This window comes from Kitasatospora sp. NPDC004614 (assembly GCF_042873675.1).
Classification (GTDB): domain Bacteria; phylum Actinomycetota; class Actinomycetes; order Streptomycetales; family Streptomycetaceae; genus Kitasatospora.
In genome coordinates this window covers 1-112,079 of record NZ_JBIALR010000007.1, presented here as the reverse complement: position 1 = coordinate 112,079, position 112,079 = coordinate 1, and the positions used below count along the sequence as shown (strand labels likewise).

The 112,079-nt window shown below is 72.3% G+C and carries 104 protein-coding genes, 1 tRNA gene and 3 pseudogenes (1 of these 108 running past the window's edge); 47 read left to right on the top strand and 61 right to left on the bottom strand.

The window, feature by feature from the left end:
- The 3 genes from ACFYST_RS17520 to ACFYST_RS17510 form a co-directional block, all read left to right on the top strand.
- Positions 1-327: the 3' end of an aminotransferase class V-fold PLP-dependent enzyme gene (locus ACFYST_RS17520; RefSeq protein ID WP_387863231.1), read on the top strand. Its footprint begins 411 nt before the window's first position; the window shows 327 of its 738 coding nt (coding positions 412-738); the start codon falls outside the window, past its left edge; its stop codon occupies positions 325-327.
- Positions 328-495: 168 nt separating this feature from the next.
- Positions 496-789, top strand: coding sequence for a hypothetical protein (locus ACFYST_RS17515; RefSeq protein WP_387863229.1), 294 nt, complete (start codon positions 496-498; stop codon positions 787-789).
- 360 nt (positions 790-1,149) lie between these two features.
- Positions 1,150-1,452: a hypothetical protein gene (locus ACFYST_RS17510; protein WP_387863227.1), complete on the top strand. Its 303-nt coding sequence runs from the start codon at positions 1,150-1,152 to the stop codon at positions 1,450-1,452.
- Positions 1,453-1,538: 86 nt separating this feature from the next.
- Here ACFYST_RS17510 and ACFYST_RS17505 read toward each other — a convergent pair whose 3' ends face one another.
- The 17 genes and pseudogenes from ACFYST_RS17505 to ACFYST_RS17425 form a co-directional block, all read right to left on the bottom strand.
- Complete coding sequence (locus tag ACFYST_RS17505; protein WP_387863225.1) at positions 1,539-2,384, bottom strand: hypothetical protein; 846 nt, start codon at positions 2,382-2,384, stop codon at positions 1,539-1,541.
- Positions 2,381-2,752 carry a hypothetical protein gene (locus tag ACFYST_RS17500; RefSeq protein WP_387863556.1) on the bottom strand — a complete coding sequence of 124 codons (372 nt, stop codon included), beginning with the start codon at positions 2,750-2,752 and terminating at the stop codon, positions 2,381-2,383. Before ACFYST_RS17500 ends, ACFYST_RS17505 begins: the two co-directional genes overlap by 4 nt.
- A 305-nt stretch (positions 2,753-3,057) precedes the next feature.
- Positions 3,058-5,940 (bottom strand): annotated as a pseudogene (locus ACFYST_RS17495) (AAA domain-containing protein); the annotation flags it as partial.
- A 1,218-nt stretch (positions 5,941-7,158) separates the two neighbouring features.
- On the bottom strand, positions 7,159-7,467 hold the full coding sequence (locus ACFYST_RS17490; RefSeq protein ID WP_387863223.1) for a hypothetical protein: 309 nt from the start codon (positions 7,465-7,467) through the stop codon (positions 7,159-7,161).
- Positions 7,468-7,567: 100 nt separating this feature from the next.
- Positions 7,568-7,999 (bottom strand): SsgA family sporulation/cell division regulator, encoded by a 432-nt coding sequence (locus tag ACFYST_RS17485; protein WP_387863221.1) that lies wholly within the window; start codon positions 7,997-7,999, stop codon positions 7,568-7,570.
- A 186-nt stretch (positions 8,000-8,185) separates the two neighbouring features.
- On the bottom strand, positions 8,186-8,737 hold the full coding sequence (locus ACFYST_RS17480) for a YceI family protein (RefSeq protein WP_387642579.1): 552 nt from the start codon (positions 8,735-8,737) through the stop codon (positions 8,186-8,188).
- Between the two features lie 180 nt (positions 8,738-8,917).
- Positions 8,918-9,793 (bottom strand): phosphate ABC transporter ATP-binding protein, encoded by an 876-nt coding sequence (locus ACFYST_RS17475; protein ID WP_387863219.1) that lies wholly within the window; start codon positions 9,791-9,793, stop codon positions 8,918-8,920.
- A gap of 98 nt (positions 9,794-9,891) precedes the next feature.
- A complete protein-coding gene (locus tag ACFYST_RS17470; RefSeq protein WP_387863217.1) occupies positions 9,892-10,773 on the bottom strand; it encodes a sortase domain-bontaining protein in 882 nt (293 codons plus the stop codon).
- 65 nt (positions 10,774-10,838) lie between these two features.
- Positions 10,839-12,518, bottom strand: coding sequence for a substrate-binding domain-containing protein (locus ACFYST_RS17465; RefSeq protein ID WP_387863215.1), 1,680 nt, complete (start codon positions 12,516-12,518; stop codon positions 10,839-10,841).
- Between the two features lie 32 nt (positions 12,519-12,550).
- Positions 12,551-13,729, bottom strand: a complete 1,179-nt coding sequence (gene pstA, locus ACFYST_RS17460) for a phosphate ABC transporter permease PstA (protein WP_387863213.1) — start codon at positions 13,727-13,729, stop codon at positions 12,551-12,553.
- A 14-nt stretch (positions 13,730-13,743) separates the two neighbouring features.
- Positions 13,744-14,754 carry a phosphate ABC transporter permease subunit PstC gene (gene pstC / locus ACFYST_RS17455; RefSeq protein WP_387642589.1) on the bottom strand — a complete coding sequence of 337 codons (1,011 nt, stop codon included), beginning with the start codon at positions 14,752-14,754 and terminating at the stop codon, positions 13,744-13,746.
- A 95-nt stretch (positions 14,755-14,849) separates the two neighbouring features.
- On the bottom strand, positions 14,850-17,324 hold the full coding sequence (locus ACFYST_RS17450) for a hypothetical protein (protein WP_387863210.1): 2,475 nt from the start codon (positions 17,322-17,324) through the stop codon (positions 14,850-14,852).
- A 289-nt stretch (positions 17,325-17,613) separates the two neighbouring features.
- Positions 17,614-18,198 (bottom strand): hypothetical protein, encoded by a 585-nt coding sequence (locus tag ACFYST_RS17445; RefSeq protein WP_387863209.1) that lies wholly within the window; start codon positions 18,196-18,198, stop codon positions 17,614-17,616.
- 108 nt (positions 18,199-18,306) lie between these two features.
- Positions 18,307-19,326: a PstS family phosphate ABC transporter substrate-binding protein gene (locus tag ACFYST_RS17440; protein WP_387863206.1), complete on the bottom strand. Its 1,020-nt coding sequence runs from the start codon at positions 19,324-19,326 to the stop codon at positions 18,307-18,309.
- 357 nt (positions 19,327-19,683) lie between these two features.
- Positions 19,684-20,064, bottom strand: coding sequence for a hypothetical protein (locus ACFYST_RS17435; RefSeq protein ID WP_387642597.1), 381 nt, complete (start codon positions 20,062-20,064; stop codon positions 19,684-19,686).
- Positions 20,061-20,414 carry a DUF1508 domain-containing protein gene (locus ACFYST_RS17430; RefSeq protein ID WP_387642598.1) on the bottom strand — a complete coding sequence of 118 codons (354 nt, stop codon included), beginning with the start codon at positions 20,412-20,414 and terminating at the stop codon, positions 20,061-20,063. Before ACFYST_RS17430 ends, ACFYST_RS17435 begins: the two co-directional genes overlap by 4 nt.
- Positions 20,415-20,682: 268 nt before the next feature.
- Positions 20,683-21,225 carry a hypothetical protein gene (locus ACFYST_RS17425; RefSeq protein ID WP_387863203.1) on the bottom strand — a complete coding sequence of 181 codons (543 nt, stop codon included), beginning with the start codon at positions 21,223-21,225 and terminating at the stop codon, positions 20,683-20,685.
- 239 nt (positions 21,226-21,464) lie between these two features.
- On the opposite strand from ACFYST_RS17425, the gene ACFYST_RS17420 reads away from it, so the two are divergent.
- Both ACFYST_RS17420 and ACFYST_RS17415 read left to right on the top strand, forming a co-directional pair.
- Positions 21,465-22,526, top strand: coding sequence for a sensor histidine kinase (locus ACFYST_RS17420; RefSeq protein ID WP_387863200.1), 1,062 nt, complete (start codon positions 21,465-21,467; stop codon positions 22,524-22,526).
- Positions 22,523-23,170 carry a response regulator gene (locus tag ACFYST_RS17415; protein WP_387642601.1) on the top strand — a complete coding sequence of 216 codons (648 nt, stop codon included), beginning with the start codon at positions 22,523-22,525 and terminating at the stop codon, positions 23,168-23,170. The genes ACFYST_RS17420 and ACFYST_RS17415 overlap by 4 nt, the downstream gene beginning before the upstream one ends.
- Positions 23,171-23,179: 9 nt before the next feature.
- Here the strand turns inward: ACFYST_RS17415 and ACFYST_RS17410 are convergent, their stop codons facing one another.
- A complete protein-coding gene (locus ACFYST_RS17410; RefSeq protein WP_387863197.1) occupies positions 23,180-23,821 on the bottom strand; it encodes a hypothetical protein in 642 nt (213 codons plus the stop codon).
- A gap of 181 nt (positions 23,822-24,002) precedes the next feature.
- Positions 24,003-24,869, bottom strand: a complete 867-nt coding sequence (locus ACFYST_RS17405; RefSeq protein WP_387863194.1) for a hypothetical protein — start codon at positions 24,867-24,869, stop codon at positions 24,003-24,005.
- Between the two features lie 347 nt (positions 24,870-25,216).
- Here ACFYST_RS17405 and ACFYST_RS17400 point away from each other — a divergent pair, with 347 nt between their 5' ends.
- The 4 genes from ACFYST_RS17400 to lanL all read left to right on the top strand — a co-directional run bounded on the left by ACFYST_RS17400 (position 25,217) and on the right by lanL (position 30,949).
- Positions 25,217-25,705 (top strand): tyrosine protein phosphatase, encoded by a 489-nt coding sequence (locus ACFYST_RS17400; RefSeq protein WP_387863191.1) that lies wholly within the window; start codon positions 25,217-25,219, stop codon positions 25,703-25,705.
- A gap of 135 nt (positions 25,706-25,840) precedes the next feature.
- Positions 25,841-28,084 carry an MMPL family transporter gene (locus ACFYST_RS17395; RefSeq protein WP_387863188.1) on the top strand — a complete coding sequence of 748 codons (2,244 nt, stop codon included), beginning with the start codon at positions 25,841-25,843 and terminating at the stop codon, positions 28,082-28,084.
- 196 nt (positions 28,085-28,280) lie between these two features.
- Positions 28,281-28,442, top strand: a complete 162-nt coding sequence (locus ACFYST_RS17390) for an SflA family class IV lanthipeptide (protein WP_387642606.1) — start codon at positions 28,281-28,283, stop codon at positions 28,440-28,442.
- Positions 28,443-28,444: 2 nt separating this feature from the next.
- A complete protein-coding gene (gene lanL, locus ACFYST_RS17385; RefSeq protein ID WP_387863185.1) occupies positions 28,445-30,949 on the top strand; it encodes a class IV lanthionine synthetase LanL in 2,505 nt (834 codons plus the stop codon).
- Between the two features lie 18 nt (positions 30,950-30,967).
- Here the strand turns inward: lanL and ACFYST_RS17380 are convergent, their stop codons facing one another.
- Positions 30,968-31,384 (bottom strand): nuclear transport factor 2 family protein, encoded by a 417-nt coding sequence (locus ACFYST_RS17380; RefSeq protein WP_387863183.1) that lies wholly within the window; start codon positions 31,382-31,384, stop codon positions 30,968-30,970.
- Positions 31,385-31,586: 202 nt separating this feature from the next.
- On the opposite strand from ACFYST_RS17380, the gene ACFYST_RS17375 reads away from it, so the two are divergent.
- A complete protein-coding gene (locus tag ACFYST_RS17375; RefSeq protein WP_387863180.1) occupies positions 31,587-32,531 on the top strand; it encodes a PQQ-binding-like beta-propeller repeat protein in 945 nt (314 codons plus the stop codon).
- Positions 32,532-32,538: 7 nt separating this feature from the next.
- Here ACFYST_RS17375 and ACFYST_RS17370 read toward each other — a convergent pair whose 3' ends face one another.
- Positions 32,539-33,456, bottom strand: coding sequence for a family 20 glycosylhydrolase (locus tag ACFYST_RS17370; protein WP_387863177.1), 918 nt, complete (start codon positions 33,454-33,456; stop codon positions 32,539-32,541).
- On the opposite strand from ACFYST_RS17370, the gene ACFYST_RS17365 reads away from it, so the two are divergent.
- From ACFYST_RS17365 to ACFYST_RS17355, 3 genes are all read left to right on the top strand, one after another.
- The gene (locus ACFYST_RS17365) at positions 33,440-33,634 is read left to right on the top strand and encodes a hypothetical protein (RefSeq protein WP_387863174.1); all 195 of its coding nucleotides are present in this window, start codon (positions 33,440-33,442) and stop codon (positions 33,632-33,634) included. The two genes, ACFYST_RS17370 and ACFYST_RS17365, sit on opposite strands and share 17 nt — an antisense overlap.
- 269 nt (positions 33,635-33,903) lie before the next feature.
- Positions 33,904-35,748 carry a putative Ig domain-containing protein gene (locus ACFYST_RS17360; protein WP_387863172.1) on the top strand — a complete coding sequence of 615 codons (1,845 nt, stop codon included), beginning with the start codon at positions 33,904-33,906 and terminating at the stop codon, positions 35,746-35,748.
- Between the two features lie 81 nt (positions 35,749-35,829).
- Entirely contained in the window at positions 35,830-36,495 is a 666-nt protein-coding gene (locus ACFYST_RS17355; protein ID WP_387863170.1) for a class F sortase, read from the top strand.
- A 79-nt stretch (positions 36,496-36,574) separates the two neighbouring features.
- Here ACFYST_RS17355 and ACFYST_RS17350 read toward each other — a convergent pair whose 3' ends face one another.
- Complete coding sequence (locus tag ACFYST_RS17350) at positions 36,575-37,510, bottom strand: rubrerythrin family protein (RefSeq protein ID WP_387642614.1); 936 nt, start codon at positions 37,508-37,510, stop codon at positions 36,575-36,577.
- Positions 37,511-37,534: 24 nt separating this feature from the next.
- Between ACFYST_RS17350 and ACFYST_RS17345 the strand changes: the two genes are divergently transcribed.
- Positions 37,535-38,179 carry a S8 family serine peptidase gene (locus ACFYST_RS17345; RefSeq protein WP_387863168.1) on the top strand — a complete coding sequence of 215 codons (645 nt, stop codon included), beginning with the start codon at positions 37,535-37,537 and terminating at the stop codon, positions 38,177-38,179.
- A gap of 95 nt (positions 38,180-38,274) precedes the next feature.
- Here ACFYST_RS17345 and ACFYST_RS17340 read toward each other — a convergent pair whose 3' ends face one another.
- Together ACFYST_RS17340 and ACFYST_RS17335 are read right to left on the bottom strand one after the other, a co-directional pair.
- Complete coding sequence (locus ACFYST_RS17340; protein ID WP_387863165.1) at positions 38,275-38,904, bottom strand: GNAT family N-acetyltransferase; 630 nt, start codon at positions 38,902-38,904, stop codon at positions 38,275-38,277.
- A 358-nt stretch (positions 38,905-39,262) separates the two neighbouring features.
- Positions 39,263-40,126, bottom strand: a complete 864-nt coding sequence (locus ACFYST_RS17335) for a universal stress protein (RefSeq protein WP_387863162.1) — start codon at positions 40,124-40,126, stop codon at positions 39,263-39,265.
- A 255-nt stretch (positions 40,127-40,381) separates the two neighbouring features.
- Here ACFYST_RS17335 and ACFYST_RS17330 point away from each other — a divergent pair, with 255 nt between their 5' ends.
- Positions 40,382-40,606, top strand: a complete 225-nt coding sequence (locus ACFYST_RS17330) for a hypothetical protein (protein ID WP_387863159.1) — start codon at positions 40,382-40,384, stop codon at positions 40,604-40,606.
- Positions 40,603-43,281 (top strand): magnesium-translocating P-type ATPase, encoded by a 2,679-nt coding sequence (gene mgtA, locus ACFYST_RS17325; protein ID WP_387863156.1) that lies wholly within the window; start codon positions 40,603-40,605, stop codon positions 43,279-43,281. The genes ACFYST_RS17330 and mgtA overlap by 4 nt, the downstream gene beginning before the upstream one ends.
- A gap of 74 nt (positions 43,282-43,355) precedes the next feature.
- Here the strand turns inward: mgtA and snpA are convergent, their stop codons facing one another.
- Entirely contained in the window at positions 43,356-43,985 is a 630-nt protein-coding gene (snpA, locus tag ACFYST_RS17320) for a snapalysin (protein WP_387642624.1), read from the bottom strand.
- 221 nt (positions 43,986-44,206) lie between these two features.
- Here snpA and ACFYST_RS17315 point away from each other — a divergent pair, with 221 nt between their 5' ends.
- The gene (locus tag ACFYST_RS17315; RefSeq protein WP_387642625.1) at positions 44,207-45,181 is read left to right on the top strand and encodes a LysR family transcriptional regulator; all 975 of its coding nucleotides are present in this window, start codon (positions 44,207-44,209) and stop codon (positions 45,179-45,181) included.
- Between the two features lie 47 nt (positions 45,182-45,228).
- Here ACFYST_RS17315 and ACFYST_RS17310 read toward each other — a convergent pair whose 3' ends face one another.
- On the bottom strand, positions 45,229-46,749 hold the full coding sequence (locus ACFYST_RS17310) for a hypothetical protein (RefSeq protein WP_387863153.1): 1,521 nt from the start codon (positions 46,747-46,749) through the stop codon (positions 45,229-45,231).
- 352 nt (positions 46,750-47,101) lie between these two features.
- Positions 47,102-47,539 (bottom strand): annotated as a pseudogene (locus tag ACFYST_RS17305) (flavodoxin family protein); the annotation flags it as partial.
- Positions 47,540-47,677: 138 nt separating this feature from the next.
- Here ACFYST_RS17305 and ACFYST_RS17300 point away from each other — a divergent pair.
- The gene (locus ACFYST_RS17300) at positions 47,678-48,295 is read left to right on the top strand and encodes a hypothetical protein (protein ID WP_387863151.1); all 618 of its coding nucleotides are present in this window, start codon (positions 47,678-47,680) and stop codon (positions 48,293-48,295) included.
- 108 nt (positions 48,296-48,403) lie between these two features.
- On the opposite strand, the gene ACFYST_RS17295 is transcribed toward ACFYST_RS17300, so the two are convergent.
- Both ACFYST_RS17295 and ACFYST_RS17290 read right to left on the bottom strand, forming a co-directional pair.
- A complete protein-coding gene (locus ACFYST_RS17295) occupies positions 48,404-48,907 on the bottom strand; it encodes a TrmO family methyltransferase (protein WP_387863148.1) in 504 nt (167 codons plus the stop codon).
- 44 nt (positions 48,908-48,951) lie between these two features.
- Entirely contained in the window at positions 48,952-50,286 is a 1,335-nt protein-coding gene (locus tag ACFYST_RS17290) for a Tat pathway signal protein (protein ID WP_387863145.1), read from the bottom strand.
- Between the two features lie 232 nt (positions 50,287-50,518).
- On the opposite strand from ACFYST_RS17290, the gene ACFYST_RS17285 reads away from it, so the two are divergent.
- From ACFYST_RS17285 to ACFYST_RS17255, 7 genes are all read left to right on the top strand, one after another.
- The gene (locus ACFYST_RS17285; RefSeq protein WP_387863144.1) at positions 50,519-50,953 is read left to right on the top strand and encodes an ATP-binding protein; all 435 of its coding nucleotides are present in this window, start codon (positions 50,519-50,521) and stop codon (positions 50,951-50,953) included.
- A gap of 190 nt (positions 50,954-51,143) precedes the next feature.
- A complete protein-coding gene (fxlM, locus tag ACFYST_RS17280; protein ID WP_387863142.1) occupies positions 51,144-52,367 on the top strand; it encodes a methyltransferase, FxLD system in 1,224 nt (407 codons plus the stop codon).
- Between the two features lie 43 nt (positions 52,368-52,410).
- Positions 52,411-52,575, top strand: coding sequence for an FxLD family lanthipeptide (locus tag ACFYST_RS17275; RefSeq protein ID WP_363452299.1), 165 nt, complete (start codon positions 52,411-52,413; stop codon positions 52,573-52,575).
- 113 nt (positions 52,576-52,688) lie between these two features.
- Positions 52,689-55,769, top strand: a complete 3,081-nt coding sequence (locus tag ACFYST_RS17270; protein WP_387863140.1) for a lantibiotic dehydratase — start codon at positions 52,689-52,691, stop codon at positions 55,767-55,769.
- Positions 55,766-56,926 carry a lanthionine synthetase C family protein gene (locus ACFYST_RS17265; protein ID WP_387863137.1) on the top strand — a complete coding sequence of 387 codons (1,161 nt, stop codon included), beginning with the start codon at positions 55,766-55,768 and terminating at the stop codon, positions 56,924-56,926. The genes ACFYST_RS17270 and ACFYST_RS17265 overlap by 4 nt, the downstream gene beginning before the upstream one ends.
- Positions 56,927-56,955: 29 nt before the next feature.
- Positions 56,956-57,810 carry a thiopeptide-type bacteriocin biosynthesis protein gene (locus tag ACFYST_RS17260; RefSeq protein WP_387863134.1) on the top strand — a complete coding sequence of 285 codons (855 nt, stop codon included), beginning with the start codon at positions 56,956-56,958 and terminating at the stop codon, positions 57,808-57,810.
- Positions 57,807-58,949, top strand: coding sequence for a hypothetical protein (locus ACFYST_RS17255; RefSeq protein ID WP_387863131.1), 1,143 nt, complete (start codon positions 57,807-57,809; stop codon positions 58,947-58,949). Before ACFYST_RS17260 ends, ACFYST_RS17255 begins: the two co-directional genes overlap by 4 nt.
- 40 nt (positions 58,950-58,989) lie before the next feature.
- Here the strand turns inward: ACFYST_RS17255 and ACFYST_RS17250 are convergent, their stop codons facing one another.
- A complete protein-coding gene (locus ACFYST_RS17250) occupies positions 58,990-59,694 on the bottom strand; it encodes a flavodoxin family protein (protein ID WP_387863128.1) in 705 nt (234 codons plus the stop codon).
- A 122-nt stretch (positions 59,695-59,816) separates the two neighbouring features.
- On the bottom strand, positions 59,817-62,156 hold the full coding sequence (locus ACFYST_RS17245; RefSeq protein ID WP_387863126.1) for a heavy metal translocating P-type ATPase: 2,340 nt from the start codon (positions 62,154-62,156) through the stop codon (positions 59,817-59,819).
- Between the two features lie 211 nt (positions 62,157-62,367).
- On the opposite strand from ACFYST_RS17245, the gene ACFYST_RS17240 reads away from it, so the two are divergent.
- Together ACFYST_RS17240 and ACFYST_RS17235 are read left to right on the top strand one after the other, a co-directional pair.
- A complete protein-coding gene (locus ACFYST_RS17240) occupies positions 62,368-62,859 on the top strand; it encodes a glutathione peroxidase (protein ID WP_387643029.1) in 492 nt (163 codons plus the stop codon).
- Between the two features lie 141 nt (positions 62,860-63,000).
- The gene (locus tag ACFYST_RS17235) at positions 63,001-63,579 is read left to right on the top strand and encodes an isochorismatase family protein (RefSeq protein WP_387863123.1); all 579 of its coding nucleotides are present in this window, start codon (positions 63,001-63,003) and stop codon (positions 63,577-63,579) included.
- Positions 63,580-63,655: 76 nt separating this feature from the next.
- On the opposite strand, the gene ACFYST_RS17230 is transcribed toward ACFYST_RS17235, so the two are convergent.
- Positions 63,656-63,910: a hypothetical protein gene (locus tag ACFYST_RS17230; RefSeq protein ID WP_387642634.1), complete on the bottom strand. Its 255-nt coding sequence runs from the start codon at positions 63,908-63,910 to the stop codon at positions 63,656-63,658.
- Between the two features lie 187 nt (positions 63,911-64,097).
- Between ACFYST_RS17230 and ACFYST_RS17225 the strand changes: the two genes are divergently transcribed.
- Entirely contained in the window at positions 64,098-64,484 is a 387-nt protein-coding gene (locus ACFYST_RS17225) for a YkvA family protein (RefSeq protein WP_387863121.1), read from the top strand.
- 12 nt (positions 64,485-64,496) lie between these two features.
- Here the strand turns inward: ACFYST_RS17225 and ACFYST_RS17220 are convergent, their stop codons facing one another.
- Complete coding sequence (locus tag ACFYST_RS17220; protein WP_387863119.1) at positions 64,497-65,066, bottom strand: GNAT family N-acetyltransferase; 570 nt, start codon at positions 65,064-65,066, stop codon at positions 64,497-64,499.
- A 152-nt stretch (positions 65,067-65,218) separates the two neighbouring features.
- Complete coding sequence (locus ACFYST_RS17215; RefSeq protein ID WP_387863116.1) at positions 65,219-66,091, bottom strand: metallophosphoesterase family protein; 873 nt, start codon at positions 66,089-66,091, stop codon at positions 65,219-65,221.
- A 300-nt stretch (positions 66,092-66,391) separates the two neighbouring features.
- On the opposite strand from ACFYST_RS17215, the gene ACFYST_RS17210 reads away from it, so the two are divergent.
- Entirely contained in the window at positions 66,392-67,246 is an 855-nt protein-coding gene (locus ACFYST_RS17210) for a lysozyme (protein ID WP_387863113.1), read from the top strand.
- A 68-nt stretch (positions 67,247-67,314) separates the two neighbouring features.
- On the opposite strand, the gene ACFYST_RS17205 is transcribed toward ACFYST_RS17210, so the two are convergent.
- Both ACFYST_RS17205 and ACFYST_RS17200 read right to left on the bottom strand, forming a co-directional pair.
- Positions 67,315-68,244: a GNAT family N-acetyltransferase gene (locus tag ACFYST_RS17205; protein ID WP_387863554.1), complete on the bottom strand. Its 930-nt coding sequence runs from the start codon at positions 68,242-68,244 to the stop codon at positions 67,315-67,317.
- 180 nt (positions 68,245-68,424) lie between these two features.
- A complete protein-coding gene (locus ACFYST_RS17200) occupies positions 68,425-68,724 on the bottom strand; it encodes a DUF6342 family protein (RefSeq protein WP_387863110.1) in 300 nt (99 codons plus the stop codon).
- A gap of 146 nt (positions 68,725-68,870) precedes the next feature.
- Between ACFYST_RS17200 and ACFYST_RS17195 the strand changes: the two genes are divergently transcribed.
- Positions 68,871-69,086 carry an e9imm peptide gene (locus tag ACFYST_RS17195; RefSeq protein ID WP_387863552.1) on the top strand — a complete coding sequence of 72 codons (216 nt, stop codon included), beginning with the start codon at positions 68,871-68,873 and terminating at the stop codon, positions 69,084-69,086.
- Positions 69,087-69,093: 7 nt separating this feature from the next.
- On the opposite strand, the pseudogene ACFYST_RS17190 reads toward ACFYST_RS17195, so the two are convergent.
- Positions 69,094-69,234: pseudogene (locus ACFYST_RS17190) on the bottom strand (IS5/IS1182 family transposase); the annotation flags it as partial.
- A gap of 243 nt (positions 69,235-69,477) precedes the next feature.
- The gene (locus ACFYST_RS17185; RefSeq protein ID WP_387863107.1) at positions 69,478-70,035 is read right to left on the bottom strand and encodes a TetR/AcrR family transcriptional regulator; all 558 of its coding nucleotides are present in this window, start codon (positions 70,033-70,035) and stop codon (positions 69,478-69,480) included.
- 76 nt (positions 70,036-70,111) lie between these two features.
- On the opposite strand from ACFYST_RS17185, the gene ACFYST_RS17180 reads away from it, so the two are divergent.
- Positions 70,112-71,119, top strand: coding sequence for a DsbA family protein (locus ACFYST_RS17180; RefSeq protein ID WP_387863104.1), 1,008 nt, complete (start codon positions 70,112-70,114; stop codon positions 71,117-71,119).
- 15 nt (positions 71,120-71,134) lie between these two features.
- Here ACFYST_RS17180 and ACFYST_RS17175 read toward each other — a convergent pair whose 3' ends face one another.
- Both ACFYST_RS17175 and ACFYST_RS17170 read right to left on the bottom strand, forming a co-directional pair.
- The gene (locus tag ACFYST_RS17175) at positions 71,135-71,680 is read right to left on the bottom strand and encodes a Uma2 family endonuclease (protein ID WP_387642643.1); all 546 of its coding nucleotides are present in this window, start codon (positions 71,678-71,680) and stop codon (positions 71,135-71,137) included.
- 68 nt (positions 71,681-71,748) lie between these two features.
- Positions 71,749-72,471, bottom strand: a complete 723-nt coding sequence (locus ACFYST_RS17170; protein WP_387863102.1) for a hypothetical protein — start codon at positions 72,469-72,471, stop codon at positions 71,749-71,751.
- Positions 72,472-72,582: 111 nt separating this feature from the next.
- Between ACFYST_RS17170 and ACFYST_RS17165 the strand changes: the two genes are divergently transcribed.
- Both ACFYST_RS17165 and ACFYST_RS17160 read left to right on the top strand, forming a co-directional pair.
- A complete protein-coding gene (locus ACFYST_RS17165) occupies positions 72,583-73,218 on the top strand; it encodes a GNAT family N-acetyltransferase (protein WP_387863099.1) in 636 nt (211 codons plus the stop codon).
- Complete coding sequence (locus ACFYST_RS17160; RefSeq protein ID WP_387863096.1) at positions 73,215-74,081, top strand: PaaX family transcriptional regulator C-terminal domain-containing protein; 867 nt, start codon at positions 73,215-73,217, stop codon at positions 74,079-74,081. The genes ACFYST_RS17165 and ACFYST_RS17160 overlap by 4 nt, the downstream gene beginning before the upstream one ends.
- A gap of 351 nt (positions 74,082-74,432) precedes the next feature.
- Here the strand turns inward: ACFYST_RS17160 and ACFYST_RS17155 are convergent.
- A tRNA-Leu gene (locus ACFYST_RS17155) sits at positions 74,433-74,516 on the bottom strand.
- Between the two features lie 133 nt (positions 74,517-74,649).
- On the opposite strand from ACFYST_RS17155, the gene ACFYST_RS17150 reads away from it, so the two are divergent.
- Entirely contained in the window at positions 74,650-75,738 is a 1,089-nt protein-coding gene (locus ACFYST_RS17150) for a hypothetical protein (protein WP_387642647.1), read from the top strand.
- Positions 75,739-75,745: 7 nt separating this feature from the next.
- Here the strand turns inward: ACFYST_RS17150 and ACFYST_RS17145 are convergent, their stop codons facing one another.
- The 3 genes from ACFYST_RS17145 to ACFYST_RS17135 all read right to left on the bottom strand — a co-directional run bounded on the left by ACFYST_RS17145 (position 75,746) and on the right by ACFYST_RS17135 (position 78,170).
- A complete protein-coding gene (locus tag ACFYST_RS17145) occupies positions 75,746-76,627 on the bottom strand; it encodes a Gfo/Idh/MocA family protein (RefSeq protein ID WP_387642648.1) in 882 nt (293 codons plus the stop codon).
- A gap of 4 nt (positions 76,628-76,631) precedes the next feature.
- Entirely contained in the window at positions 76,632-77,315 is a 684-nt protein-coding gene (locus ACFYST_RS17140) for an O-methyltransferase (protein ID WP_387642649.1), read from the bottom strand.
- Between the two features lie 189 nt (positions 77,316-77,504).
- A complete protein-coding gene (locus tag ACFYST_RS17135) occupies positions 77,505-78,170 on the bottom strand; it encodes a DedA family protein (protein WP_387642650.1) in 666 nt (221 codons plus the stop codon).
- Between the two features lie 311 nt (positions 78,171-78,481).
- On the opposite strand from ACFYST_RS17135, the gene ACFYST_RS17130 reads away from it, so the two are divergent.
- Positions 78,482-79,384: an aldo/keto reductase gene (locus ACFYST_RS17130; RefSeq protein ID WP_387642651.1), complete on the top strand. Its 903-nt coding sequence runs from the start codon at positions 78,482-78,484 to the stop codon at positions 79,382-79,384.
- Positions 79,385-79,386: 2 nt separating this feature from the next.
- Here the strand turns inward: ACFYST_RS17130 and ACFYST_RS17125 are convergent, their stop codons facing one another.
- The 4 genes from ACFYST_RS17125 to ACFYST_RS17110 form a co-directional block, all read right to left on the bottom strand.
- On the bottom strand, positions 79,387-80,328 hold the full coding sequence (locus ACFYST_RS17125) for an ADP-ribosylglycohydrolase family protein (protein WP_387642652.1): 942 nt from the start codon (positions 80,326-80,328) through the stop codon (positions 79,387-79,389).
- A 56-nt stretch (positions 80,329-80,384) separates the two neighbouring features.
- On the bottom strand, positions 80,385-81,212 hold the full coding sequence (locus ACFYST_RS17120; protein ID WP_387863093.1) for an alpha/beta fold hydrolase: 828 nt from the start codon (positions 81,210-81,212) through the stop codon (positions 80,385-80,387).
- Positions 81,213-81,334: 122 nt separating this feature from the next.
- Positions 81,335-83,734 carry a glycoside hydrolase family 2 protein gene (locus ACFYST_RS17115; protein ID WP_387863090.1) on the bottom strand — a complete coding sequence of 800 codons (2,400 nt, stop codon included), beginning with the start codon at positions 83,732-83,734 and terminating at the stop codon, positions 81,335-81,337.
- A gap of 123 nt (positions 83,735-83,857) precedes the next feature.
- Positions 83,858-84,295, bottom strand: coding sequence for a hypothetical protein (locus ACFYST_RS17110; RefSeq protein ID WP_387863087.1), 438 nt, complete (start codon positions 84,293-84,295; stop codon positions 83,858-83,860).
- 153 nt (positions 84,296-84,448) lie between these two features.
- Here ACFYST_RS17110 and ACFYST_RS17105 point away from each other — a divergent pair, with 153 nt between their 5' ends.
- Entirely contained in the window at positions 84,449-86,278 is a 1,830-nt protein-coding gene (locus tag ACFYST_RS17105; RefSeq protein WP_387863084.1) for a hypothetical protein, read from the top strand.
- On the opposite strand, the gene ACFYST_RS17100 is transcribed toward ACFYST_RS17105, so the two are convergent.
- Both ACFYST_RS17100 and ACFYST_RS17095 read right to left on the bottom strand, forming a co-directional pair.
- On the bottom strand, positions 86,266-87,546 hold the full coding sequence (locus tag ACFYST_RS17100) for an alpha/beta hydrolase family protein (protein ID WP_387863082.1): 1,281 nt from the start codon (positions 87,544-87,546) through the stop codon (positions 86,266-86,268). The two genes, ACFYST_RS17105 and ACFYST_RS17100, sit on opposite strands and share 13 nt — an antisense overlap.
- 167 nt (positions 87,547-87,713) lie before the next feature.
- The gene (locus ACFYST_RS17095) at positions 87,714-88,829 is read right to left on the bottom strand and encodes a hypothetical protein (RefSeq protein ID WP_387863079.1); all 1,116 of its coding nucleotides are present in this window, start codon (positions 88,827-88,829) and stop codon (positions 87,714-87,716) included.
- 269 nt (positions 88,830-89,098) lie between these two features.
- Here ACFYST_RS17095 and ACFYST_RS17090 point away from each other — a divergent pair, with 269 nt between their 5' ends.
- Entirely contained in the window at positions 89,099-90,382 is a 1,284-nt protein-coding gene (locus tag ACFYST_RS17090) for a hypothetical protein (RefSeq protein ID WP_387863076.1), read from the top strand.
- Positions 90,383-90,394: 12 nt separating this feature from the next.
- Here the strand turns inward: ACFYST_RS17090 and ACFYST_RS17085 are convergent, their stop codons facing one another.
- Together ACFYST_RS17085 and ACFYST_RS17080 are read right to left on the bottom strand one after the other, a co-directional pair.
- Positions 90,395-92,236 (bottom strand): transglycosylase domain-containing protein, encoded by a 1,842-nt coding sequence (locus ACFYST_RS17085; RefSeq protein WP_387863075.1) that lies wholly within the window; start codon positions 92,234-92,236, stop codon positions 90,395-90,397.
- Positions 92,237-92,909: 673 nt separating this feature from the next.
- Positions 92,910-93,923 (bottom strand): LacI family DNA-binding transcriptional regulator, encoded by a 1,014-nt coding sequence (locus tag ACFYST_RS17080; RefSeq protein ID WP_387863072.1) that lies wholly within the window; start codon positions 93,921-93,923, stop codon positions 92,910-92,912.
- Positions 93,924-93,998: 75 nt separating this feature from the next.
- On the opposite strand from ACFYST_RS17080, the gene ACFYST_RS17075 reads away from it, so the two are divergent.
- The 3 genes from ACFYST_RS17075 to ACFYST_RS17065 all read left to right on the top strand — a co-directional run bounded on the left by ACFYST_RS17075 (position 93,999) and on the right by ACFYST_RS17065 (position 97,790).
- Positions 93,999-94,139, top strand: coding sequence for a hypothetical protein (locus tag ACFYST_RS17075; protein WP_387863071.1), 141 nt, complete (start codon positions 93,999-94,001; stop codon positions 94,137-94,139).
- Positions 94,140-95,035: 896 nt separating this feature from the next.
- Positions 95,036-96,013, top strand: a complete 978-nt coding sequence (locus tag ACFYST_RS17070) for an ROK family protein (protein WP_387863068.1) — start codon at positions 95,036-95,038, stop codon at positions 96,011-96,013.
- A 442-nt stretch (positions 96,014-96,455) separates the two neighbouring features.
- Positions 96,456-97,790, top strand: a complete 1,335-nt coding sequence (locus ACFYST_RS17065; RefSeq protein ID WP_387863066.1) for a condensation domain-containing protein — start codon at positions 96,456-96,458, stop codon at positions 97,788-97,790.
- Here the strand turns inward: ACFYST_RS17065 and ACFYST_RS17060 are convergent.
- The 5 genes from ACFYST_RS17060 to ACFYST_RS17040 form a co-directional block, all read right to left on the bottom strand.
- Complete coding sequence (locus ACFYST_RS17060; protein WP_387863063.1) at positions 97,787-98,446, bottom strand: NAD(P)H-binding protein; 660 nt, start codon at positions 98,444-98,446, stop codon at positions 97,787-97,789. The genes ACFYST_RS17065 and ACFYST_RS17060 overlap by 4 nt on opposite strands.
- Positions 98,447-98,581: 135 nt before the next feature.
- Complete coding sequence (locus tag ACFYST_RS17055) at positions 98,582-99,106, bottom strand: GNAT family N-acetyltransferase (RefSeq protein ID WP_387863060.1); 525 nt, start codon at positions 99,104-99,106, stop codon at positions 98,582-98,584.
- A gap of 58 nt (positions 99,107-99,164) precedes the next feature.
- Positions 99,165-99,341: a hypothetical protein gene (locus ACFYST_RS17050; RefSeq protein ID WP_387863057.1), complete on the bottom strand. Its 177-nt coding sequence runs from the start codon at positions 99,339-99,341 to the stop codon at positions 99,165-99,167.
- A gap of 72 nt (positions 99,342-99,413) precedes the next feature.
- Positions 99,414-99,752: a winged helix-turn-helix domain-containing protein gene (locus tag ACFYST_RS17045; RefSeq protein ID WP_387642667.1), complete on the bottom strand. Its 339-nt coding sequence runs from the start codon at positions 99,750-99,752 to the stop codon at positions 99,414-99,416.
- Positions 99,752-100,513 carry a hypothetical protein gene (locus ACFYST_RS17040; RefSeq protein WP_387863055.1) on the bottom strand — a complete coding sequence of 254 codons (762 nt, stop codon included), beginning with the start codon at positions 100,511-100,513 and terminating at the stop codon, positions 99,752-99,754. The genes ACFYST_RS17045 and ACFYST_RS17040 overlap by 1 nt, the downstream gene beginning before the upstream one ends.
- 137 nt (positions 100,514-100,650) lie before the next feature.
- Here ACFYST_RS17040 and ACFYST_RS17035 point away from each other — a divergent pair, with 137 nt between their 5' ends.
- The 3 genes from ACFYST_RS17035 to ACFYST_RS17025 all read left to right on the top strand — a co-directional run bounded on the left by ACFYST_RS17035 (position 100,651) and on the right by ACFYST_RS17025 (position 103,257).
- A complete protein-coding gene (locus ACFYST_RS17035; RefSeq protein WP_387863052.1) occupies positions 100,651-101,043 on the top strand; it encodes a DUF1992 domain-containing protein in 393 nt (130 codons plus the stop codon).
- A gap of 276 nt (positions 101,044-101,319) precedes the next feature.
- The gene (locus ACFYST_RS17030; RefSeq protein WP_387863049.1) at positions 101,320-102,456 is read left to right on the top strand and encodes a Cmx/CmrA family chloramphenicol efflux MFS transporter; all 1,137 of its coding nucleotides are present in this window, start codon (positions 101,320-101,322) and stop codon (positions 102,454-102,456) included.
- Between the two features lie 108 nt (positions 102,457-102,564).
- Positions 102,565-103,257, top strand: coding sequence for a hypothetical protein (locus ACFYST_RS17025; RefSeq protein WP_387863047.1), 693 nt, complete (start codon positions 102,565-102,567; stop codon positions 103,255-103,257).
- 13 nt (positions 103,258-103,270) lie between these two features.
- Here ACFYST_RS17025 and ACFYST_RS17020 read toward each other — a convergent pair whose 3' ends face one another.
- From ACFYST_RS17020 to ACFYST_RS17005, 4 genes are all read right to left on the bottom strand, one after another.
- Entirely contained in the window at positions 103,271-104,050 is a 780-nt protein-coding gene (locus tag ACFYST_RS17020) for an SDR family oxidoreductase (protein ID WP_387863045.1), read from the bottom strand.
- A gap of 32 nt (positions 104,051-104,082) precedes the next feature.
- Positions 104,083-105,459, bottom strand: coding sequence for a cytochrome P450 (locus tag ACFYST_RS17015; RefSeq protein WP_387863042.1), 1,377 nt, complete (start codon positions 105,457-105,459; stop codon positions 104,083-104,085).
- Positions 105,460-105,535: 76 nt separating this feature from the next.
- Positions 105,536-106,528, bottom strand: a complete 993-nt coding sequence (locus ACFYST_RS17010) for an NAD-dependent epimerase/dehydratase family protein (RefSeq protein WP_387863040.1) — start codon at positions 106,526-106,528, stop codon at positions 105,536-105,538.
- A gap of 65 nt (positions 106,529-106,593) precedes the next feature.
- The gene (locus ACFYST_RS17005) at positions 106,594-108,081 is read right to left on the bottom strand and encodes a hypothetical protein (protein ID WP_387863037.1); all 1,488 of its coding nucleotides are present in this window, start codon (positions 108,079-108,081) and stop codon (positions 106,594-106,596) included.
- A gap of 219 nt (positions 108,082-108,300) precedes the next feature.
- Here ACFYST_RS17005 and thrS point away from each other — a divergent pair, with 219 nt between their 5' ends.
- The 4 genes from thrS (at position 108,301) to ACFYST_RS16985 (ending at position 111,959) form a co-directional block, all read left to right on the top strand.
- Positions 108,301-109,518: a threonine--tRNA ligase gene (thrS, locus tag ACFYST_RS17000; protein WP_387863035.1), complete on the top strand. Its 1,218-nt coding sequence runs from the start codon at positions 108,301-108,303 to the stop codon at positions 109,516-109,518.
- 211 nt (positions 109,519-109,729) lie between these two features.
- Positions 109,730-110,368 carry a hypothetical protein gene (locus ACFYST_RS16995; protein ID WP_387642677.1) on the top strand — a complete coding sequence of 213 codons (639 nt, stop codon included), beginning with the start codon at positions 109,730-109,732 and terminating at the stop codon, positions 110,366-110,368.
- A 174-nt stretch (positions 110,369-110,542) separates the two neighbouring features.
- Positions 110,543-111,337, top strand: coding sequence for a DsbA family protein (locus tag ACFYST_RS16990; protein WP_387642678.1), 795 nt, complete (start codon positions 110,543-110,545; stop codon positions 111,335-111,337).
- Between the two features lie 4 nt (positions 111,338-111,341).
- Positions 111,342-111,959, top strand: coding sequence for a vitamin K epoxide reductase family protein (locus ACFYST_RS16985; RefSeq protein WP_387642679.1), 618 nt, complete (start codon positions 111,342-111,344; stop codon positions 111,957-111,959).
- The last annotated feature ends 120 nt before the right edge of the window (positions 111,960-112,079 follow it).

The following is a 112,079-nucleotide window of genomic DNA, read 5'->3' as shown; positions in this document are numbered from 1 at the left end:
AAACAAGCCCGCCTGCGCCACCTCCGCGACCGCTGGGTCGCACCCGCCCGAACACTGGGCAACGTGCAGATCCTCACCCCCCGACGACCCGGCGATGTACGGGGCCATCACCTCCTTCCGCATCGCCGGCCGCACCTCCCAGGCCGGCGACGAGTCCATCGCCCGCTACCTGATGGACCGCCACCGCATCTTCACCGTCCGCCGCGGCGGCCCCACCGGCGGCGACTGCGTCCGGGTCACGCCCGCGCTCTTCACCCGCGCCGCCGACATCGACCGTTCACGGCGGCCCTCCAGGACGCGGCCCGAGTCTTCAACCTCCGCCCCTGAATTGGGCGTTCCCCTCGGCAACCACCCATCGAGGCTGGTCAACGGCCGACTGCTATCCTCATCCACCAACGCTCCCGCCAGGGCACCCGAACGCCCGCCGGGACACCACCCCGGAGCCGTCGCCCGCGCGGGGCCGCCCTTCCCCAACGCCCCCGAAAGCGACCCCCCATGACCAAGCAGCCCATGCTCACCCAGCTCAACGACTCCAGCGCCAGTGGCGGCCGCTTCGGCCACCTCAACGGCTGGCAACTCGCCCTCACCCTCATCCCCCTCGCCCTGCTCTTCGCCGGCGGCGCGATCGGCGGGGCCATCGGCGCCATCGGCGCACTCAGCAACGCCGCGATCGCCAAGACGAACCTGTCCACGCCGGTCAAGGCCCTCAGCATGATCGGCGTCGTCCTCGCCAGCGGAGTCGTCTTCCTGGTGGCGGCCGCACTGATAGCCGCCGCGATCGGCAAGTGACGTGACGCCCCCGCGCAGGTCGCGGAAGAAGCGCGGTCGCCGAGCCGGACGGCGGTGAGCTGGTGGGGTGCGGGCGCTGATTCGGATGTCACCGCCGCACACGAGGCCCTGTAGTCGGCGCTCGCGGAGGCGACTGCGCCCGGGTGGCCCGGCGCTGGCGACCCGAGCCGCGGACGTCGGCCGTTTCACGCCGGCCCTCCAGGACACGGCCCGCGTCTTCAACCACCGCCCCTGACCGGCTGGTCGCGCGCCGTCCGACCTTCTCGACAACGCCCTCCGACTACCCGTCAGGCCCGGTCACCTGCCGACCGCCACCCTCAGCCACCAACGCTCCAGCCAGGGCATCCGAAAGTGAGTCCCATGACCGATCAGCCCACCTTCCCCCCACCCAACAACCGCACCGCCAAGGTCGGCCTCTTCACCTACATGAAGGGCTGGCAGGTCGCCCTCATCCTGCTCCCCTTCGCCACGATCTTCATCGCCGGCCCGGTCGGCGCGGCCGTCGCCGCGGTCGGCGCCTTCGGCAACGCCGCGATCGTCAAGCAGAACCTGTCCACGCGGGCCACGGCACTCGGCATGATCGGTGTCGTCCTCGCCTGCTTCGCCGTCTCCGTGGGGGCGATCGTGCTCCTGGTCGTTGCACTCGACGCAGCCGGCGCCTGACACCAGGCCCGGCTGTTCGACGACTCGAAAAACGAATGGCCCCCGCGCCCTGCGACGGCCACCCGTTCCGCTGCCAGCGGCGATTCCTACCGGCCCGGCACCGAGGCGGCGAGGTCGTTGAGCGCGGCGTTGACGACCTGCCAGCCGATGCCGAGGGTGTCACGGTCGGGGCGGCTCGGCTCGCGGGCCTCGGCCGCGGGGTGGACGAAGTTGCGGTAGCGGCGCAGCACGTGGCTGAACTTCTGGGCGTCCGCGTCGAGCCAGCCGGCCTTGTGACACACGTCGATGAGCGTCTCGAACCTGACGTTTCCTCCGGAGTTATTGCCCAGCAGGGACTGGTCGCGTTCCACGATCACCTGCTGCAGGACGCCTTCCAGCAGGCTGCCGAGCATCACGAGGGCCGCCACGTGCGCGCCGTTGGCGTAGCAGGTGCGGGCCTCGTCGAGGCGGCGTTGGAGCAGCAGGGCCATCTTGGGGTCGGCGACGATGTCGGTCATCGCGGCCTTGAGTTCGGAGGCGCCGTACTCGGAGGGGTGGGCGAGGGCGGGGTCGCAGGGCACCAGGCGGGGACCGCCGCCGGCGCTCTCCAGGCGATAACCCTCGTGGACCAGGAATGAGTTGACGGCGGTGACCACGTCAGCGAGCAGTTCCGGCTCGTCCAGGTATTCGCGGGCGTCGGCCAGCCGAAGCAGTACCTTCTCGATATCGGCGGGCTGGTCGCGTCGACCCATCAGCAGTTCGAGGGACCACTCACGACGGAACTGGCCTTCGTACTCGGGGACGTCCTGCCAGCCGGCGCGGCGCAGGAATCCGGCGATCTCGTAGCCCCTGCGGTAGTAGAGGTCGTCCTCTCCGGTGACCACCCGCGAGAGTTCGGTAATGGTCTTCTCGTCGAGCAGCGGGCTGTCGGGCAGGGTGCGTGCGGTGGTCATCGTTTTCCTTCGGTGTCGTTGACGGTGTCGGTCTGAATGTCGGTGCTGTCGGCGGTGCCGACCTCCTCGTCGGCCTGTTCGTCGCCCGGTTCGGGCAGCAGCAGCGGCGACCAGGGCTCGTCCTCGGTGGCGGGGCGGTTCTGGTGGTAGTTGGCGGGCCGGATGCCCTGGCGGTCGAGTTCCTGCCACAGGCCGGCCAGCGCCTGTTCGGGGTCGAAGCGGAACTCGCTCTCGGGGATGCGCCAGAACCGCCAGCCGACGCGCTGGAGTTCGCGGTCGCGCTGCTGGTCGTGGCGGAGCTGTTCGAGTGTGAAGTGGTAGCGGTCGCCGTCGCACTCGACGCCGAGCCGGCCTCGGGCGCCGACCACCACCAGGTCGATCCGCTTGTTACCAGCGGGGTACTGGGGGACGACGTGGTAGCCGCGTGTTCCTTGATCCGCAGGTAGACCTGCTGTTCGAACAGCGAGTCGAAGGGCTTGCACGGCACGTCGGGCAGCACGGGGCCGAGGTCGTCCAGTTCGGCGAGCGCGGCGGGCGGGTTCTGCATGTAGGAGAGCAGGTTGAGCCGCAGGTCGCCGGACTTCAGCTGGTCCGGCGGGACGGAGTAGAACAGGTGCATCTGGTCCTGGGCCCGGCTGGCCGCGACGTTGTAGGCCTGCTGTTCGCTGCGCTGGCCTCCGGCGATCTTGCGGACCCGGTCGACCACCATGGACAGCAGGATGATGTGGCGCTCGTCGCCCTGGAACATCGCGGCGGTGCCGACCCGGATGTCGTGCTTCTCCCGTACGGGTGGGGGGATCCGCTGCTGGATCAGCTGTTCCAGTAGTTTCACCTGGCCGCCGAAGCCGCCCTGGAGCACGATGACGCCCATGGTCCGGCCCTCGTAGGCGGGGTCGGCAGTCATCTCGGCCAGGCAGTCGACGATCGCCTCGGCCTCCTTCTGGTTGCGGATCCGGTGGTCACGGCCTTCGGCGACGCCGTCGGCGACGTAGTGGGTGAGCAGCGGGTCGAGGCGGTCGCCGCCGAACTGGCGCAGCGGGATCAGCCCGGGTGAAGGGTAGAAGGTGGCGGACGACCAGCCAATGATCTCCGGCATGCAGCGGAAGTGTTCCTGGAGCCGGATGGTGGACGGGAAGAACGTGGACAGCAGCTGGTAGAGGTTGGAGTGCGGCATGTACAGCTGCCTCAAGTGCCATGGCACATCAGGGAGGTGGGCGGCGAGGCGGTCCTGGATCTGCTGGGTGCGGCCGTAGCCGGTGACCGGCGGGGTGCACTGCTTGTCGTCGCCGACCACGATGATCCGGGGTGCCAGCCAGAGCAGGAACAGGGCGTCCATGCCGGCCTGGCTGGCCTCGTCGACGATCACCACGTCGAACGCGTCCTGGTGGGGCTCGATCATTTCGGCGACCCGGGAGATCGGCATCACCCAGGCGGGGACGGCGCCCTGCGCGACCTGCATGGCGCTGCGTGCGGCGGCCCCGAAGTGGGCGGCGCTCTTGCCCGTTCCCCTGCCGTAGGAGGCCATGTGGGAGCGGTAGGCCTGCAGGGCGGAGCGCTGTTCGTTGGTCATCCGTTCCAGGCAGTGCAGCCGCCCCTTGGCGGCGGCCAGATCGCCGGTCAACTCCTCTAGTTTCGCCTCGTGTTCGGTGAGTTCGGCGTCCAGCCGCTGCTCCCGGCCGGGGGCGCGCTCGTCCTCGACGAAGCGGCGGGCGCCGGCCCACGCCCAGGCCTCGTCGAGGCGGGCGAGGCGCTGCGGCCAGTCGGGGTCGCGGCACTCGTCGGTGAGCCGGCCGGCCAGTGCGGGGGACGCGGCGGCGAGCGCGTCCAGCAGGTGTCGACAGCGTTGGCCGCGCTGCTGCCGGGTGTGGGCGGCGGCGTAGGCGTCGAGTTCCTTGGTGTAGCGGTCGAGGTCGTGGTCGGCGACGGCCTGTGCCATGGCCAGTGACTCGGGGGTGGCGGGTGTGCCGTCGGCGGGGGCGCGCAGCGAGCGTTCCCAGGCGGCCAGCCGTTCGGCGGCTTCCTCGGCGCGCTGTCGGCCGGACATCGCGGTGACCGCGGACGTGAAGTCCTGCCAGGCCTGCGGGTTCGTCAGGTCGAGGAACACGGAGCGGCCGACCAGCAGTTCGTCGATCCGTTCGCGCAGCCCGCCGAAACCGGCGATCGCGCTGAGGTGCCGGTAGCGCTCCTGGAGGTCGGCGAGGCGCACTTCCAGCGGGCCGTTGTCGAGCGGTGCGCCGGCCTGGGCCCAGCGGACCTCGACGGTGCTCAGGGTCAGGTGGGCGCGAAGGTGGGCGTGGACGGCGTCGAGGTCGGCGGTGTCGGCGGGCGGGCGGCCGTCGATCCGGCAGCCGGCCAGCAGGTCCTCGGCCTCGCGCAGTGTCCGGGAGGCGAACAGGCCGCGCAGGGTGCGTGGTCCGGCGAGCTGTCTGCGCAGTTCGGGGATGGCGGTGGCGATCCGGTGGGCCTGTTCGGCGGTGAGTCCGGTCGGCAGGGTGACGGTGCGGACGCCGACGGAGGCCAGGCCGACGGCCGTGTCCGTGAGTGCGGGTTCGGCGTCGGCGACGCGCTGCCACAGGTCGTGACAGCGGCGGGCGAGCCGGTCGGCGAGGGCGCGCCGGGTCCAGTCGGCCTCGCCCCAGTGGCGGGCGTCCCAGGGCACACCGAGGCGGTGCAGCAGGCCGCGTCCGGCGCTGAGCAGGTTGACGAGGTGGTCGGTGGTGGGGGTGTCGAGGGTGGCGAGCCGGGTGCGCAGTGCGGCGGCTTCGGCGGAAAGTCCGGCGACGGCGGGCTGGGCGTCGGCGATGGCGGTGGCGACCTGGCCGGGGGTGGGCAGCAGGCCGGGCGCGGGCGGCAGCGGCCCGGCCGACCAGTCGGCGGCGCCGTCGCGGAGCAGGACGAGCAGTTCCTCCGCCTCGACGGGGGTGAGCGGCGGCCTGGCGGGGGCCCGGTCGGAGAGGCTGCCGATCCAGGACAACCCGGGTGCGGCGTCCTGGACGCGCTGCACGATCGCGGCGAGGGTGCCGGAGTAGCCGGGGGCGACCTCGGGGTGCTGGTAGAGCTCGGCCTCCCGCAGCGCGATGATCTTCTCGGTGAGGAGCTTCTGCCGACTCTGCAGTTCCTGCCGGCTCCGGGTCAACCGGCGGATCTCGTCGCGCAGTTGGGCGGGGTCTCCGGAGGCGGCCTGATCGCTGAGCGCGTTGACGGTCCGTTCCAGTTCGCTCGCGCCGTCCTGCCGGGCGCCGGACAGCAGCAGGACGCACAGGTCGCGGATGGCGGGCGGCAGTTTGTCGCGCAACACGGTCAGGGCGTGGTCGCGGGCGCTGGTGACCAGGACCCGCTGGCCCTGGGCGAGCAGGGCGCTGAGCAGGTTGGCGATGGTGTGGGTCTTGCCGGTGCCGGGCGGGCCCTGGACCACCACGCCGGTGTCGCGTTGCAGGCGGTCCAGGACGGCGCGCTGCTGGGCGTTGGTCTTGAGCGGGAACAGCGGGTCCTCGTCGAACAGGCCCCGGGTGGGGGTGTCGGTCCAGGCGGCCCGTTCCTGCGGGTTGAGGGTCATCACCAACTGGGCCAGCCCGAGCGGGGCTTGGCGTTCGGACACCACGGACTGGGCGATCCGCTCGTAGCAGCGCAGCACCGCGTTGCGGTCCAGCGGGCGCAGCATGAGCGTGGGTGCGAAGGTCAGCCGCATGCTCGCGTCGGGGGCGGCCGGGGGCCGCCAGCCGGCGTTGAACGACACCGGCCGGGGCAGGACGAGTTCCTGCCAGCGGGTCAGGCACTCCAGGGCGGCCTCGCCGAGCGGGTGCACGGGGTTGGCGGACAGTTCCTCGGCGAGCGCGGTGGAGCGCTCCTGGATCAGGCCGTCCTCGGAGTCCAGGAAGTCCTGGTCCTCCAGGCGCATTTCGCCGTCGGTGGTGAGGTGGACGGTGATCCGGGCGGTGCGGCGGTCGACGTGGGTGACGGCGCGGCGGGTGAACACGTGCCGGTGCAGGACGGTGCCGCGCGGCTCGCTCCAGGTCAACAGGCCGGTACCGAGGACGAGTTCGACCTGGTCGTCCTGCTGCACCAGGCGCTGGTGCCAGCGATAGACGGTCTCGTACAGCTCGCGCAGCGGCCGGTCGGCCCGTTCACGTTCGGCCCACCGGCGCCAGCGGCTCAGCCAACTACCGTACGAGCGCAGTACCTCGTCGGCGTCCCCGCGCTCCACCGTGGCGCCGGTGTCCTGCCGGAGTTCCACGGCGGCGCCGACGCGTTCGGGGCCGCGCTCGGCGAGCGGTGGGTCACCGCCGTCGGGGTTCGCGCAGTCCTTCTCGTCGAGCCAGTCGCGCAGTTCGGCGGGCACGTCGGGCGGTGCGCTCTGCGGGACGTGGTCGAGCACCAGCAGCGCCCGGTCCGGCTGGTCGGTCGGCCGCGCGATCGCGGCGGGCAGGTCGCTCAGCCAGAACTGCTCCCTGGAACTGGTGTCCCGGGCTCGCTGAGTCCCGCTCTGCACCACTTCGCGCAGAAATCCGAGCAGCGCGGCGGTCTGCCCGATGACCTCTGGATTCCGCGCATGCAGCCGTTGAACGTCCACCATTCTCCCCTCGGTCGGTGACGAACGTTCCAGGATGACCATGGACGCTCCGGCCGGGGGGAGATGACAGCAAAGTGGCTTGATCTACACCGCGTCATGGCTTGGACACGATGCGTCCCCACCCGTCGGCGCCTCCTGGGCCCCGCCTCGGACCGGCGGACGCGTCGAACCTTGCAACGTGCCCTACTCCGCGCTGACCGACGGTCACCAGTACCACTGGTGGGCCAACGCCTCCAACGGCGTTCTCACCTCCCCGGACTCCGGCCCCTGTTCGTTCCGCGTCGACAAGACGCCGCCGACCGTGAGTGTCAGCTCCACCGACTTCCCGCCGTCCGGCTCCCCGAACCCGGGCAAGCCGGCCGGCACCGCGGGGTCGTTCACCATCACCGGCACCGACCCTGCCCCCGCCGGCACCGCGGTCTCCGGCCTCGCCTGCTTCCGGGTCAGCACCAACTCCACGCCGGTGACCGGCTGGACGTGCGACCAGAGCGGCGTCCTGCTGCCCGATGCCAACGGCACCGCCACCTACAGCTACACCCAACGTGTTCCACTCCTGCTCGGGCCCGCCGGACGCGCCATGTCCGGCGGGCCTGGCCGCTTTCCTCCTCGACGCTCAGGGGTGGTCCGGCGTCAGGGGCTGCTGCCGGTCGGGGAAGAGGGGGGACGGGTCGGAGGGGGCCGGCTGGTGGGTGGGTTCGGTGCCTGGGGGGACGAGGGTGTGGGTGGCGGTGAGGAATTCGGTGAGGGGGGCGGTGGGGGCGAGGACGGTGGCGCGGGTGCCGTCGGTGCCGCGGAAGGCCAGGCGGAGGCGGCCGTTGGGCCAGGGGCGGATGCGGACGGCGCCGTTGCCGGCGGGGCCGGCCAGGCCGGCGGCGAGGAGGTCGCGGGCGATGAGCCAGGTGACGCCGCCGTCGGGGGCGCCGTCGGGGAAGGTGAGCCGGACGGCGTACGGGTCGCGGGGGTGGTAGCCGCAGATCATGGTGCGGCGTCCCCCGGTCGGGCCGAACACGTGGACGGGCAGGTGGCGTTCGACGCACGTGCGCATCAGGCGGGTCTCCTCGTTCCGATGTCCGCAACCGCCTTCCCCGGGTGGGGTGTTGTATGCGTCCGATGGACGGGCGGGTCCACATGGTACGGCGCGGGCAGGTCGTCCGAGGGTTGGGGCCTGGTCACCGGCCGCAGCGGGAAAGCGGTTTCCCGCTGCGGCGGGTCAACGGAGGTTGACGAGTCGCTACTTCTGCTTGATGGCGGAGACGTCGAACTCGAGCACCACCTTGTCGCCGACCAGTACGCCGCCGCCCTCCAGGGCGGCGTTCCAGGTGACGCCGTAGTCCTTGCGGCTGATGGTCACCGAGCCCTCCAGGCCGACCCGCAGGTTGCCGTACGGGTCGACCGCGTTGCCGGTGTACTCGAAGTCGATGGTGACCGGGCGGGTGGTGTCCTTGATGGTGAGGTTGCCGGTGACCCGGTAGTCGGTGTCGGACTTCTTCTCGACGGAGGTGGTGCGGAAGGTGATGTCGGGGAAGTTCGGCGCGTCCAGGAAGTCGTTGGTGCGCAGGTGCTGGTCGCGCTGCTCGACGCCGGTGTCGATGCTGGCGGCCTTGATGACCAACTCGCCGGTGGAGCGCGAGGGGTCGGCGCCGTCCAGGTGCGCGGTGCCCTCGAACTGGTGGAAGGCGCCGCGCACTTTGGTGACCATGGCGTGTCGGGCGACGAAGCCGATCCGGGTGTGGGCGGGGTCGAGGACGTAGTCCCCGGTGAGCTCGGGCAGGCTGACAGTCATGGTCTGCGCTCTCCTCAGTGACGGTGAAGACGTGGTGACGCGGCGACTTGACGAGGTGACTCCGGCAGGTTGCACCGCGGTCCACATCAACGGTCGCCCCGTCCACGCTAGGCGTTCGCGCCGCCCGGCCCGGATGTGACACACCGTCATCCGGGCCGGAGCGGAGCAAGCGGTAAGGGCTCAGCCGAAGCGGCCGTTGACGTAGTCCGCGGTGCGCGGGTCTGCGGGGTCGGTGAACAGGCGCTCGGTGGGGCCCGCTTCGACGATCCGGCCGGGGGTGTCGTGGGAGGCGAGGAAGAACGCGCAGGACTGCGAAACCCGCTGCGCCTGCTGCATGTTGTGGGTGACGATGACGATGGTCAGGCGGTGGCGCAGCTCGGCGATGGTCTCCTCGATGCGGCGGGTGGAGGTCGGGTCGAGGGCGGAGCAGGGCTCGTCCATCAGCAGGATGTCCGGGGAGACGGCCAGCGAGCGGGCGATGCACAGGCGTTGCTGCTGGCCGCCGGAGAGTGCGCCGCCGGGGGTGCCGAGGCGGTTGCTGACCTCGGTCCAGAGGCCGGCCTGGCGCAGGCTGGACTCCACCAGGTGGTCGCGTTCGTCGCGGCTCGCCTTGATGCCGGCCAGCTTCAGCCCGCTGATCACGTTGTCGTACAACGACATTGCGGGGAACGGGTTGGGCCGCTGGAACACCATGCCGATCCGGCGCCGGACCTCGGCGGGGCGGCGGCCGGTGGCGTACACGTCCTCGCCGTCGAGCAGCACCTCGCCGGCCAGTGCCGCGCCGCGCACCATCTCGTGCATCCGGTTGAGGATCCGCAGGTAGGTGGACTTGCCGCAGCCGGACGGTCCGATCAGCGCGGTAATCTCGCCGGCCCGCATCTGCAACGAGACCCGCTCCAGCACCTTGCGCTGTCCGAACCAGGCGGTCAGGTCGCGGGTCTCGAGTCCGGAGAGCGTCCCCGAGGGAGCGACGGCGGGCAGCGGAACGGTCGGCGGATCGGTCGGGTCCTTCACCAACCCGGCTGCGGTGTACGACGGTTGTGCGGTCTCGGTCATGGGCGGACGGGTCCTCTCCGGCAAGCGGAAGTACAAGCGGCAGTACAGACGGCAGTACAAGCGGCAGTACGAGCGGCAGAACGGGGAAAGCAGCGGGGTCAGTAGACGTTGGGCAGCAGCGCGGCGGCGTTCTCGTACACCGCCCACAGCAGCGCGGCGGCGACCGGCACGAAGCACAGGTAGGTCGCGCTGCGCCGCCAGTAGCGGGCCGTCACTCCGGCGCCGACGACGGACAGCAGCAGGGCCAGCGACCAGAGTTGGAGCGCTGACAGGGCGCCCTTGTCGGCGGCCAGCGCCTTGTCCGTGGGTGCGGCGGCGGGGCGGCGGGCACCGAGCGCCTCGGGCTCGCCGTCGAGGCGGGCGCCGATCAGCACGGTGCTGGTGGGGATCCAGTCGGAGTCCCCGGTGACGAGGACCAGCCGGTTGGGCGCGGTGTCCCGGATCGGGTGGTCGCCGTCGCCGGACGTGTTGACGGTGTAGTGGAAGGTGCCCTGGCCGGTGGTGATGTCGATGCCGTCGCCGACGTGCAGTCCGGCGAGTCCGGCGAACGGGGCGCCGAACGCGGTGGAGCGGCCGAACAGTACGGCCACGCCGGGCTGTCCGGGCAGTACGGTGTCGCGGCGGTGGCCGGGGCCGCGCATCAGGTCGCGGCCGCCGGTGCCCTCGACCACGACGGCCTGGTGCAGGCCGAGCGCCGGGATGTCCAGCACGGCCACCGGCGCCCCGTCGGTGGTCGGCCCGGTGGGCGCGGTGGCCTTGCCGAGCTGGTCGCGCAGGGTGGCGTAGGCGGTGGTCTGGTGGCGCGCCTCCTGCAGTCCGGAGAGCGCGAACAGGTAGCCGACGAAGCCGAGCAGCAGCACGGCGGCGAGTGTCACCGACCAGGCGACGGCCAGCAGCCGCCGTCGCCCGCGGCCGGGCGCAGTGGAACTACCAGTCTTGGAGGGCGACACGGGGGGCCGCTCCACGGCGGTCGCGGTCATCCCGTTCTCCTCGGGTGCGGTGCCAACAGGACGGGGTGCCAGGTCTGTTGCGGCGGTCACGAAGCTCACCGGGGCCCCGCCGTGGAGTTGCGGCGACGCCACCACGCGGCCAGCAGCGGCGGGACGGTCACCACGCCGAGCAGTTCGAGCGCGGTGAGGGTGGACAGCAGCCAGTCCTGCGGGCGCCCGCCAAGCGCGACCACCGTCCCGGGTGCGTTGCCGCTCGAACTGCCGCCACCGGAGCCGGAGTTGTCGACGAGCTCGCCGGTCTGCGGATCGACGGCCTGCGTTCCGGTCCCACCGCCGGACCCGGCATCACCTGAGCCGGCGCCGGCGCCGCCGCCGTTGTCCCCCGTGCCCGAACCGCCGTTGCCGCCACCGGACTTCTTGCCGCCACCGGTGTTCACGGCCTGGCCGTTCTGCACGGTGCAGTCCAGCGGGCTGCCCTTCTTGTCGCAGGGGCTGGGCTGCGCGGCGTTCTTCAGCACGATCAGCTGGCCGCCCGAATCGAAGGTCGGGTTGGGGCAGTTGGAGAGGGTGTTCGGGTCGACGGGGCTGGCGTTGCCGGGAATGTGCTGGGTCTGGAGCAGTCCGCCGCGGACCAGGTTGCGCGGGACCGGCGAGTAGCCGAGGTCGTCGGCCTCGTGCTGGCCGCCGCACAGCACGTACGCCAGGTAGCGGCTGAGCGCGCTGCCCTTCGCGTCGTTGAACTTCGGCGTCACCGGCATCGAGGTGCCGGCCCGCGGCACGATCAGGTAGCTGTAGGAGGAGATCGGGTAGGAGCGCGGGTCGTTGTTGGTGTAGACGCCGTCGAGGTTCTGCTGCAGGTAGTCGGGGTCGCTGGTGGAGGTGTTGTCGTCCACGCCGCGGATCTTCGCGGCGGTCAGCGCGACGGCGACGTTCGACGCGGTCGGCAGGGTGTAGTACCCGGCCGGGTTGAGCACCTTGACGACGGGCCAGCCGCTGCGCTTGGCGAACGCGTACTCGTCGTAGCCGATCGCGCCGATGCCGGTCGGCGACTGGACGTAGTTCGCCACCACGTCGGAGCCGTTCTGCGCGGTCATCCGGCCGGCGGCGGGGAAGAACTCGGTGTAGTCGCCGCAGCTGACGCCGTTGACCTGGGTGCAGTAGGCGTCCCACTGGCCCTTGTGGGTGTGTTCCATCCAGCGGGTGAACTGGGCGCTGGCACCGGAGCCGTCGGAGCGCACCACCGGGGTGATCGGGATCTTCGGCAGCGCGCGGCCGTAGTCGGCGGTGATCTTCGGGTCGTCCCAGGAGGTGATCTTGTTGGTGAAGATGTCGACGATGGTGTCCGGGGACAGCCGCAGGTCGTTGACCCGCTTGCCGCCGACCTCCAGGTGGTACATCAGCGCGGTGCCACCGGCGGTGATCGGCACGTACGAGTAGGCGTACACCGGGTTCTCCGCCTGCCCCTGGCCGTTGCTGGCCCCGCCGCCGTTGACGCCGCTGTCGGGCTTGGATCGGAACGGCACGTCGGAGGCGGTGAAGTCGTCCTGGCCGATCGACCACTGGACGCGGCCGGCGGCCGAGCCGTTGCCGGTGAAGTCGATCTCGATGCCCATCGGTTGGACGTCGCGCCGCCACTGGTCGATGGCCGGCCCGGCCCAGCTGGAGCCGTCCGCCTTGAGCGAGGTGGAGGCGTACGCGGGTGTCGCGCCGAGCAGTGCGGCGGGCAGGGCGAGCACGGCGGCGAGCAGCGCCGACGTCAAGTGACGGAGTCGCACGGGACGGATCTTCCTTATCGGCTGAGTGGTCATCAGTTCGCCTCCTGCACAAGCGCGTTGGAAGCGTCAGCGCGAGCCCGGCGCAGCGGACGGCGGGTGCGCCGGTCGGTCGGGGTGCGGTGCCGGCCGAGGATGCGGGCGGTGACGAACAGGATCAGCACCACGGCCATCAGGGTGAGTCCGGCGGCGAACGCCCGGGCCACCATGTCGGGGTAGGGCTGCTTGATGTAGTTCCAGACGAACAGCGGCAGGCTGGTCTGGTTGCCGTGGAAGGCGTCCAGGTTGAGCCGGGTGGTGAAGCCGGCGGTGAGCAGCACCGGGCTGGTCTCGCCGACGCCGCGGGCCATGCCGAGCACGACGGCGGTGGTCAGTCCGGGCCGGGCGGTGGGCAGCACCACGTGCCACACGGTGCGCCACTGGCTGGCGCCGAGCGCGTAGGACGCCTCCTTGAGGGTGCCGGGGACGAGCCTGACGACGACCTCGGCAGCGCGGGTGACGATCGGCATCATCATCACGGTGAGCGCGAGGGACGCCGCGAAGCCGCTCTTCTCCACGCCGAGGGTGAGGACGACCACGCCGAGGACGAACAGTCCGGCGACGATCGACGGCAGCGCGGTCATCGCCTCGACCAGCACCCGGACGGGCTTGACCAGGCGGGCGCCGCGCCGGGTCTGGCCGGCCTCGACCAGGAAGACCGCGGTGAGGACGCCGAGCGGCACCGAGAACAGGGTGGCCATGCCGAGCTGTTCGAGCGAGCCGACCACGGCGTGCAGGCAGCCGCCGGAGGTGATCGGGTCGAGTGCGGCGGTGCTCCGCATGGTCTCGGTGAAGAAGTTGAGGTGCCGGGCGGCGTCCAATCCCCGGTACGCCACGTAGCCGATCTGGTCGCCGATGAGGGCGAGCACCAGCAGGCCGGAGCTCCAGGCGAGCGCCGTGGCGAGGCGTTCGCGGACCGTCAGGGCGTCCCATTGGAGGCGTCCGGCGATCGCGTAGAGGGCGAGGAACAGCAGGTACCAGCAGAGCAGGAAGCCGAACGCGCCACTGAACGGCAGGATGCGCTCGTACAGCAGCCAGTCCAGGGCGAGCGAGCCGGCGCCGGCGCCCACCATGGTGAGGACTTCCTCGCGGGTGACGCCGCCGAGGCGGATCCGCTGCTGCTCTCCTGAATCTGATGGACAGTCACTTACGTTCTGTGCGTCGATTGTTGTCATTGCCGGCCTTCCGGTCAGTCCGAGGTCGAGGCGCCGGACCGGGACCGGCTGATGATGAATCCGGCGGCCACGTTGACCAGCAGGGTGAGGGCGAAGAGCACCAGTCCGGCGGCCATCAGCGCGGACAGCGAGAGGGTGTCGGACTCGCTGAAGCGCAGTGCGATCAGTGAGGAGATCGAGTTGCCGCCGTTCTCCAGGACGTGCCAGGAGAGCCGGAACACCGGCGAGATGATCAGCGCGACGGCGATGGTCTCGCCCATCGCGCGGCCGAAGCCGAGCATCACGGCGCCGATCATGCCGCCGCGTCCGAACGGCAGCACCACGGTGCGGACCATGCCCCAGCGGGTGGAGCCGAGCGCGTACGCGCCCTCGCGTTCACCGGCGGGGGCCTGTGAGAACACCTCGCGGCTGAGCGAGGTGATGATCGGGATGATCATCAGGGAGACCACGGTGCCGGCGATGAAGGTGGACGAGGTGTAGGAGGTGGCGATGTCGCCGGTGCGCACCTCCAGGAACGGCAGCGCCCCGCCGAGGTGGACGGCCAGCCAGCGGCACAGGCCGACGATCCGCGGCTGGAGGAAGAACAGGCCCCACAGGCCGTAGACGATGCTGGGGACGGCGGCCATCAGGTCGACCAGCGAGATCAGCGTCGGCCGCAGCCGGACGGGCGCGTACTCGGAGATGAACAGCGCGGCGGTGAGCGCGACCGGTACCGCGATGCACAGCGCGATCACGGCGATCAGGATGCCGTCGGGCAGTACCGCGGCGATGCCGAAGGAGTGTGCGGCGGTGCGCCAGCGCTGCTCGGTGAGGAAGGACCAGCCGACGGCGTCCAGCGCCTCCGTGCCGCGCAGCAGCAGGAAGAACGCGATCAGGCCCATCAGCGCGAACACGGACAGGCCGGCGGCGCGCAGCAGGCCGCGGAAGGCCCGGTCGGCGGGCGAGGCGGGGGCGCTGATCGGCCGGGGCCGGTCGGCGTCGGGTGGTGGGACGCGGGTTTCCGTCGGCTGGACGGCGGCGGTCATGGTGTCAACTCTCCGCGCGGTGAGGGTTCGTGGGGCGGGACGTCGGTCTGCCGCGGGTCGGGCGGGCGCGCGGGGCGCCCGCCCGGCGGGGCGGATCAGCGGCCGAACAGGCGGGCGCCGATCCGGCCTGCCCGGCGGCGCAGTTCGGCGCCGGCGGGGGTGCCGCCGAGGAGCAGCGCGGCGGGTCCGCCGACCAGCAGGACGGCGCCGGTGGCGAGGATCACGGGCAGCAGCAGGCGGGCGAGGCCGGCCCGGTCGGCGGCGGACTGGCCGACGGCCTTGGCGCCGAGCGTGGGCGAGGCGCTGCCGCTGGGCTTGGCGCTGCCTCCGGGGGCGGCGTTGTCGCTCGGGGTGCCGCCGCCGGGGGCGCCGTCGGCAGTACCGGCACCGCCGCCACCGCCGCCTGGGTTTCCGCCGCCGCCTTCCGAACCTCCGCCGTTTCCACCGGAGTTGCCGCCCTCGCCGGATCCGGGCGCGGTCTGGTTGCCGGGCAGGGCGCTGTCCTGGGCGGCGACGTGTCCGGCCGCGGCCTTCGCCGCCTTCAGCTGATTGTCCGTCAGACTGGCGAATCCGGCGGCGAGTTGGCCGGGCTGGCGGCCGTAGATCTGACCCTGGCCGGGGTCGGTGACGGTGCGCAGGAAGCGGGTGACCGCGCCGGCCTTGTCCTCGGGCAGGCCGCGGGTGGGCACCATGGCGTACTGGACCATGGTCAGCGGGTAGGCCTTGCTGTCCTTGGCGTACGCCGAGTCGCCGTCGCCGTACGGCAGTTGCTGGGTGCCGGTGGCGGCGTCGAGCGGCATGTCGGCGGCGGCGGCCTGCATGGCGCCGATCATCGGAGTGGTGAAGCCGCCTGCGGGGTTGGGGAGTTGGGCTTCGGGCAGGCTCATCGCCTGGGCCTGTCCGGAGTCCATGATGGCGAACAGGGCGCGCTTGCCGTTGTCCTGGCTGATGCACTTGGCGTGCTGGCCCTGGACTTCATCGGGGTTCAGGCAGGACGGCCGGATCTCCAGGGTCATCCGCAGCACCTGGCCGAGGCCGCCGAGCACCGGGTTCCACTCGTACTGCTTCCAGTTGTTCTTGCCGGAGTAGTCCTGCGGCTGGAACGCGTCGACCGGGAAGCCGGGGTAACTGGAGCGCAGGTACTTGGTGTTGACGTGCGCGTCCCACGGGTCGGCGGCGCCCTGGAGGAACTCGGCGGCGTCCGGGTCGGCGGCGATCCAGGTGGTCAGCCGGGTGACCAGGTCGGTGGTGCCGCCGACCACGATCGGGGCGGTGGCGGCGAAGGTGCCGCCGGCCAGGCAGCCGGGCCAGGTGGGGCCGTTGGCGCCGGACGGGTTGAGCTTCAGGAACTCGGGGTCGGCGAACACGCACATCGGGTTGCCCTTGACGCTGTCCGTCCCGTCGTCGGTGCCGAGCCGGTAGCTCTGGGTCAGCATCTTGGCCAGCAGCCGCTGGTTGAGCCTCAGGCTGCGGATCTGCCGGTGGCTGTCGCCGTCGTCGACCAGGAAGACCACCGAGATCGCGCTGTTGGCCAGCGGCGCGTACACGTACGGGCGGCCCGCCGGGTTGCGGTCGGGGATCGAGGTGAGCGCGATGTCGGCGCCGGAGCCGCCGAGGAACGCCGACCGGGCCTGCGGCTCGCCGCCGCCCGAGGTGTACTGGACGGTCAGCGGGTTGCTGCCCTGGCACAGGCCGGTCCGCCACTGCTGGACGGCGCGGTCGGCCATCTCCAGGCCGATCGCGGTGAAGTCGGCGTTCTTGGCGACGCACGCCGCCGGGGTGGGGCCGAAGTCCAGCGGCACCACAACGTGGTTGGCCCAGGAGCAGGCCTCGCCGCTGGCCCAGCGCTTGCCGCCGGTGTTCTCCACGGCCACCACGTTGTCGCTCGCGGTGTTGAACACGCCGTCGGAGTCGACCGAGTGGTCGTCGCAGTTGATCTCGCCGATCGGATACTGGTTCGCGCCGATCGAGTCGCCGCCGTAGTTGGCCTCGATCACCAGCGAGCACTTGTGCTTGGGGTCGCAGCCCAGGGTCTGGCTCTGCTGCGCGGTCCACACCTCGATGTCCGCCTCGCCGCTGCCGTCCGGACGGGTGGCCGCTATCGCCATGTTGGACGGGAACTCGGGCGTGTTGGTGCCGGGCGCGGGCCGCTCCTGGAGGAAGCCCTTGGCCGGGTCGGCGTTGTACAGGCTGGAGCCGTAGCAGTCGGTGACCTTCGGGTCCTCGCCGCGGCACTGGTAGATCCGCACCGGGTAGCGGGCGACCTTGTCGAAGCCGGAGTTCCCGTGCGGGTTCTGCACCACCGGAACGGGCTGGAAGTCGGCGTCCACGGTCGGCGTGAATCCGGTCCAACTGACGTGCAGCACCTGGTTCCCGAGGCCGCTGGTCGGCGTGACGGTGACGGAGCCGCGCGGCCCGCTCGTCCAGGTGAACGGGTCCCAGCGGGGCGGCCCGGGCACGGTCGTACCGGCGGCGGCCTGCGCCTGCTGGACGCCCGTCCCGCCGAGCGGCAGCAGGACGGCCGCGGCGCCCAGCGTCCACGTCAGCACGGCCGCCAGCCAGGCCTGCAACGGGCGTGATCGGGTTCTGGCCCCTGACGGGCGGACTCTCATCGGCACAGCACCTCCGGCGACGGCGCACCGGAGCAGGCACGCACGGATGACAGGGAGCGGAGCGGCGACGTTCGGCGGCTCCGACGATATTCGGCCATTCACGTCTGACCGGATGCTGTCCACCAGGTGTACGAGGCCCCAATTGGTGCTCGAATGAACGAAACTGATGCTCCATCAGCTCACGAACGCGCGTACCGCCCGACCCAGCTGAGTCGGGCGGTACGGGAGTGGCGCTCGTGACGATGCGTCAGGAGGCGGGCGTGTAGGCGACCGTGAAGGAGCCGACGCTCTGGCCCGCGGTGAAGAACGAGGTGCGCAGCTTGCCGTCCAGGTACTGCGCGCCGGCCGGGTCGAGCGTCAGCGAGGAGGCCGACAGGTTCTGGGTGGTGCCGCTCTTGGTGACCACGGTGTCGCCGGCCGGGTCGAACAGCGCGACGGGGGTGGTGGAGCCGTCCGGGACGCCGGTGACCTGCCAGTTGTCGACGGAGAACGCCAACTGGCGGAAGGCGACCGCGCTGCCGGTCCGCGCGTCGACGAACAGCAGGCCGCCGCCGAACTGGATGTTCCCGTAGAACTGGGCGAGGTTGCCGGAGCCGTCGGTGACGGGGAAGCTCGCCGACAGGCCGGTGTTCGCGTCGTACCCGGCGGTCGCGGTGGGCAGCGGCACGGCCACGATGCCCGCCTGCGCGGCCTGCTGGAAGAACGCGTTGCTCTCGCGGATCACCGCGTTGCCGGCCGCGGGCGCGGCCGAGGCGGTGGTCGCGGAGGCGGCGGTGACGGCGATCGCGAGGCCGGTGGCAGCGGCGGCGATCCGGGCGAACGTGCGGGACATCGTGGCTCCTTCGAACTGGGTGCGGGGTACGTCGTGCACGGCGCGTGGGCCGCCGCCCGTCCCCGGTGAACTGCGGGACGGGCGGCGGTGGTTGAGCAGGGCGGAAGGTCAGTGGATGATCGCGCCGCAGCCGGCGCCGGGCAGCGGCAGGAAGCCGTAGCTGATGATGTCGGCGCGGCCGGTCGGGCCGCAGATCCAGCCGGTGGGGCCGAAGATGGCGCGCAGCGCGGTGCCCTGGGTGGTGGTGGCGGTGTAGTCGCCGTCCCGCAGCACGTTGAACAGCACGCGGCCGTAGCTGCCGCCGGCGAAGGCGGGGCTCAGGGTGTTGGTCGAGGTCAGCGGCGCGACGCCGTTGACGTTGCGCAGGGTCAGGGTGCCGCGGTTGTCGGTGCTGGTGGTGTGGCCGTTCAGCTGGCCCACGTAGTGGCCGACGGAGTACGGGAAGACGGCGCCGGGGTCGGTCAGGCGGGAGTCGGTGCCCTCGTTCTCCTCCGGGCCGCTGACGACGCAGGCACCCGGGGTGACGTTGCCGATGGCCTGCAGGAAGAAGGAGCGGGTGCCGGAGCCGCTCTGCGGCAGGTACGCCTTGATGGCGCCGTTGCCGCCGCCGAGCTGCGACCAGTCGGTCTTGACGCAGGTGTAGATGTCGACCAGGTTCGCGGTGGTCAGGTTCGCCGGGGCGAGGCCGCCGGTCGGGGCGGACCAGGTGACCGCGTCCTTCGCGAAGGCGACGAAGTCGTCGCTCGCCGGGTCGGTGGACTGGGCGGCGCGGGAGGAACGGGCGAAGTCCAGGGTGAGGTTGTTGGTGGCGTTCAGCGCGCTGATGCCGGCGCCCGAGCCGTTCGGGCGGGCGATCGTGGAGCCGCCCGACTTCGGGGTGATCGGGCTGGTGCCGGTGGCGTCCCAGCTGTACAGGCGCGGCGTGGTGGTGTCGGTGGCCGGCAGGGTCGCGTTGTAGTCGGTGGAGAACTGGGTGAACAGCGCCTGCGTGGTGTCCGAGCCCACGCCGACGATGTCCTTCGCGGCGGGGAGAGCGGCGGGGTCCGCCATGGCGGGAACGGTGGCAACAGTCGACAGGGCGGCGGTGAACGCAACGGCCGCGAGCGCCTTGGCAGCGGTGTGACGCATGGTCCTCTTCCTCCGAGGGGGATCGTGCCTCGCTGGACCGGACCTGGCGGGGTCCGGTACCGGGCAGCTCCGCGGCTTCCCGGCGGAGTGATCCTCGCCGCTGCCGACCGCCGCCCGGAAGGCTCTCCCGGCTCCCCCGCCCCGCCGTCCGCCCTTGCCGCGCTCTCGCAACCTTGCTGGCCAGCGGGCTGATTGGGGCGCCTTCACCCTTCCTCCCCGCCATGGACACGTTCTTCTCCAGGTGTGCTCACGGGGGCACCTCGGCCATCTCCGCTTCACCCCCGCACCACCGACACCGCCCGGACAGACACGAACCCCCCTCGTGAACATCCGGGAGCCCGTTTCGCACACCTCGACTCACCAGGGATTCCCGGACGTTCGCCACATCCGCCGCACGTGCTCGACGCCCTGCAGGAACCCGGTCACGCTCTGCCGGCACTGGTCGCGCCGCAGGTAGCCCCGGGCGCTGCGGGCCACCGCCTCCCCGCCGCCCGCCCCGGCCCGGGTACTGCGGGCGGGCAGGTACGCGGTCCAGGTCCACTGCCGGTCCTCGCTCTGACTGAGCACGAACCGCAGGGCCGCCCGCTCGGCGAGCAACTCGGCCACACCGGACGCCAGTTCCGGTTCCGAACGGTAGCCCCGGACGGCCGTGGCCAGCCGCCGCCCGTTCGCGGCGACCAGCGACCATCCGGCCCGTCCGTCCGCACCGCGCACCGGCACCAGCCGCGGGCCGCTCACCGCCCGGCCCCGGGCGCGGCGGTCTCCGCCATCCGGGCCAGCAACGCCATGAACCGGCGGAACGCGTTCTGGCACGTCGCGTAACGCTCGTACGCCCGACTGGACTTGACCAGCGGATTACCCCGCACCCCCGGCACCACCCAGGTCCAGCCCAGCCCACCCCGCACATGGGTGATCCGCGCCACCAACGCCGGTCCCAGCGCCACCAGTTCGGCGAACGCCCGCTCGGCGTCCCCGGGGGAGTCGTAGACGGACGAGGACACCGCCACCACCCGCCCGTTCAACGCCTTCAACTGCCACTGGAACCGCCCGTTCGCCGCCCGCTCCGTACCCAGGCCCTCCCCGCGCACCGCCCGCCACCCCCCGGGTCTCCACCGGCCCGAGACCGCCCTCGGCCACGGCGCCGCACGCCCGCCCGCCCCGCACACACGCACGAACCGGACGCACATCGTCACGCCGCGAACGCTATGTGTGCACAGACGACGTCCGGAAGCGGAATCCCTCCTGAGCTGCCTCTGTTCGCCCCGAAGTTCTCCCTTGTTAATGCACCCACCGCCCAGGGATCCGCCAACTGGCGGACGCCCAGGGCGAGTCGGTGGCTGCATTGGCAAGGGAGTCTCAGACCCGGACCGCGACCACCCTGGACGCGTTGTGGGCGCGGCGGGCGTGGTCCACCGTGACCGCCGCCAGGAGCGGGCCCCAGGCCACCAGGGGCAGGTAGCACAGGGTCATGACCACGCCCGCGAGGCCGTGCGGCGAGTCCGGGTTGCTCATGTTGTGCTGCCACGGGCCCATTGCCGCGGACCAGGTCACCGCCGTCACCGCCAGTGCCCCCAGGGTGGCCGGGAACAGGGCCACCCAGGCGGGGAAGATCCGGCCGCCGAAAGCAGGGACCCAACGGGGCACCCGCCGCCCCCAGGGGCGGACCAGGCCGATCGTCAGGAACGCCAGTGCCTCCGCCAGCGCGCTCAGAGCCAGCACGTAGACCGTGCCCCAGCCGGGCATCCAGCGGCCGAACATCCGCTCCAGGTCTCCGTGGAAGCCCACCGGGAGACCCACACCCAGCGCAACCCGCCACAGGCCCGACGGCACCACCGACCAGGCCGCCGCCCGCGCCGCCCGTACGGCCCACCGCGGTGCCGGTTCCATGTTCTCACTCACTGCTCGTCCTCTTCTCGTGCCTGGCCGGCCGACCGCCGGCCACACCGAGGACTCTGCTGCCCGCCCCCACCCCGCCGGCAGATGCCGAACGGCCAAGCCCCGGGCCGGAGATGTGCCGATCGGCACACCCGCACCCGGCCCGGTCGCCCCTAGGGTGATCACATGAACGGGGACCAAGGGGCAGCCGCGTACACGCGAGAGCGCCCCACCACAACAGCAGCACCCGCCGGAGTGCGCTTATGAGCAGCGAACTCCTTTGGGGCGCAGCGGGGTTCGCGGTGTCCGGAGCGGTGATCACGTGGGCGCTGTACCGGCCCCGACGGACCGAACCGGCGGCGGCGCTCTCCGTCGCGCTCAGTCTCGCCGCCGGGTGGGCCGGTCCGTACCGTGCCGGGGCGCCCGCCGTGGGGCTGGCCGGAGTGGTCGAACTCGCCGCGCTGCTGGGCCTGGTGGCGCTCGCGGTCCGGCACGGGCGGCACCGCTCGGCGCTGTGGCCGGCGCTGGCCACGCTCGGCTGGCCGATGCGCTTTGTCGGCTTCGAGCCGCCGCTGTTCACGTTCGGCGCCCTCGCGGTGGCCGTCGCCTGCACGGTCGGCCGCTACCTGCACTCGCTCGACCGTCAGCGCGAGCGGGCCGTGGCCGCCGCCCGGCACGCCCAGCGGCTCGAACTCGCCCACGACCTGCACGACTTCGTCGCCCACGACGTCAGCGGGATGGTCGCGCTGGCGCAGGCCGGGGCGCTGCTCGCCGAGCAGTCACCGGACCGGGCGGCCGCGCTGTTCGCCCGGATCGAGCAGGCCGGGCAGCAGGCCCTCTCCTCGCTGGACCGCACGGTCGACCTGCTGCGCACCCCCGACCGGCCCGAGGACGGTTCCGACCGCACGACACACCGCAGCCTGGACGAACTCCCGGAGCTGGCCGCCCGGTTCACGGCCACCGGCGGCCCGACCGTCCAACTCGCCATCGACGCAGGCCCGGTGGGACGTGAGTGTGCCGCCACCGTCCACCGGATCGCCGTCGAGGCACTCACCAACGTCCGCCGCCACGCCCCGACCGCCCGCACCGTCCGGATCGAACTCGCCCACACCGGCGACGGGTTGGAGCTACTCGTGCACAACGACGGCCCGTCCGCCGCCCGGCGTTCGCGTTCGCGCGGCGGTCACGGCCTGGCGGGTCTGGCCGCCCGGGTCGAGGCCCTCGGCGGCACGTTCCACGCCGGCTCCGTCCCGGACGGCTGGCAGATCACCGCCGCCTTCCCGCAAACCCCACATGCCCCGACCCCTCACCCGGAGACCCCGTGACCATCCGGATCCTGCTCGCCGACGACCACGAGGACATCCGCACCGCGTACCGGATCATCCTCGACGCCCAGCCGGACATGCAGGTCGTCGCCGACGCCCCCGACGGCCGCACCGCCCTCCAACTCGCCCGCCGGATACGGCCGGACGTCGTTCTCGCGGACATCCGCATGCCACACCTCGACGGCCTGGACCTCACCTGCCAACTGGCCGGCCCGGACGTCGCCGACCCGCTCCGGGTGGTCGTCGTCACCACCTTCGACCTCGACGAGTACGTCCACACGGCGCTCCGCCACGGGGCCAGCGGCTTCCTGCTCAAGCGCTCCAGCCCCGCCCTGCTGGCAGAGGCGATCCGCGCCGCGATGGCCGGAGACACCCTGATCAGCCCGCAGTTGACCCTCCGACTGCTACGCCACTACGCCCCGCCGGAGCCGTCCCAGCAGGCCCCGCGCGAGGCCCTCAGCCCGCGCGAGCGGCAGATCGCCGAGCTGGTCTCGGACGGCGCGACCAACGCCGAGATCGCGGCCGACCTGTTCCTCTCCCCCGGCACCGTCAAGAACCACCTGGCCAACATCCAGCGCAAACTCGCCACCCGCAACCGCGTCGGCATCGCCGCCTGGGCGCTGTCCCACCGCGCGCGCCACTGACTCCCGCGCTCAGTGGAACAGCTTCAGGCCCGCCGGGGTGAGCGCCCAGTCACCGAGCGGGTTCTCGCCGATCCGCACCGCGTACAGCACGCCCTGCGCCCCGAAGTGGAACACGGCGACCGGGGCGTCCCGGTCCTCGCTCGCATAGCCGAGGGTCTTCGGGGCGTCCGGCGCCGGATCGCCGTACACCACCGAGGGCTCACCGAACTCGGCGATGACATCGGCCAGTTGACGGCGGTCCTCGGCCCAGTCCAGCACCCGGTCCAACAGCTGCCGCAACTCCTCACCGCCCAGCGCCCGGTCCAGCCGCAGCCAGCCCCGCCGGTGGGCGTCCTCGCCGTACTGGGAGGCGACCAGCGGCGGGTCGGCCTCGCCGAAGCTGCCGCGCAACAGGGTGGAGATGGTGCGGGAGTTGGTGTCGGCGATCCAGCACGTACCGCGCTCGCCGTCCGGGTCGGCGGCGGCCAGCGTGTTGAGCAGTTCGACCACGGCCGCCGTACCGCCGAAGAGTTCGGGGTGCCGGACGGCCTGGTTGAGCGAGTCGAGCAACTCGGCCCGCCGGGCCTCGCTCAGCTGCGGCCGGACGGCGTCCCCATCGGTGATCGAGTCGGCGATCGGGGCGGGGGGAAGGTGGCTGGTGGGGGAACTCATGAGGTCCAGTGTGCCGGGTTGCCGGCCATTCGGCGGCAAATGGGGCAGCGCGTCCGCCGCCCGCGTTCCAGCACCCGTGCGAGGACGGTGAGTTCGAGCACGACGGCGTGGCGGACGCCACTACACGCATAGAGCGCCACTCCGGGCAGGAGTGGCGCTCTTCGGCGTCGTGCGCGGGGAGTTACTGCCCCCAGGTCCCGGTGGACCAGATCGCGCCGCCGCCGCGCTTGTAGATGACGAAGTTGCCGTCGTCCTGGAGCAGGGCGTACGCGCCGGGGCTCCACGAGGTACCGGTGGACCAGATCGCGTCCGTCAGTTGGGCGGCGGGCTTGTAGAGCACCAGGTTGCCGTCCTCCTGCATCTGCAGCATGGCTCCGGGGTTGCCCCAGGTGCCGGAGGACCACAGCACCTTGTCGTCGCGCTTGCGGTACATCACGATGTTCCCGTCCGGCTGGACGACCAGCCAGACCGAGGCGGACTGGGTCCACGAACCCGAGGTGATCAGCCCCCGCGACCCCGGGATCCCGGGGCAGAAGGCGGACGGCGTCTCGAAGGTGTAGGTCGACCAGCCTCGGCCGTCGGTCGCGACCGAGAGGGTGCCGCCCGGGTAGAGCCGCACGACGCCGCTGCGCTGCCCCTGGGTGCCGGAGGACCAGAGCGCGCCGCCGGTCTCCGCGCTGCCGCCGGCCTGGTACACCACGAAGTTGCTGTCGGCCTGCAGGACGGCGTAGGCGCCGGGGTGGCCCGAGGTGCCGCTGCTCCAGATCACGTGCTTCGGGCCGCCCGTGGAGTTGAGCAGGTAGAGCACCAGGTTGCCGTCGGCCTCCATCACCAGGCTGGAGACCTTGTCCATGGCGACCAGGCTGTCACCCGACCGCAGTTCGCGCCCCCGGTAGAGCTCGACCGAGCCCGGCCACGGGTCCTGCGACAGCGTGCACTTGGGCGACGGCGGCACCGGATCGGCGGCCTGGGCGGTCGGCACCAGGCCGACCATGGCGGCGGCGGCCAGCAGGCCGGCCGCCGCAGTACGGATCACGCGTCGACGCATGATCTCCCCCCTCGGGATCTTGCTCCGATGTTTCGATCGCGAAGATAACACGCACCAAGCTGATGCAATGTCACCACCCTGTGTGGGTAAAGTCCTTCGCCGGACCCGCGGCCGCCGACCCCGGCCCCTCACGCATCGCCCGCAAACCGGTACTATCTTCGACAGCTGCGCGAGTTTCTCCACACCGCGCACCTCCACCCGCACTTGCCGAGCAAGCCCGGCCACCGGCCGTTCTGGCGCTCCTCCGCAACGGGCCAGCCACCGCAGGAACAGGTCCAACTCCCGCTCCCTCACGGCTATTTCAGACCATCGAAGCCAGCAAAAGCCCGTCGCCGCAAAGGAATATCATGCGCCCCACCCTGTTCACCGTCGAACGACCCGCCCCCGGCCGCCTGAGCACCATGGCCCGCCCACGCGGCGGCGAGTGGCTGGCCGACGAGTTGGCGGCCCTCGCCGCCGCCGGGGTCACCGACCTGGTCAGCGCCCTGACCGCACCGGAGTGCGCCGAACTCGGCCTCACCGCCGAACCGGAGCTCGCCGTCGCGGCCGGCCTCCGCTTCCACAGCCTGCCGATCCCGGACTTCACCACCCCCGACCACGCCCAAATACGGCCCACACTCGATGAGTTGACGGGAATCCTCCGGTCCGGCGCCCACCTGGTGTTCCACTGTCGCGCGGGCATCGGCCGGTCCTCCCTGCTCGCGGCATCCGTGCAGATCCTCGACGGCCTGGACGCCGACACCGCCTGGGCACGCATCGCCCGCGCCCGCGGCCTCGCCGTCCCGGACACCGCCGAACAGCGCGCCTGGACCGACTCCCTCACGCCCTCCCCCTGACCTGGCGTTCAGATGATTTGCCCGTGTCGCGCCGCCCGCGCGCTCGCGGGCGGAGCGGGCCCGCCTACCGTCGGAAGCTCCGGTCACCGTGCGTGGTGACGATGGACCCAGACGGTGGACTCATGGGAGGGCCGAATGCCCGCGTCGGAGAACCGGTCCGAGCGCCGATCGGCGGCTCCGCGCAGGGGGCTGCTCTGGCGGGTGGGCGAGTGGTGTGCCCGGCATTCGGTGGTGGTGATCGTCGGCTGGCTGCTGGTGCTGGCGGGCGCGCAGATCGCCAACCGGACCGTAGGTGGTGCGTATTCGGACGATTTCTCGTTGTCCGGTACGCAGTCGCAGAACGGCCGTGAGGTGCTTCAGGCGCACGAGCCGTCCGCGGGCGGGACGAGCGCGCAGGTGGTGCTGCACGACGACCAGCCGCTGACGGACTTCCAGGCCCAGGTGAACCAGGCGGTGACGTCCCTCCAGCACCTGCCGCACGTGCTGTCCGCGCAGGATCCGTTGCCACCGCAGGGGCAGAGCGCGCCGCCCGGCGGCCCGCTCTCCTCCGACGGGCGTACGGCGTACATCACGGTGCGGTTCGACGCCAATCCGACCACGTTCGGCGACGACTACCTGTCACAGGTGGACACCGCGGTGGCGCCGCTGCGGCAGGCGGGGGTGCAGGTCGAGTACGGCGGTCCGCTGGGCGAGTTGGCGCGGCCGGCGCCGGACGACCGGGTGAGCGAGCTGATCGGGTTCGCGGTGGCGGTGCTGGTGCTGCTGATCGGTTTCGGCAGCGTGATCGCGGCCGGTCTGCCGCTGGTCAGCGCGCTGGTCGCGGTGGTGGTGGGCCTCGGGCTGCTGGGTCTGCTGGCGGCGCTGACCACGTTCGCGACGGTCGCGCCGACACTCGCCACGATGATCGGACTGGGCGTCGGCATCGACTACGCGCTGTTTCTGCTGACCCGTCACCGGCAGAACCTGATGGACGGTTCGGACCCGCCGACGGCGGCGGGCCACGCGGTGGCGACCAGTGGCCGGGCGGTGCTGATCTCCGGCTGCACGGTGGTGATCGCGCTGGCGGGCCTGTCGGTGTCGGGCATCGCCTTCATGGCGAAGCTGGGCCTGGCCGCGGGTGTCACGGTGGTGACGGCGGTGTGCGGCGCGCTGACGCTGCTCCCCGCGATGATGGGCCTGATCGGCCGCCGGATGGATCGTTTCACCGTGCGCACACCGGTCGCCGAGGGCACCGGACCGGACGGCGCGTCGCCGACCGGCATGTGGCACCGCTACGCGCGCCGGGTCGAGCACCGTCCGTGGTGGTACCTGGCAGCGGGGCTGGTGACGGTGCTGGTGCTGGCGATTCCGCTGCCGTCGATCCAGCTCGGGCACATCGACGACGGGGCGGACCCGGTGTCGTTCACCGACCGGCGGGCGTTCGACCTGATGTCCGCCGCGTTCGGGCCCGGCTCCAACGGGCCGCTCACCGTGGTGGTCGACCAGACCGCCGTCCCGGCCGCGGACCGTCCCGCGCTCGCGTCCTCCGTGCAGCAGGCGCTGACGAACGTCCCGAACGCGGCGAGCACCGCGCCGTTGCAGACCAGCGGCGACGGTGACGTGCTGTTCACCACCGTCACCCCGGCGCAGGCCCCGCAGGACGAGGACACCACCGACCTGGTGGGCCACCTCGCGGACACCGTGCTGCCGAACGCCGTCAAGGGAACGGCCGCCGCCACGTACGTCACCGGCACCACGGCGGCGCAGGTGGACTTCCTGGATCTGGTGGCGAGCCGGCTGCTGCCGATCATCGCCGTGGTCGTCGCCCTCGCTTTTCTGATCATCCTGCTGGTGTTCCGGGCGCCGCTGGTCGCGTTGAAGGCGGCGATCCTCAACCTGGTGTCGATCGCCGCCTCGTACGGCGTGCTGGTCGCGGTGTTCCAGTGGGGCTGGGGCGGGCCGGCGCTCGGGGTGGCGGGCAAGGTCCCGATCGAGAGCTACGTGCCGATGATGATGTTCGCGATCATCTTCGGCCTCAGCATGGACTACGAGGTGTTCCTGCTGTCCCGGGTGCACGAACGCTGGCTGGTGACGGGCGACAGCCGCGGCGCGGTGGCGCACGCGCTGGAGACCACGGCGCGGGTGATCACCTGCGCGGCCCTGATCATGGTCAGCGTGTTCGCCGCGTTCATCGTCAGCGACAACGTGGTGATCAAGATGATGGGCCTCGGCCTCGCCGTCAGCGTGCTGATCGACGCGACCGTGGTGCGACTGCTGATGGTCCCGGCGGCCATGACGCTGCTCGGCAACGCCGCCTGGTGGACGCCCCGGTGGATGGACCGGGTGCTCCCGCACATCGACACCGAAGGCTCCAACACAGCACCTCCCCCGCGGAGTTGATCTCTCCTCCGAATCCGACTGCACACGTCCCGCTTGTGCGCGAACCGTGAAGTCGGAACGACCCGCCCCCTTGTCAGCTCCACCGATCCTCCCTACCTTCGTGATCCAGGACGTCGGCCCCACCGGGCCGGGCGGTCCTCGGCGTCCGCCGACCCGCGGCGGCGGCCGGAGACACCACACGACCTGGAGGCGTCACATGCCCGTTGCCACCCTCACCGAGATCCGCGATGCCGGCCCGCTGCTGGTCGACGACGACAGCCTCCTCTTCGAGGACGACGACCGCGCCGACCACGACCCCACCGCCTGCCTGGTCGACCCGTGGGTGACCGCCACTACCCGCATCGCCTGCGACCGCTGACGGTGACCGGGCCCATCGCCGGCCGCCGCGCCTGGTCCGACGACATCTGGTCGTACCTGCTCGATCCGCGGATGCCGGCGATGGAGCACGGTTGGAAGCTCCACATCTCCGCTCGCCCCAGCACGCTTCACACCGTCCTCGCCCTCGTCCTGCCGGTGCTGGAGCAGCACGTCTGCCACGCCAAGTGGGCCCGCGACCCGGACACCCTGCGCACCCTCAACTCCGGTACCGAGAACGCCGCTTCGGTCGGCAAGGCATTCACGATCTACCCCGCCCCGGACGAACTCCGGCCGCTGGCCCACGCGTTGACCGCCGCACTGCACGGACACCTCGGCCCGCAGATCATCAGCGATCGCCGCCTCGACCCCGACGCCCCGGTGTACTACCGGTACGGCCCGTTCACCGGCGACTACCGCACCGGCCGCAGGGGGCGCCTCGAATCCGTGATGACCGGCCCCGACGGCCGGGTCTTCGACGGCCTGGCCGGCACCACCTACCGCTGCCCGCCCTGGGCCGAGGACCCGTTCGCCCCGCCCGCACCCGCCACCAACTCAGGCTTCGGCGGCGGCCGTTACCGCGTCACCGGCGGCATCACCCGCAAGCCGCAGGGCAACGTGTACCGCGCGCTCGACCAGGTCACCGGCACCACCGTGGTGGTCAAGCAGGCCCGGGCGTACGTCGCCGAGGACGCCCACGGCACCGACACCCGCGACCGCCTGCGCCACGAGCGCGCAATACTCGACCTGCTCGTCACCACCCCCGGCCTGCCCCGCGCGCTCGACTACTTCCGGCACCGCGACGACGAGTACCTGGTGATGACCAGCTGCGGCGACCGCGACCTGCGCCGCGAGGTCCAGACCCACGGCCCCTACCGCGACGCCGAGTTGGGCCCACGCCGGCTGCTCCCGCTGGCCCGCGAACTGCTCCGCATCCTGGACGGCATCCACCGCCGGGGCGTGGTCGTCCGCGACCTCAAGCCCAACAACGTGGTCCTCACCCCCGACGGCCGCTGCCACCTGATCGACTTCGGCACCAGCGCCGTCCACGGCACCGGCCCCGCCGGCTCCACCCCCGGCTACAGCGACCCCGTGGTCCGGCCCGACACGGCTGCTCAACCCGCCGACGACTACTACGGCTTGGGCATGACGCTGCACTTCGCCGTCACCGGAATGGACCCGGTGATCGTCGACCCCGACCCGGCCGTCAACCGCGAACGCACCCTTGCCGCCCTGGAGTTCGCCCTCCCGGGCACCGTGCACCAGCAAGCCCGCGCCCTGATCGCCGAGTTGACCGACCTCGACGCGACCGCCCGCACGGCGGGCGCGGCCCGCCTCCGCAACGCCGAACCGGCCGCCACCGCCCAGAAGTTTTCGGGCCCGCGCCTCTCCCCCGACCTCCTCGCCGAAATCCTCGACCACACCACCGCGTACTGTGTCGCCGAGGCCCGGCGGATCGCCGACCCCGAACTCTCCGCCCGCGCCGCCGTCCCGACCCCGATCGACCTCTACAGCGGCAGCGCGGGCCTCGGCCTGGAGCTCCTCCACCACCTCGACCGCCCGGGCGTCCGCGACGCCGTCACCGCGCTCGCCGACTGGACCGCACGCCAAACCCGCACCCTGCCACCGGGGTTGTACTCCGGCCGCACCGGCGTCGATCTCTTCCTCACCGCCGCCGGACTCCCGCCCGGGCCCGCCATCGCCCTCCCCGCGCACGGCCCCGACGGCAGCGGCCCGCCCGAGGCCGACCTGATCGACGGCATCGCGGGCATCGGCCTCGGCCACCTCCACCTCGCCCGCGACGAAACCCGCCACGACGCCCCCCACGACGCCCGCCACGACGCCCGCCACCTCGCCGTCGCCGCCGCCTGCCACGACCTCCTCACCACCGGCCGCGCCCGCCTCGCCCCCACCGCCTCACCGCGCCCGGGCGACGCCGCACTCACCCAGGGCCTCGCCCACGGCGACGCCGGAGTCGCGTACTTCCTCCTCGAGTACGCCCACACCACCGCCGACCCGACCGCCCTGGAGCACGCACACCGCGCCTGCTCGCAGCTCGCCGCCGCCACCCCCGCGATCATCGACGCCGCCAACCACCCTGCGGCCACCCGCCGTTACGGCTCCTGGTGCCGGGGCCTGGCGGGCATCGGCACCGTCCTGGCCCACGCCGCGGACCTGCTCGCCGACCCCACGTACCGCACCCTCGCCGAACAGTCCGCCCGCACCTGCCTGGCCATCGCCCCGCGGATGCCCCTGGTCACCCAGTGCTGCGGCCTGGCCGGGGTCGGCAGCCTGATGCTCCAACTCTCCCCCGCCGCCGAAGAGTTCCACGCCGCCGCCACCACCGTCGCCACCCTCCTCCTCACCCGCACCGCCGGCCCCCCGCCCCACCCCGTCTTCCCCGACCCCGGCCTCACCCGCCCCGCGTTCCCCTACGCCACCGGCACCGCGGGCGTCCTCACCTTCCTCCGCCGCCTCGCCGACCCCACCGAGCCCGCGCCACTCCCCTGACGATGACGGCCGGCCGCTTCAGGCCCGCGCAGCCGCGTCCGCCATCATCCGCAGCAGGTCGGAGAGGTCCCGCTCGAAGGTGAACTCTCGCAGCAGCGTGGTCCATTGACCGTTCTCCCGGCGCCACACATAGCTGTACCGGGCCGGGGCGCCGCCACCCTCGGTGCGGTACATGATGACCGTTCCCTGGTCGCCGTGCCGGCTGGTCGCCACGAACCGGACGTCGTCGATGCTGTCGCCCACCCGCATGCCCTGTTCCCGCAGGCTGCGGAAGCGGGCCATGAAGTCGGCCTTGGTCAGCACCACCGAACGCCCCGCCTCGTCGACCCGCACGTTCTCGAACTCCGAGTCGTAGAGCGCGTCGAGCGCATCGACGTCCATGGCCAGCCCTGCGGCCAGGTACGCCCGCATCCGCTCCACCAATACCTCGTCCATGTCCCGTTCCCCTGCCGATCGTCGCCCTGAGCGCCTCGGCCCACGTGCCGCAGCGCCTCCTGTTGACGACCACGATGGCGCGCACCGCCGTCAGGTCACCGGCATCTCACCGTCAACCCGCTGTCAGCGGTGGCGTATCCTGTCCGGTTCGCCACTGGGGCGCACGCCGACCGCGCGGTCGGCCGAGTGGCGGGAGACCGACATGATCACGAAACTGTGGGACCGGGTGCTGCACCAGCGCGGCGCGTATTCGAAGCCGGCGATAGCGAACGGCTCGGTGCTGGTGCACGAACGGCACACCCGCCTGGTCTGCCTCGACCTGGCCGACGGAGCCCTCAAGTGGGATGTCCCGGTGGGAGATTGGCCCGATCGTCCGGTGGTCGTCGGCCCGCGCGTCCTGGTGCTCTCGCAGGGGTTGCGCTGTCTCTCCCTCGCCACGGGCGAGGTCCTCTGGCGTGACGAGGTGGAGCGGTACACCAGATATCTCGCCGTGGCCAACAACGTGGTGCTGACCGGCGGTTGGCGCGGCTACTCACCCCTACAGGCCTTCGACCTGACGGACGGCCGGCTCCGCTGGCAGACGCCCGAACCCGTCCGCACCCAGCGGCCGATGGTGTGGGGCGACGGGCTGCTGCTCGGCAACGAAACCCGGGCCTGGCTGATCGACCCGCGCACCGGCCGGGAACAGCAGTCCTGGCAGCTCCCCGAGCCCCTCCGGGACGCCGAGCTGCGGGGGCTGTTCACCGTCCTCGACGCCGACCGCTGCGCGGTCCGCTGCGGCACCTCGTCCGTCGCCGTCCTCCAACGCAACAGCGCCGAAGCGGAGTTGCTGCACACCCACGACGGCCCACTGCTGCCAGAGGCCCCCGTGCTCGCCGACGGCCTGCTGTGGCTGCGCCGCCAACGCGGCATCGGCGCCCTCGCCGTGGACCCGTCCGACGGCACGGTCGTCCACCGGATCGACGCTCAACTCCACCTCGCCCACGGCGTCTTCCCCCCGGCCGCCGCCGTCACCGAGGCGGGCACCGTCCTCCACCCCGACGGCACCACCACCCGCCTCGGCGCACGCATCTCCGCAGTCCAGGACCTCGGCGATGGCCGCCTGCTCGCCCTCACCCGCAACAGCCTTCGGGTGTACCGAATCTGACGCCCAATCAGCGCCAGTCAACGGAAGGGTCCGGGAACCACACATACCCGTCCCGCCGCCAGCCCGGCGCCTGCGCACCCAGCCGGACCCGCAGATCGTCCCAACTCCGCGCCGGACCCGCCGTCCAGGCGCGTTCGGCGAGGCCGGGGAGGCGTGGCAGCAGCAGGAACGACAGGTCGTCGGCGTCGTTCACGCTCTCGCACCAGATCGCCGCCTCGAACCCGGCGGCCTCGAACCCGGCCTCCGTGTCGATGCCCACGATGGGCCCGGTGCAGGACAGTTCGACGGTCGCCGGCGGGTAGCCCCGGTGCCCGAGTCGGCTGCGCCGCTCCTCGTCCTCGCCCTCGACCGTCTCCGCGTAGGGGCGGTCGAGGTGGGTGCGGCCCGAGGGGGAAAGGATGACGCCGGCGCGCTGCTCGGCCATCAGCTCGGTGCCCCCTGCCGCGTCGCCGGCCGACGCGAGGATCATCTCGGCCAGCTGCGGCGGGAGCATCGCCATGAACGGGGCGTCCGGATCCGGCGCCAACTCCTCGTCGATCCACAGCTGGACGACCTCGCCGGGGGCACTCGGCGTCCGGACCGTCTCCTGCCAGCCGATCGGTTCCTTGCCGTGGGCGCGCACGCGTTCCCGGACGCGGGTCACGAACTCGCGGCGGTCGGCGGTCGGCATCCCGAACGGCTCGTCGCCGCCGATGTGCACGAAGCGTCCGGGGGTGAGGGCCGCGAGCTCGGCGAGGACGTCGTCGACGAACTGCCAGACCTGCTCGCGCCCAGGCTCCAGCCACACCGGCCGGAACTCGCCGGCCATCAGCTTCGCCATCAGCTCCTGGGGCGTGCTCGGCACGGCCGTCGGCACCGCCGAGCACCGGTCCGGGTGGGCGAGGATCGCGGCGGTGCTGTGACCGGGCATGTCGATCTCGGGCACGACGGTGACGTGGCGCGCCGCCGCCAACGCCCGCCTCGCCGACCGCGTCGTCGTGGTCGACCGGGGCCGCACCGTCCAGACCGGAACCTGGACCGAACTCGCCCACCACGACGGCCCGTTCCGCGAACTCCCCACCCTCCAGGCCGACCGCACCATCCCCGCCCGGCGCCCCGCGTAGCCGCCGCCCCACCCCGTTCGCCGTCCTCCCCGGGACGACGAACGGGTGATTGGCAATCAGGGCGACCCGGGCGTCCGGAGTGTTGGCCTATGCCCGGATTGTCCGGGTTCTAGCCTGCCGGGGGAGGTTGTCACATGATGATTATCAGAGCGTCACAATTCGGCACGAATGCCGCGTCCTCACACCCGCACCCACAAGGACGGCGGTCCGGCCGGCGCCGCTGTTTAAGCGCAGCTGCCATCGGCTGCGTCGTGGCGGCGGGATCGCTGGTGTGGATTCCCTCTCCCGCTTCGGCGGCGACGGTGGACATCCGCACGGTCTGCACCGCCTCGTCCACCTCGGGCACGACCATCACACTGACCGGCGACTGCACCACCACGGACAACCTCACCATCCCGGACGGGTACACCCTGGACGGCGCCGGCCACACCATCACCGCGACCGACACTTCCCTGGCCGACCCGCTGATGGGCGCGGTGCTGAGCAACGCCACCGGCGCCACCACAATGAACATCAAGAACCTGACGGTGCAGGGCAATTACCTGCCCCGGGATCCGGACGACTCCCGCACCAACGCGGCCTACTTCGGCATCAGGTTCCTGTCCGCGTCCGGGTCGCTGACGAACGTGACGGTCATCGGCATCACCCGGCACCAGACCTACAACTTCGGTCAGGGCATCATGGTCGACGCCACCAGCGGCGGCCCGCAGACCGTGACGGTCACCGACGTCAACGTGGCGGATTTCCAGAAGAACGGGCTGACCGCCAACGGCGCCGCGACCATGAACGTCACCGGCTCCACCCTCGGCCCGCCGGACATGAACATCCCGCTGCCCCCGCCGCCGATCACCGGCAACATCGCGCAGAACTCGGTCCAGTACTTCAACTCCGGCGGCACCTTCACCAACAACACCGTGCTGACGTACACGGCCAACAACTCGGCGAGCAGCTCCACCGGAATGCTGCTGTTCACCGCGAACAACCTGACGGTCGACCACAACACGATCGCCGGCCCGGACGGCGCGGACGTCGGGATCAACGTCACCGGCGGCACGAACATCACCATCTCCTACAACGACATCAGCCGCTCGCCCATCCAGCCGCCGCTGCGCGACTTCTGGGGGTACGGCATCGCGGGCTACTCCGGCGCCGCCGCGACCACCACGCTGATCTGCAACACCTTCTCCGGCTGGAACCAGAACCTGTTCGGCGGCCTGACCCAGCCGCCGTGCATCACCACCCCGTTCCTGCACGACGGCACCGTCGGCGTCCCCTACTCGGACGTGGTCGAGGCGACCACCGAGAACCCGAACCCGCAGCTCACCTGGACACTCGTCGCCGGTGAACTCCCCCCGGGGCTGACGCTGAACCCGGACGGCACGATCACCGGCACCCCCACCGCGGCGGGCAGCTACACGTTCACCGTCCAGGTCTCGGACCCCGTCGACGGCACCTCGACGCGCGAGTACACCATCGTCATCAACCCGGCGGCTCCGGGACTGTCGCTCGCCAAGACCGCGACCGCCACGGACGCGGAAGGCCGGCCGATCACCGAACTCACCGCGGCCGGTGACGTCGTGACGTACGCCTTCGACGTCCTCAACAACGGCAATGTGCCGCTGACCGAGCTGGCGATCAACGAGATCGAGTTCTCCGGCACCGGCCCGCTCGGCCCGGTCACCTGCGCCCCCACCCCGCTGGGCGGCACCCTCGACGCGGGAGCCTCCACCCACTGCACCGCCACCTACACCACCACCGAGGCCGACATCACCGCCGGCGGCACCCTGCACAACAACGCCACCGCGTCCGGCCTGCAGCCCGACGGTGTCACCCTCACCTCCGGGTCCGCCGGCACCGCGCTGCCGATCACCCCGACCGGCCCCACCCCTTCCCCCACCCCCAAGCCCACTCACACCCACAAGCCCACCCACAAGCCCACCCACAAGCCCTCGCGCGGCCCCCACCCCGAGGGCCCGTCCGTGGACACCGGCGGCTCACTGGCCCTCACCGGCGCATCGCCCCTGGCCTGGGCAGTCACCGGCGCGGCAACGCTGCTGGCGACCGCCACCGGACTGGCCACCCTCACCCTGCGACGCAGAAAGCGCCGCCACTGACCCACCTCGTCCCATCTGATCCCGCACCGCCCGCCGCCCCCCAGGGCCGGCGGGCGGTCGTGTCGAGGAGCAGCAACGCCCATGACCTTGACCCGCCGCGCCGAATGGCTGGTGCTGCTCCTGGCCGCCATCTCCCTGACCGGCGCCGCCCTCCTCGGCCACTACGCCCTCACCCACCACGACCACCTCGCGCCCGAGGTGGGCGTCGACATGAACGGCAGGCCCGTCCAGCTCGACCCCGGCGCCGAACTCCCCCCGGAGCAGCACCGACAACAGGACGCGAAGCCCGACGGCGCAGGCCGCTTCATCGTCCCCTCGGTCGGCCTCGACGTCCCCCTGGGCACCATGAACGAGGTCGCCGGCTCGGTCGTCCCCCCTGGCTTCACCGCCGCCTACCGCATCACCAACCTCGGCACCCCCACCGCCCCCGACGAGGGCACCGTCTACGTGGCCATGCACTCCCTCCGCCGGGGCGCCGTCGGCCCCGGCAACTACCTCTTCGCCACCGAAACCGGCACCTCCAACGTCGCCCCCGGCGCCATCATCGACGTCAGCAACACCCCCTACGTCGTCGACCGGGCCACCACCATCCCCAAATCCGACCTCCCGAACGACACCACCATCTGGTCCGACATCCCCGGCCGCCTGGTCGTCCTCACCTGCCTCGAAAAACCCGACAACACCCCCGCCGTCGACAACTTCGTCATCACGGCCCACCTCGCCCCACCCGACAGCAGCGCCCAGTGAGGCAGCAGCCCCCCGGCCGAACTCCCGGCTCTCGGCCGCCGCCCAGTGTCGCTGCGCGCGTCAAGTCCGCTGCCGGTGGTCAGTCGATCCGGCGGAGAGCCTGCTGGAACGCCCTCGCGTGACCGGCTTCGTCGCGGGCGTTGTCGCGGAAGAGATCTGCCGCTTCGAGGTCACCTGCGGCTCGGGCACGCTTCGCGAAGGTCGGGTACATGAAAGTCGCCTCGTAGTTCTCGCCGGCGATGGTCCCGTGCAGGTTGGTCCGGGTGTCCTTGACGAATCCGAACAGGACGGCTTCGCCGGCGAAGTGCTCGTGCAGCTCGACCGAAGCGGTGCCGGTGAACAGTGCGGCCACCCGCGCGTCTCCGGACTGCGCGGCCTGCTCGGCAAAGGCCGTGTAGCGGGCGAAGGCGAGCGCCTCGCCGTGCAGGGCGGCGTCGAGGTTCGCCAGGGTCCGGGCCGCGTGCACCTGCGGCGGGCCTGCGGGCACCGGGACCTGGTCGGCCTGGGGCGGGGCGGGAACCTGTCCCTCTCCGGTCTGCAGGACGTGGAGCGCGGCCTTGAACGCCTCGTTGTGGCCGGCCTCGTCCTTCGCGATCTCCGCGAACAGCGCCGCCGCGTTCAGGTCGCCGTCCTGCTCGGCCTCCCGGGCGAACTGCGGATACATCGTGGTCGATTCGTACGTCTCTCCTTCGATGGCAGCAGCGAGGTTGGCCGCCTCATCGCCGATCAGGCCGTCGAGCAGTGCCTCCTCGTGGAAGTGCTCGTGGAGTTCCACCTCGGCGGTGCGGCGGTAGAGGTCCGCGACAGCGGGCAGATGCTCCCGGTCCGCCTGGTCGGCGTAGAAGGTGTAGGAGGCGTTCGCGAAGGCTTCGCCCCGCATCGAGGTCTGCAGATCGGTGAGGGTCTGCGGGTTGAGCCGGTGGACGGACTGCGGGGCGGCGACGGCGGTGGCCGGGGCGCCGACGGCCAGCAGGCAGGTCCCGATCGCGAGCAGGTGACGGACGGAAGGCAGCACGTTCTTCTCCCAATGAGAAACGGAGTGGGGGCTGCTCGCATCGAAGCAGACGCATCGTCCACGATCGAGATTTCTGCTCCGTTCGCCGTACGTCGGGGCCCGGCAGTCCGGCGGCATGTCCATGACGGACCGGCGCCCTCGCCTTTCGCGCCGGGGCGGCCCGTCGGCCAGCTCTACTCCTTCGACAGCGCGGAGCTGATCGGCGCGCCCGAGCGGCCGTCCGGCAGCGGGCACCGCGAGCTGACGGCCGCCCTGGACCACGCGGCGGCGCACGACGTACTCACCGTCGTCGCGGCCGGCAACCAGGGCCGGCTGGGCAGCTCCGTCCTGACCCGCCACCACTGGACCATCCCGGTCGTCGCCTACGACACCCGGAACCGCCCGATGGACCTCTCCGACCTCGGCAGCTCGATCGGCACCCACGGCCTCGGCGCACCGGGCCGGGCCGTGGTGCACCTGAACCCCGGCGAGCGCCCACTCGCCCTCGCGGGCACCAGCGTGGCCGTCCCCTTCGTCACCGGAACCCTCGCCCTCCTGCTCTCCTGCTTCCCCCGGGCCACCCCGTCCGAAGTCCGCGCAGCCGCCCTCCACGGCGTACGGCGCTCGGTGGTACCGCCGCTACTGAACGCCTGGACCGCGTACGAGCGCCTGCGGCGGGCGTCGACATGAACGGCCCAGCCGGTAGTTGAGCGTGCCGCAGACGACGCCGTCCCGGGCGAGCACCTCGCCGTCGTAGGCCGCCCGGCACCTCCGCCACCGATTTGTCACGGAGTTGACGCCCCGTCAGGCCATGGTCGGCAACGCCCGGGGCCGGGCGGGACCGGCATGGTGCACCAGGTGGCCGCGGTGACCTCCAGGGTCAGCAGGCGCATGGTGGTGTCGGCTTCGGGGAAGTAGCGTTCGGTCTCGCCGGTGGGGGTGAAGCCGAAGCGGGTGATCGCGCGGATCGCGTCGGTGTTCTCCAGGGACGTCATGCTCCACACCCGGGTGAGGCCGAGTTCGGCGAAGGCGAGCTTGAGCATGAGCCAGCCGATGTCGGGGGCGCAGCCCGAGCCGCGGAGGTGCCAGGCCATGGTGAAGACGCCGCAGTACCCGGTGGTGTCGTCCTCGACGGAGAGCCGGATGCCGCCGACGGGGCGGTCGTCGCCCTGGAGGCAGGCGGCCAACTGGTAGTGCCGGCGCGGTGTCTCGGCTGCGGTCGCCACGGCCTCGGCCAGCCTGCGTCGGATCCGGGTGTCGTCCATGACGCCGGTCGACAGGTGGCGCATCCCGGTGGCGTCGCCCCAGACCGGGCGCAGGGCGTCGAGGTCGTCGGCGCGGTGGTCGCGCAGCCGGACGCGGGCGGTCTCCAGGGCCGGCAGCGTCGCGGGCGGGGGCACGGGCGGGCGATTCATCGTCGGGCCCTCACGGAGTGGTGGGTGGGGCGGGAAGTCGGGCCGCCCGCCGGTGCGGGGCCGCGCGCGAGTACCGCCCGCCGCGTCCGTGCCGACTGCCGTTCGCTCGAGCACTGTTGGTCCTCCCTGGGCCTCGAAGGGGTCGGTGCTCGCAGTGAACCAGCGGTGAGTGGACATCCGATCAACACCGCCTGGTCGTGAACTTGTCGGCCCGCGCGGGCGGGGCCGCGGTTCGGGACCACGGGGGTGCGGGGGGCGGGACCGGTGGCGGGGGAAGCGGGGGCAACGGACCGAGCCCCGGTACCGCGACCCGCACGAAGCGGGTGGCGGCACCGGGGCTCTCGCGTTCGGGCCGGGATCAGTTGTGCGGGACGACCGCGACCGGCGCCTGGGCGTGGTGGATCACCGCGTGGGCGACCGGGCCGAGGTGGGCGCCGAGGCGGTGGCGGCGCCGGCGGCCGACCACCACGAGCGCGGCATCGCCGGCGGCGTCCACCACCGCGCCGGCGCCGCTGCCGATCCGGCTGTCCTCGACCACCTCGACGTCCGGGTACTTGGCGCGCCACGCGCCGAGCGCCTCGCGGAGCAGCCCGGCTTCCAGGGCGCGGAACTGCTCGGTCTCGAACTGCGGCGTCACCCAGCCCGCGTAGCCCCACACCGGCGGCGGGGTCCAGCCGTGGACGGCGCGCAGCACGGCGCCGCGGGCGGCGGCCTGCTGGAAGGCGAAGTCGACGACCTCGGCCGCCGGTTCCCGGGTGTCGACGGCGAGGACCACCTCGGCCCTGCGGCCGGCGCCGTCCGCCCGCTCGGCCCGGACCAGGACCACGGGCGCCTCGCACCGGGCCGCGGCCCCGAGGCCTATCGAGCCCACCAGCAGGCCCTCGAAGCCGCCGAGGCCCAGCGAGCCGAGCACGAGCAGCTCGGACTCGGCGGCGGCGGCGACCAGCGACGCGACGGGTGCGTCGTCCGTCAGGAGACCGGTGTGCACCTCCAGCCCGGGGTGCGTCGCGCGCACCTGCTCGGCGGCGTCGGCGAGCATTCGTTCGGTCAGGGCCCGTACTTCCGCCGGCTGGTCGGGGGCGGCGTGGATGTCGTCCTCGAAGGTCCAGGCGTGGACGATGCGCAGCGCGTGGCCTTGGCGCACCGCTTCGTCGGCCGCCCACCGCGCCGCCGCGATGCTCTCGGCCGAGCCGTCGGTGCCGGCGAGGATGTACCTGCTCATGGAAGTGCCCTGCTCTCCGTCGTTCGGCAAGCCCCGGCGTCACCGCTCGGGATCGGGTATCAGCCTCGCCGAGGACGGCCCGGGGTTCCAGGGCCTGCCGGGCGCCGCGGGCGGGGCCCAAGGTCCCGGGAGGCGCGGAGGCGTACGCCCGGACGTCCCGGTGTCGGCGCGGCGGTGGCCCCGCCGTCCGCAGGACCTTCGGCTTCGCTTGTCTGCCCCGGCAGGCCCCAGCGCGCGCCGGTCCGGGGCGGTGGAATGGTGGCAGCACGAGTCCCGGACGGCAAGGTCGGTGCCCGTCTCGTGTTCGACCTGCGCGGCCTGCCCGCGCTCCAGGCACCACCCACCGAGGAGAAGGACGTGGACAGGATGAACGGCACAGGGAGGCCGCGCCTCGTGGCCGCGGCGAACGACCGGGATCCGTCCCGGGCCGCCCTGTGGCAGGCCGCACCCACCGACGGCCCGTCCGGCGCGGCCTCGTGACCGGGGCCGGAACTCGGCGGGAGCTCCGCCCGTCCGCGGCGCGGCCCGGCCCCGCCGCCGACCGGTCCGCGGGGGCGGCCGGGGTGCCCGTCGGCGAGGCCGCCGCCCAGGACGTCGAGCAGGTGCTGAGCCGGCTGGCCGCCTCCCCGGCCGGCCTGACCGGGGTCGAGGCCGAACGCCGGCTCGCGGCGGGCGGCCCCAACGCGGTGCGCACGCACCAGGTCAAGGCCCTGGCGGTGCTCGGCCGCCAGCTGCGCAGCGCCCTGCTGCTCCTGCTGCTGGCCGCCGCGCTGGTGTCCTTCTTCTTCGGTGAGCGCACCGATGCGGTGGTCATCGGCGTCATCCTGCTGCTGAGTGTCGTGCTGGGCTTCACCAACGAGTACCGGGCCGAGCGGGCCGCCCAGGCGCTGCACTCCCGGGTGCGGCACACCGCGGTCGTCCTGCGCGACGGCCACGAGCAGGAGGTGGACGTCACCGCTCTGGTACCCGGCGACGTGGTCCGGCTGGCGCTCGGCCAGATCGTCCCGGCCGATGTCCGGTTGCTGGACTGCACCGGGCTGCAGTGCGACGAGGGCGTTCTCACGGGCGAGTCCGCGCCGGTGGCCAAGGGCCTGGCGCGGGTGGAGGAGGGGGCCGAGCTGGCGGAGCTGTCGTCGTGCGCGCTGATGGGCACGGTGGTGCACGCGGGCAGCGGCACCGGGGCGGTCGTCGCCACCGGCGGCCGCGCCGCGTTCGGGCGGATCGCGCTCGGCCTCGGCGAACGGCAGCCGGAGACGGCGTTCCAGGTGGGCCTGCGCCGTTTCTCGATGCTCCTGCTGAGGGTCGCCGCGGTCCTCACCACCGGCATCTTCGTGGTCAACACGGTGCTGCACCGGCCGCTGCTGGAAGCGCTGCTGTTCTCGCTGGCGATCGCCGTCGGGATCACCCCGCAGCTGCTGCCGGCCGTGGTCAGCACCAGCCTGGCGGCCGGCTCCCGCCGCCTCGCGGCCCGGGACGTCCTGGTCAAGCGCCTGGTGTGCATCGAGGACCTCGGCGACCTGGACGTCCTGGTGACCGACAAGACCGGCACCCTCACCGAGGGCCGGATCACCTTCGAGAGCGCCCTCGATCCGGCCGGGACCGCCCGCGACGAGGTGCTGCTGCTCGGCCTGCTCGCCACCGAGGGGGACCTCGACGGCGACCACCTGGGGGACAACCCGCTGGACACCGCGCTCTGGCAGGCCCCCCGAGCCGCCCGGCTGGCAGCCGGGCACCGGCGGCTCGCCGCCCTCCCCTTCGACCACGAGCGCCAGCTCTCCTCCGCCCTCGTCCGGCGGCCCGACGGCAGCCCGGTGCTCGTCACCAAGGGCGCGCCGGAGCAGGTGCTGGCCAGGTGCGTGGACGTCCCCGCGACGGCCGCGCCCGTCCTGGACGGGCTGTTCGCCGCCGGTGACCGGGTCGTGGCGGTGGCCGCCAGGCCGGCCGGGGAGCTGCTCACGATCACGGGGGCCGACGAGACCGGGCTGCGGCTGGCCGGGTTCCTGGTCTTCCGCGACCCGCCCAAGCAGGATGCCGCGGAGTCGCTGCGCCGCCTCGCCGGCCTCGGCATCACCGTCAAGATCTGCACCGGCGACAACCCGGTCGTGGCCGAGAAGGTCTGCGCCGACCTGGGCCTGCCCGCCGGCGCCACGCTCACCGGCCGGGACATCGGCGCCCTGGACGACGAGCGGCTGGCCGCGGCCGCCGCGGACGCCACCGTGTTCGCCCGGGTGTCCCCGGAGGACAAGGCCCGGGTGGTGCGCGCGCTGCGCGGCAGCGGCCGGTCGGTGGGCTTCCTCGGCGACGGCGTCAACGACGCGCTGGCGCTGCACGCCGCCGACATCGGCATCTCGGTGGACAGCGCCACGGACGTGGCCAAGGACGCCGCCGACGCCGTCCTGCTGAAGAAGGACCTCGGCGTGCTCGCCGAGGGGGTCGCCGAGGGCAGGCGGATCTTCGCCAACACCATCAAGTACGTGCTGATGGGGACGTCCAGCAACTTCGGCAACATGTTCAGCGCGGCCGGGGCCTCGCTGGCGCTGTCGTTCCTGCCGATGCTGCCCTCGCAGATCCTGCTCAACAACCTGCTCTACGACACCGGCCAGCTCACCATCCCCACCGACCGGGTCGACGAGGAGCAGCTGCGCGCGCCCGCGCACTGGGACATCTCGTTCATCCGCCGCTTCATGCTGTGGTTCGGTCCGGCCAGCTCGCTCTTCGACTTCCTGACGTTCTGGGTGATGCTCGGTGTGTTCCACGCGGACGCGGCGCTGTTCCGCTCCGGCTGGTTCGTGGAGTCCCTCGCCACCCAGACCCTGGTGATCTTCGCGATCCGCACCCGGCGGATCCCGTTCCTGCGGAGCCGCCCGAGCATTCCGCTGCTGGTGGCGTCGCTGGGGGTGGTGGCGGTGGGCGTGGCGCTGCCGTTCTCGCCGGCCGCCGCGACGCTCGGCTTCACTCCCCTCCCGCCGGCCTTCTTCCTGGCCCTGGCCGGGATGGTGGTCACCTATCTGGTGCTGATCGAAGGCGTCAAGCGGTGGTTCTTCTCCCGCCCCGTCACCCCTGTGGCGGCGCTGCCCGCACCCCGCCGGCGGCAGCGCGAGCACCGCATCCACCGCCGGGCCGGGCGCTTCAGCCACCCCGGTCCGCTGCACTGAACCCGGCGCGTGCGTCGCGGACGGGCGGCGCGTGCGTCGCGGACGGGCGGCGCGTGCGTCGCGGACGGGCGGGGTCAGCCGGCCGCGGCGAGGCCGTACTGCCAGAGGCTGTTGACGCGGCTGCGCTCGGTGGCGTTCGGGTACGGGTTGGTGCACGAGGTGCCGGGGCCGCCGCCGGACATCAGCTCGCTGCACGGGCCGGAGTAGTGGTCGGGCAGGCCGAGCACGTGGCCGGTCTCGTGGGCGGTGACGCGCACCGAGCTGTACTGCCGGTTCTGCGCGTAGTCGAGGAAGATGTAGCCGCTGCCGTGGCCGTCGGTGGAGGCGTAGGAGCCGCGGGAGTCGTTGCCCTCATAGTAGCGGAAGTCGGCGTTGCTGCCGGAGCGGAGCTGGACGTTGCTGACCGAGGAGTTCCAGATCTGCGCGGCCTGGGATATGACGGTGCGGAAGGTCGGGGCCGAGCTGGCGTCGTAGGTGACGGTGACGGCCATCAGGTAGGGGTTGGCGGCCTGCTTGGCCCGGGCCGACTTCATCACTGCCTCGTAGAACGCCTTGTTGTTGGCGTCCTCGGAGGACTTGGCGGCGATGCCCGCGGACGGGGTGTAGCCCTGGGTGGTGGTGGCCGCGGCGGCGGGCACGGCGGCGGTGCCGGCCGCGAGGACCAGTCCGAGGGCAGCGGCGAGCACGGTCATGGAGCGGTTCATGTGGGGACTCCATTTCGCGGGTCCCGGGGCCGTGGGGAGGGCCGTGTCCGGGACGCGGTGACGAGTTGTTGCACCGAGCTTGGGGCAGGGCGGGCGGGGCGCGGAGATGGCAACCGGCGATAGGCGGGGGCAATACCCTTGCGGGGCCCTTGATTTGACGCTCCATGAGCGGAGCTTGACATGCCCTTGGCAGGCTGTGGACGCCTGGCTATGCTCCCGTGATGGAGCTCGACGTCCGACACCTGCGGGTGCTGTGCGCGATCGCGGACACCGGCAGCGTCCGAAAGGCCGCCCGTCGACTCGGCATGGCCCAGCCGTCGCTGACCACCCAACTGCACCGCATCGAACGGGCCATCGGCGGACGGCTGTTCACCCGCGAACAGACCGGCAGCCGCCCCACCGCCCTCGGCCACTCGGTGCTCTCCCGCGCCCGGCCCGTGATCACCGGGATGGACGCCCTGGTCGCCGCCGCCCGCGCCGAAGCCGCCGGACCGGGCCGCCGCCGACTGCGGATCGGCAGCGTCGGCAGCCGCGCGGTCGCCGCCTGGCTGCGCCGCATCCACGACCGGCTCCCCGAGACCGACACCACCATCCACATCGACATCTCGGCGATCGCCCTGATCCACCTGGTCGCCGTCGAACAGCTCGACATCGCCTTCGTCCACGAGAGCGAGGGCTTTCCGCTACAGGTGCCGCCCGGCACCGAGCAGCGGGTGCTGGTCGCCCGCGAGCCCCAGTTCGTCGCCCTCGCCGAGACCCACCCCGCCGCCGGCCGACCGGTCGTCACCCTCGCCGACCTCGCCCACGACACCTGGATGGTCGACCCGACCGCCGACCACGAATACGCCGCCCTGCGCCGGGTCTTCGCCGAGGCCGGACTCGACCCGCGCGTCGTCCAGGTCCGCGACAACGCCACCGCCGCCGAACTCGTCGCCTCCGGCGAAGCCGTCCGCCCCTGCCAGCCCACCTCACCGCCCGGCCCCGGCACCGTCCTGCGCCCCGTCCACGGCGACCCCCTCGCCGTCCGTCTCCTCCTCACCTGGCGCCCCGACACCGTCGGCGGGCCCGCACTCGACGGCCTCTGGATCGACCTCTGCCACGCCTACCTCGACCTGGCCAGCATCAACCCCGCCTACCGCGCCTGGCTCCGCCACCACAACCGCTCCCTGCACACCCTCCTCGCCCCGACAGCCTGATATCCGCGCCCGGCCGGGCCGGGGACCGAAGTAGAGGTCGGCGTGCGTCAGGCGAGGGTGCAGTCGAGCAGGCGGCCGCACTCGGTGCCGACCAGCAGCCGGCCGGGCGCGGTGACGGTGAGGGCTGTCGGCGCCAGCGGGGCCCCGCGCAGGGTGAGGCGGACCCACTCGCGCAGGGTGCCGTCGGCCAGCGAGAGCGCCAGCAGATCGCCGTTCTCGTAGCCGGCGTACGCGGCCGTGTCGTCGGTGTCGAGGACGACGGCCGGTCCATCGGTGCGGAACACCCAGCGCGTGGCACCGTCGGCCGGGTCGCGGCGCGCCACGTAGCAGTCGCCGGGGCGGCGTCCTTCCCGGCGCCACCGCGCGCCGGCCTGCAGCAGATCGCCGCCGGGGAGTTCCACGCCCGGGCCGCCGTCGTGGTCCTCGCCGGGTGCGAGGGCGAGCGGGAACAGCGGGTGCGGCGGGGCCCAGACCGGCTCGAGCAACCTCCCCGGTTCACCGACCGGAGGTGACCCCGGGACGAACGGTTCCTCCGCGCCGGGCAGCGGGACAGGGGCCGTCGCGCCCACCCACCGCTCGCTCTCCCGGCCGGGGCCCTCAAGTGCGCGGAAAGTGGTGGTGAGCGTCCCGCCACCGCGCCGGACCCGGAGGCCGCCGCGCGGAACGAGGACCGGGAGCCCCTCGGGGCCGAGGTGCAGGCCGGCCGGGGCGGACAGCCGCACCCGGGCGGTCCGGGTGCCGTTCGACAGGTCGATTCGGCTGACCGAATCAGGAACACCCGACACGTGCCACGGACCGGCATGCACCCACGCCGACCGCTGGTCGGGCGCCACCGCGAGCTGCATGCCGCCGCAGGCGATCACCGGGACCGACCAGGACAGCTCGCCGGACGGCAGCCGGCACTCCAGCAGCACGCCGTCCAAGGAGGCCAACAGCCGCCCGTCGTCCAGCAGTTCGACCTCATGGACAAGGCTCCTGAGGTCGCGCCCGGGGCCGTACCGATCGAGCACCGCCGCCGGGTCCGGTGGCCGGTGCGCCGCCAACGGGCGGGTCCTCGAATTGCCCAGTTCCGCACCGCGCACCGAACGCGGCTCCAAGGCGCGCCAATCGGTCCGGTGGAGGTCCACCAGGTGCTCCACCTGCGGTACCCACGAATCCTTCATGACCGGCTCCAGGTACAGGCGCAACGACTGCCCGTCCAACCACTCCACCTCGCGCACGGTGCGCCCGTTCGGATCGCGGAACGCCGACACGGCCGGCCCGGATTCGAGGTCCAGCAACAGGAGTTCACCCTTGTTGAGGAGCCCGCCGTCGTACTCGCCGGTGCCGACCGCGAGCAGCGGCAGCTCCGGATGGAACGCCAGCGCGTTGACGGGAAACCGCGAGCGCAGCACCGCGACGCACGTCAGATCGGAGGTGCGGTACACAGCCATGGGCGCGGGCCGACCGCGCCGGACGTAGCCGGCCACCGCGAGCAGGCCGCGCCGCTCGTCCACCACCGCCACCCGAGGCGTGCCGACCTCGGCGAACGGACGGTCGGCGAGAACACGGTCGATGCGCAGGGCCACGGGGCTGATCGTCGCAGACGCCGGACGGTTCGTCAGCCCATTATCAACCGGGCCTGTACGCGGCAGGTGCCGGCTGATCAGAACAGGTCCGCGAGCCACGGACGGCGGTCCCCGCCCATGGCCGCGAGCAGGTCCAGCCCGCGGTGCTCGGCGCCCGCGCGATGCAGGAGTTCACCGGCTCCGAGGGCACCCGTGAACCAGGACGTGAAGAGGCCGACGGGGAGGTGCGGTCTGCCTCGCCCTGAAGAGCGCGGAACACACCCTGCTCCCCTGAACCCCCACACGCCCGGAAAGTTCCGATTCGGCGGCGGTCTGCTGCGGTTGCAGCTCTCGTCTTCGACCAGCCCGGCGTTCAACGGTGTTCAGGATTCTCGAAGTCGAAGCGGCAGCCGGCGTCCCATTCGGAGCGCTGGTTGCCGTGCGCCGGGATGCCGCCCGCGTCCTTGAGCATCCGCGCCAGGTGCAGCTGGTTCCACGTCATGAACGTCGTGTTGCGGTTGGTGAAGTCGTTCTCCGGCCCGCCCGATCCCTCGTCCAGGTAGGACGGCCCGGGCCCGGCCTCCCCCACCCAGCCCGCGTCGGCCTGGGGCGGAATCACGAACCCCAGGTGCTGGAGGCTGTAGAGGACGTTCATCGCGCAGTGCTTGGCGCCGTCCTCGTTGCCGGTGATCAGGCAGCCGCCGAAGCGGCCGTAATAGGCGTACTGGCCATGGGAGTTGAGGATGGAGGAGCAGGCGTACAGCCGCTCGACGACCTGCTTCATCACCGAAGAGTTGTCGCCGAGCCAGACCTGCGGAACACTCTGACACCATAGCTGACCTGCGGGAAGACATTGAGAAGCTGTGCGAGAGCGCCGCGCCGATGCGCGGCCGGAGACCACACGCGTACGCCGTCGCGTACGACCCGACCGCCCTGCCGGAGCCACCCCGTGACGTTCCAACCGCCCGCTCCGCCCGCCTTCGCCGACAGCACACCCCGCCAGAAGGCCGCGCGGGTCGTCACGGACGTCCTTGCCCCTGCCAACCTGGTGATCGTGCTCCTGCTGCTGATCGGCCGGCACAGCACCCGCTCCTGGTCGGGCCTCGGCTGGGGGCTGCTGGCCGCGCTCTTCTGCGGCGTTGTCCCGATAAGCATCATCGCGCTCGGTGTGAAACGCGGCGGTCTCACCGACAGGCATATTCGCGTCCGCCGTCAGCGACTCCTGCCGATGGTGCTCAGCCTGGTGTCGGTCGCCACCGGCATCATCCTGCTGTACGCCTTCGGCGCCCCGTCCGAGGTGTCCGCGCTGGTCGTCGCGATGCTCGTGGGGCTGGCCTCCACCCTCCTCGTCACCACCGGCTGGCAGATCTCGATCCACAACAGCGTCGCGGGCGGCACCGTCATGATCCTCGTGCTCACCCTCGGCCCCTGGCTGCTGCTCACCACGCTCGGCGCTGCGGCGATCGGCTGGTCCCGCACGGTCCTCAAGGCCCACACCCTCGCGCAGATCCTGGCCGGCACCGCCCTCGGCGGCGTCGCAGCCCTGGTCTTCGATCTCCTGCGCTGAACCGTCGGAGCACCCTCACCCGGGGCGTCCGAAGTGGGGCCGCCCAGCAGGCCACTTCGGACGTCCCCTTTCGGAATCGGCTTCCTCGGAGGGAAGTTGCCCGCTTGGCTACTCGGGGCCCCTGCCGTCCTCGCCAGGAGCGAAGTAGTCGCCGAGCATGTCGGTGGTCCACTGCGCCTGGTGGATCTCCCCGCGGGGGCCGAAGTCGACGAACCACGGCTTCACGTCGAGGATCGAGGTGCCGTCGACGGCGTCGAGGTCCTCGACGTGGAGGTCCAGGCCGTCGACCTTGAGCAGGCGGCAGCGCGAGACGCCGAGCCAGTTCAGGCGGCGCATGTTGCGGTGGCCGAAAATGCCGACCTCGGGCCAGTCGGGGTTGTCGCGCGGGCGGCGGGCGCCGAGGTTGAGGTCGGTTGGGTCGGTGAGGTGGAAGCGGAAGACGACCTCCAGATGGGAGAAGTCTTCGAGCCCCTTGGTGGCGTCGGGGGTGAAGCGGGTGCCGTCGAGTCGGATGATCGCCCGGGTGCCGCCCCAGAAGTCGTCGGTGGGCTCGGTGCGGCCGCCCACCACGTGGCCGAGCGCCTCGACTTCGAACACCTCGCGGTCGGTCATGATCGGTTCTCCTCCTGCGGTCGAGGTGGTGACGGTACGTCGGTTCACGCGGTGGCTTCCAGGTAGGCTGCCGCCCGGCTGTCGACCCGGTCGATGCTGCGGATGCCACGCTGCCGGAACGGCGAGAGGGCGGTGCGCATGTGCGTGGCGGTCTGCCGGGTGCGCCCGGACCGGACGGGCTCCATCGCGTCCAGCGCGTCCGACCAGACGGCGCAGGCTTCCTCGATGTTCTTGAGCCGGACGTGGACAGCACCCAGGTAGCCGAGGGTAACGGCGTGCGTCCGGGCGAACGAGCTGGCCTTGCGGGTCTCGACGCTGTGCCGGAACTCCTTCAGCGCACCGGCGAGATCGCCTATGTCACGCAGGGCGGAGGCGGTCTCGTGCGCGAGACTCGCCTCGCCGAAGAAGAACACCCGGGCCGGTTCGTCGTCACCCGGCGCCGCGGCGGCGAGGTCACGCTGGGCCTGGAGCAGGGCGCCGGTAGCGGCCGTGTGCCGGCCGGTCGCCGCCAGACCCCGGGCGTGGATCACCCCGAGCAGCGCGCGTTCGCGCGGGCAGGCGAGCGCGTACCGGTCTCCGCCGATGGACGCCGTGGCGAGGTCGAGCGCCTGCTTCGGGTGCCCGAGGTCGAGTGCCTGGTGGGCCATCGCTCGCAGGACGTGGCCGGCCATCGCCGGGTCGTCCGCCTCCGCCGCCAGCCGGACCGCCTGGCCGAAGTAGGTCTGGGCTGCGGCGTGGTCGGCGCTGTCGAAAGCCATCCAGCCTGCCACGTAGGCGAGTTCGGCCGCGGCGGAGAACATCTGCCGACGCGTCCGCTCCGAGGCGAAGGTGCCCTTCAGGAACCGTGCGACGTCGCTCGTGAGGTACTGCACCACGGCGGTGCGGGCGTGGCCGCCGCCGCGTCGCTGGTCGACCTGGGAGAACAGGCCGGTCATGTCGCGGACCGCCTCGACGTCCGCTTCACCGACCCGTCGGCCACCGGCTCGTCCGCGTGCCTCGCCCGTGCGCACCATCGACTCCCACCAGCTCTCGGTGGGAAGTGCGAGCGCGCCGACGGAGTAGGCCATCAGCTGGAGGGCGGTGCTGCGATCCACTTCCACGTCGTCCACGTCGATTCGTCGGAGATCGGCCAGGACGCTCAGCGTATCCAAGCTCCAGTCCCGAAGATCGCCCACCTCTTCGGCCAGGCCGAGGTCGGCCGGGGTGAGGGTCCGCCCGAGCCGGCGAGACAGCACGGCGGCGAGGTAGGACGGCATGTCCCCCGACGGCACCACGCTGTAGCGCACCCAGTGGCTGATCAACGACTTGCCCGGGCGGGCGTCGTCACCGTGTCGACCTGCGACGATGCCCAGCTCCAGGGCCAGGCGGTCGTACGTCATCCGGGATTCCCTGATGGCCTGCCGTAGGCGCTCGTTGACCCGAACTTCCTTCGCCATCACGTCCCCTGACTTCCCGTTAAACGGGTTAAACCGCTGGGAGTGGCCAACACCTTACTCCCAGTCGCCAACCACGGTTGTCTTGAGCAAGCGGGCGGCACCGTCCGAACACCAACTGCCGGGAACAACCGTGCGGTTCGTGGGGCAGCGACCGGAGACGGCGGAGGGAGCGGGCGTGGACGTGACAGTACAGGAGCTCCGGCTGTGGGAGCAGAAGTTTCCGGCGACAGTGGCATCGGCCCGACTGGCCCGTGGCGCTGTTCGGCGGACCCTCCTGGGTTGGGGGTGGGCTCCGGAGCGCATCGACGACATGGTCCTGATCTGCTCGGAGCTGGTCACCAACGCCATCCGCCACGCCTGCCGTGACGGCGAGGTCGTACCCGTGCGGCTCCAGGAGATCGAAGGTGACTGCTGGTTGGAGGTCCGCGACAACCGGTCCGAACTCCGACCGCGTCCGCGCCCCGCAGGTGTGCGCGTGGACGGGCAGGGGCTTCTGCTGGTTGCCGATCTGTCCGATGACTGGGGTGTGACGGTCGATCTCGGCTCGAAGACCGTGTGGGCCCGGCTGTCGGGGCAGCCGCAGCACTCGGGTGCCGGAGAGGCCGCTTGAGTGGGCGCGCGCCTCGAAGGACGGCTGCCCGGTGTTCGCATCGCTCGGCGACGGCGGCCTGGCGCTGCGGTGTGCTGCTCCGGGCGTGCGCTTATGACTTTTCCGCAAAGGGAGTTGGGACGTGGCCATGTCCCCACTCCGGAACGGTGCCGCACCCATGCGGCAGATCAAGAGGAGAATGATGTCCACCTTGGCAGATCCCGTCGGCCGACCGTTGCCGGACGAGGACGAGGCGCTGCGCGTGGCGATGGTCGAGGCGCTGCGGGCAGCGGGCTCGGTGCGCTCGGCTGCCGTCGCGGCCGCGCTGCTGGCCGTGCCCCGGCATGTGTTCGTGCCGGAGGCAACGTTGGCGGAGGCGTACGAGCCCGAGCGGGCGCTGGTGACCAAGCGGAACGAGTACGGGCTGGCCGTCAGCTCGGTGTCGGCCGCGCGGATCCAGGCGCAGATGCTGGAACAGGCGGACGTGCGGCCGGGGATGCGGGCGCTGGAGATCGGGTCGGGCGGCTACAACGCGGCGCTGATCGCCGAACTCGTCGGCCCGACAGGTGAGGTGGTGACGGTCGACATCGACCCGTTCGTCACCGAGCGCGCGGAGAAGTACCTCGCGGAGGCCGGGTACGAGCGGGTGCGGGTGGTGCTTGCGGACGGCTCCGAGCCGGTGGAGGGCGGCCCATTCGACCGAATCATCGTCACCGTCGGGGCTTGGGACCTGCCGCCAGCGTGGACCGGAGCTCTCGCCGAGGGCGGCACGATCACCGTGCCGCTGCGGATGCACGGGCTGACCCGCTCGATCACCTTCCGCCGGGAGGGCGAGCGGCTGGTGAGCGTGTCCGCCACGGTCTCCGGCTTCGTCAAGATCCAGGGTGCGGACGCGCACGACGAGTTCCTGGTGCTGCCGCGCGGCACGAAGGAGATCGGGCTGCGCTTCGACGAGCTGGAACGCCCGGACACCAGCCGTCTGGGAGGCGCGCTGGAGACGCCCCGCACCGAGTGGTGGACCCGGGTGACGATCGGCAACCAGGAGCCCTTCGACTCCCTGTACCTGTGGCTGGCCAGCGTGCTGCCCGGGTTCGGCCTGATGTCCGTCAACCCGGAGCTGGACACCAAGACGGTCGCCCCGGCAAACCGCATGGCGTGCCCGGTGATCGTGGACGGCGACAGCCTCGCCTACCTCGCGCTGCGCAAGATCAGCGAGGACCCGGTGACGTACGAGTTCGGCGCGCACGGCTTCGGTCCCGAAGGGGGAGCCCTGGCTGCCCTGATCAACACCGAGGTGCGCAAGTGGGACCGCGAGCACTGCATCGGTGACGGTCCGGTCTTCACCGCCCAGCCGATCGATACCCCCAACGACCAGCTCCCGGACGGGCTGGTTGTCGACAAGACCCACGTCCGGCTCACGATCTCCTGGCCGTAACCCGCGACCAGGCCCTGCACCACCGACTCAAGGAGGAAGCACCATGACCCAGGCCCTCACCGGCACCGCCGCCGCGAGCGACTTCGAGCTCGACGTGACGATCGTCGAGGGCGCCGACCCGGTGGCCGCGCTGCTGCGCTCCACCGACGACGGCTGCGGCAGCACCTGCTCGGGCACCGCCTGCACCTCGTTCGGCGGCAACGTCTGACAGCCCCTCTCCCCGTGTGACCTGGGCCCGGCGTGCGGCCGTCAAGCCGCCGCACGGCGGGCCCCGGCGTTTCCGAAACCTCCTGAAATCTCCCGGAATCGAGGCGAATACCCGTGTACGCCGTCGCAGGACCGGCCCTGCTGCGGGCCGCCGCCCGTCCGGCCGGGGCCGGACCGGGGTGGTGGCCCGACCTGGCCGACACCGGCCCCCATGCCACCGCGAACTGGCGGGCCTGGCTCCAACACGTCTGGTCGGACGCCGTGTTCGCGGCGACCGTCGAGGTCGCCGCGGGCCCGCAACTCGCCGCCCGGGTGCGCGAGGTGGTCTTCCACTTCGACCACCTCCCGAGGCGGCGGCTGCGCCGGCTGACGGCCTCGGTGATGCAGTACGCGCTGCGCCAGCAGCGGGCCACACCCTTCGGGCTGTTCGCCGGGGTGACCGCGGTGCCCTTCGGCGAGTTCCCCTCCGCGCCCCGCTGGGGGGCGGCCCGGGCGGTGGCGCGGCCCGACGCGCGCTGGCTGGCCTCCGTAGTGCGGGAGTTGGAGGAAGCGGTCGGGGACCTGCTGCCGGTGACAGCCAACCAGCTGCGGGTGCGCCGAGGGGAGCGTGTCGTCCTGCCGGTGATCCGCAACCCGCAGGGCGGGAAACCGGCGGAGGTGTCCGTCCGCGCCACCGGCCCGGTGCTGGCCGTGCTGAAGGCGGCCGACGGCGCGGTGTCGGTGACGCTCGGCGAACTCGCGAACCGCTTCCCGGCCGCCCCGGCGGACAAGGCACGCGCAATGCTCGGCGAGCTGGTGCGGCAGGGCTTCCTGATCAGCATCCTGCGCCTGCCGACGACCGCGACCGACCCGCTCGGCCACCTGCTCGCCATCGCCCACACCACCGGCCTCGACCAGATCCCCGCCGCGGAGGCCGCCTGGAACACCCTTCGAACGGTCCGCGAGCAGCTGGCCCGGCACAACGAGTTGGACGACCCGACGGCGCAGCGGACGCTGCGGTCCCGGTTGACTCGGCAGCTGACCCGCCAACAGGGCGGGGTCCCGGACGTGCCGTCGCCGCTAATGGTGGATCTGCGGCTGGACGCGGGTCCGGCGGCCCTGCCTCGGCGGGTGGCGTCGCTGCTGGCCGGCGCGGCCGAGGTGCTGACCCGGCTGTCGCCGTTCCCGGACGGCCATCCGGCCTGGGTGGACTACCACCGCCGGTTCGCGGAGCGGTTCGGGCCTGGCGCGGTGGTGCCGGTGCTGGAGCTGGTGAACCCGGACACCGGGATGGGCTTCCCCGCCCGCTACCAGGACTCGGTCCTGCCCGACGTGCCGCCGCAGTTCGGACGGCGCGACGCCCAGCTTCTGGCGTTGGCGCAGAAGGCCGCCGTCGAGTGCCTGGATGAGGTCGACCTCGATGGCCCGCTGCTGGAGCGCCTCGCCCCGGCGCTGGAAGGGGCGGTGCAGCCGCACGCCGAGCTGACGTTGCGGCTGTCGGCTTACGGTGTAGGGCCTTTCACATACGGGGCCGTGCCGTTCACCCTGGTGGTGCAGGCGGTACCGCGAGCGGCGGGCACGACCGCGGGCCGGTTCCTGTACCTGCTGGAGCCCGAACGCCGGCGCGAGTTGGAGGCGGTGATCGCCGCCGCGCCGCCGTTGCGGGCGGACGCGCTGGTAGTGCAGGTGTCGGCACCGCCGCTGTACGCCCGAGCCGAGAACGTAGTCCGGGCCCCGGCACTGCTGCCCGTGCTGACGCTGGGGGAGTACCCGCAGGTCGGATCAGGGGCACTGCGGCTGGAGGACCTGGGGGTGTGTGCGGACGAGCGGCGGATGTGGCTGGTCCGGGTCGCCGACCGCCGCCCGGTGGAGGTGCGGGTCCTCAACGCGGTGGACTTCCGGGCGAACACCGACCCGTTGGTGCGGTTCCTGTGCGAGATCACCCACGCCCACACCCCGTGGCTGACCGCGTTCAACTGGGGCGCGGCCGGGCAGCTGCCCTACCTGCCGCGGGTGCGCTACGGGGAGGTAGTGCTGTCGGCGGCGCGCTGGCACCTGCCCGCCGCCGACCTGCCCGGCAAGGACGCACCGTGGGAGGACTGGCAGGTGGCGGTGGGCGAGTGGATCGCCCGCTACAACGTCCCGGCGGCGGTGTACCTGTCGCAGCAGGACCTGCGGCTGCCGCTGGACCTGCGGTTGCCGGAGCATCTGGTACTGCTGCGCGAGCACCTGCTGCGGGAGCCGACCGCGATCCTGATCGAGGCCCCGGGGCCGGGCGAGAACTCGTGGTGCGGCGGCCGGGCGCACGAGATCACCGTGCAGCTGCACTCCACCCAAGCCCCGCTGCCCGCCGCCCACCCGCGGCCCGGGCGACCGGTCACGGTCCGGTCCGGGCACCTGCCCGGCGCATCTGGGTGGCTGTCGGCCCGCTTGTTCGGCAACCCGCGCCGCGCCGACGAACTCCTGTCCCGTGTGCCCGAGCTGATTGGCCGGTGGATGGTTCCGCCGCAGTGGTGGTTCATACGACACACCGACCCCGAACCGCACCTGCGCCTGCGCATCCCGGTCTCCGCCATCGCCGCGTGGTCACTGGCGGCCGAGCGCATCGGCACGTGGGCGGCGCAGATGCGGGAGGAGGGCCTGCTGACGCGGATGGAGCTCGACACGTACCTGCCGGAGTCCGGCCGGTACGGGCGAGGGGCCGCATTGCGCGCGGCGGAGGCGTTCTTCGCCGCCGACTCCCGGGCGGCGCTGGCTCAACTCGCCTACCAGCGCGCCACCTCCACCGACCCGGCCACCGTCACCACGGCAAGCATGCTCGACCTCGCCACCGCGCTGCTCGGTCCCGAAGCGGGTCACGCCTGGCTGCTGGAGCGGGTGCCCCGGCACAGCGAGATGCCGCTGCCGCGCACCGCGTCCCGCCTAGCCGTCGAACTGGTTTCCGAACCCGAGAAGTTGGCGCTCGCCGAGGGGGGTCGCGCCCTCGCCTGGGCGTGGAGCGTGCGGGCCGACGCGCTGGAGCACTACCGCAAGGCCCTCGGCCGGGACGGCGAGCTGGAGCCCGCCGACGTCCTCGGCTCGCTGCTGCACCTGCACCACGCCCGGGTCGTCGGCCTTGATCCGGTCAGCGAGCGCGTCTGCCACCGCTTGGCCCGCGCCGCCGCGCTCACCATCACTGCCCGAACCGCTCGCGCCGAGGAAGGACAACCGGCATGACCGCCGAACTGCTCGCACCGCCCACCGACGCCTCCGCCCAGTGGGGCCAGTCCCTGGCCAAGGGCGGCCTCGCCACCGCACTGCTGCACATCGAGCGCGCCGCCACCGGCCGGGGAAGCTGGGACACCGCCCACGAGTGGATCACCGCGTGCGTGAGCCAGCCCGTGCACTCCTTCGCCGAGGCCGGCGTGTTCTACGGCGCTCCTGCTGTCGCCCACGTCCTGCACCTCGCCGCGATCCACGGGCCGCGCGCCTACCACCAGCCGCGCATGGGCCTGAACTCCGCGGTGGAGCACGTGGTGGAGCAGCGCCTGGCCGCCGCCCACCGCCGCATCGACGCCGGGCAGCGGCCCGAGTTCCACGAGTTCGACCTCCTCGGCGGGCTGACCGGTCTCGGCGCGCACCTGCGGGTCCAGGGCCGCCAGGAGCTGCTGCGCGACGTGCTGGCCTACCTGGTGCGGCTGACCGTGCCGGTGCAGGGGCGCTCGGGCTGGTGGACCCACCTGGCGCCCAACGGCGAGCCGGACGAGCAGTATCCGGGCGGGCACGGCAACTTCGGCATCGCGCACGGCATCACCGGCCCGATTGCTCTGCTCTCCCTCACCTACCTCGACGGCACCCGCCTCCCGGGCCAGTTGGAGGCGATCGAGCGCATCCTCGACTGGCTGGACACCTGGCAGCAGAACGGCACCGCCCGCGTCTGGTGGCCCGAGGCACTGACCGCGGCCGAGGCCGACAGCGGCCGCACCCGGCAGTCGAAGCCGCTGCGCCCGTCCTGGTGCTACGGCACCCCCGGCATCGCCACCGCCTTGCACCACGCCGCCCGCGCCACCGGCGACACCGGCCGCGCCCGCACCGCCGAGGCCGCCTTCCTCGACGCCCTCGAAGACCCCGACCAGGCCCACAGCCTCACCGACGGCACCGTCTGCCACGGCACCGCCGGCGTCCGTCTGGCCGCCCGGCGCTTCGCCGAACGCACCGATGACCACGCCACCGCCCTGCGCATCCTCGCCGCCGCCAGCAACCTGCCCGACCCCGGCACCGACGCCACCGGCCACGGCCTGCTCGAAGGCACCGCCGGCATCGCCCTCACCCGCTGCTCCCTGGCCGCCGACAGCCCCGACATCGGCTGGGACGCCCTGCTGCTGCTCGTCTGACCCGACCTGACCCGACAAGGAGAACCCTGATGCTCGCCACCGGCGACCGCGCCTGGACGCAGGTCCACCTGCGCCTGGCCACCGACACTCCCGAGGAGCACGCCGTCCGGCTCCTCGGCCCCGCCCTGATAGCCCTGGAAGACCAAGGGCTGCTGGACGCCTGGCACTTCCTGCGCAAGGGCGACCGCTGGCGGCTGCGCTACCGCGAGAGCGCCTCCGGCACCTTGGAGGCCACCACCACCGCGGCCGCGGTCAACGAGGCCCTGGACATGTGCCGCGAGGCGGGCATGATCAGCGACTGGACCCCGGCCATCTACGAGCCGGAGACCTACGTGTTCGGCGGGGCGGCGGCGCTGCCCGCCGCCCACCGCCTCTCCCACCAGGACAGCCGTCACGCCCTCACGTACCTCGCCGCCGTGCACCGCGGCAAACTGCCCGACCAGCGGGCCGAGCTGTGGCTGCTGCTCGGCACGGCCGCGATGCGCGGTGCCGGCCTCGACTGGTACGAGATCGGCGACACCTGGGCGCAGGTCGCCGAGAACCGGCCCGCAGACGGTCCCCAGCTGTCGGCCTCGAACCACCGTCTGGTCGACGCCGCCTGCACCCTGCTGCAGGCCGACACCACCCCCGGCTCCGCGCTTCTGGAAGGCCGACTCGCCCACGCCGCGCCCTGGTTCGGCGCGTTCGCCGTCTACGGCCTCACCTTGCGGGCCCTGGCTGACGAGGGCCAGCTGTGGCGTGGGCAGCGTGCCGTCCTCGCCCACCACCAGCTGTTCGCCGCCAACCGTCTCGGCCTTTCCTACCAGCAGCAGGCGGCCCTCGCCTCGGCGGCCGCCGGTGCCGTCCTGGACCTGGTTGACGCCAACGAGGCGGTGCTGCGATGAGCGTCCGGCCCACCGGCCCGCTCGGCGACGCCTTCACCCGCCTGCCCCTCGTCCCCCGCAGGCACGCACTCGCCGCCCCGCTGGAGCAGCGGGTGCAGCAGCTCACCGAACTCGCCCGGCAGGCCGCCGACACCGAGAACCCGACCACCGCCACCAGCGTCCACAACCGCGCCGCGCTGCTCGCCTCCGACCGCGGCCTACCCGGCCTGGCCCGCGTGCTGTGCCACAACCACGCCGGCTTCTACCTCGCCCACCGGCCGCTGCCCACCGATCTGGCCCGCCTGGCCCTCGAACCCCTCGTCAACCTCGCCCACCTCGAACTGCGCGCGGGCAATGGCATCGCCGCACTCGCGATCCTGGACGAGCTGCTGCGCGCCGTCGCCGAGAACGACGACGCCACCCTCGGTGGCAACCTGATCATCCCCCTCGCCGAGCTGACCGCGAACAGCGCCGACCGCGCCGACGTCCACAAGTGGCTCGCCGACATCCAGGTCTTCGACGGGGCCCGCGCCCTGGCCCGCGCCGGGCGCTGGGCCGACGCCCACCTCCACCTCAAGCAGTCCACCGCCCCCGGCGACCGCCTCTTCGAGGCCCGCCAAGTCGCCGCCATCGCCATGGCCCTCGAAGGCCGCACCGCCCTGGCCCGCGCTCTGGCCCGCGACACCGCCGCCGAAGAGCCATGGGAACACGCCGTCGCCGCCGCTCTGACCACCGCGTGCACGCTGCTCGACGGCGACCCGGCCGCCGAGCAGACCGAGGCCCTGCTCCGCACCCACGCCGCCGTCACCCCGCGGGAGGGCAGCGCGGTGTTCGACACCCGGCTCGCCCTGACGGTCGCCGACCTCGCCACCGCCGCCGGCCAACTCCCGCACGCCGCCCGCGTCTACATCACCGCCGTCGCCCAGACGCTCACCGAACCCGAGGGCTACAGCGCCCGCGACCTCGAACGCCACCGCCTCGCAGACGGCCTCCCCGCCGAACAACGCCACCAACTGACAGCCATCGCCGCCGAATCCGGTATCGGCGGCCCGGCCACCCTCACGACCGACCACGAAGACCGCATCACCGCTGCCCTCGCCCTGGCCACCGCCGTCATCACCAAGGCCGCCGCCGAGTCCCCTTCGCCGTCGCGGCCGTGAGCACATCGCCAGCCAGGAACACCAGGTCCGACCAAGATCCCTACCGGTGCTCGGGGTTCTCGAAGTCGAAGCGGCAGCCCGCGTCCCACTCCGAACGCTGGTTGCCGTGCGCCGGGATGCCGCCCGCGTCCTTGAGCATCCGCGCCAGGTGGAGCTGGTTCCACGTCATGAACGTCGTGTTGCGGTTGGTGAAGTCGTTCTCCGGCCCGCCCGATCCGGGATCGAGGTACGACGGCCCGGGCCCGGCCTCCCCCACCCAGCCCGCGTCGGCCTGGGGCGGAATCACGAACCCCAGGTGCTGGAGGCTGTAGAGGACGTTCATCGCGCAGTGCTTGGCGCCGTCCTCGTTGCCGGTGATCAGGCAGCCTCCGACGCGGCCGTAATAGGCGTACTGGCCATGGGAGTTGAGGATGGAGGAGCAGGCGTACAGCCGCTCGACGACCTGCTTCATCACCGAGGAGTTGTCGCCGAGCCAGATCGGGCCGGCGAGGGTGAGGATGTCGGCGTTCATGATCTGGGAGTAGAGGATGGGCCAGTCGTCGGTGTCCCAGCCGTGTTCGGTCATGTCGGGCCAGACGCCGGTGGCGATGTCGTGGTCGATGGCGCGGATCTGTTCGACCTGGACGCCCTGGCGGTGCAGGATGTCGGCGCTGATGTCGATGAGGCCCTGGGTGTGGCTGCGTTCGGGGGAGCGCTTGAGGGTGCAGTTGAGGAAGACCGCCCGCAGGTCGGTGTAGGTGGTCATCGCTGTCCGTTTCGGGAGCGGGGCAGGGGGGCCTCATCGCACCATGCGTCCGCGCACCGGCCCGGGACCGTCCGCCGTTCGACGGACGGTCCGGCGTGCCGTAGCGACAAGAAGACAATCCGTCAGGCGGCGCTCAGTGAGAAGTAGTTCTCCTCCTCCTGCGCGAAGTGCAGTTGCAGGACGGAGTGCAGGCCGTAGAGGCAGGCGCGCAGGTCGTCGTGCTGTTCGGGGGCGAGGGCGCCGGTGGGTTCGGCGTGGGTGAGGTGGGTGGTGATGCGGTGGGCGAGGCGGTGGATCTCGGTGTGGGTGCGGCTCATGGTGGCGGTGGTTTCGGGGCCGCCGAGGGCGTCGGCGAGGGCGGGGTAGAGCTCGTGTTCCTCGGCCTCCTCGTGCGGGAGGAGCCGGGTGGTGAGCAGGTGGTCGACGTGCCGGACGGCGGCGAGGGCGTCGGCGGAGCCGGGGTCGGCGGCGGTGAGCCGGTCGGCGGCGTCGCGGACGGCTTCCAGGACGTCGCGCAGGTCGTCGTGTTCGGCGGCGAAGCGGCGGACCAGTTCTTCGGTGTCGGCGGTGATCTCCGGTCCGACGCCGGGCCCGGGGCGCAGGGCGCGCAGGGCGTTGAGGATGACGGCGATGTCGATGAGTTCCTGGAGCAGGGCGCCGGCGGCGGGCGGTAGCAGGCCGAATCCGGCGAAGCCCATGGCGACGAGGGAGAGCAGCATGCCGCCGAGCGCGGACTGGACGGCGATCCGGCGGGAGCGGGTGGCGATCTGGGCGGCGTCGGCGAGGCGGTCGACGCGGTCGGCGGTGAGGACGATGTCGGCGGCTTCGGAGGAGGCGCTGGCGCCGCGGGCGCCCATGGCGACGCCGACGTCGGCGGCGGCGAGCGCGGGGGCGTCGTTGACGCCGTCGCCGACCATGACTGTGACGGCGCGTTCGCGTTCGGCGCGGACGGCGGCGACCTTGTCGGTGGGCGACTGGCGGGCGCGGACCTCGTCGAGGCCGACCACGGCGGCGATTTCGCGGGCGGGTTCGGGGCGGTCGCCGGTGATCATGACCAGCCGGGTGACGCCGGCTCCGCGCAGGCGGCGAACGGTGCGCGGGGCGTCGTGCCGGACGGGATCGCGGAGCAGGACGGCGCCGATCGGCCGGTCGTCGACGGCGACCCAGGCGACGGCGGCGCCGTCGAGCGCGGCGCGGTTGTCGGCGGCCCGGGCCCAGGCCGGCAGCTGCGAGGTGTCGCGTTGGCCGACGGTGGCGGTGCTGCCGTCGGCGAGGGTGGCGCGGGCGCCGTGGCCGGGCTGTTCGGTGACGTCGTGGACGGGGGGCAGGGTGAGGCCGCGTTCGGAGGCGGCGGCGGTGATGGCTTCGGCGAGGACGTGCGGCGAGTACTGGTCGACGGCGGCGGCGAGCGCGAGGACCTCGGCGGGGGTGCGGCCGGGGGCGGTGGCGATGTCGAAGGCGCGGGGGCGTCCGGTGGTGAGGGTGCCGGTCTTGTCGAGGCAGACGGTGCGCGCCCGGCCGAGGGTTTCCAGCGCGGCTCCGTCGCGGACCACGACGCCCTTGCGGGCGGCGCGCGAGATGCCGGAGACGATGGCGACGGGTGCGGCGAGCAGCAGCGGGCAGGGGGTGGCGACGACCAGGACGGCGACGGCGCGGACCGCGTCACCGGAGATCAGCCAGGCCAGGCCGGCGGCGGCGAGGGCGAGCGGCAGGAACCAGGCCGCGTAGCGGTCGGCGAGGCGGATGACGGGGGCGCGTTCGGCGCCGGCCTGCTGGGTGAGGCGGACGATTTCGGCGTAGGTGCTGTGTTCCTCGGTGGCGGTGGCGCGCAGCTCGAAGGCGCTGCCGGCGTTGACGGCGCCGCTGCGGACGGGGTCGCCGGCCGCGCGGGCGACCTGGGCGGATTCGCCGGTGAGCACGGATTCGTCGAGGACGGCGCGGCTGCCGGTGATCCGGCCGTCCACGGGGACGGTTTCGCCGGGGCCGACGATCAGCCGGTCGCCGATCCGGATGTCGGCGAGCGGGACGGTCTCGGTGGTGTCGCCGGTGCGCCGGCGGGCGGTGCGGGGGGCGTGCCGGAGCAGTTCGCGCAGGTCGCGGGTGGCGCGGCGTTCGGCGGCTGCGTCGAGCCAGCGGCCGCCGGAGAGCATCAGGGCGATCAGCGCGCCGGCCAGGTACTCGCCGGTGGCGAGGGTGCCGACCAGGGCGAGGACGGCGATCAGGTCGACGCCCGCCCGGCCGCGCCGCAGGGCCTGGACGACCCACATCAGGGCGGGGGCGATGGCGGCAGCGGTGGCGACGATCCAGCACTGGTCGGCGAAGCCGTGGGCGCCGGCGGCCCAGGCGATCAGGCCGACGGCGGTGGCGACGGCGACCGCGCCGAGCAGGACGGGTTCGATGCCGCCGCCGCTGAGCAGCTGTCGGGCGCCGCCCTGTTCGCTCGGCGCGGTGTGCGGTGCCATGGGGGGTCTCCTCCGCTCGGCCTGCTGGTTTTCCCTTCCAGTGCACCTCGCTCCGCCCGGTCCGGCCAGGGGCCGATCGGCCCGGGCGGCCGGGCCACAAGATCCCGAGATCCTGGGGCGGGTGGGCCGGGCGGGGTAGGTTCGGGGTGTTGGTGTTCCCATCCGGTGTCCCGGGGTGTCCGGGGGCCGGCGTACAGAGGGCAGGTGGGGTATGGAGTCGCTGTTCGAGCTTCCGATCCGGACGCTGGCGGGCGAGCCGTCGTCGCTGGCGGACTACCGGGGCAAGGTGCTGCTGCTGGTGAACGTGGCGTCGAAGTGCGGGCTGACGCCGCAGTACTCGGGTCTGGAGCGGTTGCAGCAGACGTACGGGGAGCGCGGGTTCACCGTGCTCGGCTTCCCGTGCAACCAGTTCGCGGGGCAGGAGCCGGGGTCGGCGGAGGAGATCCAGGAGTTCTGCTCGACCACGTACGGGGTGTCGTTCCCGCTGTTCGAGAAGGTCGACGTGAACGGGGACGGCCGGCACCCGATCTACGCGCGGCTGACGGAGCTGGCGGACGCCTCGGGCGAGGCCGGGGACGTCCAGTGGAACTTCGAGAAGTTCCTGGTGGGTGCGGACGGCGAGCCGGTCGGCCGGTTCCGGCCGCGGACCGAGCCGGAGTCGGCGGAGCTGGTGGCGGCGATCGAGGCGCAGCTGCGCGGCTGACGGCGGGCAAGGTCCTCGGGTCCGGGCTGTCCGGTTCCGCCCACGGGCGGAGAACTGTACAGATAACCTGCGCAGTAAGGCTGGGCAGTCCGGGCCCGTTCCGGCTGCCCTCGTCACGACCGTCACGACGAAAGGCACCCCGTGTCCGTCACCGCGCTCGACCCCGCCACCGCCCTGGTGGTCATCGACCTCCAGCAGGCCTTCCTCGGTTTCCCCGGCAGCCCGTATTCGGTGCGCGAGGTGCTGGACCGCAACGTCCGCCTGGCCGAGGCGTTCCGCGCCGCGCGGCTGCCGGTGGTGTTGGTGCGGGTGTCCTTCGCACCCGACGGCGGGGACGTGATGCCCGGCCGCACCGAGCAGCCCCGCCCCTCCGTGGCCCACCCCGAGGGCTGGGACGCTCCGATCCCCGAGCTCCACGAGCCGTCCGACCTGGTGGTGACCAAGCACAACTGGGGCGCGTTCCACGGCACCGACCTGGACGGGCAGCTGCGCCGGCGCGGGGTGACGCAGATCGTGCTCACGGGTGTCGCGACCAGCATCGGCGTGGAGTCCACCGCCCGCGCCGCCTACGAACACGGCTACCACGTGACGCTCGCGGTCGACGCGATGACGGACACGGACGCGGAGGCGCACCGGGGCAGCGTGGGGCGGATCTTCCCGCGCCTTGGCGAGACCGGTACCACCGAGGAGATCCTCGGCCTGCTGGCCGGCTCCCGCTGAACCCGCTCGGACAGGACGGAACCCGCCGGGCGGTCGCACGGGCGGACCGGGCCGGCGGGTTCCGGGGCGGGTCGGCTCAGGCCTCGCCGGGGTGCCAGGCGGGCCACTGCCAGGGGCGGTCGTCCCAGTGCACCCGGACGGGGTCGTGCGGGTCGAGGTCGGGGAAGTGGTGTTTCACCTCCGGTTCGAACTCCTCGGGGGCGAGCGGTTTCCATCCGGCGTCCTTGAAGTGGACGAGGCGGTAGCGGCTGTCGGTGCGGAACTCCGCGACCCGCACCAGGGGCTCGTCGGCCGTCCCGGTCCCGTTTCCGGTGTTGCTTTTGGTCGTCATGCCGCCAGCTTCGGCCGCGTCCCGGTGCCGCGCGCGCTCGCACCGCCGATGCCGCCGCAGGTGTCACCGTTCGGCCCCGATCGCACCGGGGGTGTCACGGACGGGCCCCGGTCCGGCACGGACGGTGGGAAAAGTGGGCAGTCCCGTACCGTGGAGGGGAGTTCGGAGGGTTCGTCGGGAGGACCGCATGGGCAAGGGCAAGGCGGCGGCGCGGGTGCGCGGGCTGGACGGCCTGGCGGTGACGCGCTCCGCGTGGGGGCTGTACCGGGAGACCCGGCAGCCGGGCGCGCCAGGGTTGGCGGCGCGGGTGTGGGCGCTGCCGCGCCTGGTCCGGGACGTGCTGCTGCGCCGCTACTCGGGGGTGGGGCCGGGCAAGCTGCTGCTGTTGACCTTCGTGGTGGCGGTGTACCTGGTCAGCCCGATCGACGCGATCCCGGACTTCATCCCGGTGCTCGGCTGGAGCGACGACACCGGTCTGCTGCTGTGGTTCCTGGTGGGCCTGACGCGGGAGTCCGGCCGGTACGTGGAGTGGACGCGACGCGCCGCGGCCGGCGAGCTGCCCTCCGGCGGCTGACCACTGCTTCCGTTACAGCGACTTGATCAGCTTCTCGAAGCGCAGGTCGGGCCTGCGCGGGAGGCCGAACCGCTCGTCGCCGTACGGGAACGGCTCGTACACGCCGGTGCGGGTGTAGCCGCGCCGCTCGTACCAGGCGATCAGGTCGGGCCGCTGTTCGATGACGGTCATCTCCATCGTCGTGACGCCCCAGGCGTCCCGGGCCCATTCCTCGGCGCGGGCCAGTACCTGGCGGCCGAGGCCGCCGCCCTGGGCGGCCGGGGAGACCGAGAACATGCCGAAGTAGCCGTTGGCGCCCCGCCGTTCGACGTGGCAGCAGGCCAGCAGCCGGCCGTCCTGTTCGGCCAGCAGCACCACCGATTCGGGGTGGGTGAGCAGTTCGGCCACGGCGGCCTCGTCGGTGCGCTGGCCGTCCAGCAGGTCCGCCTCGGTGGTCCAGCCGGCCCGGCTGGCGTCGCCCCGGTACGCGGACTCGACCAGTGCAACCACCTCCGGCACGTCCTGCGCCCCGGCCGGTCGGAAGGCCGGCCCGGAGACGGCGTCGAGGTCGGCGAGACGGGGGGCGGTCGGCTCGGCGATCATGTGGTGCGCTCCTTACAGGTGCTGGAACGGCCATCGTGCCACAGCGCCCTGCCCGGCCCCGGGGGCCGTCCGACGACCGGACGTACGCGTGAAACGCCAGCTCAGGCCGGTCTTGGCACGCGCCCGGCAAGATCGGCCGGACAGGCCCTGGCTCAGGCCGGCTCGCTCGCGGGGACGGGCTGCTCGGCCGGGCCGGGGTAGGGCAGGATCTGGCGGAGCAGTCCGCGCGGGTGGCCGCGGCGGCGCCACTCGCGGGGGTAGCCGAGCGAGACCTCTTCGAAGCGGACGCCCTCGTACCAGGTGGTGCGCGGGATGTGCAGGTGGCCGTAGACCACGGCGGCGACGTTGAAGCGGCGGTGCCAGTCGGCGGTGAGTTCGGTGCCGCACCACTGGGCGAAGTCGGGGTAGTACAGGACGTCGGTGGGGCGGCGGTCCAGTGGCCAGTGGCTGACGAGTACCAGCGGCAGTTCCGGGTCGTGTGCGGAGAGCGCTTTCTCGGTGGCTTCGACGCGTTCCCGGCACCAGTCCTCGACGCCCGCGTACGGTGCGGGGCTGAGCCGGTACTCGTCGGTGCAGACCACTCCGTTCTCGCGGGCGCGGGCCAGCGACTCGGCCTTGGTGTGCACGCCGGGCACCCGAAAGCTGTAGTCGTAGAGCGTGAACACGGGGGCGATGGCGCAGGGGCCGCCGGGGCCGGTCCAGACGGGGTACGGGTCCTCGGGGGTGACGACGCCGATCTCCCGGCAGCGCTCGACGAGTTGGCGGTAGCGCTCGGGGGCGTCGATGGGGACGGGATCGCGGGTGGTGCTCCACAGTTCGTGGTTGCCGGGCGTCCAGATGATCTTGGCGAAGCGTCCGGCGAGGAAGCGCAGGGTGCCTTCGACGGCGTCGACCTGTTCGGCGACGTCACCGGCGACAATCAGCCAGTCGTCCGGGCCTGTTGGTCGGAGTGCGTCGAGGACCGGCCGGTTCTCGGCGACGCCGACGTGGAGGTCGCTCACTGCGAGCAGGCGTCCGTCCGCCACCGCTCCCCCAGTTCGTGTCCACCGGCGCACCGGTTCCGCTTCGCCGGCGCATCCCGGCAGTGGAACGCGCGTTGACACGCTACCGCCGGGGGGTCGGCTACGCCAGCAGGAAGGGGTTTCTGTCGTAGTGTCAACATCCAGTGGAACCCCGGGTATTCAGCAGTGACGCCTATGTCTGTCCGCTCTACATACGTTCTGACGATGTGTGGCTTCTACACTCTGTTGACTGACGGGTCCATGACTATATGCTCCGCAGCGGCCGAAAATCGGCCTCCCCCTTCACCCCACTGAGGACTCGTCATGCCCGCTTCCGGCACCAGCCGCACGTTCCGTCGCGCCGCCACCGCGGCCGCGTCCGCCGCCCTGCTGGTCGGCGCGGTCGCCGCCGCCTCCCCGGCCCAGGCCGCCAAGCCGAGCACCCCCGCCAACTTCCACCCCGAGCTCGACTACGCGGGTTCCACCGTCGCCGCCCACGAGGGCAAGGACACTTCGGCCTCCACCGCGAACTCCGTCGCCGCACTGGCCGCCACCCAGACCAAGGGCATGGACGTCTCCAACTGGCAGGGCAGCGTCGCCTGGAGCACCGCGTACGCCAACGGCGGCCGGTTCGCCTACGTCAAGGCCACCGAGGGCACCACCTACACCAACCCCTCGTTCGCCCAGCAGTACAACGGCTCCTACAACGCCGGAATGATCCGCGGCGCCTACCACTTCGCGCTGCCGAACGCCTCCTCCGGCGCCACCCAGGCCGCGTACTTCGTCGCGCACGGCGGCGGCTGGTCCAAGGACGGCAAGACCCTGCCGCCCGCGCTGGACATCGAGTACAACCCGTACGGCGCGACCTGCTACGGCCTGAGCCAGGCCGGCATGGTCAGCTGGATCCGGGACTTCTCCAACAACGTGCACACCAAGACCGGCCGCTACCCGGTGATCTACACCACCACCGACTGGTGGACCACCTGCACCGGCAACAACAGCTCCTTCGGCGCCACCAACCCGCTGTGGGTGGCCCGTTACGCCTCCACCGTCGGCACCCTGCCGGCCGGCTGGTCCTACCAGACCATCTGGCAGTACGCCGACTCCGGCACCCTGCCCGGCGACCAGAACTGGTTCAACGGCGCCCTGGACCGCGTCCAGGCCCTCGCCAACGGCTGACGATCCGTCAATTCACCTGCCCGCGACCGGACTTCGCCCCGCTCCGGTCGCGGGCAGGGCCTTGCTTTTTACGTGGTAGGGACGGTCAACTCCCAGGTGTCGACGGCGAAATCGAGCACCATACCGGCGTTGCGGTACAGCGCGGGCGCGCCGGTGGCGTTGTCGGTGTCGACGCCGAGGCCGACCCGGGTGCGGCCGCGGTCGGCGTAGAACGCGAAGTAGTGGCGCAGCAGGTAGCTGCCGAGGCCCCGGCCACGCAACTCGGCGCGCACGCCGATCTGGGTGGCCCAGGCCATGTCGGACCGGTCGTCGCGGGTGCGCAGCACGGCGACGTCGCCGTGGCCGTCGAGTTCGGCGATCCACACCAGCGACCAGTCGGCGGTGTCCGCGCCGGTGTCGGCGCACCACTTCTCGTAGCTGCGGGGCTGGAAGTCGAAGTGCTCGGCGAAGGTCTCGTGGATCAGCCGGTGCGCGGTGCGCCGGTCGTCCTCGGTGGTGCAGGCGCGCAGCCGCAGGCCCGCCGGGGCATCCGGGAACGGGTCGGTCTTCGGGTCGACGGTGCGGTTGAGCGCGTGGTGGCGGCGGACGTGCTGCCAGCCGCGACCGGCCAACGCGCCGGTGTCCAGGGTGGGTTGGGAGTTGAGCATCAGGTGCAGGACGGCGCGGTCGGCGCCGTTGCCGCGGGCGAGTTCGGCGCCGCGGGCCTCCATCAGCGCGAACAGGTGCAGGCCGGCGTCGGTGTACCCGGGCAGCAGGTACTGGTCGAGGTTGATCCGCTCCCCCGCCGAACGGTCCCGGACCAGGCCGTAACCGACCAGCCGGCCGTCGGCGTCGTGCAGCAGCCAGGAGTCGCGCTCCAGGTCCACCGAGGGGTGGCCGAGATCCTCCTCGACCTCGTGCAACTCGGTGAAGGCGCGGCCCACTTCGATCTCGTCCACCTGATTGAGCAGCGCACACACGGCCTCGGCGTCCTCAACTACCGCCGGGCGCACCGTCATTCCCTCCGGGAGTGCCACAGTCCCGCTCCTTCGCTCTCGGCTCCGCTGGCAAACCCCGCCTTTCTACCGGCTCCAACGGCCTTGCCCCAAGCGGTTTTCGAGCGCGACACGGGGGCTGGACACGACGACGGGCGGCCCGGTCCGCTGCTCCGGGCCGCCCAGTTGCGCCGTCGGCGGGTGCTACCAGCTCAGGTCCTTCTGGTCGGTGATCACCTTCCCGGCGACGTACAGGTTTCCGCTGGAGTCGAGGATCCCGACGATCTTCTTGGTGGAGCCGTGGTGCGTCGTGAAGTAGACCTCGGCCGCTTCCTGAGAGGAGGCGAAGCCCGCGTTCACCTCGATCTCGATGCTGTTCGGCCCCATGATCGCCACGTCCTTCTTGGGCGAATTGCGGTAGACCTGGTTCTGCACGAGCTTGACGCGGCCGTGCGTCTCGCCTTCGCCCCACTCCGCCGCATATCCGAGGTCGAGCTCAGCCATGATGTTCCCCTCCGAGGTGAGCAGGCGGTTCCCGGCCGACGGCTTCGGCACGCAGCCGTGCGGGAAACGCCCGCAACAAGGAGCTGTCCGGCCGATCATGTGACCGTCTAGGCTGCCCTCTTCTGGAAGGGGTAGCTGTGACGGCGATGGCTCGCGCAACGGCCGTTGCGTTGGTGCAGAAGATCATGGACGCGGACTATGCCGACGATGCCGAGGCGTGTGAGGTGCTGGAGGCGTTGGATAGGGCCCTTGGCTGTCCGACCGGCTACGTAAGCGATTTGATCTTCTGGCCCAGGGGGCGGGAGCTGACAGCTTCCGAGGTCGTCGATCAGGCTCAGGAGTACCAGCCCTTCGCCCCGTGAGAGGTCCTCAAGCCCGCAGCCAGACGACCAGGGCGGCCGCGGTGACGGTGCCGAGAAAAACGTAGCCGCGCTTGTCATAGCGGGTAGCGACGGCGCGGGAGTTCTTCAGCTTGTTGATGGCCCTCTCGACGGTGTTGCGCTTCTTGTACCGCTGCTCGTCGAAGCCCGGTGGCCGTCCACCTCGTGATCCCTTGCGCAGGCGGGCGGCCTGGCTGTCGGTCTTCTCCAGGATCGTGTGCGGGATGCCGCGGCGCCGCAGGTACTCGCGGGTGTGTCGACGGTGCGCCCTCGCGCCCGTTCGGCAGAGAGTCGGCCGCTTTCGACCGCAGGCGGCTTGATCTGTACCTGCACATACACCGGCACAAGCTGACGAATCGTCAAATACGCGCACTCAGGCTCGGAACAGCCGCCAGAACGCCGCCGCCAACTCGGAGGCCGGAGCGGGGCGTTCGCCGGTGATCCAGTGTGTGACGACGCCCAGCAGCGCGCCGGCCAGGTAGGCGGCGTGCACGTCCACCGGGACGTCGTCGAACCCGGCGGGGCGCTTGCCCTCGTGGAAGCGTTCCGCCAGGGCGGCGGTCACCTGTTCGCGCATCCGGCCTGCGAAGCCGGCGCTGCCCTGGTCTCCCAGCGCGCACCGGTAGACGGCGGCCCGGGCCGCGATGTGCTCGAACAGCCCGGCCAGGGACTCGGGGGCCCGGTCGGGCGGCGCGTCGGCCGGGCACACGCGCACCGCCCGGGCGACCTCGGCGATCGGGCCGTCCATCGCGTCCACCACCAGCGCGTGCACGTCCGGGTAGTGCTGGTAGACCGTGGCCCGGTTGATCCCGGCGCGCTTGGCAACGGCGGAGATGGTGATCGCGTCCAGGCCCTGCTCGGCGACCAGCTCCAGGATCGCCTCCCGGAGCCGGGCTCGGGTGCGCTGCACGCGCGGGTCGTCCAGGTTCATGGGGCTCACTGTACGACGTCCGTCGCGTAACCGACGAGTGTTGCTTAAACGACAGGCGTCGCTTACTGTCATGGGTATGCGAATCGAGATCTGGGCCGACCCGGTCTGCCCCTGGGCGTACATCGGCAAGCGGCGGCTGGACAAGGCCCTCGCCGACTGGGACGGCGAACCGGTCGAGGTGCTGTGGCAGCCGTTCCGCATCGACCCGACCGCGCCCGTTCCCGCCACGCCGTTCGAGGGCTCGGCGGCGGACGAACTGCTCAGCGACCTCGGCATCCTGGGCCGCCAGGACGACGCCGGGGCCGCTTGCGCCATCGGGCCCGGCCCGGCGACGCAGACGCCCCCGATCGCCGAGATCGCCGCCGCCGAAGGGCTCGGACCGAACTGGGGCGCCGCCTGGCGCGCCAGCAGCCACGACGCGCACCGGCTACTCGCCCTCGCCCACCGGCACGGCGGCGCCGAACTCCAGCACACCCTCGCCGAAGCCGTCATGAAGGCGCACTTCACCGAGGGCCGCGACATCAGCCACCCCGAGACGCTGGCGCAGCTCGCCACCGACGCCGGATTCCCCGAGGCCGCCGCGCTGCTGGCCGACGGCGCCGCCGACCAGCAGGTCAAGGAACTGCTGCTGATCGGCAAGGCCCGCGGCGTCGCCACCTCCCCCACCCTGGTCGTCGCCGGCCAGGCCCTGGCCGGCGCCCAGTCGCCGGAGACCATCACCCGCTTCCTCCGCGACGCCGCCGGCCAGCAGCCCCGACAGCTCCCCGCCGAGGTCGAACGCCTCCGCTACGCCGAAGCCCTGATGGACAAGCGCGACCCGCTCGGCGCCCTGACCCTCCTCCGCCCCCTGCTCGACGAGTACGGCGACGAGCCCAGCGTCCGTCTGCTGGCCGCCCGCGCCTACTTCGCCTCCGCCCAACTCGGCCGCGCGGCAGCCATGTTGGAGGAACTCGTCGCCCAGTCCCCCGACGACTCCTACGCCCGCCTCCTGCTCGGCCGCACCCTCACCCGCCAGGGCCGCACGGAGGAGGCCGCCGTGCACCTCGCCCTGGCAGGGGCGATGACCCCCGAGTACGCGAAGTGACCTGCGGCCGACGCGTCAGCTGACGCCCGGCTCCGGCCGGGGCAGCTCGTCCAGGTCGAGCGTGTAAGTCCGCCCATCGGCCAGCTCGATGGGCAGCTTGCCCGAGCCGTACTTGTGCGTGAACGCCGCGATGTAGCCGGAGCCGGTGGGGCGGGTGTGGACGACGACCTCACCGGCATACGGGTCCACGACCACGTAGACCGGGATGCCGTAGCGGCCGTACTTCGCGGTGCAGTCGTCGTAGTCCTTGCGCGCCGAGGAGACCGACACCACCTCGGCGATCAGCAGCACGTCCTCGAAGCTGTAGCGCTTGCCCTGCCGTTCCGCGTCCTCCCGAAGGATCGCGAAGTCCGGGGCGGAGTTTTCGTCGGCCGGGAAGTCCAGGTACACGTCGGAGGCGGTCTTCGCGCGCCTGCCAAGCGAGAGCGAGTCGATCTGCATCGACTTGATCGTGCTGGAGTGCTCAAAGCTCTGCGGAGTCATAACCACCTTCCCGTCCGTGCCGAAAAAGACCACATGCCCCGGAGGGAACTCGGTGCGCATGACCGCGTCCACGCTCATCAACTGCTCCTTTCCGTCGCTCTCAGGGTATGGCGCCCCAGCCCCGCATGGGGCGCCGCGGGGGCGCGCTACGGGCTGGCGGGCGCCCCGGTCTCTCGCCACCACTGACGGTCGCCGGTGTCGTGGACGACCAGGCCGAGTCTGGCCAGTTCGCGGCGGAGTTCGCCGATCTCCTTCTCCTCGCTCTTCTGCAGCGCCTCGGCCCGCGCCTTGAACAGCACGTTGCCGCCGGGCGGCAGGCCGGGCATGCCGTCGACCCAGCGGCGGTACGCGTTCTGGTACGGGTCGCCGTCGGGCAGCCACGGGTAGCCCTGGGCGCGGAAGGCTTCGGCGAGTTGGGTGAGCGACGGGAGGTCGGCGCCCTCGTTCTTGTACTCGGCGAGGAGTTCCTCGCCCTGCGCGCCGAGCACCACCAGCCGCTTGCGGTCGGCGAATACGCCGCTGACCGCCGTCCGGGGGGCGCTCTGGGTGGAGTCGCCGCGATCCGTGGTGATCCGGTCCTTCTCGATGGTGACGGTGACGTAGCCGCGCTCGGCCAGTACCACGACGGCGACGCCGGCCAGGGCGCCGAGCACGAGACTCCCGATGGTGGCGGCCGGTTCGGGCGCCTTGGCGATGAGGTCGACCGGCCCCTTCCACGGGATCCACGGCCAGGTGGACGCCCAGTGCGCCAGGAGTTTCAGCAGGAATCCGGCCCCGGCGCCCAGGACCGGGAATCCGGCCGCCACCAGAACGCGGTCCGAGGTTTTCTGTCGAACCGTGATCGCCGCATCTTGGCCGGTCTTGCCCATACGCCCCTCCCCGAAGTACAAATCTATCGAACGTGAAACGACCGTTCTCAGAACGAGCGTACTACGCCTGTCGTGGACGCCTGTCGTGGACGACGAGCAGCGGAGGAAGCCATGGGCGCACCGAACGAACCGGCGGCACCCGGTCCTGAGCTTCGGCGGGGGATCCCCGAAGGGGCCGAAGAGCAGGTCGCCGCCCTGTACTGGGAGGCGTTCGGGCGCAAGCTCGGCCCGGCGCTCGGCCCGCCCGAGACGGGCCGGGCGTTCCTCGCCGCCCACCTGCGGCACGACCGCGGCATCGTCGCGCTCGACAGCACGGGCGCGGTGGTCGGTGTCGCCGGCTACCAGCTCGCGGGGCGCGGCCTGACCGGCGGCTCGGCGCGCGACGTGCTGTCCGTATTCGGCCCGTGGGCGGGGCCGCCGCGGCTCGCCCTGCTCGCGCTGCTCTCCCGGAAGCCCGCCGAGGGCGAACTCGTCATGGACGGCATCTGCGTGGCGGCGGCGCAGCGAGGCGCCGGTATCGGCAGCCTGCTGCTGGACGAGATCGCGGCCGTCGCGGCCGAGAGCGGCTGCACCGGGATCCGGCTGGACGTCATCGACACCAACCCGCGTGCCCAGGCCCTGTACACGCGTCACGGTTTCCGCGCCCTGCGCACCCAACGGACGCCGTTCCTGCGGACGTTGATGGGGTTCGGGGCCGTCACCACCATGCTCCGGGCTGTCGGCCCACTCAGAAGGGCGCACCTGTGAACCTTTCCCGGCCGGAGATCCCCACCCGGCTGCTCGTGCACGCGCTGGTCCGTGAGGACGGGACTGTCGATGCCGGTGAGCTCTACACCGTCGCCGGACTGCTCGGGATGACCGATCAGCAGGTCCGACTGTGTGTCAAACGCCTGGTCAGCGAGGAGAAGTTCCGCCAGGACGGGCGCGGGCGCCGGGCCGTCCTGCGGAGCGTGTCCGACGCGGCGAACGGCGGACTCGCGCCCGACGCCGACCACATCCGGTACGCGTACCGGCAGGACGCGGGGCTCGCGCCCTGGGACGGCACCTGGCACCTGTTCGCGTTCGCCGTACCGGAGGCCCGCCGCGCCGTCCGCGACGCACTGCGCGAGACCCTCCTGCACCTGGGCGCGGCACCCGTCCAGGGCGGGCTGTACGTCGCGGCCAACCCGATCGGCGAGCTGGTCGAGGCCCGGGCCCGGCAGCTCGACGTGCTCGACTCGGTCACCTTCCTCACCAGCACCGACCTGCGCGTCGGCGACCTCACCGACCCCGCCCAACTGACCGCCCACATCTGGCCGTTGGACACCATCGCCGCCCGCCACGAGCACCTCGCGGCCTTCGCCACGTCCTGCACCGAGAGGGCCACGAGCACCGTCGTGTCCGGCGCCGAACGGCTCACCATGGCCGTGGAACTCGCCTCCGAGTTCAGCGCAGCCATGACCCCGGACCCGCTCCTCCCCCCGGAACTCCTGCCCCCGCACTGGCCCGGCCGCCACGCCCGCCACCTCGCCCGACAGTGCTGGGCCACGCTGAGCGCCCTCCCCGCCCCCGCCACCCCACTGCCTCGCCTGTTCCGCCTCTACGAGGACGCATTCGCCGCACCCCGGTGAACGCGGGCGCCGACGGCCCGTCCAGCTGAGTCGAGTCCGGCGCCGGTCGCGAGCGCCTCTGCGAAGTGCGGGCACGTCTCGGCGTCGGGGACGGGCGGGGGCGCCCGGCGTGCGGGCGAGCTCCGCCCGGGTGTGGCCGACCGTGGCTGTCATCGCGGCGTTCAGGACGTCCATGGCGAGGCCGAGCGGCACGCCCTGATGGACGCCATGCTCCGCGGCTGGATCGCCGACGCCGAAGCCACCGGCGTCCGACCCCAGTTGCGCCCGTGCTGCTGACGGCGAACCGGATCTGAGGAGACCTCAAGGGAACGAGAAAGCCCCGCAGATCCGAGGATCTGCGGGGCTTCGCTGTGCGCGAGGGGGGAGTTGAACCCCCACGCCCTTTCGGGCACTGGAACCTGAATCCAGCGCGTCTGCCTATTCCGCCACCCGCGCAAGGGTGTAGTCGCCGGTGGCTCACTTGCTCCGTTCGACCTGCTGAGAAGCTTACCCCATCTCCGGGGGCCGTTCTGACCGGCCCGGAGCCGTCGCGGACCGGGCGGGGGTGGTGGGGCGTCACAATGGCCGGATGAGAGTGATCTTCACCGTGGCCGGAGTCGCGCTGCTGGTCTGGACGGCGGCCAGCATCCTGCGGACGCTGGTGGTGCCGCGCGGGCTGTACTCGGCGATGGCGATCCGGCTGTGGTCCTCGCTGCGGGTGGTGGTGCGGGTGGTGGCGGCGCCGTTCGGTGGGTACCGGGCGATCGACCGGGCGCAGACCTGGCTGGCGCCGCTGACCCTGCTCGGGATGCTGGGCTGCTGGCTGCTGTTCACGTTGACCGCGTACACCCTGCTGTTGATAGGGACGTCCGAACTGCCGTGGCACGTGGCGTTCCGGGAGGCCGGGTCGAGCCTGTTCACGCTCGGCTTCGCCAGCGGCGACCGGCTGCACCTGTCGGTGCTCGACTTCCTCGCGGCGGCCAACGGCCCGCTGATCATCGCGCTGCTGATCGCCTACCTGCCGACGCTGTACTCGGCGTACAACCGGCGGGAGTTGGAGGTCACGCTGCTCCAGTCGCGGGCGGGCGAGCCGGCCTGGGGGCCGGAACTGCTGGCCCGGCAGACGCTGGTGGGGACGGAGGCCGGGCTGCCGGAGCTGTACCGGGACTGGGAGCGGCTGGCGGCTGATCTCGGCGAGGGGCACTCCAACTACCCGGTGCTGATCGCGTTCCGCTCCCCGCAGCCGTACCGCAGCTGGATCGTGGGCCTGATCGCGGTGATGGACGCGGCCGCGATGCAGTTGGCGCTGAACCCGCGCTCGGCCCCGCCGGAGGCCCGGCTGATGCTGCGGGCCGGGTTCACGGCGCTGCGCGACATCGCGACCGCGCTGCGGATCCCGTTCGAACCGGACCCGGAGCCGGAGGAGCCGATCCGGCTGACCTTCGCGGAGTTCGACGCGGCGGTGGCGATGGTGACGGCCGCCGGGGTGCGGCTGGAGCGGCCGATCGTGGACGCCTGGCCGCACTTCCGCGGCTGGCGGGTCAACTACGAGTCGATCGCCTACGAGTTGGCCCGCCGCGCGGACGCGGTGCCGGCACTGTGGACGGGGCCGCGGGACTTCCCCGCCACCCCGATCCCACCGCGCCGCCCGGCGGACCGCCGCCCGGCCAACCCCTGAATCGGTTCTACTTGACCAGCAGTTCCTCGGCCTGCGCCAGCACCTCCACCACCCGCCGCCCGAACCGGACGTCGCACGGGTGCGGGGTGCCGGTCGCGGCAGACGCCAGCAGCGCGTCCAGGGCGCGGCCGTACGCGGTGGTGGGCGGGCCGTCCCGGTCGGGGAGGCGGGTGACGCCGGAGGCGCCGCGCAGTTCGGCGCCCGCGCCGAGCGCGGAGGCCTCGGGCGGGGCGGTCAGGCTGAGCGTGACGGTGCTGGACGCGCCGCCCTCGTGCCGCAGGATCAGGTGCGCGGTGTCGCCGGGGCCGGGCCCGGCGGTGACGTGTTCGACGTCGCCGAGGGCGGGCATCAGCACCGACAGGGCGTGCGGGCCGACGTCCCACAGCGCGCCCTTCTGCTGCCGCCACGGGGAGGCCGCGTAGGGGCTGTCGGTGGTGAACACCGAGCCGATCCAGTGGCAGTGCGCGGTGAACCAGCCACCCCGCTCGGCCTGTTCGTCGATCCAGGGGCCCTGCACACCGTCGAACCGGACGGTGAAGAACACCACCGAGGCGACACCGGCCGCGGCGGCCGCGTCCTCGACGGCGCGGGCGGCGTCCACCGTCGCGGCGACCGGCTTGTCGAGCAGCAGGTGCTTGCCGGCCGCGGCGGCGCGCACCGCGTACTCGGCCTGCACGTCCGGCGGCAGCGCGATGGCGACGGCGTCCACCGCCGCCAGCAGGTCGTCCACCGCCGCGTACCCGGGCACGCCGTGCGCGGCGGCGAGTTCGGCGGCGGCCTCGGGGCGGCGGCCCCACACGCCGGCGAACTCGACGCCGGGGTGGGCGGCCAGCGCCGGGGCGTGCACCAGGCCCGCCCAGGGGCCGGTGCCGAGCAGTCCGATCCGCACGGGCTCAGCCCTCCACCCGGATCAGGGTGAAACCGTCGTAGCCCTTGCGGCCGACGGTCTGCACCGTGGTGGCGTCCAACCGCTTGTCCCCGGCGAGCAGTTCGTGCAGCTGCTGGACGCCGCGCACGGCCTCGTCGCTGCTCTGCTCGTCGGCGAGCCTGCCGCCGCGCACCACGTTGTCGACCACGATCACCGAGCCGGGCCGGGTGAGCGCCAGCGACGCCTCCAGGTAGTGCGGGATGTTCGGCTTGTCGGCGTCCACGAATACCAGGTCGTAGGGCTCGACGCCCTCCTCGGTGAGTTGCCGCAGGGTGTCGCGGGCCGCGCCGAGCCGGACCTCGACCCGGTCGGCGAGGCCGGCCCGGCGCAGGTTGGCGGTGGCGACCTCGGCGTGCGCCGGGTCGATCTCCAGCGTGGTCAGGGTGCCGCCGGCGGGCAGCGCGCGGGCCAGCCAGATCGCGCTGTAGCCGGCCAGGGTGCCGATCTCCAGGATCCGCCGGGCGCCCTGCATCCGGGCCAGCAGGTGCAGCAGCTTGCCCTGGTTGGCGGCCACCGCGATCTGCGGCAGCCCGGCCCGGTCGGCGGCCTCGAGCGCCGCGTCCAGCACCTCGTCCTCGCCGATCAGCCGGGCGGCGGCCCAGTCGTCCACCGCCGTCCAGAGCTGCTGCGGGTTGTCCTGCGGGCTCATTCCCCACCTCCGTGATCGCTTCGCGGTGCGACCCTACTCCCTGCCCTTTGGGTCGCGACGCCGGACGCGACGAGGCCACCACCGCTTTGGGCCCGGACGCGACGAGGCCACCACCGCTTTGGGCCCGGACGCGACGAGGCCGCCGCGTCCGGTGCGGACGGGGCGGCCTCGGTCGGGCAGCGGAAAAGATCAGTCGACGAGCGTCTCGGAGAGCGGCTCACCGCTCTTGCCGCCGGACTGCTCGGGATGCGCGGCCCGGGACTTCTTGGCGCGCCACTTGAGCACCAGCGCCGATCCGACGCCGAACACCGCGGCGGCGGCGAGGCCGATGTACGAGGCGCCCTTCAGGTACTGCTCGGCGACCTTGCCGACCTGGTAGACCAGCAGCGTGGTGCCGCCCGCCCAGACCACGCCGCCCAGCACGTTGGCGATCAGGAACTTCCAGTACGGCATCCGCAGGGTGCCGGCCAGCGGGCCCGCGAAGATGCGCAGCAGAGCGATGAAGCGGCCGAAGAAGACCGCCCACATGCCCCAGCGGTGGAACGCGCGCTCGGCGGTGGCCAGATGATCGGGTCCGAAGTGCTTGGGGAACCTGCGGCCGAGTTTCTCGAACAGCGGCCGGCCGCCCTTGTGGCCTATCGCGTAGCCGATCGAGTCACCGATGATCGCGCCGGCGATCGCGCAGCCCGCGACGCCCCACGGGCTGACGATGCCCTTGGCGGCGAGGAGGGCGGAGGAGACCAGGGCGATCTCTCCGGGCAGCGGAATGCCCAGACTCTCCAGTCCGATGATCAGGCCGATGATCACGTACACCGAGGTCGGTGGAACGCTCTCGATCCACTGGTCGAGGTGCAAGGCGGAGTACCTCCGTCGGGGCAGGGACAGGCGGCCGACACGCGGCGGCACACGGGAAAAGCTTCGGTAAAGGCCCGAACCGGGCCAGCCTAGCCGCTCCCGGGCCGCAGGCCGAGCGGCTGCCTGCACCGCACGTCAGCGACCGTCCGGGGTGCTCCCCACCCGCTCACCCACACCCGGTCCAACTCCCGGCCCCGGCCGATTCGTTCCCGCTCGGCGGGTGACATTCCGCGCACCCGCCGGGCCTGTTCCCGGCTCCTCCTAGCGCCCCATACTCCGTCTCCGAACAGCAGCAATCCCGGGGAGGACGCATGACGATGGCAGCGGCGGCAGGCACCTGGCAGCTCGGCGATCTGGAGGTGAACCGGATCGGCTACGGCGCGATGCGGCTGACCGGCAACGGCATGATGGGCAACTCCGACGGCGCCCCGATCGACCGCGGGCACGCCGTCCGGCTCCTGCACACCGCGTTCGAGCAGGGCGTCAACCACGTCGACACGGCCTCCTTCTACTTCTCGCCGCTGCGCTCCGCCAACGAGTTGATCAACCGGGCGCTCGGCTCCTGGCGGGGCCACGAGGTGGTGGTGGTCACCAAGGTCGGCCCCGGGCGCACCCCGTCCGGCGAGTGGCAGACCATGGCGCGGCCGGACGAACTGCGCGGCCAGGTCGAGGAGAACCTGCGCCAGCTCGGCCGCGACCACCTGGACGTGGTCAACCTGCGCCGCAACGGCCCCGACTGCGCCTCGGTCGCCGAGCACTGGGGCGCGCTGGCCGAACTGCGCGAGGCCGGGCTGATCCGGCACCTCGGGCTGTCCAACGTCCGCCCCGAGCACATCCGGGAGGCGCGGAAGATCGCCCCCGTGGTGTGCGTGCAGAACTCCTTCGGGCTGGACTGGCGGCGGGCCGAGGACACCGGGGTGCTCGGGCTCTGCGCCGAACTGGGCATCGCCTTCGTCCCGTTCTTCGCCATCGCCGGCCTGCACCGCGAGGCCGCCGCGGCCGCCGAACAGGACCGCCGGGTCGCCGCCGTCGCCACCGAACTCGACGCCACCCCCGCCCAGGTCCGCCTCGCCTGGACCCTGCACCGCGGCCCCCACGTCCTCGCCATCCCGGGCACCACCAACCCCGCCCACCTCGCCGAGAACCTCGCCGCCGCGACGCTTCGCCTGACCCCCGCCCAACTCGCCGCGCTGGACGCCGACCCGACCGCCTGAGCTCAGCCTTCCGCCACCCAGGCCGGCAGGCCCTCTCGGCGCTGGAGCCACGCGGGCGGGACGTCGGCCAGGCCGGTGCGGGCGGCGACCACGCCGCCGGTGATGGCGCAGGTGGTGTCGACGTCGCCGAGGCCCTCCGCGGTGGTCCAGAGTGCGTCGGGGAGGCTGTCGAGGTGGTGGGCGGCGGACCAGAGGGCGAACGGGACGGTGTCGGAGGCGCGGATCCGCTGCCCGTTGCCGAGCAGGTCGGCCGCCCGCCAGGGCTCGGTGGCGGCGGGCAGTGCGGCGGCGGCCGCGACGCCGTCGCGGATCAGCCCGTCGGGGGTGCGGGCGGCGACCTCGTGCAGCAGGTCCGCCCCGGTCGGGCCGTCCCCCAGCACGCGGCCGCGGGCGGCGAACGCGGCGGCCAGGGCGACGGCGACGGCCCCGGCGATGCCCTCGGGGTGGGCGTGGGTGACCTCGGCGGAGTACTCGGCCTGCTCAACGACCTCGTCCAGGTCCTCGGCGAACCAGGCGCCGAGCGGGGCGACCCGCATCGCCGCGCCGTTGCCGAGGCTGCCCTGCCCGTCGAACAGTTCGCGGGCCTCCGTCACCCACCGCTCGGGGTGTTCGGCGAGGACGGGCAGCAGCCGCGTCATGCCGTAGCCGTAGCGGCGACCCGGGTCGGCGAAGTACGCGGCGCCGAACATCGCGGCGAGCTGGGTGCGGTTGACGCCGTCCTGGTCGATCAGTGCGCGGTGGACGGCCAGTGCCATCGCGGTGTCGTCCGTCCACTCCCAGGGCGACTCCTCGGGAGTCCGGCGGGCCCTGATCTGCTCGATCGCCTCGGCGGGCGCGCGGAACCGCTTGAACCAGCGCTCACCGAACGCGTCGCCGAGGGCCACCCCCTCCAGGGCGTCGCGCGCAGCCTGCCGGGCGGTGATGGCGGTGGTGGTGGTCGTCATGGCGGTCATCCTGGCAGCCGCTCCCCCGCCTGCCCACCGCATTTCCCGCCCGCCCGTCAGGACTTCAGGAACTCGAGCAGGTCCTGGTTGAAGCGCTCCTTGTCGCCGGTCACCATCGCCAGGCCGTGCGACCCGCCCTCGTACACCTTGAGCACCGCGCCGCGGACGAGGGCGGCGGTCTTGCGGCCGGTCGCGTCGATCGGGACGACCTGGTCATCGTCGCCGTGCACCACCAGCAGCGGGATGTCGAACTTCTTCAGGTCGGCGTGGAAGTCCGTGTAGCCGAACGCGTCCACGCATTCGACGGCGCCCTTGATGGTCTCCGCCATCCCCATGGACCAGAACGCGTCCAGGTTGCCCTGGGTGGCCTTGGTGTGGACGCGGTTGGCGCCGAAGAAGGGGACGGCGGTGTCCTTCCAGAACTGGGCGCGGTCGCGCAGGATGCCGGCCTTGAGCGAGTCGAGGACGCCGGCGGGCACGCCTTCGGGGTTGTCCGGTCCCTGCGCCAAAAGTGGGGTGATGGCGGAGAGCAGGACGGCGGACTTCACCCGGGAGGTGCCGTGCCGGCCGATGTAGCGGGCGAGTTCGCCGCCGCCCATGGAGTGTGCGACCAGGGTGACGTCCCGCAGGTCGAGGCTGGTGAGCAGGTCGTTGAGGTCGTCGGCGAAGGTGTCGAAGTCGTAGCCGTCCCAGACGGGGGTGGAGCGGCCGTGGCCGCGGCGGTCGTGGGCGATGCCGCGGAATCCGGCGTCGGCGACGGCCTTCAGCTGGTCCTGCCAGGCGTCGCCGTTGAGCGGCCAGCCGTGCAGGAAGACGACGGGGCGGCCGTGGCCCCAGTCCTTGTAGAAGAGCTCCACACCGTCGCGGGTCGTGCAGTGGGGCATGTGCGTTCTCCGATCCTGGGCCGGTGCCCGCTCCCGTACGGAACGGCGGGCACCTCGCCCATTCAAGGCAGAACCGGGCCGGGCCCGCACGGCGGCTCAGCTCAACGGCCGCACCCGCGCGGTCACGACGGCTCGACGCAGAACACCGCCTGCCGCACCTCCTCGGCGCTCGGGGTGCCCGCGCCGTGCACCCGGATGGTCACCTGCTCGCCGGGGAGCAGCGTGGTCAGGCCCCGGTCGGCGGTGGCGGCGGGGTGCAGGCGGTCGGGCTGGAGCAGCAGGTCGCGGAGCAGCGTGCGGGCGGTGATCCGGACGTCCACCGCGCCGTCCCCGGCGTCCGTCACGTCGAGGTCGAACTCGGGCTGCGGGTAGGCGAATTGCTTGTCGGGGACGGGGATGTGCACGGCGCGCAGGCCGTCCGCGTCCGCCACCAGGTACTCCTTGGTCACCCCTTCGTCCGTCAACATGCCTTCCGGCAGCGGAAGTTCGTGGACGGCGCGCGGCGCGACGGTGACCTGTTCGGTGTGCTCGGTGAGCAGCCGGCCGGCGGTGTCGAGGCGGCGCAGGTGGAGGGTGGTGGTCCACGGCTCGGCGGACTGGTTGACCAGGGCGGTGCGGGGTGCGCCGTCGCGGTCGGCGGGCTGGAGGGTGAGCAGCCGGTCGGCGTACAGGCGGCGCAGTTCGTGGTGCAGGGGCTTGAGCCGGCCGTCGCCGTCGATGGCGGCCCAGGAGGAGACCGGCCAGCAGTCGTTGAGCTGCCAGACGATGGTGCCGGCGCAGTGCGGCCAGTGGGAGCGCCAGTGTTCGATGCCGGTGGCGATGGCGCGGGCCTGGGTCACCTGGGTGAGGTAGTGCCAGCGGTCGAAGTCGGTGGGGACGTCGAAGTGCCGTTCCAGGCCGCGGCGGAGTTTGCCGTTGCCGTCGCCGGCCTTCTGGTGGTGCAGCATGCCGGGCGAGTCGGCGGCGAGGGTTTCGCCGGGCAGGGCGCGGCGGAGGGTGGCGTGGGCGGGTGGGGCCTGCCAGCCGAATTCGGCGACGAACCGGGGGACGGTGGCGCGGTATTCGGCGTAGTCCTCGCGGTTCCAGACGTCCCAGGAGTGGTGGGTGCCGTGGTCGACGTCGTTGGGGTGGTGGTCCCAACTGCCGGACCAGGGGCTGCCGGCGGAGTAGGGGCGGGTGGGGTCGAGTTCGGCGACGATCCGGGGCAGCAGGCCGAGGTAGTAGCCCTCGCCCCAGGAGTCGCCGTTCAGCTTCTCCTCCCAGCCCCAGTCGCGGAAGCCCCACTGGTTCTCGTTGTTGCCGTTCCACAGCACCAGCGAGGGGTGCGGCATCAGGCGGACCACGTTGTCGCGGGCCTCGGCCTCGATCTCGCCGCGCAGGGGCTGTTCCTCGGGGTAGGCGGCGCAGGCGAACGGGAAGTCCTGCCAGACCAGCAGGCCGAGTTCGTCGCAGAGGTCGTAGAACGCGTCCTGCTCGTAGATGCCGCCGCCCCAGACCCGGATCAGGTCGACGTTGGCGTCGACGGCCTGCAGCAGGCGGGTGCGGTAGCGGGCGGGGGTGACACGGGTGATCAGGGTGTCGTCGGGGATCCAGTTGGCGCCCCGGACGAACAGCGGCTCACCGTTGACGGCCAGCGTGAAGGGGGTACCGGCGGCGTCGGGGGTGCGGTGCAGCTCGACGGTGCGGAAGCCGATCTGCCGCTGCCAGGTGTCGAGTTGGTTCTCGCCGTCGCCGAGGGTGAGGGCGAGTTCGTAGCGGGGCTGGTCGCCGTAGCCGCGCGGCCACCATCGTTCGACGTCGGCGGCTTCCAGCACGAGCACGGCGGTGTCGCCGTCGAAGGTCGCCGCTGCCTGCGCACCCGCGACGGTGGCGCGGGCGGTGAGCGGACGGCCGGCGCCGGTGGCCGTGCGCTCGACGGTGAGGTGCAGTTCGACCCGGCCGGTGGTGCCGTCGGCGGTGATCAGCGGGCGGACGGTCGCGATCCGGGCGGTGGACCACCGCTCGAACCGGACGGGCTTCCAGATGCCGGCGGTGGGCAGCGTCGGGCCCCAGTCCCAGCCGAAGCTGCTGGCCATCTTGCGGATGTACTGGAACGGCTCCGGGTACTCGTTGGGCCGCTCCCCGACGAGGCCGCGGACCCGCTCGGCCTCCGTGTAGGCGCTGGTGAAACGCACCGTCAACTCGCCCGCCAGGCCGGTGGCGTCGAAGCGGTGGCTGCGGTGCATGTTGCGGGTGGTGCCGAGTTCGACGCCGCCGAGGGTGACGGTGGCGACGGTGTCCAGGCCCTCGAAGACCAGGTCGGTGCGCTCGTGGGCGCCGCCGTCGGCGGGCACGTCGAGGCTGTACGTCCAGTCGCGGCGGCCGACCCAGGCCACGGCCAGCTCGTTGTCGCCCAGGTACGGGTCGGGGATCAGCCCCGCCGCCAGCAGGTCGGTGTGGACGCAGCCGGGCACCGCAGCGGGCAGCAACTCCCCGTCGTGGTGCAGGTTCCAGCCCTGGTCGAGCGGGGTGGTGTCCATCATCGGGGCGGCTCCTCGATCGCAGATGTGCAGCGCGAGCAGCACGGTAACCCCGCCCCGTCAGGCCTGTCCACGAACCGGTCGGGCCGTCGAGCGCGGCCGGGCCGCGACGCCGTCCCGGTCGCGCTACGGCGAGACCTCCGGGTCGTCCGGGAGCGGCCACGGCCACTTCAGGTCCCGGGGAACGGCCAGTTCGCACGGGTAGCACAGCGTGAGCGTGATCCGCCTCCCCTCGCGCCTGAGGCCGACCGCGCCGCACCGCTCGCAGATCGACGCGCTGCGGGCGGCGAAGGTCTCGACGATTGTCCGGAGGCGATCGGACTCGGCGCTGCTCCGGTTGCCACCCTGCTTCCACGGCCTCGGCGAGGCCTGAAAGGCCAGTACGGCGAACTTCTGCTTCACGGCCCCGAGTTCGTAGTCGGGGAACTCCGCGACAACCGCCCGATGACAGTCGATCACCAGCTGCCGCCAGCCGGGCCCGATCTCGGGGCGGGCCGACGGCGTCGAGAAGTGCGGCCCGAGCAGCTCCAGAACAGCTTGCTCCGCCGGTACGGCCCCAGTCATTGTGTGTCCCCCCTTGTTGATCACCTGGCCCAACCCTCCACCATGGCGGTCCACTTGCGCACCCGAATTCGATCCCTCAGTGCTGTCTGCGCCGCTGTCCTGACCCCCGGATAGGGTTCCGGCCGTACCCGATCCACCCGAGGAGTGCGCAGCATGAGGTCGCCGGACGAACTCGACCAGGTCGACTGGGCGGAACTCTCGCACGCGTACGGCTCGGCCGAGGACGTCCCCGAGTTGATCGGCGGCCTGTACGTGCCGGAGCCGGCGGCGCTCGACGAGACGGTGTACGAGCTGTTCGGCACGGTCTATCACCAGGGCGACGTCTACGCGGCGTCCGGCCCCGCCGTCCCGTTCCTCGCGCACGCCGCGCGGCACGGGGCGGGCCGCCGGGTCGATGTGCTGTTGCTGCTCGCGATGATGGCCGATCACGAGCCTGGCCAGGTCGGTTCGGCCCGCTGGGGGCGCAACCCGGTGTCCGGGGTCTGCGCGGAGCTGTGCCGGGTGCTGCCCGACCTGCTGCCCTGCCTGACCGACGCGGATCCGAAGCTCCGGCAGGCCGCCCTGCGGGTGGTCGCCGCCGTCGCCGACCTCCTGCCGCCGGACCTCGCCGCCGACGTCACGGCCCGGATCGGCGAGCTGTTCGAGAACGACCCCGTGCCCGAGGTGCGCGCCGACGCGCTGCTGACCCTCGGCGCGCCGGGGCGGGCACCGTCCGCCTCCGACGTGCCCGAAGTGCGGCTGGCCGCCGCCGTGTTGGCGGCCGAGCTCGACGGCCCGCCGTACCCGCCCGAGCTCGTCGAGACCTTCGCCGTCGACGGTGCGCGCCCGCCGTGGGACATGCCGTGGGCGAACTGCCGGACCCTGGACGACCGGCTGACCCGCCTGCTCGCCCGCGACCCGGACGCGGCACTGGCGGTCGCGGCCCGCTGGATCGCCGCCGGCGACCAGGGCACCCGGGGCACCTGGCTGGCCGAACGCATCGTCGAGACCTGGCGCGACCGCGAACTCGAGGCCCTGGATCTGCTGTTGGCCGCCCTCCCCCACCAGCGCGACGGCGTCTCCGCCCACCTGCGCACCATCGCCCACTGGATCGAGCGCCTGCCCGCCCCGCACGCCAGCCTCCGCGACACCCTTTTCGCTCACGCGGCCACCGACCCGTCCGCCCTGCTCGGCCTGGTCCGCGCCCGCGACCCGCGCGCCCTCGACCTGCTGTCGCCCCACTCGGAATCCCAACTACTGGCGGAGGCAGCCCGGTTGATGCCCTCGGGCCGGTTGGTTCCGCTGATCCGCCGCCGGCTCGCCACCGCCCCCGACCTGCACCTGATCGCCGCTCTCCCCGCGCTCGGCGAGCCCGCCCGCGCAACCGTGCCCGAACTGCTCGACTGCCTGCGCACCGGCAACAGCTACCTCGCCGTCGCCGCGGCGCGGGCGCTCAGCCAACTCGGCACCTTCGAGCCGGAGTTGCTCGACCACCTCGCCACCGCCGCCCGCAGCGAGGACTCCTCCCTCCGGATCGCCGCCACCGTCGCCCGCCACCGCCTGACGGGCGACGCCGCACCCGCGCTCGCCGCGTTCCGCGAGCTGCTCACCTCATCTCCCCAACCCCGTTGGTGCGCCGACGAGTTGTCCTCCCTCGGCCCGGCCGCCGCACCGCTCCTTCCGCTGCTCGAACCGCTGCTGACCGCCCGCGACTACGTCCGGTTCGCCGCCGCCGACGCCCACCACCGCCTGTCCGGCTCCCCCACCCTGGCAACTCCCGTCCTGGCCGACCTGGTTGCCCCCACCGACCTCGGCCTCTCCGCCCTCCGCTCCCTCGCCGCCACCGGCCACCTCCCCGACTCCCTCCGCCCCGCCCTCCGCGCCCTCGCCTTCTCCCCTCACCGCCTGATCCCCGACGACCCCCTCGCCTCCACCGGCGGCGGCCACACCGACCACCAACTCCGCATGCTGGCGCTTGACTTGCTGGCCGGTCAGGGCTCGTAGACCATCTCCGGGAAGCTCCCCGAGGGCCCGTCCAGCAGGTGGTCGTCGTGGCCGCGCAGCCAGCGGTCGAAGAAGCTGCCGACGTACGTCCGGGTCGCGAGCACCGCCCGCTCGGGTCGGATGTCTCCGATGTCGCCGTGCAGCGCCTCGGTGGAGATCGCACCCTGGCGGGCGAGCTGCGGCAGCAGGGATTCGGCGTCGGTGTACGAGCCGTGGCGGGAGCCGTCGAGGGTGAAGTCGGCGTGCCAGCCGGTGCTGTGCTGCCACAGGGCGTCCCAGCCGGGCTGGTTCTGGTAGGGGCCGGAGTCGCCGTTCCGGGTGCCGAGCAGCAGGAACGGGCGGTCCAGGCCCTTCTCGGCCACGTCGGTCAGATAGACGCCGGTGTGCCCGTCCGGGCCGGGGAAGTGCAGCTGCCCGTCCATGTTGACGGCCGCCTTGATCCGCGGATCGTCGTGCATGGCCTGAAGCGCGGTCGAGCCGCCGCCGGAGTGGCCGACCATGCCGATCCGCTCGAGGTCGAGCGCGGCGCCGACGCCGGGCGGCAACGTGCCGGAGTTCTTCAGCCGCGCCAGCTCGTCCAGAACGAACTTGGTGTCGTCCACCCGAGTGCCGATCATTTTGCGCAGCAGCGCGCCGACGTCCAGGCCCGGCTGACCGAACATCCCCGCGACTATCGAGGTGGCCAACTCGCCGTTCGGGAGCGACACTTCGGACGCCTCCCAGGTGTGGTCGACCGTCACCACGACGTAGCCGCGCGATGCCAGATCCTCCACCAGCCCGGTACCCCAGGTACGCGGATCCCCCAGCCCCGCCGAGTACAACACCACCGGCCGGGCCTTGCCCGGCAAGGCCGGCACATCGACCCGAGCGTGCGTGCGCACACCCGACCAGTCGGTGCGGTCGGCCTCGAAGCCCTGGTTCATCTGCCCGACACTCCCGGCACTGCCGAAGTGCGCCCCCGCGTCGGGCGTCATGTACGCCGCCCGCTCACCGCCCGGCGCGGCCCGCCCGGTCGGATACCAGATGCTGATCATCAACTCCCGGGCCCGCCCGGCCTTCCACGGATCCTCCCGCCCCTGATCCACCAAGTGCACGCTGGTGGTCCCCACCGCGAACGGCCCCGTCGGCACCGGCAACGCCGCCGTCGCCAACCGCCCGCCCGACCCCGGCGCCTGCGCCACCGCCACCCCACCGGAAGCCCCGACCACACCCAGTGCCACCGTCGCCGCCAGCACCACCGCCGCCATCGCCCGTCCCCGCCTGCGCATCGCCCGTCCCCTTGCTCTCGTTCCCCGTGCGCTCTTCGGCACGGGTGAGAAGGTACGGGTGGGACGGGTACGAAGCCGTCATACTGCGGAGCCAACTCGCTTGGGGCTACTCCGGTATGACACTCCTGCGGCACTGGTCTTCGCCGAAGCTCTCGGCGTGCTCACAGCTACCCGTCGAACCGCCGCCATTGCAGGCCGAGTTCGAGCAGCGGACGCAGTGCGCTGCGGTGGCGGGCGCCGATCCAGACGTCGACCTCGTCCTCGTTGAAATAGCTCGGCGAGACACCGGCAACGATGCCCGGTCCGACCAGGAAGTCGGTCGGCGCGACGGGAGCCATGAACGTCCGTAGCGGCACGCCCTGCAGGCAGGGCCCCAGCATGGGCAGCAGGTGCTCGGGGAAGTTCCGCAAGGCAGCACTGTACGGGGCGGTCGAGGCCGCCTCGTAGAGCGAGAATTGCAGCAGGTACCTGCTCAGCGGCTCCTGCTCCAGAACGGCGGCCCCGCCCAACTCGCCGACCCACACCGCCGGGTCGCTGTTCGTGGCATCGACCTCCCACGGGATCGACCAGTCCCACCCGCCCTGGTTCTCGTCGGCGAAGACCAGGAAGCCCGCACTGCTGTCGGGACGCACCGCGCCGACCGACCTGATCCGGTTCTGGCCTCCCAGGATGCCCGGGTACCTCTCCGCGAGCCGGTAGAAGTCGGCCAGTGCGGGCGGAATGGAGCGGGGTATCTCGCCGACCGCCTGCGGTTCAACCGCCTCCGGGTGCCAGCCCGTGACGAAGAGCTCCAGCGCCCTTCCCGGCTCCGAGTCCACATGGTCGAGCCAACCGAGCCCCGGCGGGCCGGGTGGTGCGACGGCCGGCCGGACGATGTCGAGAATCTCGCGGCTCAACGGCGGGTCGATTGCCAACTCGCAGCTGTTGAGCTCGCCGTCGGTCCACGCACTCCCCGAAGGGCGAACGAGGCCGAGGTAGCAGCAGAGTCCGTCCACCCGAGCGAACAGGTGAACTGGCAGATCGGTGTCCAACTCGGCGCTCCCGCAGGGCACCACCCCGGTCAGCCTGGCTGCGGCGAGCACGGGCGCCGGACCCTGTAGGCGCAGTTCCTGGTCGTTCCACACGCCGCCGGCCGCCGGGTCGTCCACCGCCCCCGCGATCACCACGGTCGCCGCCGTCCCGAGCGCAACCGTGGCCCCGCCGACGGCGAACACCTGCGGCTCCGCACCCGCGAGGTCGAACGCCGCTCCCACATCGACCAGGTCCGAACGCTTCAGAGGCACCCGCGGAGCATATCGACGACAAGGTGCCCGCCGCGTCGCCCGCAGCGGGCAGGACTTGCCGGTCCGACACCACACATCAGCACATGCCCACCTCAAACACACCCACCGCCACCACGTGAAGCGCACACCTCCTGACCACCACACTCAACATGACGGATCATCAGTCACCTAAATCGGCCGGATCAGTAAACGTTTCGATCTTCCAGAACGTCATACCGGTCGGACGGCCCGCCAGCCGGGCGGCCGTACGGCGGAGGGGACGGCGAGCGATGACGGACGGCAAGCGGGCGGGCAGCAGGGGGCGGGTCAGATCGGCTCAGGTCGCGGCGGGTGTGGTTGCGGTCGGGGCGGTCACGGCGCTCGCGGTGGGGCTGACCACGGGTGGCAGTAGCGCCCCGGTGCAGCAGTCGCTCTCCGCGACCAACCCGGAGACCACGGCGCCGGGCACCGCCTCGCCCCCGGCGAGCCCATCCCCGTCCCCGTCCTGGGACGGCAAGGTGAGGGTGCTGGGCGACGGATCCACCTCCGACGCGGGGCCGCAGCCCAACCAGTTGAAGATCGAGAAGCTCAAACCCGGGGAGAAGCCACCGCAGTTCGTGGTGTTCTCCTGGGACGGCGCACTGGAGAACGACGACCACCTGTTCTCCCGGTTCCGGAAGCTGGCGAAGGAGAACAACGCGACCATGACGTTCTTCCTCTCCGGGATCTACCTGCTCCCGGAGAAGAAGCACGGGCTCTACCGGCCGCCGCAGCACGATGCGGGCAGCGCGGCCATCTCCTTCCCGACCGATCAGCACGTGAAGGACACGCTCAACCAGCTGCGGCTGGCCTGGCAGGACGGCGACGAGATCGGCACCCACTTCAACGGCCATTTCTGCGGCCCGAAGGGCGGCGGCGACTGGAGCACCGACGAGTGGCGCAGCGAGATCGACCAGGCCGTCTCGTTCGTCACCGACTGGAAGACCAACACCGGGTTCACCGGCGAGGCGCCGCTGCCGTTCGACTACCGGAAGGATCTCGCGGGTGGCCGCGCGCCGTGCCTGGAGGGGCAGAAGAACCTGATACCGGCCGAGAAGGAGCTGGGTTGGCGGTACGACGCGAGCTCTCCGGGCGAGTTCCAGGTGTGGCCGTCGAAGAACAGCGGGGTGTGGAACTTTCCGCTCCAGCTGCTGCCGTTCGGTGACACCCAGGTGCTGTCGATGGACTTCAACTTCCTGGCCAATCAGTCCGGCGACAGCACCCACGGCGATCCGAAGAAGTACAACGCCTGGGAGAAGCAGACCCGCGACGGTTACCTGGACGGGTTCGCGCGGGTCTACAACGGCAGCCGGGCGCCGCTGTTCATCGGGAACCACTTCGAGACCTGGAACGGCGGCATCTACATGCAGGCGATCGAGGACGTGATGAAGTCCGTCTGCAAGAAGCAGGACGTGCGCTGTGTGTCGTTCAAGGAGCTCGCCGACTGGCTGGATGCCCAGGACCCGAAGGTCCTGGACCAGCTCCGCCGGCTCGATCCGGCCCAGGCGCCGGACTGGCCGACCTACCTCAAGTAGCCTGCGGCGGCATCATCCTGTCGCTTTCATGTAGGCGGCCCAGATCCCGGCGGGGGTGGTGTAGTCGGGGGTGGTCGGGGCGGCTCCGGCCACCCCGGCCAGGGGGAGGAGTTCGAGCGTCTTGGTGTCCATCCGGAACAGTGAGACGGCGGTGGTGACGGCGCCCCGGTAGCCGACGAACCAACCTGCTGTCCGGGCCTGGTTGACGCCGGTCTTTCCGGCGGCGCCGGGAACGGCCTGGCCGACCTCCTTGCCGCTGCCGTCCTTGACCGCCCCGCGCAGCGCGTTGTCGACTTCGGTGGCGACGCGTGCGGGGGCGGCCCGGACGGCGGTGGGGCGTTCGACGGCGAGGCCGTCGCCGTTGCGGCTGATCCGGTCGACGGAGTAGGGGTCGGTGCGCATGCCCTGTCCGCCGAAGGCGGTGTACGCGTCGGCCAGCCGGATCGCGCTGGGCGTGGAGTTGCCGAGCGAGAAGCCGGGGGTCAGGTCGCCCAGGCTGTCGGGGAGGAGCCCGAAGCCGAGGGCGCTCTTGCGGACGTTGTCGAGGCCGATGTCCATGCCGAGTTGCTGCATCGGGCCGTTGACGGACTGTTCGACGGCGGTCCGCAGGCTGATGGGGCCCCAGTTGCGGTCGCCGTCGTTGGCGGACTTGGCCTTCTTCCCGTCGCGTGCCCAGTAGGGGCCTTCGGGGGTCTGGAGGTCGACGCCGTTGTCGCCGTTGTAGCTGGTGGTGGGTTGCACGGGCGCCCTGGGTCCTTGCCGTTCGCGTTGGACGCCCTGGTCGAGGCCGGCGGCGTACACCAGCGGGGTGAAGGCCGAACCGGCGGGCACGTTCACGGTGTTGGCGTTGTTGAAGCCCTGTTTCAGGTAGTCGGGTCCGCCGTAGACGGCCAGGATGCGCCCGTCCGCGTTGACGGAGGCCGCGCCGAGGTGGACGTTCTGGTCGGCAGGGCGGTGCTCGGGGTCGAGGTTCTTCGCGGCGTCCTGGACGGCCTGGGTGAGCGCGGTCTGCCGGGGCTTCTCGAAGGTGGTGTAGATCTGGTAGCCGCCGAGGTCGAACTGGGCCGGGGAGATCTCGGCGTGGCTCTGCGCGTAGCTCTTCGCCAGGTCGACCAGGTAGCCGGTCTGCCCGCTCAGGCCGGCCTGTTGCGGCGGGGCCTGCGGTTCGGGGAAGACGGTGTAGCGGGCGCGTTCCTCGGCGGACAGCTTCCCGATCTTGACCATCCGGTCCAGGATCCAGCCCCACCGTTCCACCGCCCGGGCCCGGTTCTCGCCGCCGAGCGCCGGGTCGTACAGCGACGCGCCCTTCAGCACGGCGGCCAGGAACGCGCCTTCGCTGGCGTTGAGTTGGTCCACGTCCTTGCCGTAGTAGGCCTGCGCGGCCCGCTCGATGCCGTAGCTGCCGCGGCCGAACCAGCTGATGTTCAGGTAGCCGCTGAGGATGTCCTGCTTCTCGACCTGCTGGTCGAGCTTGAGGGCGATGAACGCCTCGTCGAGTTTGCGGGAGAAGTCCTGGCGCTGGTTCAGGTAGGCGTTCTTCACGTACTGCTGGGTGATGGTCGAACCGCCCTGGGTGTCACCGCCCGACCCCATCCGGTAGAACGCCCGGGCGATGCCCTTGACCGAGACTCCGGGGTCGGAGTAGAAGTCCTCGTTCTCTGCCGCGAGCACCGCCCACCGCACCTGCTCGGGCACCTGCTCCAGCGGCACATCCTGCCGGTTGACCAGGCCGATGCGGGCCATCTCGGTGCCGTCCGCCCAGTAGAAGACGTTGTTCTGCTGGGTGGCGAACGCGTTGAGGTCCTTGGGAATGTCCGTCCGGATGTACATCACCACGGCCGCGACGGTCAGCACGCCGACGCTTCCCGTTGCCAGCAGCAGCAGTTGACGCCACGACGGGAGCCAGCGCCGTAAGCCGCTGCGGCCGGTGCGCGGGTAGTCCGGGCGCAGCTTCGACGACCGACGCCGCGCGCCCTGTTCGGCACCGTCGTGTCCCGCGTCCCGACGCGGTCTCGACTTCGGTGTCCGGACGGGCCATCGCCTGGCGCGTACCGCCGACCCGTCCGTTTCCGTTCCCTCTGCCCCGACCGCTTCGTTCGGCTCGCCGGACACCATGCGTTCCCCGATCTGCTCGACTGGCAAATCTCTCCCTCACTGTGGACGCGCCCAGCACCCCGCAGGTGTCAACCCGTCCGGTGTGATCATCACCACGCCCACCCGTCAGGCTCCGGCCCTCACGGCCCGCCCGCCGCCTCTGGTACCGTCGCGCTCTTCGCCGCTCGCGCCAGGCGACGGACCTGCTGAAGGTCCTGGAGACGGCGGCCACGACGACCCGGCACCCTCATCCCCGTGGCTGCTCGACCTGCCGGCGGGCCGGATCCGCGCGGACCAGCGGCACTGGCTCAACCTGCCGGCGGGCCGGATCCGCGCGGACCAGCGGCACTGGCTCAACCTGCCGGCGGGCCGGATCCGCGCGGACCAGCGGCACTTGCTCGACCCGGTCATCTCCCGTGCCGGACAGGACAGATCAGGGGCGGATCTCGCCCGAGCCCCGGGGAATCAGCGTGGTGGGGAGCTCCAGCCGTGTGGGCGCACCGGCGTCCCCGGCCAGGCGTGCGAACAGGCGGCGGGCGGCGAAGGTGCCGAGGGCGGCCGGGTCCTGGGCGACCACGGTGAGGCCGGGGGTGAGCAGGTCGGCGAGCTCCAGGTCGTCGAAGCCGACCACGGCCGGGCGGTGACCGGCGGGGAGGTGGTGCAGAGCGGCCAGGGTGACGCGGTTGTTGGCGGTGAACAGCGCGGTGACGGCGTCCGGTCCGGTGGTGAGACGGCGCACCGCCTCGCCGACCCGGGCGCGGTCGGTGGGGCCGCAGTCCACCCAGCGTTCGTCCACCGGAAGCCCGGCCCCGGCCATCGCGGCACGGTAGCCGCGTTCGCGTTCGGCGGCGGTGTGGATGGCCCGCTGGTCGCCGATGTAGCCGATCCGGCGGTGGCCGTGGACGATCAGGTGCTCGGTGCCGCAGCGGGCGCCGCCCGCGTTGTCGCTGAGCACCGCGTCCACGTCGATGCCGCCGGCGGGGCGGTCGAGGAACACCACGGGCGTACCGGACTCGATCTCCGGCAGCAGGTACCGGTGGTCGTCCCCGGCCGGCACGACGATCAGCCCGTCCACCCGGCGCGCGCAGAACGCGAGCGCCAACTCCCGCTCCCGGTCGGCCTGTTCGTCGCTGGAACCGGTGAACAGCAGGCACCCCTCCGCCGCCGCGACCTGCTCGACGGCCCGGGACAGCGCGGAGGAGAACGGGTCGCTGATGTCCTCCAGCAGCAGCGCGACGCTCGCGGTGCGCCCGGTCCGCAGCAGCCGCGCACTGTCATTGCGCCGGAACCCGAGCGCCTCGATCGCCTCCCGCACCCGCCCCGCCGTCCCGGCCGTCACCCCGGGCTCCCCGTTGACCACCCGGGAGACGGTCTTCAGCCCGACCCCTGCCGCCGCGGCAACGTCCTTCATGGTCGGTCGGACACCGGTGCGGAGGCTGCTCGTCATGCCACGGAGAATAGTGCGGGTACCTCCGGCCCGCGCCGATCGGGCCTCAGCCCGCGGTAACCGAACCTGCCCGGCGTGCTTCGCTTCGGCGTGCTTCGCTTCGGCGTGCTTCGCTTCGGCGTGCTTCGCTTCGGCGAGGACGGAGTCGAGCAGGCCGGGGAACAGCTCGTCTCGGCCTCGCCCCAACTCGGCCACCCCGCCACCGCCCTGACCTGACACCCTGGCCCGTCACCTGACCGCCACCCGCCGCCGACGGCGCGCCCCGAGCACACGACCACAGGCTCACCCGGTCCACCGCCAACGGCCGCGCACGCACCTGCCCCCGCGACACCGGCCCCGCTCCGGCCTCACCCCACCCCAACTCGGCCACCCCGCCACCACCCTGACCTGGCACCCCGACCCGTCACCTGACCACCACCCGCCGCCCACGGCGCGCCCCGAGCACACGACCACAGGCTCACCCGATCCGCCACCAACGGCCACGCACACGCCTGCCCCCGCAACACCGCCCCCACTCCGGCCCCACCCCAACTCGGCCACCCCGCCACCACCCTGACCTGGCACCCCGGCCCGTCACCTGACCGCCACCCGCCGCCGACGGCGCGCCCCGAGCACACGACCACAGGCTCACCCGGTCCGCCGCCAACGGCCGCGCACACGCCTGCCCCCGCGACACCGGCCCCACTCCGGCCTCACCCCACCCCAACTCGGCCACCCCGCCACCACCCCGACCGGGCACCCTGGCCCATCACCTGACCGCCACCCGCCGCCCACGGCGCGCCCCGAGCACACGACCACAGACTGACCCGGTCCGCCGCCAACGGCCGCGCACGCACCTGCCCCCGCGACACCGGCCCCACTCCGGCCCCACCCCAACTCGGCCACCCCGCCACCACCCTGACCTGGCACCCTGGCCGCTCGACCGTGGGCTGACGCGTCCGCCACCGCCGACCGTCCATGCACCCGGCCCCGGCCCCGGCCCCAGCCTCGGCCCGCGGCAGCCGACTCGCGCTGGACAACGTTGTCAGAGGCGGTCAGAATCGCAGGACCCGATCCGACGGCGCCCTGCCACGCACCACGGCGCTCCCCGTCCCACCTGTGGAGACGTCACCATGAGCCACCCCCCGGCCGGCACCGCGACCCCCGACGAACCGCTGCTCGCGGCGCTGGACATCGGCGGCACGAAGATCGCCGGCGGCCTGGTCGACACCCGGGGCACCCTGCTGCACCGTCTCCAGGTGCCGACCCCGGCAACCGGCGACCGGCACCAGCTGATGGCCGCCGTCACGCGCGTCCTGGACGACCTGGCCGGGCGGCCCGAGTGGCGCCGGGTGCGGGCGCTCGGCATCGGCAGCGCGGGGCCGGTCGACATCGCCGAAGGCACCGTCAGCCCCGTCAACCTGCCGGGTTGGCGCGGCTTTCCGCTGCGCGCCGAGGCCGCCGCGCACCCGGCCGTCGGCGACCTGCCGGTGGTTCTCGGCGGGGACGGGGTCGCGATGACCGCCGCCGAACACTGGCGCGGCGCGGCCCGTCCGTACCGCAACGCGCTCTGCCTGGTGGTCTCCACCGGCGTCGGCGCCGGACTCGTCCTGGACGGACAGTTGCACACCGGCACCACCGGCAACGCCGGCCATCTCGGCCACATCAGCGTCGACTTCGAGGGCCGCCCCTGCCCGTGCGGCTCGCGCGGCTGCCTCGAAGGGCTCGCCTCCGGCACGGCCATCGCCCGCACCGCCACCGAGAGCGGCTGGCGCCCCGGCCCGGACGGCGACACCACCGCCACCGGCGTCGCCCGCGCCGCCGAGTCCGGCGACCCGCTCGCCCTGGCCGCCTTCGACCGCGCCGCCCGCGCCCTCGCCGCCGGCATCGCCGCCACCGCCACCCTGGTCGAACTCGACGTCGCCGTGATCGGCGGCGGCGTCGCCAACGCGGGCGACGTCCTCTTCGCACCCCTCGCCCGCCACCTCTCCTCCTACGCGGCCCTCCCCTTCACCCGCCACCTCACCCTCGCCCCCGCCCACCTCGGCACCGACGCCGGCCTCATCGGCGCTGCGGCCCTGGCCCGCCCGAGCCTGTCGATCGGCATCTGACCCCGACGACGCCCGACCGCAACTTCCTGTCGCACCGACCAGCCACGCGCCCCTCCCACCCCCCTCACCCCACCCGCCTCGGCGCCGCCGGCCATCTCGGCGCCGCGTCCCTGGCCCACCCGAGCCTGCCGCGCTTCCCCTGACACTCCCCCACCTGGCCCGCCCGAGCCTGCCGCACTTCCCCTGACACTCCCCCGTCCAAACCCAACGGCGCCAATCGACCGCATTTTCGTGCCGCGCCGATCAGACACTTCCCGAATGCACGGTGTTACGTTCTGTATTGAATCGGCCGATTCAGCCCCTTTGCGTGGGCGCTTCCGCCTTGCCGATTCACAGAACCGCCCCTCCGGCTAGGGAGAACACCAGCATGCGCCAAGCACCCTTGGAAGCGGCCGATATTGCGCCGGGGCAGATTGTCCAGTGGAATATCAGGTCCTCGGGAGTGGCGTACGCGGACCGCCACGGCGAAGAAATCGACAAGAACGCGTCGTTCAATCAGGACAAGCACCACTCACTCATCGACGAGACCCGCAACAGCCGCGAGCCCCTCGCCTCCTGGCTCGCCGTCACGTTCGAGATCGAGGGCCCGCTCGACCGCCCGGCCCTGGAGTCGGCGCTGCGCCACCTCGTGCAGCGGCACCACGTCCTGCGCTGCGAGTTCCAGCGGCTCCTGGGTGACCTGTCCTGTGCCGTGCACCGGCCCGAGGACATCGAACTGGAATCCGTTCACCTGGGCGAATTCGACACCTCGCAGGAGGTCCGCGACTTCCTGAACGACAGCTTTCAGAAGCAGATCGACACACTGGAGTGGCCGCCGTACACGGTGGGAGCCGTCCTCCGGAACAGCGGCCCCACCACGGTCTACCTCGCGTTCGACCACATCGTCTCCGACGGTATGTCAATGCCGAATGTCGTCCGCGACGTACAAATGGCATATGCCGCCTACTCCGCCGGAAAGGACCCCGAGCTCCCGCCCGCCGGAAGTTACGTGGATTTCGCCCGCGAGCAGCGCCACCGCTACGCATCCATCGACGCCGACGACGACCGCCTCGCGTACTGGAAATCGTTCATCGAACGAAATGACGGTATCTTCCCGCATTTCCCGCTGGACCTCGGCACCCAGCCCGGCCGCCTGTACCCGGCGGTCAACGAATCCGCGACGCTGCTGGACGACCGGCAGACCGCGGCGCTGGAGGCCCGCTGCCAGGACGCGGGCGGCAAACTGTTCATGGGACTCTTCGCCGCCGTCGGAACCGCCCTGCACACGGAGGGCGGCCCGGACCTCTACCGCGCCCTGCTCCCACTCAGCGAACGCGGCCGCGGCACCTGGCGGGACTCCCTCGGCTGGTTCGTCAACACCCTGCCGATCGAGTTCTCCGTCTCCAGGGAGCTCGACTTCCCGCAACTCCTCGCCGGAGTCCGGGACGGGTTCACCACCATGATGGAGAACATCGACGTGCCCTTCGTCCGCGCCTGGGAACTCCTCGCACCCGAGCACTTCACCGGCCGCTGCTGGCCGTTCCCGGTGAACTTCCTCTCCTACATCGACATGCGCAAGTGCCCGGGCGCCGAAAACCACGCGCGCTGGCGCCCCATGGCCCACGTGTGGGTCTCGCGCGTGAACGGCACCACCTCGTGGTTCCAACGGGACGCCGACGGCCTGCACATCAACTCGATCTACGTCGACCTCCCGCAGGCCCACCGCACCATGGCCGGCCTCCACCGCACCCTGCGCGAGACCCTGCTGACGATGTCCGCCGGCACCGACCGCAGCTAACCGACCAGCGCCGAAACCGCCTCGTCCACGGGCGAGTTGCCGCCGATCAACTCCAACGTCAGCCCGGCCGTCCGCGGTTCGGCCAGCAGCGCGGCGAGGACGGCCGCCACGTCGTCGCGCGAGACCGACCCGCGCCCCGTGTGCTCGGCCAGCTCGATCGTTCCGCCGCCCGGCTCGTCGGTCAGCCGGCCCGGCCGCAGGACGGTCCAGTCGAGGCCGGGGCGGGACCGCACGTCGTCGTCGGCCGCCGCCTTGGCCCGCAGGTACGCGGCGAACACCGGATCGGTCCCCGCCGGCGGCTCCCGGTCCGCCCCCATCGAGGACACCACCAGAAAGCGCCGCACGCCTGCTGCCTCCGCCGCGTCCGCGAACAGCACACAGGCCCCACGATCGACCGTGTCCTTCCGCGCCGCCCCGCTACCCGGCCCCGCCCCGGCGGCGAACACCACCGCGTCGGCACCCTCCAGGTGCCCGGCCACCTCGGCGACCGACGCCGACTCCAAGTCGCACACCACGGGTTCGGCACCCGCCGCCAGCAACTCCCCCGCCTGCTCCGGCCGTCGGATGATCCCCGCGACCTCGTCTCCCCGCGCGCCGAGCAGCCGTTCGAGCCGAAGCGCGATCTGACCATGACCACCAGCAATGACAATCCGCATGCGCCCGACCGTACGCCCCGCCGATCACTTCCCGTCGGAGCCCAGCCGATCCGCCATGCATACGGGTGAGTTCGGCCCGCACCCGATGCGACGTCAACTACTCCTGAACCCGCGCGAGAATGTCGAGGACGCCTGTCACTCGAGGATCCGCTCCCACAGCAGCGAGTCGTGCCACCGCCCGTTGAGCAGAATCGACGAATGCGCGACGCCGTACGAGCTGAACCCGTTGCGGCGCAGCACGTGTTGGGACGCCAGGTTGTCCAGATTGGTGGACGCCTCGACCCGGTGCAGCCCGAGTTCGTCCGCCATCACCTTCAGCGCCAGGCCGACGGCGCGGCCGGCGTAGCCCTGGTTCTGGGCGGTGGTGGCGATCCAGTAGCCGAGGGAGGCGCGGCGCAGGTGCGGCTGCGGAAGGATGCCACTGACGGTGACCTGCCCGATCACCTCGCCGTCGGCGAGCACCACGCCCGGCCAGACCGTCCCGGCGCGGTGGGCGGTCAGCAGTCGGTCGATCCGCTCGGCCTGGCCCTCCGGGGTGAAGAACGTGGCGGGTTGGGCCGGTTCCCACCGCCGGAAGGCTTCGACGTCCCGCGCGCGGTGCGCGGCTATCGCTGCGGCGTCGGCGGTCTCGATCAGGCGAACGGTGCTGCGGCTGCTCATGGTTGAGTCCTCGTCGCAGAAGGTCGGACGGGACGGCAGCCTACGCGCGACGGAAGCGCTAGCGGACGGAGGCGTCGGGGGTCCGGCCCTGTTCGGCCTGTTGGACCCGGGCGACGAACATCCGGGCGAGGGACACCACGGCGGGCTGGTCCCAGCTGTCATCGGGGTTCTGGAGTTCGTAGGTGACCGCGACAACCGCCGTACCAAGGTGGTGGCGGGTGTTCGCATCCACCATCGGCCCGTCCGGCAACCGAACGAACACCACGCAGCCGCGCCGTCCGCCAACTGCCCACCGCCCGAGCGGAAATCAGGACGCCGATCCCGAACTGCCGCTCTCGATCTGCTGGATAAGCCGCTTGAGCTGGGCAACCTCGTCCTGCAGCGCCCGGTCACCGGCGGGAGTGAGGGTGAGCCAGGTGCGGGCGCGGCGGCCCTCGTAGCCCTTCTCGATGGCGATCAGTCCGGCCTTCTCCAGCACCGTCAGATGCTGGCTGAGGTTGCCGGCGGTGAGGCCGAGTGCCGTGCGCAGGAAGCCGAATTCGACCCGGCGCGCCTGGTGGGCGACGGTCAGGATGCCCAGGCGGACGCGTTGATGGACGACGTCGTCCAGGCCGATCGCGGGGTGCTGTTCTGGCTGTTCGGTCATCACGCGGCGCGCCCATCGGAACGCCCACCGAACCGCCCCCCGGACCGCTCCGCCAGCGCAAAACCGACCGCGCCGAGCAGCAGGAGCGCGCCGGGGACGGCGTACTGCGGCAGGAAGGCCCAGGGCGAGGTCATCGGGATGCCCGCCCAGCCGGGCGTGAGCGGTACCAGCTCGACGGCCAGGTACAGCGCGGCGAGCAGCAGCAGGGTGCGGCTGCGTTCCACCCGGGCCAGCACCAGCAGCGGCAGCCCGACGGCCAGGGCGTCGCCCGTCAGCCGGGAGAGGAACCTGGCCGCCGGGGACGAGGGGGCGAGGTGCAGGCCCCAGAAGTCGAGCGGCGCGCCGGGCTGCGGTATCCCGTTCCGGGTGATCCAGAGCGAGGTGGCGGCCACCACGGCGAGCAGCGCGAGTCCGGTGAGGACGTAGGGCCGGACGGCCGTGCCGACGCCCCGGCGACGGGCGCGGCGGACGTAGAAGATCGCGGTTGCGAGGTAGGCGAGGGCGAGGCCGATCGGCCAGTAGAGCGGCGAGCCCTGCCGGACGAGGGTGCAGTCGGCGCCCGCGGCGGGTTCGGGGCAGGGGACGGACAGGATCTGGTAGGTGAGGCGGCTGACCAGGATCCCGCCGAACGTGAGCCCGCCGAGCAGTAGCAGCGGGAACCAGGTGCCGCGCTGGGCGGCACGCACCTTGCGGGTCAACTCGCCCAGGCCGGCGAGGACTTCGTGCGGTGTGCCGTTCGAGGGCACCGTTGCATCTGTCATGCCATCAGGTTTGCATGACAAACCAGTTGCGACAAGAGACCGTGCGCATCATTTCCCGCCCCCAGTCGCCGAGTTGGGCGAGGACGTAGGCTGGTGGGTGCAGCCGTCCGCACACGGAAGAACGGAAGGAGCCGGCCATGACCGACCGCAAGCCCCCTGGCGTCACCTTCGAGAGCTGGGTCGATCGGCAGATCCGGGAGGCCACCGAGCGCGGCGAGTTCGACAACCTGCCGGGCGCGGGCAAACCGCTCGCCCACGAGAACCGGCCGTACCACGAGATGTGGTGGCTCCGGGAGAAGCTGGAACGCGAGGGCCTGAGTTCTCTGCCCCCGTCTCTCGTCCTGCGCAACGAGCTGCACGAGGCACTCGACGCCGCCCGCCTCGCACCCACCGAGGCGCTGCTGCGCAAGCGTCTCTCCGAGCTCAACTCCCGTATCGACGCAGCCCTCCGCCGCCCCGTCGAAGGCCCACCGCTCGGCGTCGCGCCGGTGGACATCGAGGCCGAGGTCTCCAACTGGCGCCACACCTGAACCGGGAGCCGGAAACCCGTTACCACTGACGCACGTTGGCGGCCGAAGATGACCGCACGGTCGGCGTTCGGTAGTGTGCGCGGCGTGGTGAGCCCCGAGTCGGACGAGGTGGGGGTCTTCGGCCCCGCCGTCGGCCCCTGAGCACCTGAGTCCGCCCTGCTGGCCCGCGCCTGCCCCGCCGAGGGGCCGCGCGGCGCTGGAGCGCGACCACAGTTCCTGGACTCCTGGTGACGAGACGGCTGTCCGTTTCCGCTCCTCACCCCGGAGTTCCGCGCGATGCCTCTTGCCCTGTACCTGCTCGCCCTGGCCGTGTTCGCCATGGGTACCTCGGAGTTCATGCTGTCCGGCCTGCTGCCGGATCTCGCCGCCGAGCTCGGCGTCCCGGTCGGCACGGCCGGCCTGTTGACCTCGGCGTTCGCGGTCGGCATGGTCGCGGGCGCCCCGCCGATGGCGGCGCTGGCCCGCCGCTGGCCGCGCCGGGCCGGGCTGTTCACCTTCCTCGTGCTGTTCGCGGCGGCCCACGTCCTCGGCGCCACGGCCGCATCGTTCCCGGTGCTGTGTGTCAGCCGGGTGGTGGCGGCGTTCGCGAACGCCGGGTTCCTCGCTCTGGCGGTGACGGCGGCGGCCGACCTGGTCGGGCCCGAGCGGCGGGGGCGGGCGGTGGGTGTGCTGCTGTCGGGGACGACGGTGGCCACCGTGGTCGGGGTCCCTGCGGGCGCGCTGCTCGGTCAACTGCTGGGCTGGCGTGCCTCGTTCTGGGCGGTGGCGGTGCTCTGCGGGCCGGCCGCTGTCGGGGTGCTGCGGGGCGTCCCGGGCGGAGGCGGATCCGGGCGTTCGGCCCTGCGCGCGGAACTCGCCGAGCTCGCCCGCCCCCGGCTCCTTCGGGTGCTGCTGCTGGGCGCGCTGGTGAACGCCGGGACGTTCGCGGCGTTCACCTTCCTCGCCCCGGTGGTGACCGGCCCGGCCGGGTTCGGGCGGCACTGGGTGCCGGTGGTGCTGGTGCTGTTCGGTCTCGGCACGGTCCTGGGCGTGACCGTCGCGGGGCGGCTCGCCGACCGGCATCCGATGCGACTGCTCGCGGTGGCGGGCCCGCTACTGCCGCTCGGCTGGGCGGCGTTGGCCGCTTTCCCGACCGCACTGCCGGTCCTCGTGCCCGTGCTCGGCGCGCTCTCCTTCGCCGTCGGCGGCACCTTGATCACCTGTGCCCTGGCCACCGCCACCGGCGCACCCACCATGGCCGGGGCCTACGCGACGGCCGCCCTCAACCTCGGCGCCACCGCCGGCCCTCTCCTCGCCGCCGCCACTCTCCGCACTCCGACCGGCCCGCTGTACACCGCCGCAGCCCTCACCGCGGCCGCCCTCCTGCTCACTCCGACGCTCCGCAACCACGCCCCGGCCCGTGCCAACACCTGACCAGCCACCAACGCTCCCAGCCCCCGCGTCGCCCCTGGTCAGCGTGCTTGTAAAGTGCTCGCCATCGTTCGATCGGACGATCTGATTTCAGTTCAGTCGGGGGAGCCAGTGACCGGTACCGTGCAGCATCCGCAGTCGGGGTGCGACAGCCCGCGGGCACTCTGGGCGGCGGACGAGGAGCCGCAGCCGCCGGTGCCGTGGTACCGGCAGCTGACGGCAAAGCAGTTCGACGTCGGCGTGGGGGCGGCGGCAGCTCTCGCGCTCGCCGTACTGGCCGCCGGGGCGATGGACTCGGGGGTGGAGCGGCGCAAGGTCGCGCTGCCGGCCGAGTTCGCGGGCCTGTCACGGGTGACGGAGGATCGGGACCTGGCTCAGCTGCGGGCCGCGTACGAGTCGGACGACGCCAAGCGCTTCGTGCCCCGCAGCATCCAGGTGGTGGCGTACGGGCCGCCGGGGGCGACCGGCTTCGCGCAGGCGGAGTTGCTGGCGGTGGTGATGAGCGGTTCGGTGCCGGACTCCGACCAGGCGGCCGCCTGGATGCTCCGCGGCTACTCCCACACCGACACCACCGCCCTCCGCGACAGCACGGCCGTCACGGGCCTGCGCATGTTCGAGCCCGGCCCGCTCGGCGGCGCGATCGCCTGCGCGGCGGTCTGGGACGACAAGCGCGAACTCCCGGTCTGCGCCTGGGCGGACGGCTCCTCCCTGGGCAGCCTGACGGACGGCACCGCCGGCCTCTCCCTGGCCGAACTCGCCGCCCGCACCCGCGAGTTGCGCGAACGCTCCGAGCGGAAGGCCTGAACACCGCCCACCGTCACACCCCTCGAAATCCCCCGTCGCTCTGCAGCAGTTGACCGTTGATCCACTGCCCGGACGGCGAGCAGAGGAAGTCGATCAGCCGGGCCGCGTCCTGCGGCGTACCGAGTCGGGCCAACGGCGTGCGGGCGAGGACGTCGGCGCGGAGGGTGTCGTTCATCCAACCGGTGTCGGTGGGGCCGGGGTTGACGGCGTTGGCGGTGATGCCGAGGTGGGCGAGTTCGTGGGCGGCGGCCAGCGTGATCCGGTCGAGTGCGCCCTTGCTGGCGCCGTAGGGGAGGTTGCCGACGGTGTGGTCGCTGGTGAGGGCGACGATCCGGCCGGTGCCGAACGGGCCGGTGAAGCGCCGCCCGAACTCGCGGATCAGCAGCCAGCTCGCCCGCGTGTTGACGGCGAAGTGCCGGTCGAAGCTCTCCACGCTGGTGTCGAGCAGCCCGGAGTCGACGGATTCGGCGTGGCTCATCACCAGCGCGGTGACGGGGCCGAGTTCGGCCTCCACCTGGTCGAACAGCCGGGCGGGCGTCCCGGGGTCGGTGAGGTCGGCGGGCACCGCGAGCTGCCGGGCGCCGTGCGCGCGGATCGCCGCGCCGACGGCCTCGACGGCGTCCTTCTCCACACCCCAGGGCATCCGGGTGTCGTACGGCGTCCAGTGGGTGTGCGCGATGTCCCAGCCGGAGGCGGCGAGTTGCTCGGCCACGGCGGCGCCGATGCCGACCGTCCGGCCGACTCCCGTCACCAGCGCGACGGGACGGGACGGGGTATCCGAATCAGTCTTCATCAGCGCCGATCCTGACGAACCCGCTGCCCCGCTCACAAACGGTTTTCGTCCCGGTCCCCCGCAGCCCGGCCCCCCGCATTCCGGTCCCCCGCAGCCCGATCCCCCGCAGCCGGGTCCCCCACCGCCCAGTCCCCCGCATCCCGGCGCAGCACCGCCCGGATCGGCCCGTCCGGGTGGACGGTCAGCCGGTACCCGGCCCCACCGGGCCGCTCGCGGATCTCCGGCCGGACGGCGGGCAGCAGTTCCTCCAGCAGCAGCGTCATCTCCCGCACCGCGAACTGCGCGCCGATGCAGGCGCGCGGCCCCAGTCCGAACGGGAAGTACGTGCCGGGCGCGGGGCGCTGTTCGGCGGCCAGGAAGCGCTGCGGCCGGAACGTCTCCGGGTCGGGCCACAGCGCCGGGTCGCGGTGCGTCAGGTAGGGGCACAGCAGGACGGTCGCGCCGGCGGGGACGGTCCGGCCGCCGACGGTGCCGGTCTCGGCGGCGTGCCGGGGCATCAGCCAGGCGACGGGGTACAGCCGCAGCGTCTCGTCGATCAGCGCCCGGATCGCGGCCGCCCGTTCCGCGGAACCGGCCGGGCCGGCGGACAGCGCCCAGTCGCGCTGCTCGGGGTGGGTGTCGAGCAGCAGGAACAGCCAGCCGAGGGTGGTGGCGGTGGTCTCGTAGCCGGCCACCATCAGGGTGAGCAGTTCGTCGCGCACCAACTGCTCGTCGTAGCCGGGCAGTTCGGCGGCGGCACCGAGCAGCACGGCGATCAGGGTGGGTTCGTCGGCCTTCCGGGCGAGCGCGATGGCGTGCTCGGCGGCCCGGTCGGCGTCGGCGACGGCCTGGCTGAAGTCGGCGGCGGTCTCGCCGGTGGCGGGGGCGAACGCGGGGATCGCGGCGAGGCTGTCCCCGGCGGCGACCAGTTGCCGGTAGGTGGGTTCGTCCAGCGCCTGCGCGGTGAGCGAGCGCCAGATCACGTCGAGCGAGAAGTACCGCAGGTCGGCGTCGAGTTCGCGCGCCTCGCCGCTGTCGGCGGCGGCCCGCCACCGGTCGGCGAGCGCCGCCACCGCAGCGCGCAACTGCGGCTCGTAGGTGCGGATGCCGCGGACGGTGAACTGCGGTTGCAGCAGCTTGCGTTGGCGCCGCCACGGCTCGCCGGCGGCGCACAGCAGGCCGTCGCCGAGCAGCACCTTCGCGCGGTGCCCGTGCTTGACGTACGTGTCGGGGTTGCGGGCCAGCACGTGCTGGACCTCCTCGGGCCCGGTGACCAGCACCACCTGCCGGTCGCCGATCCTGAACCCGGCGACGGGGCCGAGCCGTTGAGCGGCCGTCAGCAGGTCGACCAGCTGCCCGCCGCCGGCCCGCCAGCGGACGAGTTCCTCGGCGTCGAGCTCCGGAAGGGTGCTGTCCGCTGCCGTCACCATCACGTCTCTCCCCTGCTGGCCCGCCCGGTCGAGCAACCACCCTAACGGAGCGTGGGCGCCGCGCGCCGGTCCGCAATCATCCGGCGTTCAGCAGCCGTTCCTCCTCCGCCGCGCTGAGGCCCTCCTTGTCGGGGGCCGGTCCGCCGCGGGCGGTGTCCCAGGCCAGGGTGTCGGCGAGGGTCTCGGCCAGCGGGCGGAACGTCAGCCCGGCAGCCAGCGCACGGGAGATGTCGGACCGGTTGGCCGCCGCGTAGTCCGGGTCGCCGTTCCACAGCGGGACGCCCATCCACGGCGCGACGCCGGCCTTCAGCAGGGTCTCGGTGCCGATCCAGACCGTCTCCACGTCGGAGCCCGCCACAGCCTGGCAGGCGGTGAAGAACTCGCCGATGGGCATGCTGCGGCCGGTGACCAGGTGGATTCCGCCGCGCTGCCCGGTGGCGCAGCCGAGGATCCACGCCGCGAGGTCGCGGACGTCGATGAACTGGGTCGGGTCGGCCGGGTCGCCGGGCAGCAGCACCCGGCCGCCGCGCCGGAACCGCCGCGGCCAGTACGCGAACCGGTCGGTCGTGTCGTACGGGCCGACGATCAGCCCGGGCCGGACGATGCTCGCGCGCTCGCCGTACGCGTCCAGCACGATCCGCTCGCAGGCGGCCTTGTTGGCGCCGTACAGCTGGATCGGCGGCAGGCCCTCGACGAGTTCCAGCACCTCGCCGTCCTCGTCCTGCACGGTGGACAGGTCGGCGAGCACCGAGATCGTCGAGACGAAGACGTACCGGCCGACGCGATCCCCGAGGGCGGTGACCGAACGCTGCACCACCTCGGGCAGATACCCCGCGACGTCGATCACGGCGTCCCAGCGGCGCCCCTCCAGCGCGGACAGGTCCGCGGTGCGGTCGCCGATCAGCGTCTCGACGCCCGCCTCGGCGAACAGCCCGGGGTCACTGAGACCGCGGTTGAACATCGTGACCTGGTGGCCTGCGGCCAGCGCGGCCTCGACCACGGCCCGGCCCACGAACCGCGTGCCACCCAGCACGAGCAGGCTGAGCCGGTCGGCGGAAGTGTTCTGCATGGTGAACAACACCCTTTCGGTGACGCGTCATTGGCACTCACACGAATAGCACCGCGCTCACCCCGTCAGCGAGGAATTTCCAACCGGTCCAGCAGTTCGCTTATCTGACGCTCCGTCAGATGGGCACTGGCAGCGGCCCCTTCCCGCAACTCGGGCGCGGCGTCCGGATCGGCGAGCAGCGCGGCAACGGTGCCGGCCGGCGTGCGGGGGTTCGCGGCGGCGGCGCGGCGGACGCTCGGGTCGGGGTCGGCCAGCAGCGCGGCCAGGTCGCCGTCGAACTCCGGGTCAGCGGCGGCGAGTTCGCGCACCTCGGGATCGTCGTGCCGGGCGAGTTCGGCGAGCACGCCCCGGCTCGGAAACGTGTCCCGCAGGCGCAGCCGGAGGCGGTGTTCGGGGACGGCGAGATAGGTCTCCAGCAGCAGGGCCGGCGGAGCATCGGGGTGGCACAGGGCGAGCAGCTGACGCACCTCGGGGTCGGGGTCGGCGGCGAGCAACTCGACCGTCGGGGCGTCGAGTTCGGGGCAGGTGGCGGCGGCGCGGCGCAGCAGCGGATGCGGGGAGCGGGCGCAGGCGTGGTACCAGTCGAGGGCGGGACGGTCGAGGGAGTTACGGAAAATCCAGCGATTGGCGCTCGGGTAGGAGTAGTCGACCCCGTTGACGGCCAGGGTCTCGGCGCGCCTGCGCGGGGCGGGTTCGACCTCGGCGCGCAGGCGGACGTCCGAGTCTGGGTCGGCAGCGAGCAGGGCGATCAACTCGGGGGTGAGGTCGTCGCGTTCGGCGACGCGGTGGCGCACGTGCGGGTCGGGGTGGGCGGCCAGGCGGTGGATCTCTTCGGGGGTGAGGTGCGGATTTCCGGCGAGGTTGTAGGCGTAGCCGTCGGCGAGGCCGGCTTCGAACAGCTCGGGCGGGACGAGGCGGGTGGCGTACCAGTAGGCGCGGTTGCGGTCGGCGCCGGCGTGGGCGAGGTCCTCGGCGGTCAGCGCCATGGGGGCGTGGTAGCGCCGGGCGGCGGCGCGGACCTCCGGATCGGGGTCGTCCAGCAGGGCCGCGCGCTGCTCTTCGTCGAGCGCGTCGAGGAAGTAGCTTGCCTGGAGGCGCAGTTGGGGTGACGGGTGGGTGGCCGTCCGGCGGCGGAAGGTGGCGGTGATGGCGCCGCAGCGGTCCAGTTCGCCGACGATCTCGTTGAGGGTGAGGTGCGGCGCGGTCCGCTCGAAGGTGGCGAGGTGGATCCGTTCGAGCACCGCGTCGGACAGCGGGCGGGGTCGCCGTTCGGCGTACTTGCCGGAGAAGAGCCTGACCGCCACCAGGTCGTTCGGGTCGCCCGCCAGCCTCAGGCACTGCTCGTCGCTGAGCCACGGGTTCCCGGCGGTCGCCCTCCGCACGCCCGCGTCGGGGCTGCGCAGCGCCGCCTCGACGAACTCGTCCGCCAGCCGGCGCTGCGCGAACACCGGCCACGCGGCCTTGGCCTCGGGCGCGAGCAGGCGCAGCAGGACGGCGGTGGGCGCGCCGGGGTTGGCGGCGATGCCGCGCAGCAGGGGCTCGTTGTCGATCACCGGCCCATCCTGGCACGCCCGTTGGCGCCCAAACGCCGTGCGTCCCACAGCCCGTCCTGCTACCGTTCCGGCCATGAAGCGCGCTGCGATGCTGACGACGACGCCGGAGAGTGTCCCGGCGCGCTGACTGCTGTTCTGATCAAGCCCCGGGGCCGAGCGCCCGGGGCTTTCGCATGTGCGGCCGTGGCGGCTCGTCCCCCTTCCGGTGAGGAGACCGCCGTGTTCGACCATCGCAAACTGGGCCGCGAGCTGGACCTGTTCGACACCGATCCGCTGATCGGTTCGGGTCTGCCGTTCTGGCTGCCGGACGGCGCCGTGGTGCGGCAGAGCCTGGAGGATTTCATCCGCGTCCTGGAGCGGCGCGCGGGCTACCGGCACGTGTATTCGCCGGTGCTGGGCAAGCGTGAGCTGTACGAGCGTTCGGGGCACTGGGTGCACTACCGGGACGACATGTTCCCACCGATGTCCATGGGCGACGGCGACGACCAGCTCGTCCTCCGCCCCAGCCTCTGCCCGCACCACGCCGTGATGTTCCGTTCCCGTTCCCGTAGCTACCGTGAACTACCACTACGCATAGCCGAGTTGGGCGGCATGTACCGCTCGGAGCGGTCGGGGGTGCTGGGCGGGCTGACCAGGGTGCGGGCGATCCAGCTGAACGACGGGCACATCTTCTGCACCCTGGACCAGGTCGCGGAGGAGGCGCGCGGCGCACTGGAGCTGATCGCGGTGGCGTACCGGGCGATGGGCATCACCGCGTCCCGTTACCGGCTGTCGCTGCCGGGGGGCGGCGGGAAGTACGTGGCCCGGCCGGAGTTGTGGGAGCGGGCGACCGCGCTGCTGGTGGGGGTGCTGGACGAGCTCGGTGTGCCGTACGAGGAGGGCGTCGGCGAGGCCGCGTTCTACGGGCCGAAGATCGACGTGCAGGTGGTGGACGGTGCGGGCCGCGAGTCGACCCTGTCCACCGTGCAGGTCGACTTCCATCAGCCCGAGCAGTTCGACCTGCACTACATCGGCCCGGACGGGGCGAAGCACCGGCCGGTGATGGTGCACCGGGCGATCCTCGGCAGTGTGGAGCGGGCGGCGGCGCAGCTGATCGAACAGCACGGCGGGGCGTTCCCGGCGTGGCTGGCGCCGGTGCAGCTGGCGGTGCTGCCGCTCGGCGAGGAGCAGGAGGGTGCGGCGCGCGAGCTGGCCGCCCGCTGTCTGGAGCTCGATCTGCGGGCCGAGGTGCTGGGTGCGGACCGCGGTTCACTGGGCGCCCGGGTCCGGGAGGCCCGGCTCGCGCCGTACCAGGTGGTGCTCGGTCCGCTCGAGGTCGGCGACGGCACCCTCGCGGTGCGGCTGCGCGACGGCCGCCGGCTCGACCCACTGCCCGCCGAGGAGCTGCTGGCACAGATCGACGCGAGGGTGCGGGCGCACAGCGTCGATCTCTGGTGAACCGACCGGCCGGGAGTGTGGCGCAGACCACAGCAGGAGCGTGGCAAGACCCACGCCGCACCCCGGCCAACCAGGCACCAATCGTCCCGGCCGCAGCCCCAGCACACGCCCAAGTCCCCTTTATCCAGGGCTTATCCGCAGGTCGGACGGCCATCGCCGGGGCCGAAGGGCCCTCGTGCCCGGGACCTTCGGCGTGGCATACTCCGGAGCCATGACCGGCATTCACGCGACCAGAGCCCTGCGGGGCGCGGTGTTCACCGCGCTCGCCGTGCCGCTGGCCGCGTTCGGCCAGGTGGTGATCACCGGCCGTGCCCTGCCGCTCACCCTGGTCGCAGTCGCCTGCGTCGCGGTCTTCCTGCTCGCGGTCCTGCTGGACGGCGCACGCCGCCACTTCCTGCTGCTGTCCGCGGTGCTGGTACCGGTCGAACTGCTGCTCAACACCGTCTTCAACCTCGGCCAGGACGCCTGTTCCCGGCCCATGCACGGCGTGGACCTGCTGGTCTGTGGCGGCGACCGGGTCAGCGGCTCCGAACTGTTCGCCGAGTGGACGCACAACTCGGCGAGCATGCTGCGCCTGCTGGTGCTCGGCGTGCACCTGGTGGTCGCACTGGCCGCCGCGGCCTGGCTGCGGCTGGCCGACGCCGCCCTCGACGGGGTCGGCGAGGCCCTGCGCACGGTGGCCCGGCTGCTGCCCGGCCACTGGCGCGCGCTGCTGCTGGCGGCCCGCCCGGCCTGCCCGGCCGAGCTGCTGCCCCCGGCCGGCGTCGAGCCCGCCCCGCGCCGTCCGCAGGACGCCGTCCACACCCCCGCCCCGCGTCGCGGACCGCCGCAGCTGGCCCTCGCCTGCTGACGGCCCCGCCACTTCGCACGACGCGTTCCGCGGCCGTCTCCGGGCATCCCGTTGCCCCTTCACTTTTCATGACCCGCACCCCGCCGGGCCGCCGCCCGCCCCTGCTCCCGTCCAGGTGAGACCACCTGGGAGCCGGGCCGCGCCGCCCGCCGGGTGCAGAGGAGACGGATCACCATGCCCAGCACCCACAAGTCCGCCAAGACGGTCTCGGCCCGCGAGCGCCTGAAGCAGGCCCAGCAGGCGGAGGCGCTGCGCGCCAAGCGCCGCCGCGCCCTCACCATCGGCATCTCGGTCGTCGCGGCCGTCGCCGTGATCGCGGGCGGCACCACCCTCGCCGTGAACGCCTCCAAGAACTCCGACTCCGCGAGCGGCCCGATCGCCGTCCCGGCCAACGCCACCGGCCCCGACAGCACCGTGGTCGTCTACGGCAACCCGGACGCCCCGCACACCCTGGCCGTGTACGAGGACTTCCGCTGCCCGGTCTGCGAGGCCTTCGAGACCTCGTCCGGCCCGGCCGCGAAGGAACTCGCCGACCAGGGCCAGTACAAGATCGAGTACCACATGGCCGCGTTCCTCGACAACAACCTCGGCGGCAAGGGCTCGAAGACCGCGCTGGCCGCGGCCGGCGCCGCGCTGAACGAGGGCGTCGACAAGTTCAAGCAGTTCCACGACGTGCTCTACGCCAACCAGCCCGCCGAGAGCTCGGACGCCTTCGGCGACGTCAACCACATCCTCGACCTCGCCGGCCAGGTCCCCGGCCTGAAGACCGAGGCCTTCACCAAGGCCGTCACCGAGGGCACCTACAAGAACTGGGCCACCAAGGTCGCCGCCGCGTTCAACAAGAGCGGCGTCACCGGCACCCCGACCGTCAAGCTCGACGGCAAGACCCTCGACGTGATCGGCAAGGACGGCAAGGCGCTGAACGGCGAGCAGTTCAGCGCGTTGGTCAAGCAGACCCTGGGCGGGTGACGCGATGACCACGGCCCGGGATACCACCCCAGCAATCAAGGGCGCAGCGAGCCGCCGCTTCTCCTGGCTGATCCTGCTGAGCGGACTGCTCGGCCTGGCCGCCTCGGCGCAGCTCACCCTGGACAAGATCCGGCTGATCGAGAACCCGGCCTTCCAGCCGAACTGCAACATCAACCCGATCATCAGCTGCGGCTCGGTCATGCGCACCGAACAGGCCGAAGTCTTCGGCTTCCCCAACCCGATCCTCGGCCTGGCCGCCTTCGGCGCCCTCGCCGCCATCGGCGCGGGCCTGCTCGCGGGCGCCTCCTACCGCCGCTGGTTCTGGCTCGCCCTCCAGGGCGGCAGCCTCGTCGGCCTCGCCTTCGTCGCCTGGCTCATCCGCCAGGCCCTGTACGAGATCGGCGCCCTGTGCCCCTACTGCATGGTGGTCTGGGCCGTGGTCATCACCCTCTTCTGGTCCACCACCATCCACAACATCCGCACCGGCATCCTCCCCACCCCACCCACCGTCCGCCGCCTGGCCACCCTCAACCACCAGTGGCTGGTCCCGGCCGCCGGCTTCCTGCTGATAGGCCTGCTCATCCTGACCCGCTTCTGGTACTACTGGTCGACGCTGCTCTGAGGCCCTGAAAAGGGCCGGCCCTCCGGGCGGTTTCTAGGGGTCGTTGCAACACGTGGTCGGTTGTCTAGGCCGCGATGAGTTTATGCAGGCGCTCGGCTGGGGTTTCCCAGCCGAGCGTTT

What these genes read in the sequence shown, in the direction of transcription:
- ACFYST_RS17180 (WP_387863104.1), top strand. Translation starts at nt 70,112, where the DNA reads ATGCGAATCGAGATCTGGGCCGACCCGGTCTGCCCCTGGGCGTACATC.
- pstA (WP_387863213.1), bottom strand. Translation starts at nt 13,729, where the DNA reads ATGACAACAATCGACGCACAGAACGTAAGTGACTGTCCATCAGATTCA.
- ACFYST_RS17480 (WP_387642579.1), bottom strand. Translation starts at nt 8,737, where the DNA reads ATGACTGTCAGCCTGCCCGAGCTCACCGGGGACTACGTCCTCGACCCC.
- ACFYST_RS17505 (WP_387863225.1), bottom strand. Translation starts at nt 2,384, where the DNA reads ATGACCACCGCACGCACCCTGCCCGACAGCCCGCTGCTCGACGAGAAG.
- ACFYST_RS17115 (WP_387863090.1), bottom strand. Translation starts at nt 83,734, where the DNA reads ATGATGGACACCACCCCGCTCGACCAGGGCTGGAACCTGCACCACGAC.
- ACFYST_RS17335 (WP_387863162.1), bottom strand. Translation starts at nt 40,126, where the DNA reads ATGAGCAGGTACATCCTCGCCGGCACCGACGGCTCGGCCGAGAGCATC.
- ACFYST_RS17225 (WP_387863121.1), top strand. Translation starts at nt 64,098, where the DNA reads ATGGGCAAGGGCAAGGCGGCGGCGCGGGTGCGCGGGCTGGACGGCCTG.
- ACFYST_RS17340 (WP_387863165.1), bottom strand. Translation starts at nt 38,904, where the DNA reads ATGAATCGCCCGCCCGTGCCCCCGCCCGCGACGCTGCCGGCCCTGGAG.
- ACFYST_RS17220 (WP_387863119.1), bottom strand. Translation starts at nt 65,066, where the DNA reads ATGATCGCCGAGCCGACCGCCCCCCGTCTCGCCGACCTCGACGCCGTC.
- ACFYST_RS17420 (WP_387863200.1), top strand. Translation starts at nt 21,465, where the DNA reads ATGAGCAGCGAACTCCTTTGGGGCGCAGCGGGGTTCGCGGTGTCCGGA.
- ACFYST_RS17315 (WP_387642625.1), top strand. Translation starts at nt 44,207, where the DNA reads ATGGAGCTCGACGTCCGACACCTGCGGGTGCTGTGCGCGATCGCGGAC.
- ACFYST_RS17355 (WP_387863170.1), top strand. Translation starts at nt 35,830, where the DNA reads ATGACCTTGACCCGCCGCGCCGAATGGCTGGTGCTGCTCCTGGCCGCC.
- ACFYST_RS17090 (WP_387863076.1), top strand. Translation starts at nt 89,099, where the DNA reads ATGACGGACGGCAAGCGGGCGGGCAGCAGGGGGCGGGTCAGATCGGCT.
- ACFYST_RS17260 (WP_387863134.1), top strand. Translation starts at nt 56,956, where the DNA reads ATGCTCGCCACCGGCGACCGCGCCTGGACGCAGGTCCACCTGCGCCTG.
- ACFYST_RS17205 (WP_387863554.1), bottom strand. Translation starts at nt 68,244, where the DNA reads ATGACGGTGCGCCCGGCGGTAGTTGAGGACGCCGAGGCCGTGTGTGCG.
- ACFYST_RS17295 (WP_387863148.1), bottom strand. Translation starts at nt 48,907, where the DNA reads ATGACCGACCGCGAGGTGTTCGAAGTCGAGGCGCTCGGCCACGTGGTG.
- ACFYST_RS17240 (WP_387643029.1), top strand. Translation starts at nt 62,368, where the DNA reads ATGGAGTCGCTGTTCGAGCTTCCGATCCGGACGCTGGCGGGCGAGCCG.
- ACFYST_RS17515 (WP_387863229.1), top strand. Translation starts at nt 496, where the DNA reads ATGACCAAGCAGCCCATGCTCACCCAGCTCAACGACTCCAGCGCCAGT.
- ACFYST_RS17100 (WP_387863082.1), bottom strand. Translation starts at nt 87,546, where the DNA reads ATGCGCAGGCGGGGACGGGCGATGGCGGCGGTGGTGCTGGCGGCGACG.
- ACFYST_RS17140 (WP_387642649.1), bottom strand. Translation starts at nt 77,315, where the DNA reads ATGAGCCCGCAGGACAACCCGCAGCAGCTCTGGACGGCGGTGGACGAC.
- ACFYST_RS17055 (WP_387863060.1), bottom strand. Translation starts at nt 99,106, where the DNA reads ATGAGCAGCCGCAGCACCGTTCGCCTGATCGAGACCGCCGACGCCGCA.
- ACFYST_RS17330 (WP_387863159.1), top strand. Translation starts at nt 40,382, where the DNA reads ATGGTGGCAGCACGAGTCCCGGACGGCAAGGTCGGTGCCCGTCTCGTG.
- ACFYST_RS17410 (WP_387863197.1), bottom strand. Translation starts at nt 23,821, where the DNA reads ATGAGTTCCCCCACCAGCCACCTTCCCCCCGCCCCGATCGCCGACTCG.
- ACFYST_RS17400 (WP_387863191.1), top strand. Translation starts at nt 25,217, where the DNA reads ATGCGCCCCACCCTGTTCACCGTCGAACGACCCGCCCCCGGCCGCCTG.
- ACFYST_RS17080 (WP_387863072.1), bottom strand. Translation starts at nt 93,923, where the DNA reads ATGACGAGCAGCCTCCGCACCGGTGTCCGACCGACCATGAAGGACGTT.
- ACFYST_RS17170 (WP_387863102.1), bottom strand. Translation starts at nt 72,471, where the DNA reads ATGGGCAAGACCGGCCAAGATGCGGCGATCACGGTTCGACAGAAAACC.
- ACFYST_RS17185 (WP_387863107.1), bottom strand. Translation starts at nt 70,035, where the DNA reads ATGAACCTGGACGACCCGCGCGTGCAGCGCACCCGAGCCCGGCTCCGG.
- ACFYST_RS16995 (WP_387642677.1), top strand. Translation starts at nt 109,730, where the DNA reads ATGACCGGCATTCACGCGACCAGAGCCCTGCGGGGCGCGGTGTTCACC.
- ACFYST_RS17130 (WP_387642651.1), top strand. Translation starts at nt 78,482, where the DNA reads ATGACGATGGCAGCGGCGGCAGGCACCTGGCAGCTCGGCGATCTGGAG.
- ACFYST_RS17405 (WP_387863194.1), bottom strand. Translation starts at nt 24,869, where the DNA reads ATGCGTCGACGCGTGATCCGTACTGCGGCGGCCGGCCTGCTGGCCGCC.
- ACFYST_RS17265 (WP_387863137.1), top strand. Translation starts at nt 55,766, where the DNA reads ATGACCGCCGAACTGCTCGCACCGCCCACCGACGCCTCCGCCCAGTGG.
- ACFYST_RS17475 (WP_387863219.1), bottom strand. Translation starts at nt 9,793, where the DNA reads ATGACCGAGACCGCACAACCGTCGTACACCGCAGCCGGGTTGGTGAAG.
- ACFYST_RS17110 (WP_387863087.1), bottom strand. Translation starts at nt 84,295, where the DNA reads ATGACTGGGGCCGTACCGGCGGAGCAAGCTGTTCTGGAGCTGCTCGGG.
- ACFYST_RS17445 (WP_387863209.1), bottom strand. Translation starts at nt 18,198, where the DNA reads ATGTCCCGCACGTTCGCCCGGATCGCCGCCGCTGCCACCGGCCTCGCG.
- ACFYST_RS17275 (WP_363452299.1), top strand. Translation starts at nt 52,411, where the DNA reads ATGACCCAGGCCCTCACCGGCACCGCCGCCGCGAGCGACTTCGAGCTC.
- ACFYST_RS17050 (WP_387863057.1), bottom strand. Translation starts at nt 99,341, where the DNA reads ATGGTGGATGCGAACACCCGCCACCACCTTGGTACGGCGGTTGTCGCG.
- ACFYST_RS17060 (WP_387863063.1), bottom strand. Translation starts at nt 98,446, where the DNA reads ATGCGGATTGTCATTGCTGGTGGTCATGGTCAGATCGCGCTTCGGCTC.
- ACFYST_RS17020 (WP_387863045.1), bottom strand. Translation starts at nt 104,050, where the DNA reads ATGAAGACTGATTCGGATACCCCGTCCCGTCCCGTCGCGCTGGTGACG.
- ACFYST_RS17440 (WP_387863206.1), bottom strand. Translation starts at nt 19,326, where the DNA reads ATGCGTCACACCGCTGCCAAGGCGCTCGCGGCCGTTGCGTTCACCGCC.
- ACFYST_RS17175 (WP_387642643.1), bottom strand. Translation starts at nt 71,680, where the DNA reads ATGAGCGTGGACGCGGTCATGCGCACCGAGTTCCCTCCGGGGCATGTG.
- ACFYST_RS17165 (WP_387863099.1), top strand. Translation starts at nt 72,583, where the DNA reads ATGGGCGCACCGAACGAACCGGCGGCACCCGGTCCTGAGCTTCGGCGG.
- ACFYST_RS17365 (WP_387863174.1), top strand. Translation starts at nt 33,440, where the DNA reads ATGTCGATCTCGGGCACGACGGTGACGTGGCGCGCCGCCGCCAACGCC.
- ACFYST_RS16990 (WP_387642678.1), top strand. Translation starts at nt 110,543, where the DNA reads ATGCCCAGCACCCACAAGTCCGCCAAGACGGTCTCGGCCCGCGAGCGC.
- ACFYST_RS17125 (WP_387642652.1), bottom strand. Translation starts at nt 80,328, where the DNA reads ATGACGACCACCACCACCGCCATCACCGCCCGGCAGGCTGCGCGCGAC.
- ACFYST_RS17015 (WP_387863042.1), bottom strand. Translation starts at nt 105,459, where the DNA reads ATGGTGACGGCAGCGGACAGCACCCTTCCGGAGCTCGACGCCGAGGAA.
- ACFYST_RS17245 (WP_387863126.1), bottom strand. Translation starts at nt 62,156, where the DNA reads ATGGCACCGCACACCGCGCCGAGCGAACAGGGCGGCGCCCGACAGCTG.
- ACFYST_RS17035 (WP_387863052.1), top strand. Translation starts at nt 100,651, where the DNA reads ATGACCGACCGCAAGCCCCCTGGCGTCACCTTCGAGAGCTGGGTCGAT.
- ACFYST_RS17250 (WP_387863128.1), bottom strand. Translation starts at nt 59,694, where the DNA reads ATGACCACCTACACCGACCTGCGGGCGGTCTTCCTCAACTGCACCCTC.
- ACFYST_RS16985 (WP_387642679.1), top strand. Translation starts at nt 111,342, where the DNA reads ATGACCACGGCCCGGGATACCACCCCAGCAATCAAGGGCGCAGCGAGC.
- ACFYST_RS17485 (WP_387863221.1), bottom strand. Translation starts at nt 7,999, where the DNA reads ATGCGCACGTGCGTCGAACGCCACCTGCCCGTCCACGTGTTCGGCCCG.
- snpA (WP_387642624.1), bottom strand. Translation starts at nt 43,985, where the DNA reads ATGAACCGCTCCATGACCGTGCTCGCCGCTGCCCTCGGACTGGTCCTC.
- ACFYST_RS17200 (WP_387863110.1), bottom strand. Translation starts at nt 68,724, where the DNA reads ATGGCTGAGCTCGACCTCGGATATGCGGCGGAGTGGGGCGAAGGCGAG.
- ACFYST_RS17150 (WP_387642647.1), top strand. Translation starts at nt 74,650, where the DNA reads ATGAGAGTGATCTTCACCGTGGCCGGAGTCGCGCTGCTGGTCTGGACG.
- ACFYST_RS17105 (WP_387863084.1), top strand. Translation starts at nt 84,449, where the DNA reads ATGAGGTCGCCGGACGAACTCGACCAGGTCGACTGGGCGGAACTCTCG.
- ACFYST_RS17390 (WP_387642606.1), top strand. Translation starts at nt 28,281, where the DNA reads ATGCCCGTTGCCACCCTCACCGAGATCCGCGATGCCGGCCCGCTGCTG.
- ACFYST_RS17510 (WP_387863227.1), top strand. Translation starts at nt 1,150, where the DNA reads ATGACCGATCAGCCCACCTTCCCCCCACCCAACAACCGCACCGCCAAG.
- ACFYST_RS17010 (WP_387863040.1), bottom strand. Translation starts at nt 106,528, where the DNA reads ATGCAGAACACTTCCGCCGACCGGCTCAGCCTGCTCGTGCTGGGTGGC.
- ACFYST_RS17210 (WP_387863113.1), top strand. Translation starts at nt 66,392, where the DNA reads ATGCCCGCTTCCGGCACCAGCCGCACGTTCCGTCGCGCCGCCACCGCG.
- ACFYST_RS17030 (WP_387863049.1), top strand. Translation starts at nt 101,320, where the DNA reads ATGCCTCTTGCCCTGTACCTGCTCGCCCTGGCCGTGTTCGCCATGGGT.
- ACFYST_RS17045 (WP_387642667.1), bottom strand. Translation starts at nt 99,752, where the DNA reads ATGACCGAACAGCCAGAACAGCACCCCGCGATCGGCCTGGACGACGTC.
- ACFYST_RS17195 (WP_387863552.1), top strand. Translation starts at nt 68,871, where the DNA reads ATGGCTCGCGCAACGGCCGTTGCGTTGGTGCAGAAGATCATGGACGCG.
- ACFYST_RS17120 (WP_387863093.1), bottom strand. Translation starts at nt 81,212, where the DNA reads ATGCCCCACTGCACGACCCGCGACGGTGTGGAGCTCTTCTACAAGGAC.
- ACFYST_RS17470 (WP_387863217.1), bottom strand. Translation starts at nt 10,773, where the DNA reads ATGACCGCGACCGCCGTGGAGCGGCCCCCCGTGTCGCCCTCCAAGACT.
- ACFYST_RS17040 (WP_387863055.1), bottom strand. Translation starts at nt 100,513, where the DNA reads ATGACAGATGCAACGGTGCCCTCGAACGGCACACCGCACGAAGTCCTC.
- ACFYST_RS17380 (WP_387863183.1), bottom strand. Translation starts at nt 31,384, where the DNA reads ATGGACGAGGTATTGGTGGAGCGGATGCGGGCGTACCTGGCCGCAGGG.
- ACFYST_RS17255 (WP_387863131.1), top strand. Translation starts at nt 57,807, where the DNA reads ATGAGCGTCCGGCCCACCGGCCCGCTCGGCGACGCCTTCACCCGCCTG.
- ACFYST_RS17290 (WP_387863145.1), bottom strand. Translation starts at nt 50,286, where the DNA reads ATGACGTACGACCGCCTGGCCCTGGAGCTGGGCATCGTCGCAGGTCGA.
- ACFYST_RS17395 (WP_387863188.1), top strand. Translation starts at nt 25,841, where the DNA reads ATGCCCGCGTCGGAGAACCGGTCCGAGCGCCGATCGGCGGCTCCGCGC.
- ACFYST_RS17070 (WP_387863068.1), top strand. Translation starts at nt 95,036, where the DNA reads ATGAGCCACCCCCCGGCCGGCACCGCGACCCCCGACGAACCGCTGCTC.
- pstC (WP_387642589.1), bottom strand. Translation starts at nt 14,754, where the DNA reads ATGACCGCCGCCGTCCAGCCGACGGAAACCCGCGTCCCACCACCCGAC.
- ACFYST_RS17375 (WP_387863180.1), top strand. Translation starts at nt 31,587, where the DNA reads ATGATCACGAAACTGTGGGACCGGGTGCTGCACCAGCGCGGCGCGTAT.
- ACFYST_RS17230 (WP_387642634.1), bottom strand. Translation starts at nt 63,910, where the DNA reads ATGACGACCAAAAGCAACACCGGAAACGGGACCGGGACGGCCGACGAG.